104 protein-coding genes, 3 tRNA genes and 1 riboswitch (2 of these 108 running past the window's edge) are annotated in these 113,503 nt (G+C 70.9%); of the genes, 61 read left to right on the top strand and 46 right to left on the bottom strand.

From position 1 onward, the window contains the following. The 6 genes from IE206_RS15640 to IE206_RS15615 all read right to left on the bottom strand — a co-directional run. On the bottom strand, positions 1-981 hold the 5' portion of the coding sequence (locus IE206_RS15640; protein ID WP_189962753.1) for an alpha/beta hydrolase. The gene continues 606 nt to the left of window position 1, outside the view; 981 of the gene's 1,587 nt are visible here — the first part of the coding sequence; it begins with the start codon at positions 979-981; its stop codon lies off the left edge, out of view. 93 nt (positions 982-1,074) lie between these two features. Further along, positions 1,075-1,290 carry a hypothetical protein gene (locus tag IE206_RS15635; RefSeq protein WP_189962900.1) on the bottom strand — a complete coding sequence of 72 codons (216 nt, stop codon included), beginning with the start codon at positions 1,288-1,290 and terminating at the stop codon, positions 1,075-1,077. Between the two features lie 44 nt (positions 1,291-1,334). Further along, positions 1,335-2,060, bottom strand: coding sequence for a respiratory nitrate reductase subunit gamma (narI, locus tag IE206_RS15630; protein ID WP_189962752.1), 726 nt, complete (start codon positions 2,058-2,060; stop codon positions 1,335-1,337). Then, positions 2,060-2,701 (bottom strand): nitrate reductase molybdenum cofactor assembly chaperone, encoded by a 642-nt coding sequence (gene narJ / locus IE206_RS15625; RefSeq protein ID WP_189962751.1) that lies wholly within the window; start codon positions 2,699-2,701, stop codon positions 2,060-2,062. The genes narI and narJ overlap by 1 nt, the downstream gene beginning before the upstream one ends. After that, on the bottom strand, positions 2,698-4,242 hold the full coding sequence (gene narH, locus IE206_RS15620) for a nitrate reductase subunit beta (RefSeq protein WP_189962750.1): 1,545 nt from the start codon (positions 4,240-4,242) through the stop codon (positions 2,698-2,700). Before narH ends, narJ begins: the two co-directional genes overlap by 4 nt. 3 nt (positions 4,243-4,245) lie before the next feature. After that, a complete protein-coding gene (locus IE206_RS15615) occupies positions 4,246-7,965 on the bottom strand; it encodes a nitrate reductase subunit alpha (RefSeq protein ID WP_189962749.1) in 3,720 nt (1,239 codons plus the stop codon). A gap of 266 nt (positions 7,966-8,231) precedes the next feature. On the opposite strand from IE206_RS15615, the gene IE206_RS15610 reads away from it, so the two are divergent. Continuing rightward, positions 8,232-8,966 carry a YwiC-like family protein gene (locus tag IE206_RS15610; RefSeq protein ID WP_226599889.1) on the top strand — a complete coding sequence of 245 codons (735 nt, stop codon included), beginning with the start codon at positions 8,232-8,234 and terminating at the stop codon, positions 8,964-8,966. An 85-nt stretch (positions 8,967-9,051) separates the two neighbouring features. Here the strand turns inward: IE206_RS15610 and IE206_RS15605 are convergent, their stop codons facing one another. Then, positions 9,052-12,090 carry a lysylphosphatidylglycerol synthase transmembrane domain-containing protein gene (locus IE206_RS15605; protein WP_226599887.1) on the bottom strand — a complete coding sequence of 1,013 codons (3,039 nt, stop codon included), beginning with the start codon at positions 12,088-12,090 and terminating at the stop codon, positions 9,052-9,054. A gap of 212 nt (positions 12,091-12,302) precedes the next feature. Between IE206_RS15605 and IE206_RS15600 the strand changes: the two genes are divergently transcribed. The 5 genes from IE206_RS15600 (at position 12,303) to nudC (ending at position 22,514) form a co-directional block, all read left to right on the top strand. Further along, entirely contained in the window at positions 12,303-12,716 is a 414-nt protein-coding gene (locus tag IE206_RS15600) for an MGMT family protein (protein WP_189962884.1), read from the top strand. Positions 12,717-12,877: 161 nt separating this feature from the next. Next, positions 12,878-16,240: an ATP-dependent helicase gene (locus tag IE206_RS15595; RefSeq protein WP_189962748.1), complete on the top strand. Its 3,363-nt coding sequence runs from the start codon at positions 12,878-12,880 to the stop codon at positions 16,238-16,240. A 238-nt stretch (positions 16,241-16,478) separates the two neighbouring features. Next, complete coding sequence (locus IE206_RS15590; protein WP_189962747.1) at positions 16,479-20,054, top strand: ATP-dependent helicase; 3,576 nt, start codon at positions 16,479-16,481, stop codon at positions 20,052-20,054. Positions 20,055-20,064: 10 nt separating this feature from the next. Then, entirely contained in the window at positions 20,065-21,480 is a 1,416-nt protein-coding gene (locus tag IE206_RS15585; RefSeq protein ID WP_189962746.1) for a dipeptidase, read from the top strand. A 71-nt stretch (positions 21,481-21,551) separates the two neighbouring features. Further along, positions 21,552-22,514, top strand: coding sequence for an NAD(+) diphosphatase (gene nudC / locus IE206_RS15580; protein ID WP_373300922.1), 963 nt, complete (start codon positions 21,552-21,554; stop codon positions 22,512-22,514). A 110-nt stretch (positions 22,515-22,624) separates the two neighbouring features. On the opposite strand, the gene IE206_RS15575 is transcribed toward nudC, so the two are convergent. Further along, a complete protein-coding gene (locus tag IE206_RS15575) occupies positions 22,625-22,867 on the bottom strand; it encodes a mycoredoxin (protein ID WP_189962745.1) in 243 nt (80 codons plus the stop codon). A 263-nt stretch (positions 22,868-23,130) separates the two neighbouring features. Between IE206_RS15575 and IE206_RS15570 the strand changes: the two genes are divergently transcribed. The 5 genes from IE206_RS15570 to IE206_RS15550 all read left to right on the top strand — a co-directional run bounded on the left by IE206_RS15570 (position 23,131) and on the right by IE206_RS15550 (position 27,014). Next, entirely contained in the window at positions 23,131-25,314 is a 2,184-nt protein-coding gene (locus IE206_RS15570) for an ATP-dependent DNA helicase UvrD2 (RefSeq protein WP_189962744.1), read from the top strand. A 179-nt stretch (positions 25,315-25,493) separates the two neighbouring features. Beyond that, the gene (locus IE206_RS15565) at positions 25,494-25,847 is read left to right on the top strand and encodes a hypothetical protein (protein WP_189962743.1); all 354 of its coding nucleotides are present in this window, start codon (positions 25,494-25,496) and stop codon (positions 25,845-25,847) included. A gap of 166 nt (positions 25,848-26,013) precedes the next feature. Then, complete coding sequence (locus IE206_RS15560; protein WP_053729898.1) at positions 26,014-26,382, top strand: WhiB family transcriptional regulator; 369 nt, start codon at positions 26,014-26,016, stop codon at positions 26,380-26,382. After that, the gene (locus tag IE206_RS15555; RefSeq protein ID WP_114038864.1) at positions 26,379-26,702 is read left to right on the top strand and encodes a putative WhiB-interacting protein; all 324 of its coding nucleotides are present in this window, start codon (positions 26,379-26,381) and stop codon (positions 26,700-26,702) included. Before IE206_RS15560 ends, IE206_RS15555 begins: the two co-directional genes overlap by 4 nt. A gap of 120 nt (positions 26,703-26,822) precedes the next feature. Further along, on the top strand, positions 26,823-27,014 hold the full coding sequence (locus IE206_RS15550) for a hypothetical protein (protein ID WP_189962899.1): 192 nt from the start codon (positions 26,823-26,825) through the stop codon (positions 27,012-27,014). 58 nt (positions 27,015-27,072) lie between these two features. Here the strand turns inward: IE206_RS15550 and IE206_RS15545 are convergent, their stop codons facing one another. Beyond that, positions 27,073-28,443 carry an ABC1 kinase family protein gene (locus IE206_RS15545; protein WP_189962742.1) on the bottom strand — a complete coding sequence of 457 codons (1,371 nt, stop codon included), beginning with the start codon at positions 28,441-28,443 and terminating at the stop codon, positions 27,073-27,075. 40 nt (positions 28,444-28,483) lie between these two features. After that, positions 28,484-29,617: a ThiF family adenylyltransferase gene (locus IE206_RS15540; protein WP_189962882.1), complete on the bottom strand. Its 1,134-nt coding sequence runs from the start codon at positions 29,615-29,617 to the stop codon at positions 28,484-28,486. A 225-nt stretch (positions 29,618-29,842) separates the two neighbouring features. On the opposite strand from IE206_RS15540, the gene IE206_RS15535 reads away from it, so the two are divergent. From IE206_RS15535 to IE206_RS15520, 4 genes are all read left to right on the top strand, one after another. Next, on the top strand, positions 29,843-30,439 hold the full coding sequence (locus tag IE206_RS15535; protein WP_189962741.1) for a M48 metallopeptidase family protein: 597 nt from the start codon (positions 29,843-29,845) through the stop codon (positions 30,437-30,439). Between the two features lie 106 nt (positions 30,440-30,545). After that, on the top strand, positions 30,546-32,216 hold the full coding sequence (locus IE206_RS15530; RefSeq protein ID WP_189962740.1) for a TerD family protein: 1,671 nt from the start codon (positions 30,546-30,548) through the stop codon (positions 32,214-32,216). 13 nt (positions 32,217-32,229) lie between these two features. Beyond that, on the top strand, positions 32,230-32,910 hold the full coding sequence (locus IE206_RS15525) for an AIM24 family protein (protein WP_053729892.1): 681 nt from the start codon (positions 32,230-32,232) through the stop codon (positions 32,908-32,910). A gap of 13 nt (positions 32,911-32,923) precedes the next feature. Further along, positions 32,924-33,679 carry an AIM24 family protein gene (locus IE206_RS15520; protein ID WP_189962739.1) on the top strand — a complete coding sequence of 252 codons (756 nt, stop codon included), beginning with the start codon at positions 32,924-32,926 and terminating at the stop codon, positions 33,677-33,679. Positions 33,680-33,760: 81 nt separating this feature from the next. On the opposite strand, the gene IE206_RS15515 is transcribed toward IE206_RS15520, so the two are convergent. Together IE206_RS15515 and IE206_RS15510 are read right to left on the bottom strand one after the other, a co-directional pair. Continuing rightward, positions 33,761-34,282: an NUDIX hydrolase gene (locus IE206_RS15515; protein ID WP_189962738.1), complete on the bottom strand. Its 522-nt coding sequence runs from the start codon at positions 34,280-34,282 to the stop codon at positions 33,761-33,763. Beyond that, positions 34,279-35,733, bottom strand: a complete 1,455-nt coding sequence (locus IE206_RS15510; RefSeq protein ID WP_189962737.1) for a zinc-dependent metalloprotease — start codon at positions 35,731-35,733, stop codon at positions 34,279-34,281. The genes IE206_RS15515 and IE206_RS15510 overlap by 4 nt, the downstream gene beginning before the upstream one ends. A 189-nt stretch (positions 35,734-35,922) precedes the next feature. On the opposite strand from IE206_RS15510, the gene IE206_RS15505 reads away from it, so the two are divergent. The 4 genes from IE206_RS15505 to IE206_RS15490 all read left to right on the top strand — a co-directional run bounded on the left by IE206_RS15505 (position 35,923) and on the right by IE206_RS15490 (position 39,147). Next, the gene (locus IE206_RS15505; protein ID WP_189962736.1) at positions 35,923-37,029 is read left to right on the top strand and encodes an SDR family oxidoreductase; all 1,107 of its coding nucleotides are present in this window, start codon (positions 35,923-35,925) and stop codon (positions 37,027-37,029) included. Positions 37,030-37,107: 78 nt separating this feature from the next. Then, positions 37,108-37,569, top strand: a complete 462-nt coding sequence (locus tag IE206_RS15500) for a molybdenum cofactor biosynthesis protein MoaE (protein WP_189962735.1) — start codon at positions 37,108-37,110, stop codon at positions 37,567-37,569. A gap of 209 nt (positions 37,570-37,778) precedes the next feature. After that, the gene (locus IE206_RS15495; protein WP_189962734.1) at positions 37,779-37,949 is read left to right on the top strand and encodes a hypothetical protein; all 171 of its coding nucleotides are present in this window, start codon (positions 37,779-37,781) and stop codon (positions 37,947-37,949) included. 109 nt (positions 37,950-38,058) lie between these two features. Further along, positions 38,059-39,147, top strand: a complete 1,089-nt coding sequence (locus tag IE206_RS15490; RefSeq protein ID WP_189962733.1) for a YlbL family protein — start codon at positions 38,059-38,061, stop codon at positions 39,145-39,147. Between the two features lie 25 nt (positions 39,148-39,172). Here IE206_RS15490 and IE206_RS15485 read toward each other — a convergent pair whose 3' ends face one another. Beyond that, positions 39,173-39,718, bottom strand: coding sequence for a PPA1309 family protein (locus IE206_RS15485; RefSeq protein WP_053730037.1), 546 nt, complete (start codon positions 39,716-39,718; stop codon positions 39,173-39,175). A 135-nt stretch (positions 39,719-39,853) separates the two neighbouring features. Here IE206_RS15485 and IE206_RS15480 point away from each other — a divergent pair, with 135 nt between their 5' ends. From IE206_RS15480 to IE206_RS15465, 4 genes are all read left to right on the top strand, one after another. Then, a complete protein-coding gene (locus tag IE206_RS15480; protein WP_189962881.1) occupies positions 39,854-42,736 on the top strand; it encodes a UPF0182 family membrane protein in 2,883 nt (960 codons plus the stop codon). Positions 42,737-42,849: 113 nt separating this feature from the next. After that, positions 42,850-42,923: transfer RNA gene (locus IE206_RS15475), tRNA-Met, on the top strand. 240 nt (positions 42,924-43,163) lie between these two features. Next, complete coding sequence (locus IE206_RS15470; protein ID WP_189962732.1) at positions 43,164-44,996, top strand: tetratricopeptide repeat protein; 1,833 nt, start codon at positions 43,164-43,166, stop codon at positions 44,994-44,996. Positions 44,997-45,071: 75 nt separating this feature from the next. Continuing rightward, a tRNA-Met gene (locus IE206_RS15465) sits at positions 45,072-45,145 on the top strand. A gap of 183 nt (positions 45,146-45,328) precedes the next feature. Here the strand turns inward: IE206_RS15465 and IE206_RS15460 are convergent. Further along, the gene (locus IE206_RS15460; protein ID WP_189962731.1) at positions 45,329-45,745 is read right to left on the bottom strand and encodes a Fur family transcriptional regulator; all 417 of its coding nucleotides are present in this window, start codon (positions 45,743-45,745) and stop codon (positions 45,329-45,331) included. A 127-nt stretch (positions 45,746-45,872) separates the two neighbouring features. Here IE206_RS15460 and IE206_RS15455 point away from each other — a divergent pair, with 127 nt between their 5' ends. Continuing rightward, a complete protein-coding gene (locus IE206_RS15455; RefSeq protein ID WP_189962730.1) occupies positions 45,873-47,342 on the top strand; it encodes a catalase in 1,470 nt (489 codons plus the stop codon). 87 nt (positions 47,343-47,429) lie between these two features. On the opposite strand, the gene IE206_RS15450 is transcribed toward IE206_RS15455, so the two are convergent. Together IE206_RS15450 and hisN are read right to left on the bottom strand one after the other, a co-directional pair. Beyond that, positions 47,430-47,828, bottom strand: a complete 399-nt coding sequence (locus IE206_RS15450) for a CBS domain-containing protein (protein WP_189962729.1) — start codon at positions 47,826-47,828, stop codon at positions 47,430-47,432. Positions 47,829-48,080: 252 nt separating this feature from the next. Further along, positions 48,081-48,887 carry a histidinol-phosphatase gene (gene hisN, locus IE206_RS15445; protein ID WP_189962728.1) on the bottom strand — a complete coding sequence of 269 codons (807 nt, stop codon included), beginning with the start codon at positions 48,885-48,887 and terminating at the stop codon, positions 48,081-48,083. 155 nt (positions 48,888-49,042) lie between these two features. Here hisN and IE206_RS15440 point away from each other — a divergent pair, with 155 nt between their 5' ends. Further along, positions 49,043-49,723, top strand: coding sequence for a TetR/AcrR family transcriptional regulator (locus IE206_RS15440; protein ID WP_189962727.1), 681 nt, complete (start codon positions 49,043-49,045; stop codon positions 49,721-49,723). Between the two features lie 47 nt (positions 49,724-49,770). Here the strand turns inward: IE206_RS15440 and IE206_RS15435 are convergent, their stop codons facing one another. From IE206_RS15435 to IE206_RS15420, 4 genes are all read right to left on the bottom strand, one after another. After that, positions 49,771-50,094, bottom strand: coding sequence for a DMT family transporter (locus IE206_RS15435; protein ID WP_114038981.1), 324 nt, complete (start codon positions 50,092-50,094; stop codon positions 49,771-49,773). Between the two features lie 98 nt (positions 50,095-50,192). After that, a complete protein-coding gene (rsgA, locus tag IE206_RS15430) occupies positions 50,193-51,206 on the bottom strand; it encodes a ribosome small subunit-dependent GTPase A (RefSeq protein WP_189962726.1) in 1,014 nt (337 codons plus the stop codon). Between the two features lie 15 nt (positions 51,207-51,221). Next, positions 51,222-52,547, bottom strand: a complete 1,326-nt coding sequence (gene aroA, locus IE206_RS15425; protein WP_189962725.1) for a 3-phosphoshikimate 1-carboxyvinyltransferase — start codon at positions 52,545-52,547, stop codon at positions 51,222-51,224. Between the two features lie 26 nt (positions 52,548-52,573). Beyond that, on the bottom strand, positions 52,574-53,275 hold the full coding sequence (locus IE206_RS15420) for a M50 family metallopeptidase (protein ID WP_189962724.1): 702 nt from the start codon (positions 53,273-53,275) through the stop codon (positions 52,574-52,576). Positions 53,276-53,325: 50 nt separating this feature from the next. Here IE206_RS15420 and IE206_RS15415 point away from each other — a divergent pair, with 50 nt between their 5' ends. The 8 genes from IE206_RS15415 to def all read left to right on the top strand — a co-directional run bounded on the left by IE206_RS15415 (position 53,326) and on the right by def (position 60,900). Further along, positions 53,326-54,141 (top strand): SOS response-associated peptidase, encoded by an 816-nt coding sequence (locus IE206_RS15415; RefSeq protein WP_189962723.1) that lies wholly within the window; start codon positions 53,326-53,328, stop codon positions 54,139-54,141. A gap of 77 nt (positions 54,142-54,218) precedes the next feature. Continuing rightward, positions 54,219-54,854, top strand: a complete 636-nt coding sequence (locus IE206_RS15410) for an alpha/beta hydrolase family protein (protein WP_189962722.1) — start codon at positions 54,219-54,221, stop codon at positions 54,852-54,854. 247 nt (positions 54,855-55,101) lie between these two features. Then, the gene (locus tag IE206_RS15405) at positions 55,102-55,746 is read left to right on the top strand and encodes a sigma-70 family RNA polymerase sigma factor (RefSeq protein ID WP_167157084.1); all 645 of its coding nucleotides are present in this window, start codon (positions 55,102-55,104) and stop codon (positions 55,744-55,746) included. Further along, positions 55,743-56,057: a mycothiol system anti-sigma-R factor gene (rsrA, locus tag IE206_RS15400; RefSeq protein ID WP_189962721.1), complete on the top strand. Its 315-nt coding sequence runs from the start codon at positions 55,743-55,745 to the stop codon at positions 56,055-56,057. Before IE206_RS15405 ends, rsrA begins: the two co-directional genes overlap by 4 nt. A gap of 287 nt (positions 56,058-56,344) precedes the next feature. Beyond that, entirely contained in the window at positions 56,345-57,853 is a 1,509-nt protein-coding gene (locus IE206_RS15395; RefSeq protein WP_373300925.1) for an HD-GYP domain-containing protein, read from the top strand. Position 57,854: 1 nt separating this feature from the next. Next, positions 57,855-59,111, top strand: a complete 1,257-nt coding sequence (locus IE206_RS15390; RefSeq protein ID WP_189962719.1) for an HD-GYP domain-containing protein — start codon at positions 57,855-57,857, stop codon at positions 59,109-59,111. 117 nt (positions 59,112-59,228) lie between these two features. Beyond that, a complete protein-coding gene (locus IE206_RS15385; protein ID WP_189962718.1) occupies positions 59,229-60,209 on the top strand; it encodes a tetratricopeptide repeat protein in 981 nt (326 codons plus the stop codon). A gap of 58 nt (positions 60,210-60,267) precedes the next feature. Next, complete coding sequence (def, locus tag IE206_RS15380; RefSeq protein ID WP_189962717.1) at positions 60,268-60,900, top strand: peptide deformylase; 633 nt, start codon at positions 60,268-60,270, stop codon at positions 60,898-60,900. A gap of 121 nt (positions 60,901-61,021) precedes the next feature. Here the strand turns inward: def and IE206_RS15375 are convergent, their stop codons facing one another. The 5 genes from IE206_RS15375 to IE206_RS15355 form a co-directional block, all read right to left on the bottom strand. After that, the gene (locus IE206_RS15375) at positions 61,022-62,038 is read right to left on the bottom strand and encodes a ribonucleotide-diphosphate reductase subunit beta (protein WP_189962716.1); all 1,017 of its coding nucleotides are present in this window, start codon (positions 62,036-62,038) and stop codon (positions 61,022-61,024) included. After that, entirely contained in the window at positions 62,038-64,413 is a 2,376-nt protein-coding gene (locus IE206_RS15370) for a ribonucleoside-diphosphate reductase subunit alpha (protein ID WP_189962715.1), read from the bottom strand. The genes IE206_RS15375 and IE206_RS15370 overlap by 1 nt, the downstream gene beginning before the upstream one ends. Positions 64,414-64,539: 126 nt before the next feature. Then, positions 64,540-64,668: riboswitch (cobalamin riboswitch) on the bottom strand. 236 nt (positions 64,669-64,904) lie between these two features. After that, positions 64,905-66,524, bottom strand: coding sequence for a monocarboxylate uptake permease MctP (gene mctP, locus IE206_RS15365; protein ID WP_189962714.1), 1,620 nt, complete (start codon positions 66,522-66,524; stop codon positions 64,905-64,907). Then, on the bottom strand, positions 66,521-66,808 hold the full coding sequence (locus tag IE206_RS15360) for a DUF3311 domain-containing protein (RefSeq protein WP_189962713.1): 288 nt from the start codon (positions 66,806-66,808) through the stop codon (positions 66,521-66,523). The genes mctP and IE206_RS15360 overlap by 4 nt, the downstream gene beginning before the upstream one ends. Before the next feature lie 132 nt (positions 66,809-66,940). Next, positions 66,941-67,702, bottom strand: a complete 762-nt coding sequence (locus IE206_RS15355) for a GntR family transcriptional regulator (protein WP_189962880.1) — start codon at positions 67,700-67,702, stop codon at positions 66,941-66,943. Between the two features lie 464 nt (positions 67,703-68,166). On the opposite strand from IE206_RS15355, the gene IE206_RS15350 reads away from it, so the two are divergent. From IE206_RS15350 to IE206_RS15310, 9 genes are all read left to right on the top strand, one after another. Further along, positions 68,167-69,447 carry an extracellular solute-binding protein gene (locus tag IE206_RS15350; protein ID WP_189962712.1) on the top strand — a complete coding sequence of 427 codons (1,281 nt, stop codon included), beginning with the start codon at positions 68,167-68,169 and terminating at the stop codon, positions 69,445-69,447. A 76-nt stretch (positions 69,448-69,523) separates the two neighbouring features. Further along, positions 69,524-70,522 carry a carbohydrate ABC transporter permease gene (locus IE206_RS15345; protein ID WP_189962711.1) on the top strand — a complete coding sequence of 333 codons (999 nt, stop codon included), beginning with the start codon at positions 69,524-69,526 and terminating at the stop codon, positions 70,520-70,522. A gap of 2 nt (positions 70,523-70,524) precedes the next feature. Beyond that, positions 70,525-71,385: a carbohydrate ABC transporter permease gene (locus tag IE206_RS15340; protein WP_189962710.1), complete on the top strand. Its 861-nt coding sequence runs from the start codon at positions 70,525-70,527 to the stop codon at positions 71,383-71,385. A 9-nt stretch (positions 71,386-71,394) separates the two neighbouring features. Continuing rightward, complete coding sequence (locus tag IE206_RS15335) at positions 71,395-72,912, top strand: glycoside hydrolase family 3 protein (RefSeq protein WP_189962709.1); 1,518 nt, start codon at positions 71,395-71,397, stop codon at positions 72,910-72,912. Between the two features lie 951 nt (positions 72,913-73,863). After that, entirely contained in the window at positions 73,864-74,934 is a 1,071-nt protein-coding gene (locus IE206_RS15330; protein WP_189962708.1) for a phytanoyl-CoA dioxygenase family protein, read from the top strand. Then, entirely contained in the window at positions 74,916-76,235 is a 1,320-nt protein-coding gene (locus tag IE206_RS15325; protein WP_189962707.1) for a DUF6271 family protein, read from the top strand. The genes IE206_RS15330 and IE206_RS15325 overlap by 19 nt, the downstream gene beginning before the upstream one ends. Continuing rightward, on the top strand, positions 76,228-77,400 hold the full coding sequence (locus IE206_RS15320) for a type III PLP-dependent enzyme (protein WP_189962706.1): 1,173 nt from the start codon (positions 76,228-76,230) through the stop codon (positions 77,398-77,400). Before IE206_RS15325 ends, IE206_RS15320 begins: the two co-directional genes overlap by 8 nt. An 8-nt stretch (positions 77,401-77,408) precedes the next feature. Then, positions 77,409-77,918, top strand: coding sequence for a GNAT family N-acetyltransferase (locus IE206_RS15315; protein WP_226599873.1), 510 nt, complete (start codon positions 77,409-77,411; stop codon positions 77,916-77,918). A 6-nt stretch (positions 77,919-77,924) separates the two neighbouring features. Further along, positions 77,925-79,106 (top strand): MFS transporter, encoded by a 1,182-nt coding sequence (locus IE206_RS15310; protein WP_189962704.1) that lies wholly within the window; start codon positions 77,925-77,927, stop codon positions 79,104-79,106. 387 nt (positions 79,107-79,493) lie between these two features. On the opposite strand, the gene nagB is transcribed toward IE206_RS15310, so the two are convergent. After that, positions 79,494-80,279 carry a glucosamine-6-phosphate deaminase gene (nagB, locus tag IE206_RS15305; RefSeq protein WP_189962703.1) on the bottom strand — a complete coding sequence of 262 codons (786 nt, stop codon included), beginning with the start codon at positions 80,277-80,279 and terminating at the stop codon, positions 79,494-79,496. 317 nt (positions 80,280-80,596) lie between these two features. After that, positions 80,597-81,349, bottom strand: coding sequence for an SDR family oxidoreductase (locus IE206_RS15300; RefSeq protein WP_189962702.1), 753 nt, complete (start codon positions 81,347-81,349; stop codon positions 80,597-80,599). A 104-nt stretch (positions 81,350-81,453) separates the two neighbouring features. On the opposite strand from IE206_RS15300, the gene IE206_RS15295 reads away from it, so the two are divergent. Beyond that, positions 81,454-82,056: a TetR/AcrR family transcriptional regulator gene (locus IE206_RS15295; protein WP_189962701.1), complete on the top strand. Its 603-nt coding sequence runs from the start codon at positions 81,454-81,456 to the stop codon at positions 82,054-82,056. Between the two features lie 305 nt (positions 82,057-82,361). Beyond that, complete coding sequence (locus IE206_RS15290) at positions 82,362-83,828, top strand: sensor histidine kinase (RefSeq protein ID WP_189962879.1); 1,467 nt, start codon at positions 82,362-82,364, stop codon at positions 83,826-83,828. Positions 83,829-83,980: 152 nt separating this feature from the next. Here IE206_RS15290 and IE206_RS15285 read toward each other — a convergent pair whose 3' ends face one another. Continuing rightward, positions 83,981-84,238: a WhiB family transcriptional regulator gene (locus tag IE206_RS15285; RefSeq protein ID WP_004937597.1), complete on the bottom strand. Its 258-nt coding sequence runs from the start codon at positions 84,236-84,238 to the stop codon at positions 83,981-83,983. A gap of 320 nt (positions 84,239-84,558) precedes the next feature. After that, complete coding sequence (locus tag IE206_RS15280; protein WP_189962700.1) at positions 84,559-85,524, bottom strand: diacylglycerol/lipid kinase family protein; 966 nt, start codon at positions 85,522-85,524, stop codon at positions 84,559-84,561. 94 nt (positions 85,525-85,618) lie between these two features. Here IE206_RS15280 and IE206_RS15275 point away from each other — a divergent pair, with 94 nt between their 5' ends. Then, complete coding sequence (locus tag IE206_RS15275; protein WP_189962699.1) at positions 85,619-86,053, top strand: hypothetical protein; 435 nt, start codon at positions 85,619-85,621, stop codon at positions 86,051-86,053. A 37-nt stretch (positions 86,054-86,090) separates the two neighbouring features. Here the strand turns inward: IE206_RS15275 and IE206_RS15270 are convergent, their stop codons facing one another. From IE206_RS15270 to IE206_RS15260, 3 genes are all read right to left on the bottom strand, one after another. Further along, positions 86,091-87,023: an RNA polymerase sigma factor SigF gene (locus IE206_RS15270; protein ID WP_189962698.1), complete on the bottom strand. Its 933-nt coding sequence runs from the start codon at positions 87,021-87,023 to the stop codon at positions 86,091-86,093. Between the two features lie 14 nt (positions 87,024-87,037). Then, positions 87,038-87,451 carry an ATP-binding protein gene (locus IE206_RS15265; RefSeq protein WP_053729847.1) on the bottom strand — a complete coding sequence of 138 codons (414 nt, stop codon included), beginning with the start codon at positions 87,449-87,451 and terminating at the stop codon, positions 87,038-87,040. Between the two features lie 290 nt (positions 87,452-87,741). Next, positions 87,742-88,002 (bottom strand): UBP-type zinc finger domain-containing protein, encoded by a 261-nt coding sequence (locus IE206_RS15260; RefSeq protein WP_189962697.1) that lies wholly within the window; start codon positions 88,000-88,002, stop codon positions 87,742-87,744. Between the two features lie 56 nt (positions 88,003-88,058). Between IE206_RS15260 and IE206_RS15255 the strand changes: the two genes are divergently transcribed. After that, complete coding sequence (locus IE206_RS15255) at positions 88,059-89,657, top strand: Na+/H+ antiporter (protein WP_189962696.1); 1,599 nt, start codon at positions 88,059-88,061, stop codon at positions 89,655-89,657. A 15-nt stretch (positions 89,658-89,672) separates the two neighbouring features. On the opposite strand, the gene IE206_RS15250 is transcribed toward IE206_RS15255, so the two are convergent. From IE206_RS15250 to IE206_RS15235, 4 genes are all read right to left on the bottom strand, one after another. Further along, positions 89,673-90,554, bottom strand: coding sequence for a 1-aminocyclopropane-1-carboxylate deaminase/D-cysteine desulfhydrase (locus IE206_RS15250; protein ID WP_189962695.1), 882 nt, complete (start codon positions 90,552-90,554; stop codon positions 89,673-89,675). 53 nt (positions 90,555-90,607) lie between these two features. After that, the gene (locus IE206_RS15245) at positions 90,608-91,198 is read right to left on the bottom strand and encodes an N-acetylmuramoyl-L-alanine amidase (RefSeq protein WP_189962694.1); all 591 of its coding nucleotides are present in this window, start codon (positions 91,196-91,198) and stop codon (positions 90,608-90,610) included. Positions 91,199-91,344: 146 nt separating this feature from the next. Continuing rightward, on the bottom strand, positions 91,345-92,547 hold the full coding sequence (locus IE206_RS15240; protein ID WP_189962693.1) for a globin domain-containing protein: 1,203 nt from the start codon (positions 92,545-92,547) through the stop codon (positions 91,345-91,347). An 84-nt stretch (positions 92,548-92,631) separates the two neighbouring features. After that, on the bottom strand, positions 92,632-93,075 hold the full coding sequence (locus IE206_RS15235) for an RrF2 family transcriptional regulator (RefSeq protein WP_189962692.1): 444 nt from the start codon (positions 93,073-93,075) through the stop codon (positions 92,632-92,634). A gap of 249 nt (positions 93,076-93,324) precedes the next feature. Here IE206_RS15235 and IE206_RS15230 point away from each other — a divergent pair, with 249 nt between their 5' ends. The 4 genes from IE206_RS15230 (at position 93,325) to IE206_RS15215 (ending at position 97,775) form a co-directional block, all read left to right on the top strand. Continuing rightward, on the top strand, positions 93,325-94,722 hold the full coding sequence (locus IE206_RS15230; RefSeq protein WP_189962691.1) for a family 2B encapsulin nanocompartment shell protein: 1,398 nt from the start codon (positions 93,325-93,327) through the stop codon (positions 94,720-94,722). A 76-nt stretch (positions 94,723-94,798) separates the two neighbouring features. Beyond that, positions 94,799-95,830, top strand: coding sequence for a family 2 encapsulin nanocompartment cargo protein polyprenyl transferase (locus IE206_RS15225; RefSeq protein ID WP_189962878.1), 1,032 nt, complete (start codon positions 94,799-94,801; stop codon positions 95,828-95,830). A gap of 92 nt (positions 95,831-95,922) precedes the next feature. Next, positions 95,923-97,146: an MFS transporter gene (locus IE206_RS15220; RefSeq protein ID WP_189962690.1), complete on the top strand. Its 1,224-nt coding sequence runs from the start codon at positions 95,923-95,925 to the stop codon at positions 97,144-97,146. Positions 97,147-97,175: 29 nt separating this feature from the next. After that, a complete protein-coding gene (locus IE206_RS15215) occupies positions 97,176-97,775 on the top strand; it encodes a GNAT family N-acetyltransferase (RefSeq protein ID WP_189962689.1) in 600 nt (199 codons plus the stop codon). A 14-nt stretch (positions 97,776-97,789) separates the two neighbouring features. On the opposite strand, the gene IE206_RS15210 is transcribed toward IE206_RS15215, so the two are convergent. Further along, positions 97,790-98,401: a TetR/AcrR family transcriptional regulator gene (locus IE206_RS15210; RefSeq protein WP_189962688.1), complete on the bottom strand. Its 612-nt coding sequence runs from the start codon at positions 98,399-98,401 to the stop codon at positions 97,790-97,792. Between the two features lie 110 nt (positions 98,402-98,511). Here IE206_RS15210 and IE206_RS15205 point away from each other — a divergent pair, with 110 nt between their 5' ends. From IE206_RS15205 to IE206_RS15190, 4 genes are all read left to right on the top strand, one after another. Next, positions 98,512-99,093, top strand: a complete 582-nt coding sequence (locus IE206_RS15205) for a dihydrofolate reductase family protein (protein WP_189962687.1) — start codon at positions 98,512-98,514, stop codon at positions 99,091-99,093. Between the two features lie 57 nt (positions 99,094-99,150). Continuing rightward, positions 99,151-99,597, top strand: a complete 447-nt coding sequence (locus IE206_RS15200; RefSeq protein ID WP_189962686.1) for a DUF6304 family protein — start codon at positions 99,151-99,153, stop codon at positions 99,595-99,597. Between the two features lie 162 nt (positions 99,598-99,759). Continuing rightward, complete coding sequence (locus IE206_RS15195) at positions 99,760-100,728, top strand: DUF1648 domain-containing protein (protein WP_189962685.1); 969 nt, start codon at positions 99,760-99,762, stop codon at positions 100,726-100,728. A 40-nt stretch (positions 100,729-100,768) separates the two neighbouring features. Continuing rightward, positions 100,769-101,125 carry a GntR family transcriptional regulator gene (locus IE206_RS15190; RefSeq protein WP_189962684.1) on the top strand — a complete coding sequence of 119 codons (357 nt, stop codon included), beginning with the start codon at positions 100,769-100,771 and terminating at the stop codon, positions 101,123-101,125. Positions 101,126-101,133: 8 nt separating this feature from the next. Here IE206_RS15190 and IE206_RS15185 read toward each other — a convergent pair whose 3' ends face one another. Genes IE206_RS15185 through cpt form a run of 3 tightly spaced genes read right to left on the bottom strand, consistent with a single transcriptional unit; the run spans position 101,134 to position 102,531 of the window. After that, entirely contained in the window at positions 101,134-101,544 is a 411-nt protein-coding gene (locus IE206_RS15185) for a VOC family protein (RefSeq protein WP_226599871.1), read from the bottom strand. Positions 101,545-101,554: 10 nt separating this feature from the next. Further along, positions 101,555-101,947, bottom strand: coding sequence for a nuclear transport factor 2 family protein (locus tag IE206_RS15180; RefSeq protein WP_189962683.1), 393 nt, complete (start codon positions 101,945-101,947; stop codon positions 101,555-101,557). Between the two features lie 23 nt (positions 101,948-101,970). Then, positions 101,971-102,531 carry a chloramphenicol phosphotransferase CPT gene (gene cpt / locus IE206_RS15175; protein ID WP_226600040.1) on the bottom strand — a complete coding sequence of 187 codons (561 nt, stop codon included), beginning with the start codon at positions 102,529-102,531 and terminating at the stop codon, positions 101,971-101,973. A 461-nt stretch (positions 102,532-102,992) separates the two neighbouring features. Between cpt and IE206_RS15170 the strand changes: the two genes are divergently transcribed. Continuing rightward, positions 102,993-103,067: transfer RNA gene (locus IE206_RS15170), tRNA-Ala, on the top strand. A gap of 149 nt (positions 103,068-103,216) precedes the next feature. On the opposite strand, the gene sodN is transcribed toward IE206_RS15170, so the two are convergent. Continuing rightward, positions 103,217-103,612 (bottom strand): superoxide dismutase, Ni, encoded by a 396-nt coding sequence (sodN, locus tag IE206_RS15165; RefSeq protein WP_053730656.1) that lies wholly within the window; start codon positions 103,610-103,612, stop codon positions 103,217-103,219. 175 nt (positions 103,613-103,787) lie between these two features. On the opposite strand from sodN, the gene sodX reads away from it, so the two are divergent. Further along, positions 103,788-104,213: a nickel-type superoxide dismutase maturation protease gene (gene sodX, locus IE206_RS15160; protein ID WP_189962682.1), complete on the top strand. Its 426-nt coding sequence runs from the start codon at positions 103,788-103,790 to the stop codon at positions 104,211-104,213. On the opposite strand, the gene IE206_RS15155 is transcribed toward sodX, so the two are convergent. Next, complete coding sequence (locus IE206_RS15155; RefSeq protein WP_189962681.1) at positions 104,132-104,746, bottom strand: CGNR zinc finger domain-containing protein; 615 nt, start codon at positions 104,744-104,746, stop codon at positions 104,132-104,134. The two genes, sodX and IE206_RS15155, sit on opposite strands and share 82 nt — an antisense overlap. Positions 104,747-104,931: 185 nt before the next feature. Between IE206_RS15155 and IE206_RS15150 the strand changes: the two genes are divergently transcribed. Beyond that, positions 104,932-105,621, top strand: coding sequence for a class I SAM-dependent methyltransferase (locus tag IE206_RS15150; protein WP_189962875.1), 690 nt, complete (start codon positions 104,932-104,934; stop codon positions 105,619-105,621). A gap of 59 nt (positions 105,622-105,680) precedes the next feature. Here IE206_RS15150 and IE206_RS15145 read toward each other — a convergent pair whose 3' ends face one another. The 3 genes from IE206_RS15145 to IE206_RS15135 are packed head-to-tail and all read right to left on the bottom strand — an operon-like array spanning position 105,681 to position 108,378. After that, a complete protein-coding gene (locus tag IE206_RS15145) occupies positions 105,681-106,448 on the bottom strand; it encodes an amino acid ABC transporter ATP-binding protein (protein WP_053730660.1) in 768 nt (255 codons plus the stop codon). A gap of 4 nt (positions 106,449-106,452) precedes the next feature. Beyond that, the gene (locus IE206_RS15140) at positions 106,453-107,388 is read right to left on the bottom strand and encodes an amino acid ABC transporter permease (RefSeq protein ID WP_189962680.1); all 936 of its coding nucleotides are present in this window, start codon (positions 107,386-107,388) and stop codon (positions 106,453-106,455) included. Positions 107,389-107,415: 27 nt separating this feature from the next. Continuing rightward, entirely contained in the window at positions 107,416-108,378 is a 963-nt protein-coding gene (locus tag IE206_RS15135) for an ABC transporter substrate-binding protein (protein WP_189962679.1), read from the bottom strand. Positions 108,379-108,994: 616 nt separating this feature from the next. Between IE206_RS15135 and IE206_RS15130 the strand changes: the two genes are divergently transcribed. The 4 genes from IE206_RS15130 to IE206_RS15115 all read left to right on the top strand — a co-directional run bounded on the left by IE206_RS15130 (position 108,995) and on the right by IE206_RS15115 (position 112,238). Next, positions 108,995-110,209: an NAD(P)-dependent malic enzyme gene (locus tag IE206_RS15130; RefSeq protein WP_189962678.1), complete on the top strand. Its 1,215-nt coding sequence runs from the start codon at positions 108,995-108,997 to the stop codon at positions 110,207-110,209. Positions 110,210-110,352: 143 nt separating this feature from the next. Then, complete coding sequence (locus IE206_RS15125; RefSeq protein WP_189962677.1) at positions 110,353-111,318, top strand: zinc-binding dehydrogenase; 966 nt, start codon at positions 110,353-110,355, stop codon at positions 111,316-111,318. A 159-nt stretch (positions 111,319-111,477) separates the two neighbouring features. Further along, positions 111,478-111,687, top strand: coding sequence for a helix-turn-helix domain-containing protein (locus tag IE206_RS15120; RefSeq protein WP_053730665.1), 210 nt, complete (start codon positions 111,478-111,480; stop codon positions 111,685-111,687). Next, on the top strand, positions 111,687-112,238 hold the full coding sequence (locus tag IE206_RS15115; RefSeq protein ID WP_189962676.1) for a Clp protease N-terminal domain-containing protein: 552 nt from the start codon (positions 111,687-111,689) through the stop codon (positions 112,236-112,238). Before IE206_RS15120 ends, IE206_RS15115 begins: the two co-directional genes overlap by 1 nt. Positions 112,239-112,560: 322 nt before the next feature. On the opposite strand, the gene IE206_RS15110 is transcribed toward IE206_RS15115, so the two are convergent. Beyond that, positions 112,561-113,503, bottom strand: partial view of a PadR family transcriptional regulator gene (locus tag IE206_RS15110; protein WP_189962675.1) — the 3' portion only. The gene runs 89 nt beyond the window's last position; the window shows 943 of its 1,032 coding nt (coding positions 90-1,032); its start codon lies off the right edge, out of view; its stop codon occupies positions 112,561-112,563.

The following is a 113,503-nucleotide window of genomic DNA, read 5'->3' as shown; positions in this document are numbered from 1 at the left end:
CGGAATGGGCTTCGTGTTGAGCTGGGCGAGCAGCTTGACGATGACGTCCTCGACCTCTCGTACGTTCGCGCCGCGCAGGAGGCACTTGTCGCCGCGGTTCACGCAGTCCTGCGCGAAGTTGTCGAGGGCGAGCTGGAAGCCCTTGGCCTGCCCGATCGCGCTCTGCTCGACGTCGTTGGTGGGGTCGACGACGGCGTCGAAGACGGCCCGCCCGACGTTCTTGGGGAACAGATGGGCGTAGACGCCGCCGAGTTCGGTCCCGTACGAGATCCCCATGTAGTACAGCTTCTGGTCGCCGAGGACCTGGCGCAGCAGGTCCATGTCGCGGGCGGCTTCGGTGGTGCCGACGTGGGGGAGCACCTTGCCGGAGTTGTCCTGGCAGGCGGTGGCGAACGACTTGAGGCCCTCGATGTACGCCTGCTCCGTGGAGGCGTCGTCGGGCGTGGCGTCCTGGGCGAAGTACTTGTCGAGCTGGGAGTCGTTCTCGCACTGCACGGGCGCGCTGGCGCCGACCCCGCGCGGGTCGAAGCTGACCAGGTCGTAACGGCCGCGCAGCCCCTCGTAGTCACTGGCCGCGGCGGGCAGGGTGGAGACGCCGGAGCCGCCCGGGCCGCCGAAGTTGAAGACGAGCGAGCCGATGCGGTGTGCCTTGTCGGTGGCCTCGGTACGGATGAGGGCGAGGTCGAGGGTGCCGGCCTTGGGGTTCGCGTAGTCCAGCGGCACCTTCATGGTGGCGCACTTCCACTGGGCGCCGCCGGGCAGCGGGGAGGGCGCGGAGCCGGTGCCCTCGGCCGCGGTGGGCGCGGTGCACGCCTTCCAGTTCAGCTTCTGGGTGGCGAGCTCGGCCGCGTCGGCGGTGCCCGAGGTGAGCCCGCCCTCGTCCTTGGCCCCGCTGGAACAGCTGACGGCGGCGAGCAGTACGGCGGCGGCGCTGAACGTGGCGGCCCGGGTCCGCTTGCGCGGGGCGCGGTGGTGTTCCATCCCCCCATCCTGCGTCGGGAACAGGAAGAGCGCGCGGGCGGGGCGGCCCATCGGGGTGGCACCCTGCCCGGCTCCGCCCGGGCGCCGGCCCGCTCAGCCCGGGACGCGCGCCCGGTCGAGCACCCGTTCCGCCGCCGAGCAGAGGCTCCACCAGGCGGTCCACCGCCTCCCGGCCGATCCGTTCGGCCAGACAGGTGGAGAGTGCCCGTTGAGGTCGGCACGCTGGAACGGGTCGCCGCCGGTGATCACGAACAACGGGCCGGGCTCTCCGAACGCGGCGATCTGGTCCATCAGGCGCCGGGCGTCCACCCGTCGAGCTCGCCCGGGTCGCGGTCGCACCAGGGTCCGCCCGCTCATCGCACCCGCTCCCAGCCGCGCCGCGCCGCCCGGTCGGCCGTCAGCTTCGGATCGCGGCGCCGGTAGACGACGTACGGGCGGAACAGGTACTGGACCGGCGCGCTGAACATGTGGACCAGGCGCGAGTACGGGATCAGCGCGAACAGCGTGAAGCCGAACAGGATGTGCAGCTGGAAGGCGAGCGGGGCCGCACTCATCAGGTGGTAGTCCGGCTGGAAGGTGAACAGCGAGCGGAACCAGATGGAGATGCCTTCGCGATAGTTGCAATCATCGGTCGCGCCAGTGGAGTTGAGGATCGTCGCCGTCAGGCCGAGCAGCATGGCGCCGAGCAGGAATGGGTACATCAGGCGGTCGCTGCGCAGCGTCGCCTTGCGCACCGCCGGGACCTTGAAGCGGCGGAAGACGAGAATGCCGATGCCGGCCGCCGCCGCGACGCCCGCGACCGCGCCCGTCGACACGGCGAGCAGGTGGTAGGTGTGGTCGCTGACGCCGACCGCGTCCGTCCAGCTCTGCGGGATCACCAGGCCCACCACATGGCCGAGTACGACGAAGAGCATGCCGAAGTGGAAGAGCGGCGAGCCGATGCGCAGCAGCCGCGACTCGTGGACCTGGGTGGAGTGGGTCGTCCAGCCGAACCGGTCGTAGCGGGCCCGCCAGAAGGTGCCCGCGATCAGCAGCGCGATCGAGACGTAGGGCAGCACGCCCCACAGGAACAGGTCCATCAGGAAGCCTTCCTCTCGGGGAAGCCCGGCCAGGGGAGTTCGACGCCGGGCCCGAACGGCTCAAGGCCGACGGTCTCGTGCGGCGGGCCCGCCTTGGCCAGCGCCTTCGCCTCGGCCTTCGTGGTGGGCGAGGCGCCGGGCAGGGTCGCGCAGACCGCTTCGAGGACGTCGGCGTAGGGGGTGCCGGTCTCGGTCAGGGCGAGCCGCAGCAGTTCGAGGCCCGCCCGGTGCTCCTGGAGCAGCTCGGTGCCGGACTCCTCGTGGCGCCCGGCGAATTCGAGCGCGGCCGGAAGGAAGTCGGGGAGCTCCTCGTGACTGAACTCCAGGCCGTGGTCGCGGTAGATCCGCTTGATCCGGACGAGCGAGAGGCCCCGGCGCCGGGTGTCGCCGTCGGTCCACCACGTCAGGTACAGACAGCGGCGGTTGCGGGTGTCGAACGTCGACGTGTAGTGCGCGGCCAGATCCAGCGGATCGGTGGCCGCCGCCACGTCCACGAAGGCCTGGAGTTGCCCGGCCGCTGAGCCCGGGCATTCCATCAATGCGTCGTGCAGCAAAGGGAGTCGGTCATGGAAGGCCTCGTCGGGGTAGTGCAGGCAGCGGGCCGCGACCAGGCGCAGAACGGCTGAGCTCTCGGGGGTCATGCGCTCCTCCGGGTCGGGGAGAGGTTCAGCAGGACACGGTTCGGGGCGACCTCGCCGACCGGGCAGGTGTCGTCGAGCGGGTGGGCCTCGGCGAGGGCGTCGGCGTCGGCGCGGGCCGCACTCGGCACCACGTACCGGTCCTCGTACTTGGCGATCGCGAGCAGCCGGAACAGGTCCTCCATCTCGGTGCCGGTCAGGCCCACGGCCCGTGCGATGGACTCGTCGCGCTCCTCGCCGAGGTTCACGCGCCGCATGTACGAGCGCATGGCGGCCATCCGGCGCAGGACCGCCTCCACGGGGTGGGTGTCGCCCGCCGTGAGCAGCTCGGCCAGGTACTCCACCGGAATGCGCATCGCGTCGATCGCACCGAACAGGTTCCCGGCGTCCTCGCCGTCGTGACCGCTCGCGGCGACCGCCTCGACGACCGGTGAGAGCGGTGGCACGTACCAGACCATCGGCATCGTGCGGTACTCCGGATGCAGCGGAAGGGCGACCTGGTAGGTGGCGATCAGGTCGTACACGGGGGAGCGGCGGGCCGCCTCGATCCACTCGTGGGTGATGCCCGAGGCCTTCGCGGCGGCGGCCACGGCCGGGTCGTCCGGGTCGAGGAAGCACTCCAACTGGCTCGGATACAGGTCGTGTTCGTCCTCGACGGCCGCCGCATCGGCCACCTTGTCGGCGTCGTACAGCATCACGCCGAGGTAGCGCATCCGGCCGACGCAAGTCTCCGAGCACACGGTCGGCAGGCCCACCTCGATGCGCGGGAAGCAGAAGGTGCACTTCTCGGCCTTGCCGGTGGCGTGGTTGAAGTAGACCTTCTTGTACGGGCAGCCCGTCACACACATCCGCCAGCCGCGGCAGGCGTCCTGGTCGACCAGGACGATGCCGTCCTCCTCGCGCTTGTACATCGCGCCGGACGGGCACGACGAGACGCACGCGGGGTTCAGGCAGTGCTCGCAGACCCGGGGCAGATAGAACATGAAGCTCTGCTCGAACTCGAAGCGGATCTTCTCGCCGACCTCGTCGCGGATCTTCTCGACGATGGGGTCGAGCGGGGCGTTCTGGGGTGCGCCGCCCAGGTTGTCGTCCCAGTTCGGGCCCCACTCGATCGTGTCGACGGGCTCGCCGGTCAGAGCGGACACGGGCCGCGCGACGGGCAGGTCGTTGCCCGCGGGGGCGTCGATGAGGTTCTTGTACTCGTACGTCCAGGGCTGGTAGTAGTCGTCGATCCCGGGGAGTTCGGGGTTGGCGAAGACCTGGCCGAGGCGCTTGAGGCGGCTGCCCGCGCGAAGCCGCAGCCTGCCGGAGCGGGTGCGCTCCCAGCCGCCCTTCCACTTCTCCTGGTCCTCCCAGCGGCGCGGGTAGCCCTGGCCGGGGAGGGTCTCGACGTTGTTGAACCAGACGTACTCGGTGCCCTGCCGGTTGGTCCACGCCTGCTTGCAGGTGACCGAGCAGGTGTGGCATCCGATGCACTTGTCGAGGTTCATGACCATGGCGATCTGTGCCATGACGCGTCCAATGGTCGCTTCGCGACGGGGCATGACTCAGTACTCCACGTTCTGCGAGCGGCGGCGGACGACCGTCACCTCGTCGCGCTGGTTGCCGGTCGGGCCGAGGTAGTTGAACGCCCACGTCAACTGGGCGTAGCCGCCCACCAGATGGGTGGGCTTGAGCATGATCCGGGTCAGCGAGTTGTGGATGCCGCCGCGTTTCCCGGTCTTCTCGGTCCTGGGCACGCCGACGGTGCGCTCCTGCGCGTGGTTCATGTAGACCGTGCCGGCGGGCATCTTGTGCGAGACGATCGCGCGAGCGGTGACCACGCCGTTGCGGTTGACCGCTTCGATCCAGTCGTTGTCCCGCACACCGATCGACTCGGCGTCCTGCGGGGACATCCAGATGGTCTGGCCGCCCCGGCCGAGCGTCATCATGTACAGGTTGTCCTGGTACTGGCTGTGGATCGCCCACTTGTTGTGCGGGGTGAGATAGCGGACCGCGACCTGCTTCCCGCCCGCCCGTCGCCCACCACCCCTGTTTCGAAGCCCTTCGGTCTGCACCCCTTCTATGGAGCCGAGCTCCGGCTCCCCGTACAGGCGGTGCATGTTCAGCGGCGGCTTGTAGACGGGCAGCGCCTCGCCGACCTCGTGGATCCAGTCGTGGTCCAGGAAGAAGTGCTGGCGGCCGGTGAGGGTGTGCCAGGGCTTGAGGTGCTCGGTGTTGACGGTGAACGCGGTGTAGCGCCGCCCGCCCGATTCGCTGCCCGACCACTCCGGCGAGGTGATCACCGGTACGGGTCTGGCCTGGGTGTCCGCGAACGTGATGCGCTTGCCCTCGGCCTCGGCGGCGAGGTGGGCCATGTGCTGCCCGGTCTTCTTCTCCAGCGTCTCGAAGCCCTGGGTCGCCAGGCGCCCGTTGGAGGTGCCGGACAGCGAGAGGATCGCCTCGCAGGCGTGCTGGGCGGTGTCGAGACGAGGCCGCCCCTTCGCCACGCCTTCTCGTACGAGACCGTTCTTCTCACCCAGATACGTGATTTCCTCGGCCACGTCGAAGGTGATCGCCTTCGTGGTGACGCCGAGCTGGTCCACGAGGGGGCCGAGCGCGGCGAACTTCTCGCCGACGGCGCCGTAGTCCCGCTCGACGACGGTCAGGTTGTACATGGTCCGCCCCGGTACGGGCTCGCACTCGCCCTTCGACCAGTCGAGCGCGACCCCGCCGGGCTGGGCCATCTCGCCGCCCGGGGTGTCGTGCTGGAGCGCGGTCGCAACGACGTCCCTGCGCACGCCGAGGTGTTCGCCGGCCAGCTCGCCGAAGCGCTCGGCCATCGCGTGGAAGGCGTCGTAGTCGGAGCGGGCCTGCCACGGCGGATCGACGGCCGGGGTGAAGGCGTGCAGGAACGGGTGCATGTCCGTCGAGGACAGGTCGTGCTTCTCGTACCAGGTGGCGGCGGGCAGCACGACATCGCTGAGCAGCGTCGTCGACGTCATACGGAAGTCCATCGCGAGCAGCAGATCGAGCTTGCCCTCGACGTCCTCCTGGTGCCAGGCCACATCGCGCGGCGCGCAACGCGGCCCGTCCTCGGGGAGGTTGGAGTGCGTGCCGAGCAGATGCTTGAGGAAGTACTCGTTGCCCTTGGAGGACGAACCGAGCAGATTGGCGCGCCATACGTTCAGTACGCGCGGCCAGTTCCGCGGCGCGTCCGGGTCCTCGCCCGCGAAGCCGAGCCGCCCCGCCTTGAGCTCGTCCACCACATGCCGGACGGGGTCCTCGGCCTCGCCGAGTTCCAGCGGGTTGCGGTCGAAGGTCGGGTACGAGGGCATCCAGCCCATGCGGGCCGAGGCGGCCAGGCAGTCGGCGCCGGTCATGCCCTCGAAGCGGCCGTCGCCGAGCGGGGAGGCCAGCGCCTCGGTGGGCAGCGTGTCGTAGCGCCACTGGTCGGTGTGCAGGTAGAACCAGCCCGCGCCGATCATGTGCCGGGGCGGCCGGGTCCAGTCGGAGGCGCTCGCGAGGGTGGCCCAGCCGGTGACCGGACGGCACTTCTCCTGCCCGACGTAGTGGCCCCAGCCGCCGCCGTTGCGACCCTGGCAGCCGGTCAGGGTGAGCAGCGCGAGGAAGGCCCGGTAGATGGTCTCGGAGTGGAACCAGTGGTTGGTTCCGGCGCCCATCAGGATCATGCAGCGGCCCTCCGACTTCTCGGCCGTCTCCGCGAACTCCCTGGCCACGCGGGCGACTTGGGCCGCCGGTACGGAGGTGAGGGTCTCCTGCCAGCCGGGGGTGCCGGGAGTCCGGGCGTCCTCGTACGACGTCGGCCACTCGCCGGGCAGCCCCTCGCGGCCGACCCCGTACTGGGCCAGCATCAGGTCGTACACGGTGGTGACGGGGCGGCCGCCGATGCGGCGGACCGGAACGCCCCGGCGTACGACGCCTTCGGCGTTCTCGGCGGTTTCCTCGAAGCGGGGCAGCGCGACCTCGACGGTCTCGCCGTCACCCTCGCTGTCGCCGAGCATGCTGAGCCGGGGCACGGTGTCGCCCAGGTCCAGGTTCCACTCGGGCGTCGTGCCCCAGCGGTGGCCCAACGTGCCGCCCGGGACGGTGGGTTCACCGGTGGCGTCGTCGATGAGGACGGTCTTCCACTGGGCGTTCTCCGTGTCCTCGCCGAGGTCGGCCGCGGTCACGAACTTGTGCGGCACGAGCCCTTCTTCGGTCTCCTTCAGGGAGACCAGGAAGGGCAGGTCGGTGTACGTGCGCACGTAATCGACAAAGAAAGACGTCTGTCGTTCGACAAAGAATTCCTTGAGGATGACGTGGCCCATGGCGAGGGCGAGGGCGCCGTCCGTTCCCGGGTGCGGATGCATCCATTCGTCGGCGAACTTCGTGTTGTCCGCGAAATCCGGGGAAACGGTGACGACCTTCTGGCCGCGATAGCGGGCCTCGGTCATCCAGTGCGCGTCGGGGGTACGCGTGACGGGGACGTTGGAGCCCCACATCATCAGATAGGCCGCGTCCCACCAGTCGCCGGACTCCGGCACGTCCGTCTGGTCGCCGAAGACTTGCGGGGAGGCGACCGGCAGGTCCGCGTACCAGTCGTAGAAGGAGAGCATCGGCGCGCCGATGAGGGAGTGGAAGCGGGCGCCGGCCGCGTGCGAGGCCATCGACATCGCGGGGATGGGGGAGAAGCCGGCGACCCGGTCCGGGCCGTGCTCCTTGATGGTGTGGACGTGGGCGGCCGCGACGATCTCGACGGCCTCCTCCCAACTCGCCCGTACCAGACCGCCCTTGCCGCGCGCCTTCTGGTACCTCCTTCTCCTGGCGGCGTCGTTCTGGATGTCGGCCCAGGCGAGCACCGGATCGCCCAGGCGTGCCTTGGCCTCGCGGTACATCTTGAGGAGCTCGCCGCGTACGTGCGGGTGGCGGACCCGGGTCGGCGAGTAGCTGTACCAGGAGAAGGAGGCGCCGCGGGGGCAGCCGCGCGGCTCGTACTCGGGGCGGTCGGGGCCGACGGAGGGATAGTCGGTCGCCTGGGTCTCCCAGGTGATGATCCCGTCCTTGACGTACACCTTCCAGCGGCACGAGCCGGTGCAGTTCACGCCGTGCGTCGAGTACACGACCTTGTCGTGGCTCCAGCGGTCCCGGTAGAAGGACTCGGCCTGCCGGCCGCCGGTGCGGTGCACGGTGCGCAGATCGTCAGGGACCTCGGCGCGGGTGAAGAAGCTGCCCGCCCGCACGAGTGCGTCGGCAATGCCGCGGGGATGCTCTGGCTTCTTTTGCAACGGAAACTCCTCCGGCCCGAAAAAGAATGTGAGCGGGCCTTTCCGGACGAGGTGTCGGGAAATGCGGACGCCTCCGGACGGCCATCAACGAGCCTACGCCCGCCATTTCTTGGAACCCGGGGACTTTGGTCCCAGCGGGCGGTGACCTAATTCCGCGATTGTCCCGGGGGCGGGCTGGGATGATGGGAAACGTGCCGAGTGCCTAAGGCGTCCTGTCCTTTCGGGTATTTCGGGAACCCTTTTCGGAAGGGGAAAGGTGGGCCGCCGTGAGCCGGAACCGCTGGCTGCCGAACCAGCACGGGGCGTGGGCGATGCTCGCCGTCCCGTTCCTCGCCGGTACGTTCCTGGGCCACCCGCGCTGGGCGCATCTGCCCCTGCTCGCGGCTTGGCTACTCGGCTACCTCGCGGCGTACCACTTCCAGCAGTGGCTGCGCCTGAGCCGGCTAACCCGCAACCCGAAGGCGCCGCGCCGCCATGTCCGTCCGGCGGCGTGCTTCGGAGCGGGGGCCCTGCTTTTCGGCCTCCCGCCGGCCGCGCTGCACCCGTGGCTGCTGCCGGCAGCGGCATGCGCGGCCCCGTTCGTCCTGCTCAACTCCCTTTACGCGTACGCCAATCGGGAGCGGGCGCTGTGGAACGGCCTGGCGGCGGTGGTCCCGGCGTGCGGAATGCTGCTGGTGACGCTGCGGCTGGGGGGTGGATCGTGGGACGCCGGCCTCGCCCCGGCGCTGGCCTGCCTGCTGTATTTCTCGGGGACGGTCCCGTACGTGAAGACAATGATCAGGGAGCGGAACTCGCGGGCGTATTACGGGGGTTCGGTGGCGTATCACGGCGTGGCGCCGGCACTGGCGACCCTGCTGAACCCGTGGCTGGCAGCCCCGTTCGCGCTGTACCTGCTGCGAGCGGCGCTCCTGCCCGGCCGGGGGCTGAAGGTGGGGGTGGTGGGAGCGGTGGAGGTGGCGGCCTCGCTGGCCTTGCTGGGGACGGTGCTGGCCGTCTTCTGAGCGCGGGCGGCCGCCGACCGCGGGGTCCCGCGCCCCTGGGCGGCCTGCCCTCCTGGAACTTCGTCCGCGGGCGGAACGCGGCGCCCTACAGCTGGCCCTTCCTCGTCAAATAGTTGAAGCACAGCCAGCCCGGCAGGACGGGGAGCCAGAAGGTCAGCAGGCGGTACAGGAGCACCGCCGAGGTGGCCGTTTCCGCCGTCATGCCGGCGATCGTCAACGCCGTTGACAGGGCCAGCTCGACCGCGCCGACACCACCCGGCGTCGGCGCCGCGGAGCCGAGCGCGTTGGCCGTCAGGAAGACCACCGCCACGCTCGCGTAGCTCAGCGTGTGCTCGCTCCCCGTACCGAACGCACGGATCGACGCGTCCAGGCACATCACGAACACGCCCGTCAGGAGCAGCATGCCGCCGATCCCGGTGATCAGTTTCTGCGGGCGCTGGAGCACGTCCAGCATGCGCGGCACCACACCCGCGAACAGCGAACGGACCCGGCTGACCACGAACTTCCGCAGGAACGGGACCGCGGTCACGACCAGGATCAGTACCGCGGCTGTGAGCAGACCCGCGATCACTGTGCGGGACGGCGAGAGTTCCGAGGTCTGCTCGGTGCCCGTCACGTACCCGAAGATCAGCAGCAGAGAGATGTGCGAGGCGAGCCCGAAGAGCTGCGATGCGCCGACACTCGCCACCGCGAGCCCCGGACGTACACCCGCGCGCTGGAGGAACCGTGTGTTGAGGGCGACACCGCCGACCGCGGCCGGCGCGACCAGCTTCACGAACGAGCCCGCGACCTGCGCGGTCACCGCCCGCCAGAACGGCACCCGCTCGGGCACGAAGCCGAGCAGGCTGGCCGCCGCGGCCGGGTAGGACAGCGCCGAGAACAGTACGGCCGCCGCGACCCAGCCCCACTGCGCGTTCGCGATCAGATCCCCGAACTTGATGTTGGTGAGCTGCACCAGGAGGAAGTACGCGGCGAAGGCCCCCGCCACGAAACTGATCAGCGTCTTCACCTTGATGCGTTCGAGGCGTACCGGCTCGACGGGGGCCTGCGGGCGGATCAGCAGCACCTGGTGACGGATCTGGGTGAGCAGATCGTCCTCCTTCGCCTCCTCCAGGGCCTCGTCGATGGCCAGCTTCTCGGCCTTCTTCTCGGCCTTGACGGCCTTGCGGTCGTCCAGGACCGGGACGGCTTCGGGGTGCGCGGCGGCCTCCTTGGCGGCGGCCGCCTCCGCGGCCTTCGCCTCCTTCGCCGCGTCCGACGCCTCCAGGACCGCCTCGCGCTCGCGCTGCGCCTGCTCGCGGCCGAGCTTGCGCAGGGTCGCGCGGGTGGAGCGGCTCAGCGCGATGGGCTGGAGCAGCGGGAGGCTGTCGGCGACCACGTCCGGGCCGAGCACGTCGAGCGCGGAGGCGACCGAGCGCTCGGCGCCGACGCGCAGGCCGAGGGTGGTCAGGAGCTGGGCGACGTCCATCCGGAGCACGATGTCGCCCGCGGCGATCTCGCCGCCGCGCAGATCCGTCACGATCACCTTGCCGGAACGATCCACCAGGATCGCGTCGCCGGCCAGCCTGCGGTGCGCGATCCGCCGCGACTGGAGCGCCTCGACCTGCCGCCACGTCTCGCGCAGCAGGTCGTCGGTGATCTCCTTGTCGTCGAGGGAGTCCAGGGAACGCCCGCCGGTGTGCTCGTACACCAGCATCACGGCGTCCGGGCCGAGCTCGGAGGTGGCGATCAGCTTGGGCGCGTTCGCCCCGGCCGCGATCGCCGCGTACGCGAGGAGCGCCTCCTGCTCCAGGGCCTGTCTGAGCGACTGGATCGAGCGACGGGTGGTGATGGAGCGCAGCGTCAGGCGACGCCACACCCGGTAGAAGAAGCCCTGCGCCTGCTGTTCTCGGTCGACGACCGTGACGTCGAGGGGCGGGGCGTCCTGCAGCGTGACCAGATAACGGCGGCCGCGCTCGCCCTGGTCCATCGAGTCGGGGACGTCCTCGGCGCGCAGCGCGGTCACCGGGTTGAAGCCGACGTGGCGGAGCCCCGCGAGCAGGGTCTGCCCGGTGGGCCGCACATTGGGGGAGCCGACCGCGTAGAGCGTGCCGTACGCGACCGTCCAGCCGATCAGGATCGTCACGATGATCGAGAACGGGGTGGTCTGCTCGCCGACCAGTACGGCGAAGGAGTTGAGCAGCAGCACCGCCCACAGCGCGACCCGCCACCTGGGCCGGCGGGCCATTCCGACGGCCGTCATATAGGCGATGACGGGGGCGAGATAGCCGTGCACGGGGTCGGTGAGGGAGCCCGAGGGCGACAACCGGGTCAGCGCCTCGGTGATCGATCCGGGGGCGGACTTGGCGACCCACAGGTCGGTGGCGAGGGCGACGCCGTGCGCGAGCACCGCGGCGAGCACGCCGTCCGCGATCCGCAGGCCGTCACGTTTGATCAGCCGCTCGATGGCGAAGGCGACGGGCAGGACGAGGACGGCGATGCTGGAGGCGAGCCCGGCGAGGCGGATCAGTACGTCGGGGGCACCGGTGGTGCCGTTGGTGATGTCGTTTTCCAGGCCGGACGTGGTGCCGTGCGCGAACGCGGCGATGGCCAGGACGACGGCGATCGCGAGCACACCGGTGAGCAGCCGGAGCAGATCCGAGGGGCGGTGTACGCGGGCGGGCAGCAGCGGTTCGTCCACGGAGACGCGCTCGACGGAGCCCGAGGTGTCGTCGCACAGGGCGTCGCCGCCCTTGCCGCACCGGCCGGAGTCCGTGCCGGCGGAGCCGTTTGGGGGCTGGTCGCCCCCGGGGCTCGCGGAGCCGTCGGAGTGCTGGTCGCCTTCGGGGCTTTCGCGGTCCTCGTGAGCGCCGGGCCCTTCCAGGCGCCCGTGAGTGTCAGGGCCCTCGTTCGCCTCGTGGCCCCCCTGACCTTCGTGGGCCTCGGGGTTTTCGCGGTTCGCGGAACCTTCGGGGGCCTCGGAGCGCTCGTCGTCCGCGTGGCTCGCGGAGTCTTCGGGTCCGGTTCCTGGGTGGGACTGGGCACCCGGTGTCGCGTCGTTTCCCGCCGGCCCGGGAGCATCGGGTGCGGCGGGCTGCCGCCCCGTTTCAGGGGTGCTGCCGGCCGCCGCCTCGGGTGGCTGCACGCCCCGCTCCTTCGCTGCCTCGTCCGTCTTGTCTCTGTCTCGTATCACCGCTCACCGCCCGCATGATGGTGGCATGTCCAGAGATCCCAGGGGGGCATCAGGGTGCATTGCCCGGGCGTGCGCTGTGTGAGTTGCGCCCCTTTGCCGCTCCACGACCGGACGGCGCCCGGATATGACCCGACGCGGGGCGGCTGTCGGTGGCGTACGGCAGGATGGAGCGGATGAGCGAGGAGCAAAGGGACCGGGCGGGCGGGATACTGCCCGAGATCCCCGCATACGCGGAACGGGTCCTCGAGGTCGCCGAACACATCCCGCCGGGCCGGGTGATGACGTACGGGGACGTCGCCGAGTGGCTCGGCGAGGGCGGGCCGCGCCAGGTCGGGCGGGTCATGTCGCTCTACGGCGGCGCGGTGCCCTGGTGGCGCGTGGTGCGGTCGGACGGGCAGCTCCTGCCCGGACACGAGCTGAGGGCCCTGGGGCACTACCGCGACGAGGGCACCCCGCTGCGCGAGGCGGGCCGGTCCGCCGAGGGCCATCTGCCGAGCCTCGACATGCGCCGGGCGCGCTGGGACGGCACCACGGACGGTGCGGTCGGCGGGCTCGACGGCGGAGCGGCTCATACCTGACAGCTTCCGCCATCCGGCGATGCCGGGGGCGGCCTGAGGACCGTACGGATGACTCGCTGCGTGCCGGGCGCGGTTCGGCGTACCGTCGAGGGTCTGCGCGGGCCGCGCAGGCCTCGTAACCACCATCACGACCAGCACACCCACCAGGACCGGCGATCCACGTGAGCTCCTCCTCTTCCACCGGGCGTCAGACGTACCAGCAGGTACGTCGGCGGTCCCCCGGCGCGTACCGACTGGTGCGTACCCCGCCGGACCCGGTGGATCCCCCTCTCCTTGACGCACCCCAGCGCAGGGTGGTTGACCACCGCTCGGGTCCGCTTCTCGTGCTCGCGGGGCCCGGCACCGGCAAGACGACCACCCTGGTGGAGGCGGTCGCGGCCAAGGTGGCGGCCGGCACGGACCCCGAACGCATCCTGGTCCTCACCTTCAGCCGCAAGGCCGCGGTCGAGCTCCGCGACCGGATGGCGCTGCGCCTCGGCGCCGGCGCGAAGAGCCCGCAGGCCACGACCTTCCACTCGTACTGTTACGCGCTGGTCCGCGCACACCAGGATGCCGAGCTGTTCCGCGAGCCCCTGCGCCTGCTGTCCGGCCCCGAACAGGACGTGGCCGTACGCGACCTCCTGGCCGGGCAGATCGACCTCCAGCGCACCGGGCTCGCGCACGTGCGCTGGCCCGACGAGCTGCGGGCCTGCCTGACCACGCGCGGCTTCGCCGACGAGGTGCGCGCGGTGCTCGCCCGCAGCCGCGAACTGGGCCTCGGCCCCGACGCCCTGGCCCGCTTCGCGGAGCGCGCCGGCCGCCCGGACTGGAAGGCGGCCTCGGCGTTCCTCGCCGAATACCTCGACGTCCTCGACCTCCAGGGCGTCCTGGACTACGCGGAACTCGTGCACCGCGCGGTGCTTCTCGCCGAGCGCATCGAGCTGCCCTCTTACGAGGCGGTGTTCGTCGACGAGTACCAGGACACCGACCCGGCGCAGGTACGGCTCCTGAAGGCGCTGGCGGGCGGCGGGCGCACGCTGGTGGCGTTCGGCGACCCGGACCAGTCGATCTACACGTTCCGGGGTGCCGACATCAACGGCATCCTCGACTTCCCCGACACCTTCGCGCGTACGGACGGGAGCCCGGCGCCCGTCGAGGTCCTCACCACCTCGCGCCGCTCCGGCACGGCCCTGCTGGACGCGACGCGGCTGCTGACCCGCCGCATGCCGCTGCCGCGCCTGCCCGCCGAGCGGGTCCGCGCGCACCGCGACCTGTCGCCGACCCGTACGGGCGGCCGCGTGGAGACGTACACGTACCCCACCGCCTCCACCGAGCTGGACAACATCGCGGACCTGCTGCGCCGCGCCCACCTCGAAGAGGGCGTCCCCTGGCAGGAGATGGCGGTCCTGGTCCGCGCGGGCACCCGCACGGTCCCGGCCCTGCGCCGCGCCCTGACGACGGCGGGCATCCCGGTGGACACGTCGGGCGCGGACACCCCGTTGCGCGACGAGCCGGCGGTGTCTTTGCTGCTGACGGCGCTGCGGGTGGTGGCGGAGGCGACGGCGAAGGGGTCCCCGGAGGGCGGGGCGTCGGCAGAGGGCCCGGTGTCCGCGCCCGTCAGCCTCGTGCACCCCCGCAGGGGAGCGGCGGACAGCCCGACCCCACCCCCCACCTCGCTCGACCCCGAGACCGCGCACACCCTGCTCACCTCGCCGCTCGGCGGCTTGGACACCGCCGACCTCCGCCGCCTGGGGCGGGCCCTGCGCGACGAGGAGCGGGCCGCGGGCCATCGCGTCCCGGCCCCCTCGGACGTGCTGCTCGCCCGGGCCCTGGCCGAGCCCGAACGGCTCGTCGCGCACGACCCCTCGTACGCCCGCGGCGCCCAGCGTCTCGGCGCGCTGCTGCGCAAGGCCCGCGAGCTCCTGGAGGGCGGCGGCACCGCGGCCGAAGCGCTGTGGGAGCTGTGGAACGGCACCCCCTGGCCGCAGCGCCTGGAACGCGCGGCGCTGCGCGGCGGGGCCGGTGGGCGGGCCGCCGACCGCGACCTGGACGCCGTCTGCGCCCTGTTCGACACCGCGGCGCGCGCCGAGGAGCGCACCGGCGGCCGGGGCGCGCTCAACTTCCTCGAAGAGGTCGACGCGCAGGACATAGCGGCCGACACCCTGACCCGCCGGGCCGCCCGCCCGGACGCGGTACGCGTCATGACCGCCCACCGCTCCAAGGGCCTGGAGTGGAGCCTGGTCGTGGTCGCCGGGGTGCAGGAAGGACTCTGGCCCGACCTGCGCCGCCGCGGCTCGCTCCTGGAGGCCGACCGGATCGGCCGCGACGGCCTGGCCGAACCGCTCACCCCGGGCGCGCTGCTCGCCGAAGAACGGCGCCTCTTTTATGTCGCGGCCACCCGCGCCCGGGACCGCCTCGTCGTGACCGCCGTCAAGGCCCCGGCCGACGACGGCGACCAGCCGTCCCGTTTCCTCACCGAGCTGGGCGTCGAGCCCCGCGACACCACGGGCCGCCCCCGCCGCCCCCTGGCGGTGGCCGCGCTGGTCGCCGAGCTGCGCGCCACGACCGTCGACCCGGACGCCTCCGACGCGCTGCGCGAGGCCGCCGCCGAACGCCTCGGCAGGCTGGCCGCGCTGGCCGACGACGACGGCCAGCCGCTGGTCCCGGCCGCGCATCCGCACCGCTGGTGGGGCCTGTACGAGCCGACCCGCTCACAGGTCCCGCTGCGCGACCGCACCGTACCGGTCGCCCTGTCGGGCAGCGCCCTGGACCAGCTCGCCAACACCTGCGCCCTGCAATGGTTCCTGGGCCGCGAGGTCAAGGCGGACGCGCCCGCGACGGCCGCCCAGGGCTTCGGCAACGTGGTCCACGTCCTGGCCGACGAGGTCGCCTCCGGCCGTACGCCGGCCGACCTGGCCGTCCTGATGGAACGCCTCGACTCGGTGTGGGACGCGCTCGCCTTCGACGCACCCTGGAAGTCGCTCCAGGAGAAGCAGAACGCGCGCGCCGCCCTGGAACGCTTCCTCCAGTGGCACACCCTGGACCGCGCGGGCCGCACGCCGGTCGCCACGGAACACGGCTTCGACGTGACCCTGGAGGCGGGCGAGTACGAGGTGCGCATCCGGGGCTCCATGGACCGCGTCGAGCAGGATGTGGAGGGCCGCGCGTACGTCGTCGACTTCAAGACCGGCAAGCAGTCGCCCACGGCCGCCGAGGTGGCCGCCCACCCGCAGCTCGCCGTCTACCAGCTCGCGGTGCGGGAGGGCGCCCTGGACGAGGCTTTCGACGGCCACCGCCCCGACCCCGGCGGCGCCGAACTGGTCCACCTGCGCCAGCCCGCCCCCCAACGCGAGGGCGGCGACGCGTACCCCAAGGTCCAGTCCCAGCAGCCCTTGACAGGCGAGTGGGTGGGCGACCTATTGGCCACAGCGGCAGGCAAAGTCCTGGACGAACGCTTCACCCCGACGCCGGGCACGCAGTGCACGCACTGCACGTTCAGGGCGTCGTGCACGGCCCAGCCGGAGGGGCGGCAGGTGGTGGAGTAGGGGACGTTCCACATGGGGCCCAAGAGGAACCCTGGCGGGGTCCGGGGCGGAGCCCCCGCGCGAGTCTGGGGGCGTGGCCCCCGGGAAAACCTCCCCTCCCCACCCACCCCCGGAGGCCACGCGGCGGAGCCGCAGAGTGTCACGGCGGGAAGGGGCGGGGTGGGGGAAAGCCCGCCGCAGGCGCCCCCGGCCTGAACCCGGCCCCCACTGTCAGCACCCCCCACTACCCTTGACAACCGTGCCCACCCCCCTCACCGACCCCGAGCAGCTCAAAGCGCTCCTCGGCATCCCCTTCACCCCGGAGCAGACGGCCTGCATCACCGCCCCGCCCGCCCCGCAGGTCATCGTGGCCGGAGCCGGCTCCGGGAAGACGACCGTCATGGCGGCCAGGGTCGTATGGCTGGTGGGCACCGGCCAGGTCGCCCCGGAGCAGGTCCTGGGGCTGACCTTCACCAACAAGGCCGCGGGCGAGCTCGCAGAGCGCGTACGCACCGCCCTGATCAGGGCCGGCATCACCGACCCGGAGTCCGCGGAGCCCGAGCAGGGCGAGCCCGGCATCTCGACGTACCACGCCTTCGCGGGCCGCCTGCTCACCGATCACGGCCTGCGCATAGGCCTGGAGCCCACCTCCCGCCTCCTCGCCGACGCCACCCGCTTCCAGCTCGCCGCCAGGGTGCTCCGCGAGGCCCCGGGCCCCTACCCGGCACTGACCAAGTCGTTCGCGTCCCTGGTCAGCGACCTGCTCGCGCTCGACGCCGAGCTCGCGGAACACCTCGTACGCCCCGAGCGTCTGGCCACGTACGACCGGGACCTGCTGCGCACCCTGGAGGGTGCCAGGCTCAGCAACGCCGAGCTGCGCAAGGTGCCCGAGGCCGCCGCGGCCCGGCTCGAACTGCTCGACCTCACCACTCGCTACCGCGCCGCCAAGAAGAGCCGAGACCTGCTCGACTTCGGCGACCAGATCGCGCTGTCCGCCGAGCTCGCCCTCACTCACCCCGAGGTCGGCCGGATCCTGCGCGAGGAGTTCAAGGTGGTGCTCCTGGACGAGTACCAGGACACCTCGGTCGCCCAGCGCCGCCTGCTCGCCGCGCTCTTCGGCGGTGGCACCGGCCACGCCGTGACCGCCGTCGGCGACCCCTGCCAGGCCATCTACGGCTGGCGCGGCGCTTCGGTCGCCAACCTCGACGACTTCCCCCGCCACTTCCCGTACGCCGACGGCCGCCCCGCCACCCGCTACGCCCTGTCCGAGAACCGCCGCAGCGGCGGCCGCCTCCTCGACCTCGCCAACTCCCTTGCCGCGCCGCTGCGTTCGATGCACGAGGGCGTGGAGGCGCTGCGTCCGGCCCCCGGCGCCGAGCGGGACGGAAGCGTCCGCATAGCCCTGCTCGACACCCACGAGCAGGAGATCGAGTGGCTCGCCGACTCGATCGCCCACCTCGTGCGCACCGGCAAGGCCCCGGGCGAGATCGCCGTCCTGTGCCGTACGGCGGGCGACTTCCCGCAGATCCAGGGCGCCCTGGTGGCCCGCGACGTCCCCGTCGAGGTCGTCGGCCTCTCCGGGCTGCTCCACCTGCCGGAGGTCGCCGACCTCGTGGCGGTCTGCGAAGTCCTCCAGGACCCGGGCGCCAACGCCTCGCTCGTACGGATCCTGACCGGCCCGCGCTGGCGCATCGGCCCCCGCGACCTGGCACTGCTCGGCCGCCGCGCCCGCCATCTCGTACGCCGCGTCACCGGCGCGTCCGACGACCCCGACCAGCGCCTCGCCGACGCCGTCGAAGGGGTCGACCCGGCCGAGGTGATCTCGCTCGCCGACGCCCTGGACTCCTTCCTCGAAGGCGCCGAGGACGACGAGCTGCCCTTCTCCGCCGAGGCCCGCGTCCGCTTCGCCCGCCTCGCCGCCGAACTGCGTGACCTGCGCCGCTCGCTCGCCGACCCGCTCATGGACGTACTGCACCGCGTCCTGAGTGTCACCGGCCTCGAAGTCGAGCTCTCCGCCTCCCCGCACGCGCTGGCAGCCCGCCGCCGCGAGACGCTCTCCGGCTTCCTCGACACGGCGGCGAGCTTCGCGGCGCTCGACGGCGAGGCCTCGCTCCTCGCCTTCCTCGGCTTCCTGCGCACCGCCGCCCAGTACGAGAAGGGCCTGGACAACGCGCTGCCCGGCGGCGAGAACACGGTGAAGGTGCTCACCGCCCACAAGTCCAAGGGCCTGGAGTGGGACGTCGTCGCCGTCCCCGGTCTGGTCACCGGAACGTTCCCCTCCACCCAGTCGAGGGAGGCCTGGACGTCCCAGGCGAAGGTCCTCCCGCACGCCCTGCGCGGCGACGCCCCGACGCTGCCGGTCGTCGAGGAGTGGGACGCGAAGGGCCTCAAGTCCTTCAAGGAGGCGATGAAGGACCACCAGCACACCGAGGAACTGCGGCTGGGATACGTCACGTTCACCCGCCCCCGCACCCTGCTGCTCGGCTCCGGTCACTGGTGGGGCCCGAGCCAGAAGAAGCCCCGGGGCCCCTCCGCGTTCCTGCACGCGCTGTACGAGCACTGCGCGGCGGGCCACGGCGAGATCGAGGCGTGGGCGGACGAACCGGCCGAGGACGCCGAGAACCCCGCCCTCCACGAGTCCGCCACCACCCACGCCTGGCCCCTCCCGCTCGACCCGGACTCCCTGGCCCGCCGCCGCGCCGCCGCGGAACGAGTCCTTGCCCATCTGGCGACCCCGGTCGCGGAGGCTCCGCATGAGGAAGCGCCCGCCTCTTATGAGGACGCGGATTACGGGGACGAGCCCTATGGGGACGGGCTGTACGAAAGCGCGCCCCATGAAGCCGATCCGTACGAGGACGATCCCCACGAGGGCGAGCTCTACGACGACGAGCCCTTCCCTCCTTATGGAGAAGGGGAGTCGGGGCACCCGGTCGACCTGACCGACGACTGGGACCTGCTGCCCACCCGGCGCCCGGCCACCGCCCCGCCGTCCGCCGACGCGGAGATCGAGCACGCCCCGGCCGCGCCGGTCGAGCACACCCGCGTCCGCGACCACGCCCTGGCGCAGGCCCCCGCCGGCGTCCCCGCCCCCCGCCTCACCCCCGAGGACCGCCGCACCCTGCACTCCTGGGACCGCGACCTGGAGGCGCTCACCACCGAGCTCCGCCGGGCCCGCGCCGCCACCCGCGAGGTCGAGGTGCCGGCCTCGCTCACCGCGTCCGAGCTGCTCAGCCTTGCCGCGGACCCGGACGGCTTCGCCCGGGACCTGGCCCGCCCCATGCCGCGCCGCCCCCAGCCGGCCGCCCGCCGGGGCACCCGGTTCCACGCCTGGGTGGAGTCCCGCTTCGAGGAGCTCCCGCTGCCGATGCTGGGCCCGGACGAGCTGCCCGGGGCGGACGACACCGAGGCCGACATCGCCGACGAGCGGGATCTGACCGCCCTCAAGGAGGCCTTCGAGCGCACCCCGTACGCGGCCCGCACCCCGTACCGCACCGAGGCCCCCATCCAGCTGACGCTCGCCGGCCGGGTGATCAGGGGCCGGATCGACGCCGTCTACAAGGAGGGCGAAGGCTCCCGCGCCACGTACGAGATCGTCGACTGGAAGACCGGCCGGCAGGCCACCGCCGACCCCCTCCAGCTGGCGGTCTACCGGGTCGCCTGGGCCGAGCAGCTGGGTGTCCCGCTGGAGTCGGTCGGGGCCGCGTTCGTGTACGTACGCACAGGTGAGACGGTCCGCCCGGCCCACCTGCCGGGCCGCGCCGAGCTGGAGGCGATCCTGCTCGGGCGCAGTCCGCAGGGCGGACCGGCGGACAGGCCACCGCCCCCGGCCGGATAGGCTCAAGGACATGAGCGAGACCCCGGACAGCGCCGTCCAGACCGCCACCGAGACGGTGCGCACGTACATCGAGCAGCACCGCGCCGCCTTCCTCGACGACCTTGCACAGTGGCTGCGCATCCCGTCCGTGTCGGCCCAGCCCGACCACGACGCCGACGTACGGCGCAGTGCCGAGTGGCTCGCCGCCAAGCTCCGCGAGACCGGCTTCCCGGTCGCCGAGATCCTGGACACCCCGGGCGCCCCCGCCGTCTACGCCGAGTGGCCCTCGGGCGAGGCGGGCGCGCCCACCGTCCTGGTCTACGGCCACCACGACGTGCAGCCCGCGGCCCGCGAGGACGGCTGGCACACCGATCCGTTCGAGCCCGTGATCACCGACGGGCGGATGTACGGGCGCGGCGCCGCCGACGACAAGGGCCAGGTGTTCTTCCACACCCTCGGAGTCCGCGCGCACCTCGCCGCCACCGGCCGCACCGCCCCCGCCGTCAACCTGAAGCTCCTGATCGAGGGTGAGGAGGAGTCGGGTTCGCCGCACTTCCGGGCCCTCGTCGAGCAGCACGCCGAGCGCCTCGCGGCCGACGCCGTGATCGTCTCCGACACCGGCATGTGGTCCGAGGACACCCCCACCGTGTGCACCGGCATGCGCGGCCTCGCCGAGTGCGAGATCCAGCTGTACGGGCCCGGCCAGGACATCCACTCCGGCTCCTTCGGCGGCGCCGTCCCCAACCCGGCGACGGCCGCGGCCCGCCTGGTGGCGGCCCTGCACGACGCCGACGAGCACGTCACGATCCCCGGCTTCTACGACGGCATCGCGGAGCTCACCGACGCCGAGCGAGAGCTCTTCGCGGAGCTGCCCTTCGACGAGGCCGAGTGGCTGGGCACCGCGAAGTCGCGGGCGACCCTGGGCGAGGCCGGGTTCTCCACGCTCGAACGGATCTGGGCCCGCCCGACCGCCGAGGTCAACGGCATCGGCGGCGGCTACCAGGGCCCCGGCGGCAAGACGATCATCCCGTCGTCGGCGATGGTGAAGCTGTCCTTCCGCCTGGTCGCGGGCCAGGACCCCAAGCACATCGAGAAGCTCGTCACCCACTGGGCCGCCGAGCGGATCCCGGCCGGAATCCGGCACGAGATCACCTGGAGCGCGGGCACCCGGCCGTGCCTCACGCCGCTCGGCCACCCGGCGCTCCAGTCCGTCGTGCGGGCGATGAGCGAGGCCTTCGGCACGAAGATCCGCTTCACCCGCGAGGGAGGCTCGGGACCTGCCGCCGACCTCCAGGACGTACTGGCGGCGCCCGTCCTGTTCCTGGGGATCTCGGTCCCCTCGGACGGCTGGCACGCGCCCAACGAGAAGGTCGAACTGGATCTGCTGTTCAAGGGCGTCGAGACCACGGCCCACCTGTGGAGCGACCTCGCCGCCACCACAGCCTGATCCGCCAGCCTGACCACCGGCTGACAGAAATCGCTGAACACACCATCCACCCGGGGGAGTTGGAAGCACCTGTGAGCACCACCAGCAGTGAAGCCATCACGGACCAGCCGATCGGGCTCGCCACGCCGATCGGTCTCACCGCGCCCAGCGGCATCGACCGGGCGGCCCACCACCGCCTCGACGAGGCGTGGCTGGCGGCCGCCTGGAGCCACCCGACGACCCGGGTCTTCGTGGTCTCCGGCGGCCAGGCCCTGATCGACGACGCCCCCGACGGGCGTACGGAGCTCGTCATGACCCCGGCCTTCGAGGCCCCGGTCACCGAGACCCACCGCTACTTCCTGGGCACCGACGAGGACGGCGTCAGCTACTTCGCCCTCCAGAAGGACGCCCTGCCCGGCCGCATGGACCAGTCGGCCCGGCCCGCCGGACTGCGCGAGGCCGGCCTCCTGCTGTCCCCGCGCGACGCGAGCCTGATGACGCACGCCGTCGCCCTGGAGAACTGGCAGCGCCTGCATCGCTTCTGCTCCCGCTGCGGCGAGCGCACCGTGATCGCGGCGGCCGGCCACATCCGCCGCTGCCCGGCGTGCGGGGCCGAGCACTACCCGCGCACCGACCCGGCAGTGATCATGCTGGTCACCGACGAGCACGACCGGGCGCTGCTCGGCCGCCAGGTGCACTGGCCCGAGGGCCGCTTCTCCACCCTCGCGGGCTTCGTCGAACCCGGCGAGTCCATCGAGCAGTCGGTGCGCCGCGAGGTCTTCGAGGAGGCCGGCGTCACGGTCGGCCCGGTCGAGTACGTCGCCAGCCAGCCCTGGCCGTTCCCGTCCAGCCTGATGCTCGGCTTCATGGCCAAGGCCACCTCGTCCGAGATCAACGTGGACGGCGAGGAGATCCACGAGGCCCGCTGGTTCTCCCGCGAGGACCTGGCCGCCGCCTTCGACTCCGGCGAGGTCCTGCCCCCGTACGGCATCTCGATCGCGGCCCGCCTGATCGAGCTCTGGTACGGCAAGCCCCTGCCGAAGCCGACGCACTGACCCGGGCCCACGACCCCGATCCACGACCCGGATCCACACATACGGAAGGCCCCCGTCCGAGGTTGAGCTCGGACGGGGGCCTTCCGGTTTCAGTCGCCGTACGGGCGCTCTCAGACGCCGATCTTCTGCTTGACCTGCGCGAGCGACGGGTTGGTCAGCGTCGAGCCGTCGTGGAAGAGCACGGTCGGGACCGTCTGGTTGCCGCCGTTGGCCTTCTCCACGAACGCCGCCGACGCCGGGTCGTGCTCGATGTTGACCTCGGTGTACTCGATGCCCTCGCGGTCCATCTGCTTCTTCAGCCGCTGGCAGTAGCCGCACCAGGTGGTGCTGTACATCGTCACAGTGCCCGGCATGTCTTCGCGCTCCTCTGTATCGCTGACTGGCGTGCGCGCCCCGCCGAAATGCGGTTCCGCACGCTCTGGAACGTACGGGGGCCGACCACCATTCCCGCACCGCGCCCCCATGTGACCGAATCGCCACGGCACCCGCCCCGCTGGCCGTCCGGCCAGGTGCCCGGCGCCCGCGGGAGGCGGCGCGGCCCGCATTAGTACGACTGCGGGCGTCGCCTGTGGACAACGCGGCACACCGGTCCCGGACGACCTGGCAGCATTGCGGGGTGACATCAGCAACGCACTCCACTCTCTTCCCGCCGGTCCCGGACACGGCCGACGCGGTGCTCGACGGGCTCGACCCCGAGCAGCGCGAGGTCGCGACGGCCCTGCACGGCCCGGTGTGCGTGCTCGCCGGCGCGGGCACGGGCAAGACCCGCGCGATCACCCACCGGATCGCGTACGGAGTGCGTTCGGGGGTCTACCTCCCGGCCGGGGTGATGGCGGTTACGTTCACCAACCGGGCGGCCGCCGAGATGCGCGGCCGGCTGCGGGAGCTCGGCGTGGGCAGCGTCAACGCCCGCACCTTCCACGCGACGGCCCTGCACCAGCTCCAGGCCTTCTGGCACAAGGCGGTCGGCGGCCACATGCCCCGGCTCGTCGAGCGGAAGGTCCAGCTGGTCGCCGAGGCGGCTGCCCGCAGTGGGCTGCGCCTCGACCGCAACGAGCTGCGGGACGTGACCGGCGAGATCGAGTGGGCGAAGGTCACCCAGCGGGTGCCCGAGGACTACCCGGCGTCCGTCGCCACGTCGCACCGCGAGCCGCCCCGCGACCCGGCCGAGATCGCCCAGATCTACCGGACGTACGAGCAGCTCAAGCAGGACCGCATGGTGATCGACTTCGAGGACGTGCTGCTCCTTACGGTCGGTGTGCTCCAAGCCAGGGAGGACCTTGCCCAGTGGGTCCGCAACCAGTACCAGCACATCGTGGTGGACGAGTACCAGGACGTCAGCCCCCTCCAGCAGCGCCTGCTCGACCTGTGGGTGGGCGATCGCGGCAACCTGTGCGTGGTGGGCGACGCCAGCCAGACCATCTACTCCTTCACCGGCGCCACCCCCGACTACCTCCTCGACTTCCGCACCCGCCACCCGAGCGCGACGGTGGTCAAGCTGGTCCGGGACTACCGCTCCACCCCCCAGGTCGTGCACCTCGCCAACGGGCTGCTCAACCAGGCCACCGGCCGCGCCGCCGAGCACCGGCTCGAGCTGGTCTCGCAGCGCGAGAAGGGCCCCGAGCCCGTCTACACGGAGTACGGGGACGAGCCCACCGAGGCCGAGGGTGTCGCCCGGCACATCCGCGACCTGATCCGCTCCGGGGTCCCGGCCGGTGAGATCGCGGTGCTGTACCGGATCAATGCCCAGTCCGAGATCTACGAGCAGGCCCTGGCTGATCTCGACGTGCCCTACCAGCTGCGCGGTGCCGAGCGGTTCTTCGAGCGCCCCGAGGTCCGCGAGGCGACGACCGCCCTCAGGGGCGCCTCCGTGGCCGGCCGCAACGACTCGCTGCTCGACCACGCCGTGGACCTGCCCGCCCAGGTCCGGGCCGTGCTCGGCACCAAGGGCTGGACGGCGGTGCCCCCGAAGGGCTCCGGCGCGATGCGCGACAAATGGGAGTCGCTCGCCGCCCTCGTCCGCCTCGCCGAGGACTACGCGCGGGCGAAGCCCGACGCCACGCTGGCCGACCTGGGGGCCGAGCTCCGCGCCAGGGAAGAGGCCCAGCACGCTCCGACCGTCCAGGGCGTCACCCTCGCCTCGCTGCACGCGGCGAAGGGCCTGGAGTGGGACGCCGTGTTCCTGGTCGGCCTCACCGAGGGCATGCTGCCGATCACGTACGCCAAGACGGCCGAGCAGATCGAGGAGGAGCGCCGGCTGCTGTACGTCGGCGTCACCCGGGCCCGGCTCCACCTCGCGCTCTCCTGGTCGCTCTCGCGCTCTCCCGGTGGCCGGGCCCACCGTCGTCCCAGCCAGTTCCTGGACGGCCTGCGCCCGGGCACCGGCTCCCGCGCCGCCCGGGCGGCGGCGGGCGGTGCGGGCGGCATCGAGCGCGGCCCCGCCGTCCGCAAGCGCGTCCGCCGGGGCCCGGTGCTGTGCCGGGTGTGCGGGAAAACACTCACCGAAGCCGGCGAGATGAAGCTGATGCGCTGCGAGGACTGCCCCTCGGACATGGACGAGGCGCTGTACGAGCGGCTCCGCGACTGGCGCTCCCACCAGGCGCAGGAGCTGGGCATGCCCCCGTACGTCGTCTTCACGGACAAGACGCTCATGGCGATCGCTGAGGCGGTGCCGTCCAACGGGCACGAGCTCGCGGTGATCTCCGGCGTAGGCGCCCGCAAGCTGGATCGGTTCGGCACCGATGTCCTGGCCATCTGCGCAGGTGAGGAGCCTGGAGGAGTCGACGAGGCAGGTTCATGAAAACTCGTCGAAAAAATAGTTTGCGCCCGCCCCAGGAATCCCCATAGGTTCTTAACCACGGAAACGAGAGCTTCTCCGAAGCCCGGTCTCCGTGCTGTACTTAGCTGTACTTATCCGAATACGCATGGGATCAGGCCGCGAGGCCGAAGTCCCCGAGACGCCGAGAGGAGGCGAGACCAGTGGCCAGCTACATCGAGATCACCACCAGCTTCATCAGCACCAAAGTGACGGACCGCTCGGTCGCCGCCACCTGCACGCTCGGCTCTTCGTTCCAGGGCACCGGTCTGTCCGCCGGCGCCTCCGGTCTCGTCGGCATCTCCGCCGTCGTCCCGGCCTCCCTGGCGAGCCTCCCCGTGCGTGACGAGCGCAATGAGCGACCGATCCAGGCGCCGGGAGCAGCAGTAGCGAAGGGACGGGCTCAGGCCCACGCCTTTGCGGCGACCGGTGCCGGAGCCGAGAAGCAGACGAAGCAGTACCAGCACCACATGATGTGGGCCTTCCGTGGGCTCGAACCCTGGAGTGATCCAGCCTGATCCAGATCAGGCAGGCGCCTTCAGGGCCGCGGAACCCCATCAGGGATCCGCGGCCCTTCTGTTTGTCCCGAACGGGACGGACGGAGTGAAGGGGGCCTCGGTGCCAGCCGAAACCCGGCCGACCGGCCGGACCGACACAGCCGAACAAGACGAGGAAGAAATCACCGTGCAACTCGAAGCGCACGCCCCGTCCGTACCGCCCGCCCCGACTCTCCCCCCGCCCGGTCTCACGGAGGACCCCGCCTTGACTCCCCTCACTGCGCTCACCGCGCTCGACGACGCCATCGAGAACCTCGGCGTACCCGTCCCCTGCCGTTCCTTCGACCCGGAGGTCTTCTTCGCCGAGTCGCCGGCCGATGTCGAGTACGCCAAGTCGCTCTGCCAGACCTGCCCCCTGATGGCCGCCTGCCTCGCCGGTGCCAAGGAGCGGCGCGAGCCGTGGGGCGTCTGGGGCGGCGAGCTCTTCGTCCAGGGTGTGGTCGTTGCCCGCAAGCGGCCGCGTGGTCGCCCGCGCAAGAACCCGGTCGCGGCATGAACCGCCCGGGAACCATCGACCACCCCCGAACGAACGACCCCCAGAAGCAGGCCCCGATGACGACGTCCGCCAGCGAGCCCACCGGCTCCGCGACCCCAGACTTCACCACCACCGGCGCGAACAAGTCGCGTCAGAACAGGACCCTCGAAATGCAACTCATGCCAGAAGCCCTGGCCCGTGCACATATGCATCAGCGGCTGCGGGAAGCCGAGGTGGAGCGCCAGGCCGTACGCATGGTCGCCGCCCGGCGGATGCAGCGGCGCGCCGAGCGCGCGTCGATGCGCGCCCGCCGTGCCCTCGCCATGGCCGTCATGCACTGACGGCAGGCGTCCCGGCACGACCAGGAAGTAAGCAGTAAGACGCGGGGGCCGGTCCGAACGGACCGGCCCCCGCGGTGCGTTGTGGCCCCAAAGGGCCGGGCGCGGCGGTATCGTCGCGAGGTGGACGACCAGAATCGGCCGGTGGCCGAAACCATCGTGTGCTCCCACTGCGGGACCCCGGCCCCTGCCGAGGGCCCACCGCCGACCTGGACCTACTCGGTCGAGAACGGCACCGGCCACTACTATTGCGACGACTGCGCCCGCGCCAACATCAGGGCCATCGAAGGCAGGCTCGACGCCTCCTGGTGGTAGCGCCCGGGCCGCCCCACAGGCCTCCCGGGCCCGCCCTCAGGTCTCCCCGGGCTCGCCCTCACGCCTCCTCGGCCGCCTCCGGCTCCGACTCGCCGGGGGCCTCCGCCAGGAACCCGGGCATCCACTCCTCCAGCTCGTCCCGCATGCGCACCGTCGCGTCCAGCTGGCACAGCACCCCGATGGTGGACAGCGTCACGCGGTGTATCAGCAGATACGACGGCGGCAGGTTGAGCTGCTTGCCCAACTGGTGGGCGGGGGAGCGGGGATCGGCGATCCTGGCCGCCTGCCCGCGCATCCAGCCCCGGCTGAAGGTGAACTCGTCGGCCTGGGCCGGCTCGATGATCGGCAGCAGATAGTCGAGGACCGCGTCCGGATCCAGGTCGATGGACTCCTTGACGAAGCCCTCCCCGCGCAGCAGCTCGTACACCGCCTCGGCCTCGCCCTCCAGCGTCATCCGCAGGGACTCGCCGATCGTCGCGGGCAACCCGCCGGGGAGCCGGTCCACCGTGCCGAAGTCCATGACCCCGAGCCGCCATTGACCGCCCGCCTTCTCGGGCGGCAGCAGCCGGAAGTTGCCCGGGTGCGGATCGGCGTGCAGCAGCCCGGTCCTGGCCGGGCCGGAGAACAGGAACCGGGTCAGCAACTGCCCGGCCCGGTCCCGCTGTTCCGGTGTGCCTTCCTTGATCACGTCGGAGAGCGGTATCCCCTCGATCCACTCGGTCACCAGGACCTGGTCGCACTGGTGCACCACATCGGGCACCAGCACATCCCCGTCGCCCGCGAACTCCGCGGCATGCTCGCGCTGGGCCCGCGCCTCCAGCTCGTAGTCCAGCTCCTCCGAGACCCGGTCGCGCAGCTCGGTGATGAGCGGCTTGATGTCCATCCCCGGAATCAGCGGGCCGAGCAGCCGGGCGAACCGGCTGAGCTGCGTCAGATCCGAGAGCAGCGCCTCGCCGGCCCCCGGGTACTGCACCTTGACGGCCACCTCGCGCCCGTCGTGCCACACCGCCCGGTGCACCTGCCCGATCGAGGCGGCCGCCGCCGGCTTCTCCTCGAACTCCAGGAACAGCTCCCGCCAGTCGGCGCCGATCCGCTCCTCCAGCACGGCGTGGACCGTGCGGGTCGGCATCGGGGGCGCCGCCTCCTGGAGCTTGGTCAGGGCGGCCCGGTAGGGGCCGGCGACCTCCTCCGGGAGGGCCGACTCGAAGACGGACAGCGCCTGCCCGAACTTCATGGCACCGCCCTTCAGCTCGCCCAGGACCTTGAAGAGCTGCTCGGCGGTGCGCTGCTGGAGCTCGCGCGCCACCAGCTCTGCGGACTTCCCGCCGATCCGCTTGCCCAGGCCCCAGGTGGCCCGGCCGGCGAAGCCAAGTGGCAGCGCGGCCAGCTTGGCGGTCCGGGTGACCGCCTTCCGGGGAAGATCAGACATGCGCCCCTCCAAATCCCAGACAGCAGCGCCCTCGCAGGCGTTACCGGGCCATTGTGTCGTGTGGCCCTGCCGGCCCCGAGACCTGCTCCCCCTGAGTGTTCCCAACCGCGCCGCAGAAGCAGTCGCGGTGTGCCTCGATCGGTGTGGACCGCCAGTCGAGCCGGGGCAGCGAGGCCTCCCAGCGGCTGCCCGTACTCGCCGGAAGATCACCGTCGAGGAACGCCAGCGCGTGCCCGGCCGCGAGACCCGCCACCGCCGTCGCGAGCGCCAGGTCGCAGGCCGGTACGGCGGTGCGCTGCCGCCCCGAGCGCCACTGCGCGAGCAGCCGCGGCCAGTCCGGGTCGCGCTCCGTGCGGCCGAGTGAGAGGCATCCCGCGCACCCGGTGCCGCCGGGCAGCACCAGCGGCCCCACCACCCCCGTCGTCTCCACAACTCCCGCGTACAGATGGGGGGTTCCGGCCCCGATCCAGTCCTCGGCGTCCGCCGCGTTCGGCGCGTACACGTCGAGTGCCTCGCGCGGGGCGACCACGATCAGGGAGAGCGGGGCCCGCTCCGCGCCCCGCCCCTGGCGCGGCGGGCCGCCCGGCGCCGTCCGCCGTACGAGTTGGCCCGCCGCCGTTGCCCGCCGCTCGCCGACGGCCCGCTCGGGCAGCCCGCCCGGCGCCACATCGCCCGGCTGCGCCACGCCCCCGTCGAGGACGTCGACCCGGCCCACCCCGGAGCCCGAGAGCACCGCGGCGATGGTCGCGCCGACCCGCCCGGCGCCGCGCACCTGGACCCGTATGGCCCTGCGGCCCGCCAGCCTGCGCGCGGCGTCGCCCGGCTCCGGATGGATGAGGGAGAGGGAAGCCAGATCCGGCCGTAGTCGCTCCAGCGCATCCGACCGATTCCGTAACGCATCGGCCGCAGGGCCTCCCGCCGTCGGATCGTCGACCACGCCCGCCGCCGTCAACCGGGCCACCAGCTCGTCCACTTGACCGGGTGGCAGGTCCAGGGCGCGGGCCCGCTCGTACAGAAAGGGCAGGCCCTGGGTGCCGTCGAGCATCTCCAGGAAATGGCCCGTCGCCGGATCCACCGGCGACACCACCACCGCCTGCGCGGGTGTGATCCCGAACTGCACGGTCTGCCGGTCCCGCCAAGCCCGGCGCAGTGCCGGTTTCAGCATCGGATGCATGGTCGAACCCCCGTTGTCCCGCATGTCCGCACGTCCCCGGAACCTGCCCGATCGCAGGCCGTCGCGCGGCATGGGGCCAGAATGCACGGCCGCGGAGAAGGGCGTGAAAAGTTGTCCACAGGCGAGGGGTATTAGTCATTCAAATGCGGCACCCCGGCGGATGGATCATGGCTCAACCGTCCCGGAGGCGGGACTTCCCCCACTGACAGCGGGTAACGTCGGGGCGTGCCCGCCGACCCACTGCAGAGTGCCGGAAGCCCGCCGCGCAGCCCCACCAGCCTGCCGCCACGCGGTCCGGCGACGAGCGCGGTCGAGGTCCGCCGCAGCACCCGGCGCAGCAGAACGGTCTCCGCCTACCGCGAGGGCGACCGCACCATCGTGCTGATCCCGGCCCGGATGTCCGAGGCGGAGGAGCAGCGCTGGGTCACGGTGATGCTGGACAAACTGGCGGCGCAGGAGAGCAAGCGCATGCTGGGCGACGCGGAACTGACCGAGCGCGCCGAGCGTCTTTCCGAGCAGTACTTCGAGGGCCGGGCCCGCCCCGCGTCCGTGCGCTGGGTGACCAACCAGAACACGCGCTGGGGCTCGTGCACCCCGGCCGAGGGCAGCATCCGCCTCTCGCACCGGCTTCAGGGCATGCCCGAGTACGTCGTCGACTATGTGCTCGTCCACGAGCTGGCCCACCTCCTGGTGCCCGGCCACGGCCCCCGGTTCTGGCAGCTCCTGGACGCCTATCCGCGCACCGAACGGGCCCGCGGCTACCTCGAAGGCGTGGTGGCCGCCGACCGCCTTCCGCACCTGCCCGCCGCTCGCGGAGAGTGACAGTCGGCGGTTCTGTACCGAATGTGCAGCGGCTTCGCCGATTGTCCGAGGCAGCCGTTAGCCTGGCGCGACGCAATCACCTCGGGATGGGGGACGGTCGGTACGCATGGCCAGGGAATTCCAGCGCGGCCACAAGGCCAAGGTCAGTGATCTCACGGCAGGGACGGATCTGTACGTAGGCGTGCAGATCGGCGGTCCCGGGCTGACCTTCGACATCAGCTGCTTCGGGCTCGACGCCAACGAGCAGCTGTCCGACGACCGTTACTTCGTCTTCTTCAACCAGCCCAAATCCCCTGAGGAGTCTATCCAGCTCCTCGGCCCCCAGTCCGGTGACACCGAGTCGTTCCGCGTCACCCTGGACCGCGTCCCGGCGAACATCCACAAGCTCTCCTTCACCGCGACGCTCGACGGCGCCGGCCAGATGTCGCAGGTCGGGCCGGGCTACATCCGGGTCGTCGCCGGTGGCGAGGAAGTGGTCCGGTATTCCTTCACCGGTGCGGAGTTCAGCACCGAGCGGGCCGTCATGCTCGGCGACTTCTATCTGAAGGACGTGTGGCGCTTCGCCGCCGTCGGCCAGGGTTTCGACGGTGGCCTCGAAGCCCTCCTGAAGAACTTCGGCGGCGAGGTCCTGGAGGAGGAGCCCGCGGCCCCGCAGCAGCCGGAGCCGCAGGGTGCGACGCCCGGTTTCGCGCCGCCGCCCCAAGTCGCCGCGCCCGCCCCGCAGTTCGGCGCCCCGGCGCAGCCCGCACCCTCCTTCGGGGCACCGGTGCCGGCGCCCGCGCCTGCCCCGGCCGCCCCGCAGCACTACGCGCCGCCGCCGCAGGGATCCACCCCGCCGCCCCCCTCGCCCAGCCCCCAGATCCACGCCGCGCCGACCATCGCCGCGCCGATGCACCTGGTGCCCGGCACCGTGCCGCCGCCCGCGCCCGCTCCGTACGGACAGCCGCCGCAGCAGCCCCCTTACGGACAGCCGCCGCAGCAGCCCCAGTTCGGCCGGCAGCCCGCCCCCGTCCCGGGCCAGGTACCGCCGCCGGGCGCCCCCGCTCCGTACGGTCAGCCGGCTCCCTATGGGCAGCCCGCGCCCTATGGTCAGCCGCAGGGCATGCCCCAGGGCGGTGGGGGCCTCCACGCGGCCATCCAGATGTACAAGGAACTGCCCACCGGCCAGCGGTGGACGTCGCAGAACAAGCAGCTGGTCCGGGTCGACCTCGGCGCCGGCGGCCAGCCGGTCCTGGCCCGCCAGGGCAGCATGGTCATGTACCAGGGCAAGGTCGACTTCGGCTACAAGGGAGCCGGCTTCGCGGGCCGGATCGTCGGCAACGCGACCGGCCAGGAAATGCAGTTGATGCGCTGCTCCGGCCGCGGCCAGGTCTTCCTCGCCGAGAACAGCGCCTATCTGCACCCCATCGAGCTCCAGGGCGACGGCATCTGCGTCTCCGCCGAGCACGTCCTGGCCTTCGACGAGTCGCTCCAGTACGAGGTCCGCCGCATCGAGGGGCACGGCATCCCCGGCGGCGCCCTGTTCACCATGCTGTTCCAGGGCACCGGCACGGTCGTCGTGATGACCCACGGCACCCCGGTGGTGCTGCCGGTCACGCCGACCACCTTCGCCGACAGCGACGCGATCGTCGCCTGGTCCGCCGCGTCCCAGGTGATCGTCTCCAGCCAGGTACGACTGCGCCGCAACGCCTATCCGGGGCACAGCGGCGAGTCCGTCAATCTCCAGTTCCGGGGAGCCCCCGGCAACTTCATCGTCGTCCAGCCGTACGAGGTCTGAGGGAGCCCGGACAATGAACCAGCAACTCGCGGGCTATGCCCCGACCCCCGTCGCGGCCCGGATGGAGAACCACGGCAGCGCGATGCTCAAGGTGGCCATGGCCACCGGCCAGGACCTGCTCGCCCGGGTCGGCTCGATGGTCGCCTACGAGGGCTTCATCCAGTACGAGCCCAACCCGCCGGCCGTGCGCCAGATGGCGCGGGACTGGATCACCGGTGAGGGCGCGCCCCTCATGAAGTGCACCGGCGACGGCCTGCTCTACCTCGCCGACTACGGCGCCAATGTCGTGATCGTCAACCTCAACAACGACGCGATCTCCGTCAACGGCACCAATGTGCTCGCCTTCGACGCGAGCCTCCAGTGGGGCGTCGAACGGGTCAAGGGGCTCGCCAAGTTCGCGGGCCAGGGCCTGTTCAACGTGAAGATCTCCGGCACCGGCTGGGTCGCCCTGACCTCGCGCGGCACCCCGGTCGTCGTCGACTGCGGCAGCGGCGAGGACGAGACGTACGTCGACCCGGACGCCCTGGTCGCCTGGTCCCCGAACCTGAAGGTGAAGGGCAAGCGCAGCTTCAAGGCGTCCTCGCTGATCGGCCGGGGCAGTGGAGAGGCGTTCCAGATGGCCTTCTCGGGCCAGGGCATCGTCGTCGTACAGCCGAGTGAGGACAGCACGGACCGCCTGCGGGCCCGGGGCTAGGGGGAGAGACACCATGCAGAGCCCGCTTTTCAGCTACACCGAGCAGCAGTCCCAGGAGCGGTACACGGCGCAGAACCCGCAGATGCTGCGGGCCGTGCTCACCGGCCACGACGACCTCCTCGCCCGCAAGGGCTCGATGGTCGCCTACCAGGGGCTGATGGAATTCGACGGCGAGTACCAGTCGAACGGCCAGCGCAATGCCCGCGCCCGCACCGGCGAGGGCCTGGACCTGATGCGCATCTCGGGCCAGGGCACGGTCTACCTGGCCAACCTGGCCCAGCACGTCCACGTGGTGGACGTCGACCGGGACGGCCTGACCGTCGACAGCGGCTACGTCCTCGCGATGGACTCCTCGCTGCACCACGAAGTCATCGCCGTGGACAGCCAGTACGGCATCTCCGGCACCGGCAAGTACCAGCTCAACATCACCGGCACCGGCAAGGTCGTCCTGATGACCTCGGGCCAGCCGCTGATGCTCCAGGTCACGCCCGAAAAGTACGTCAACGCCGACGCGGACGCGATCGTGGCCTGGTCGACCTCGTTGCGGGTCCAGATGCAGGCGCAGACGCACTCCACGGGCGTCTGGCGGCGCCGCGGCAACACGGGCGAGGGCTGGGAACTGAGCTTCCTGGGCCAGGGTTTCGCCCTCGTCCAGCCGAGCGAGGTGCTGCCGCCGCAGAACGCGATGATCGGCCAGGGCCTGCGCGCCCAGTACGGCATGGGCCAGCAGGGCGTCCACGCGCAGAACCAGGGCAACGCCTGGAGCTAGGCTTCAGGGCACGGGTAAGGGGCGTTCGCCATGGCGAACGCCCCTTACTTCTATGCCAGTTGGAGCCGGACCCGTCTCCCGCTACGGCCGCGCGCGGGTCGCCTCGAGGAGGTTGACCACCGACGTGTCGGCGACCGCGGCCACCTCGTCGTAGCCGAACCAGCGCAGGTCCAGGGACTCGTCGCTGATCGCCTCGACCGCGCCGGCCGGGGCGAGCGCCGCATACTGGACGTCCAGGTGCCAGTGGCAGGGGGCCGGGATCGGATGCCGGTCGAGGCGGACCGGGCCGCCCGCGAGCAGCGTGAGCCCGGCGATGCCGGACTCCTCCTCGGCCTCGCGCAGCGCGGCCGCCGCCACCGTGGCGTCGCCCGGCTCGCAGTGGCCGCCCATCTGGAGCCACATGTTGAGCTTCTTGTGCAGCGTGAGCAGCACCCGGCCCTGCTCCGGGTCGATGACCAGGGCACTCGCCGTGAGGTGGCCCGCCTCGCAGGCCTTCCACATGCCGTCGGGGTGCGCGGAGAGATGGTCCAGGTAGGCCTGGCGCAGCTCGGCCTGGTCCTCGTACGCCTTCAGTACGAGGACCGCGTCGTCGTGCAGCGTCACTTGTCGGAATCGCCCTTGCCGTCGTCGGAGCCGTCGGTCTTCTCGTCGGCCTCGGCGCCCTTGTCCTTCTTCAGGGACGGGCCGTTCTGCTCGGCGGCCTCGCCCAGCATCTTGTCGAGCTCCGAGAAGTCGAGGTGCTCGCGGTGCACGAAGCCGTCCGGGTCGTCCAGGTCGGAGGCGGTCGGCAGCATGTCCGGGTGCTCCCACAGGTCGTCCCGCCCGTCCACACCGCGCGCATCGGTGAGCGAGGCCCACAGGCGCGAGGCGTCCCGCAGTCGGCGCGGCCGCAGCTCCAGGCCGATCAGGGTGGCGAAGGTCTGCTCGGCCGGGCCGCCGGTCGCCCGGCGCCTGCGCAGCATCTCGCGCAGCGCGTCCGCCGAGGTCAGCCGGGGCTTGGCGGCCGCGTGGACCACCGCGTCGACCCAGCCCTCGACCAGCGCGAGGGCCGTCTCCAGGCGGGCCAGGGCGGCCTTCTGCTCGGGGGTGTCCTCCGGCTGGAACATGCCCTGCTGGAGGGCCTCCTGAAGCTGCTCCGGGTTCGACACGTCGAGCTGGCCGACGGCGTCCTCCAGCTTCGCGGTGTCGACCTTGATGCCGCGCGCATAGCCCTCGACGGCGCCGAACAGGTGCGAGCGCAGCCACGGCACATGGGCGAAGAGCCGCTGGTGGGCGGCCTCGCGCAGGGCCAGGTAGAGCCGGATCTCGTCCTTGGGAACGCCCAGGTCCTTGCCGAACGCCTCGATGTTCAGCGGCAGCAGCGCGGCCTTGCCGGCCGGGCCGAGCGGAAGGCCGATGTCGGTCGAGCCGACCACCTCGCCCGCGAGCGTGCCCACGGCCTGCCCGATCTGCTGGCCGAACATGGCGCCGCCCATGGAGCGCATCATGCCGATCAGCGGGCCGGCCATGGCCTGCATCTCCTCGGGCAGGACGCCGCCCATGGCCGCGCCGACGCGCTCGGCGACCGGGTCGACCAGTTCCTTCCAGGCGGGCTGGGTGGCCTCGACCCACTCCGCGCGGCTCCACGCCACAGCGGTGGTGGAGCCCGAGGGCAGCGACGTCGCGTCGTCCAGCCACAGGTCGGCCAGGCGTACGGCCTCTTCGACGGCGGCGCGCTCGGCGGGACCGATGCTCTCGTCCTTGGTGCCGTCGGCGGCGCCCTGGGCGACCGTCTGGCGGGCGATCTGCTTGGCCATGTCCCAGTTCACGGGACCGCCCTCGTAGCTGAGCATCTGGCCGAGCTGCTGGAAGGCGGCGCCCAGATCGTTCGGGTTCATCGAACCGAACATCGCGGCGAACGGGTTGTCCCCGCCGCCGCCCGCGCCCGGGAAGCCGAAGGGGTTGCCGCCCTGGCCACCGGCACCCTGACCACCTCCGGCAGGGTCCTTCTTCTTGCCGTCGCCGTTGTCCGGCTCCTCCGGCGGAAGGCCGAATCCGAATGGGGTGTCACTCACGGGTTTCCTCGGCTCGTCAGGCCGCCGGCTACTGCCGACGGCGGCTTCCCCACAACAAGACCAGCGTAGACATCCGAACCGGATAAGGGCTCGGTGCTCCGCAGCCTCGCGGCCTGCGGCAGGATGGACGCCACCTGGTACGTACGCGTCATTAACGTACGTACTGAAGACAACCGCTGGAGACGCCCGGTGAGTTCCCCAGATCCACAGGTTCGCGCAGCGCGAAACCTCTCAACCTCAACATCGCGCGGCCCCGTCGTCGCCGTGACCGGTGCCGCGTCCGGGATCGGCGCCCTGCTGACCTCGCGGCTCGCCGCGTCCGAGGAGGTCAAGCAGGTCGTCGCCATCGACGAGCGGCGGGGCGAGGTCTCCGAGGCGACCTGGCACATCCTGGACGTACGGGACCCGGCGATCGCCGAGAAGCTGAAGGGCGCCGACGTCGTCGTGCACCTGGCGCTCGACCTCGACCTGGAGACCGACTCGGCGGCCCGCACCGCCTACAACGTGCGCGGCACCCAGACCGTGCTGACCGCCGCGGCCGCGGCCGGCGTCCACCGGGTCGTGCTCTGCACCTCGGCGATGGTCTACGGGGCGCTGCCCGACAACGACATCCCGCTCTCCGAGGACGCCGAGCTGCGGGCCACCGCCGAGGCGACCGGAGTCGGCGACCTCCTGGAGATCGAGCGCCTGGGGCGCCGCGCACCCCGCGCCCACCCCGGCCTGAACGTCACGGTGGTAAGGCCCGCCGTCCTGGTGGGCGGTACTGACACAGCCCTCACCCGGTACTTCGAGTCGCCGCGCCTCCTGGTCGTCGCCGGATCCCGTCCGACCTGGCAGTTCTGCCATGTCGAGGACCTGTGCAGCGCGCTGGAGTACGCCGCGCTGGAGAAGGTCGACGGAGAGTTCGCCGTCGGCTGCGACGGGTGGCTGGAGCAGGAGGAGGTCGAGGAGCTCAGCGGCATCCGCCGCATGGAGCTGCCCTCGGCGGTGGCCCTGGGCGCGGCGGCCCGGCTGCACCGGATCGGCCTCACGCCCTCGCCCGCCGGTGACCTCGCGTACACGATGCACCCATGGGTGGTGAGCGTCGGGCGGCTGCACGACGCGGGCTGGCGGCCGCGCTGGACCAACGAGGAGGTCCTCGCCGAGCTCCTCGAAGAGGTCGCAGGCCGGCACACCGTCGCGGGCCGCAGGCTCGGCCGCAAGGACGCCACCGCCGCGGGTGCCGCGGGCGCCACGGTCGCGCTGCTCGGCGCCGCCGCGGTGGTGCGCAGGGCCCGCAAGCGCCGGGGGCTGTAGGACCCTCCTACACGGGCGCGCGGGCCCCGGTCGAAAGAGCTATTCCGGGATGTCGGCGCCGTACGGCACGATGGGAACATGGCACGCACGTACCCCGACCACCCCGGTGAGCAGGCGGCGCAGGACCCGATCCGCCTCCTGGCGATCCGCGACACCCCGATCTCCGTCGACGAGGTCTTCGCGGCTTCGGGCGACTTCGCGGCGGGCGGCACCACGCTCTTCGTCGGCACCGTGCGCAACCACGACGGCGGCACGGACGTCGACACGCTCGGGTACTCCTGCCACCCCAGCGCCGAGGCGGAGATGCGCCGGGTGGCCGAAAAGGTCGTCGCCGAATATCCGGTCCGCGCGCTGGCCGCCGTCCACCGTGTGGGTGATCTGGCCGTCGGCGATATCGCGGTCGTCGTCGCCGTCTCCTGCCCACACCGCGGGGAGGCCTTCGAGGCCTGCCGCAAGCTGATCGACGCCCTGAAGCACGAGGTCCCGATCTGGAAGCACCAGAAGTTTTCGGACGGCACGGAGGAATGGGTCGGCGCGTAGCGCCGTCGTCGAGGGGGGCGGTCGGGCGCGGGTGAGGGCCTGCCGGCGGCTTCCGTACGGCTGCTGACGCGGTGCGCGTGGCTGAAACCCTGTCGGGTGCCTTGCGCCCCGATTTGCGTAACCGCACCCCTGGCCTGAGCGTTGGAGTGGCAGATGACTAATCTGCTGATCTGTCAGTTACGGTCGCTCATTGGGGACGGGAGGTCGGAATGGCTGCACTCCTGTGGCTGCTGATTCCGCTTTTCGCTGCTGTCGGCGCGGCGATATGGGCGACCTGGGCCGCCCGCGATCGCACGTCCGGCGATGTTGCCGAACTCGCCGGGTACAGCCGGTTCCGAGAAGCGATGGCGAAATCGCACTCCGGAACCGACGCCGTCTGAGCGTTCCCGACCGGCGCAAGGCGCCCTGGTTTCGTACGCGATCGCCAACGGTCCCCGTACGGACCGGACCCGGGGGTGGGCGCACAGATCGGTCCCGTACTGTCGTTCCATGCCACGCCGCACCGCGACGATGCTCGCCTCCACCCTCGTGCTGATCGCGCTGCTCTGCGCCGGGGTGCTCATCAAAGTGCCGTACTCCGAGATGTCTCCCGGGCCCACCGTGAACACGCTCGGCGACTCCGGCGGCGAGCCGGTGCTGCAGATCTCCGGCCGCAAGACCTACCCGACGACCGGTCACCTCAACATGACGACGGTCAGGGTCACCGGTGCGGACTACCGGATGAACCTCGTCGAGGCCGTCTACGGCTGGCTCGCGCACGACAGCGTGGTCGTCCCGCACGACACGCTCTACCCGGACGGCAAGACCGACGAGCAGTCCAACCAGGAGAACGCCGAGGAGTTCAGCCAGTCCCAGGAGAGCGCCAAGGTGGCGGCCCTGAACGAGCTGTCCATCCCGGTCAAGAGCTGGGTCATCGTCTCCTCGGTGGTCAAGGGCAGTCCGGCCGAGGGCAAGCTGCACGCGGGCGACGCCATCAAGGCCGTCGACGGCGCCCCGATCACCAAGCCGGCCGACGTCGCAAGCCTGGTCACCAAGCACAAGCCCGGCCAGAACGTGGTCTTCACGATCATCCCCGCCAAGGAGGCGGAGGCCGCCAAGAAGGCGGGCAAGGAGCCCGAGGGCGGCGAGAAGCTCACCATCACCACCGAGAAGGCGCAGGACGGCGACCGTGCCATCGTCGGCATCCAGGCCGGGACCGACCATGCCTTCCCGTTCACCGTCGACATCAAGCTCGCCGACGTCGGCGGGCCCAGCGCGGGGCTCATGTTCTCGCTCGGCATCGTCGACAAGCTGACGCCCGAGGATCTGACCGGCGGAAAGTTCGTCGCCGGCACCGGCACGATCGACGACACCGGCAAGGTCGGCCCGATCGGCGGCATCGAGATGAAGCTGATCGGCGCGCGCCAGGCGGGCGCCCGCTACTTCCTGACGCCCAGGGACAACTGCGCGGCCGCCGCCTCCGACACCCCCTCGGGCCTCACCCTGGTGAAGGTCGACACCATCCACGACGCCCGGCAGTCCCTGGACAAGATCCGCACGGGGGACACGGCCGGACTGCCGAGCTGCTCGGCCAAGTGATGCCGGCCGCGCCCCCGCAGGTGCGCTAGGCGAAGGTCGCGGCCAGCGCCTCGGCGAGGCCCGGCACCAGGTCGGGGCCGGTGAGCACCTCCGTAGGAGAGTCCTTCTCGCGCAGCCGGATGGCGGACTCGCGGGCGCCGCCGCGCAGCACCGCCACCGTCATCCGGACCTCCTGGCGGTCGGGGTGCGTGGCCACCCACTTGGCGAGCTCCTTGTCGCCGAGGCCCTCGGGCACGGAGGTCTCGGCGGACGGCGGCAGCATCAGGCGCTCCACCGTGAGCGCGCAGCCGGCCACCGAGTCGGGCCACGCGATGGTGCCGAGGAACTTGTCCAGCGGCTTGTTCCGCGGGATCTCCTCCTGCTCGATCGGGGTCAGCCCGGAGACCTGGGCGTCGTCGGCGGTGGAGACCAGGCCCGGTGCCTGGGCACGGAGCTTCGCGGTGTCGACGAGCGCGAAGAGGCGGGCCGGCTTGTCCCAGCCCAGACCGGATGCGTACTCGTCGATTTCGAGCACCGCGCGGGTGAGCGGGCTCGCGGCCATCGGAGGGCCGGAGGGGGAAACGTTGGACATGGACAACATCCTGCCCTCTTTCACCCCCCGATCGGGAACTGAGTAAAGCCTCAGTAAGTTGCATGAGTGGGCTCTACGATCGCTGGGCCCGCCCATACGACAGCGAACTTCGAGGTGCGCACCTTGGCTTTCCAGATGCCGGACCGCGGCTCAGGCCCGTCCGGGCCACGGATCAGAGTCGGCCGGCCGTCCCGCCGGGTCCGGACCCTGCTCATGACACTGGGCATTCTGGCCGTGCTTGCCATGGCCTTCGTCATGTTCGCGGGGTTCTGGACCGACTGGCTCTGGTACCGCTCGGTCCACTACTCGTCGGTCTTCACCACACAGCTGTGGACGAAGATCGGACTGTTCTGCGTCTTCGGGCTGCTGATGGCGGTGGCCGTCGGCCTGAACATCTGGCTGGCGCACCGGCTGCGGCCGCCGCTCAGCGCGATGTCCCTGGAGCAGCAGAGCCTCGACCGCTACCGGATGGGCATCGCCCCGTACAAGAAGTGGATGCTGCTCGGGATCACCGCGCTCGTCGGGCTCATCGCCGGCGCCTCCGCCTCCGGTCAGTGGCGCACCTGGCTGATGTGGGTCAACGGGGTGCCGTTCGGCCAGAAGGACCCCCAGTTCCATCTGGACGTGTCGTTCTACGCCTTCGACCTGCCCTGGTACCGCTTCATGCTCGGCTTCGGCTTCGCCGCCGCCGTCCTGTCGCTCATCGCCGCCGCCCTGACGCACTACCTGTACGGCGGCCTGCGCATCACCAGCCCCGGCGCGCGCGCCACGGGAGCGGCCACCGGGCACCTCTCGGTGCTGCTCGGCGTCTTCGTGGTCCTCAAGGCCGTGGCGTACTGGCTGGACCGGTACGGCCTGGCGGTCAAGTCCAGTGACTTCAAGGCGACCAACAACTGGACGGGCCTTCGGTACGTCGACGCCAACGCCTACCTCCCGGCGAAGACGATCCTGTTCTGCATCGCGGTCATCTGCGCCGTGCTGTTCTTCGCCACCCTGTGGCGCCGCACCTGGCAGCTGCCCGTCATCGGCTTCGGCCTGATGGTGCTCTCCGCGATCCTGATCGGCGGGCTCTACCCGGCGATCGTGCAGAAGTTCCAGGTCCAGCCCAACGAGCAGGCCAAGGAAGCCCCGTACATCCAGAAGAACATCGACGCCACCCGCAAGGCGTACGGCATCGACAACGCGGATGTGACGGACTACAAGGGCACCACCGACGCCAAGGACAACCCGAAGCTGCGCTCGGCGGCCGACACGGCGGCCAGCTACCGGCTCATCGACCCCAACGTCGTCTCGCCCGCCTTCCAGCAGCTCCAGCAGGAGCGGAAGTACTACCAGTTCCCCTCGACGCTGGACGTGGACCGCTACAAGGACAAGGACGGCAAGGAGCAGGACACCGTCATCGGTCTGCGCGAGCTGAACCTCAAGGGCATCGACAAGCGCAACTGGATCAACGACCACTTCACCTACACCCACGGCTTCGGCGCGATCGCGGCCAAGGGCACCGGCGTGGACGACAACGGCGCGCCGGACTTCACGGAGTCCGGGATCCCCACCACCGGCCAGCTCGACTCCGGCTACGAGCAGCGCGTCTACTACGGAGAGAAGACCGACCAGTACTCGATCGTCGGCGGCCCCCAGAAGGAGCTCGACTACGAGAGCGAGGGCAAGGGCCAGGTCACGACGAGCTTCCAGGGCAAGGGCGGGGTGAGCCTGTCCAACCCGTTCAACCGGGCCGCGTACGCCGTGACCTTCAGCGAGCCGCAGATCCTGTACTCGGGAGCCATCGGCAACGGCTCGAAGATCCTTTACAACCGCACCCCCAAGGAGCGCGTGGAGGCGGTCGCCCCCTGGCTGACCATCGACGGCGACGCCTACCCGGCGGTCGTCGGCAAGCGCATCCAGTGGGTCGTCGACGCGTACACGACGACCAACGGCTACCCCTACGCCTCGCGCACCACGCTCGGCGAGACCACCACCGACTCGCTGACCGACAACCAGCGCGCGGTGATGGCCCAGCAGAACCAGGTCAACTACATCCGCAACTCGGTGAAGGCGACCGTGGACGCCTACGACGGCACGGTCACGCTGTACCAGTGGGACGACAAGGACCCGGTCCTCAAGACCTGGATGAAGGCGTTCCCCGGCACGGTGAAGGCCAAGTCGGCGATCCCGGGCGACCTGCTCGGGCACCTGCGCTACCCGCAGGACATGTTCAAGGTCCAGCGCGAGCTGCTCACCCGCTACCACGTCACCAACCCCGCGCAGTTCTACAGCGGCAGTGACGCCTGGCAGGTGCCGGACGACCCGACCAACAAGGACAACAGCGCGGTCCCGCCGTACTACCTGTCCATGAAGATGCCGGGCGCCGAGGCCGAGGGCAAGAAGTTCTCGCTCACCACGACGTTCACTCCCAACGGCCGGCCCAACCTGGGCGGGTTCATGGCGATCGACGCCGATGCCGCGAGCAAGGACTACGGCAAGATCAGACTGCTCCGGGTCACCGACAACGTGCAGGGCCCGCAACAGGTGCAGAGCAAGCTGAACGGTCTGCCCGAAGTCGCCGAGTTCGTACGGAACCTGAGAGGCACCGACTCCGAGATCGACTACGGCAATCTGCTGACCGTGCCGCTCGGCGGGGGATTCCTCTACATCGAGCCGGTGTACGCACGCGGTGGCAGCGCCAACTACCCGCTCCTGAAGAAGGTCGGCGTCTCCTACGGCGACAGGACCGTCTTCAAGGACAACCTGGCAGACGCGCTCAGCGCGGTCTTCGGCGCCGACGGGGCCACCCCGCCGCCCTCGACGACACCGCCCACCACGCCACCCACGACCACACCGCCGGCCTCCGGCAACGCGACGGTGGACCAGGCCATCAAGGACGCGCAGAAGGCGTACGACGACGGCCAGAAGGCGCTCGCCAAGGGTGACTGGAAGGCCTACGGCGACGCCCAGAAGGCGCTGCAGGACGCCCTGCAGAAGGCGGCCGACGCGGAGAAGGCGGCCCAGCCGAAGAGCTGACGCAGTCGAAGAGCCGACCGGCCGGGCCGGAGCTGACCCGGGCACCCCGGGTCGGCTCCGGTCCGTGCTGGTCAGGGGGCCACTTCACACCGTGGTAGCGTTGTGTTCACCGACGCGGGGTGGAGCAGCTCGGTAGCTCGCTGGGCTCATAACCCAGAGGTCGCAGGTTCAAATCCTGTCCCCGCTACTCACTGACGAGGGCCCGGATCCTTTCAAGGATCCGGGCCCTCGTTGCGTTCACGCCGAAGTCCGCCGAGCTTGTCCGATTAGCGGTGGCTGGAACCTTCCGGTATGAAAACTGGTCTTCCCAGGGGGAGTTGGGTACAACGGGTTTGGCTTGTCTCTCTGTGGGCATGTCGACAAAACGCTGAAGTGACCTCACTGGCTGCGGTATACCAGGTGTACGCGGGTTGCGGGTGGTGCGACGATGGTATTTATGGGGGACAGGGCAACTCTGTTGGAGACAGGGCGGTTTGTGCAGACACGCTCCGATGAGGATGCTGACACCGCTGACGCCGAGACCGAGGCGCGGCACCGGCGTGCCGCCGACGGCGGCGACGTCGAGTCGATGAGCGTGCTCGGCTCCCTGTTGCTGCGCCGCGGCGATCTCGACAGCGCCGAGCCCTATCTGCGCGGCGCCACCGCCGAGGGCGACCGGGCCGCCGCCAACAACCTGGGTGTCCTGCTCCATCAGCGCGGCTACGCGGACGAGGCGGCCGGCTGGTGGCGCATCGCCGCCGTCGCCGGATCCGCCGCCGCCGCGCACGCGCTCGGCCGGCACTACCGCGAGCGCGGCGACGAGCCGGCCGCCGAGTACTGGCTGCGCCAGTCCGCCGAACAGGGCCACGCGCTCGGCGCGTACGCGCTCGCCGACCTCCTGGAGCACCGCAGCGACGTCGGCGCCGAGCGCTGGCTGCGCGCCGCCGCCGAACAGGGCCACCGCGAGGCCGCCTACCGTCTTGCCCGCCTCCTGGACGGGCGTGGTGACGGCGAGGCGACCGGCGAAGGCCCCGGTGACATCGCTGTCGACCAGGCGCCGGAAGGCGAGGGGTCGTCCGACGAGGCCGAGCCCTGGTACCGGCAGGCCGCCGCCCGCGGCCACCGCCGGGCCGCCCTGCACCTCGGCGCGATCCTGGAGAAGCGCGGCGAGCTCAAGGAGGCCGGCCGCTGGTACCTGACGTCAGCCAAGGACGGCGAGGCCAAGGCCGCCTGCGCGCTCGGCTTCCTGCTGCGCGACGCGGGCGACGAGGAGAGCGCCGCCGTGTGGTGGCTGCGCGCCGCCCAGGACGGCGACGGCAACGCGGCCAACGCCCTGGGCGCGCTGCACGCGGCGCGGGGCGAGCAGCAGACCGCCGAGCGCTGGTACCGCGAGGCGATGGGCGCCGGTGACGTGAACGGGGCGTACAACCTCGGGCTGCTCTGCGCCGCCCAGAACCGCACCGCCCAGGCCGAGCAGTGGTACCGCAGGGCGGCCTACTCCGGGCACCGCGAGGCGGCCAACGCGCTCGCCATCCTGCTGCTCCAGGCCGGCGACGCGACGGGCGCCGAGCCCTGGTTCTCCAAGGCCGCCGAGGCCGGCAGCGTGGACGCCGCCTTCAACCTCGGCATCCTCTTCGCCGGCCGCGACGAGGACCGTACGGCCCTGAAGTGGTACGAGCGGGCCGCCGCCGCCGGGCACACCGACGCGGCCCTCCAGGTCGGCATCGCACTGCTGCGGGACGGCGAGGAGCAGGCCGCCGAGCGCCATCTGCGGTGCGCGGCGGGCGGCGGCAGCGCCGAGGCCGCCTTCCGGCTCGCCACCCTCCTCGACGCACGCCAGCCCCCGCCGGGGCCGCCCGCCCTTGGCGAGCCGATGGCGGAGAAGACCGAGTGCGAGGAGTGGTACGAGCGGGCCGCGCAGCAGGGCCACCGCCGGGCCCAGGTCCGGGTCGGCATGCTGGCCGCGGCCCGGGGCGACCTGGAGGCTGCCGCGCGCTGGTACGGGGAGGCCGCCGAGGCGGGCAGCCGCAACGGCGCCTTCAACCTCGGGCTGCTGCTCGCCCGCGAGGGCCGCGAGCGCGAGGCCGCCCTGTGGTGGTCCCGCGCCGCCCACGCCGGGCACGGCCGGGCCGCGCTGCGCCTGGCCCTGCTCGCCGCCCGCCACGGCGAGCTGGCCGAGGGGCAGCGCTGGTGCGCGAAGGCGGTCGAGCTGGGCCCGGCGGAGGTCGCCGAGCGGGCCGCGCGGCTGCGCGAGGCACTCCACCAGGAGCTCACGGCTTAGCGGATTCGGGGGTTTCCGCAGGTGGGGAACAGATTTGCGCTGGTCGGCGGCGTCCCGTAAGGTTGTGTTCACCGACGCGGGGTGGAGCAGCTCGGTAGCTCGCTGGGCTCATAACCCAGAGGTCGCAGGTTCAAATCCTGTCCCCGCTACTTACAGGCTGAGGCCCGAATTCTTTGGGGAATTCGGGCCTCAGTCATTTTCTGAACCGTTCGTAGGCGGACACATCCGAACCGCTCATGGGCGGACGTAGACAGAAGTGAAGCCCTCCGGCCGCCGGCCGGAGGGCTTCTTCGTGTTCAGGGGCGGGTCGGTCGGGCCGCTTCCGCTGTGGGTCAGGCCGCCGCGCAGTTCGGGCAGGTGCCGCGGTAGGTGACCTCGACGGCCGCGATCGTGAAGCCGAAGCGCTCGGTGTCGGGGAGGTCGGCCAGCGGGTTGCCCTGCGGGTGGACGTCGCGGATCGCGCCGCACTCGGCGCAGACCAGGTGCTGGTGCGGCCGGTGCGCGTTCGGGTCGTAGCGCTTGGCGCGGCGGTCCGTGGACACCTCAAGGATCTCGCCGAGGGACACCAACTCGCCCAGGGTGTTGTACACCGTCGCCCGGGAGATCTCGGGCAGCCGTTCCACGGCGCGGGCATGGACTTCGTCCGCGGTCAGGTGCACGTGGTCGCCGTCGAGGACCTCGGCCACGACGCGCCGCTGTGCGGTCATGCGCCAGCCGCGGCCGCGCAGTCGCTCCAACAGGTCACTCATAAAGGCCAGCCTAACAGGGAGGGGGGGCCAGTTCTGAACAGGTGTGGCTTTGGATGCTTACTTGACTTAGACAATGTCCATTGTAGGATCTGGTCAGGCATACGCCAAGGGACAGGACTTGCAGGACATGACGCAGGAGGCGCACGTGACACAGGGACCGCTCACCACGGAGGCCGGCGCACCGGTGGCCGACAACCAGAACAGCGCGACCGCGGGCGCCGGCGGTCCGGTCCTCGTCCAGGACCAGTCGCTTCTGGAGAAGCTCGCCCACTTCAACCGCGAGCGCATCCCGGAGCGCATCGTGCACGCCCGCGGCGCGGGTGCGTACGGCACCTTCACGCTCACCCGGGACGTCTCGCAGTGGACGCGTGCCAAGTTCCTCTCCGAGGTCGGCAAGCAGACCGAGACGTTTCTGCGCTTCTCCACCGTGGCCGGCAACCTCGGCTCCGCCGACGCCGTGCGCGACCCCCGCGGCTTCGCGCTGAAGTTCTACACGGAGGAGGGGAACTACGACCTGGTCGGGAACAACACGCCCGTCTTCTTCATCAAGGACGCCATCAAGTTCCCCGACTTCATCCACACCCAGAAGCGCGACCCGTACACGGGCAGCCAGGAAGCCGACAATGTCTGGGACTTCTGGGGCCTGAGCCCCGAGAGCACCCACCAGGTCACCTGGCTCTTCGGTGACCGCGGCATCCCGGCCACCCTGCGCCACATGAACGGTTACGGCTCGCACACGTTCCAGTGGAACAACGAGGCCGGCGAGGTCTTCTGGGTCAAGTACCACTTCAAGACCGACCAGGGGATCAAGAACCTCACCCAGGACGAGGCCAACAAGCTCGCCGGTGAGGACCCCGACAGCCACCAGCGCGACCTGCGCGAGGCCATCGAGCGCGGTGACTTCCCGTCCTGGACCGTGCAGGTGCAGATCATGCCGGACGCGGACGCCGCGACCTACCGCTTCAACCCGTTCGACCTCACCAAGGTGTGGCCGCACGAGGACTACCCGCCGATCGAGATCGGCAAGCTGGAGCTCAACCGCAACCCGGAGAACATCTTCGCCGAGGTCGAGCAGTCGATCTTCAGCCCGGCGCACTTCGTCCCCGGCATCGGTCCCTCGCCGGACAAGATGCTCCAGGGCCGCCTCTTCGCCTACGGTGACGCGCACCGCTACCGCGTCGGCATCAACGCCGACCACCTGCCGGTGAACCGCCCGCACGCCACCGAGGCGCGTACCAACTCCCGCGACGGCTACCTGTACGACGGCCGCCACAAGGGCGCGAAGAACTACGAGCCCAACAGCTTCGGCGGGCCGTTCCAGACCGACCGCCCGCTGTGGCAGGGCAGCCCGGTCTCCGGCGTCACTGGCAGCACCGAGGCGCCCTCGCACGCCGAGGACAACGACTTCGTGCAGGCCGGAAACCTCTACCGGCTGTACTCGGAGGACGAGAAGGCCCGTCTGATCGACAACCTGGCGGGCTTCATCGCCAAGGTTTCGCGCGACGACATCGTGGAGCGCGCGATCAACAACTTCCGCCAGGCGGACGGTGACTTCGGCAAGCGGCTCGAGGCCGCGGTCCAGGCCCTGCGCGGCTGATCCTGGTCGCAGGCCGAAGATGGACAGAAGGCCGGATTCCCTTCGGGGAGTCCGGTCTTCTGGCGTTCCCGGGCCGAAGACCGGCGGTCAGCCGGCCATCGCGGCCTCGCGCCGCGCCGGGGCCCAGCAGCGGATGATGTCGCGGACCGAGACGACGCCGACCGGGCCGTGGTCGTCGAGCACGATCAGATGCCGGAAGCCGCCGTGCGTCATGGCCTCGGCGGCCTCCAGAAGGGTCCAGGACGGCGCCGCGAAGACGACGTCGGTGGTCGTGTGCTTGCTCGCCGTCTCGTGGTCGGGGTTCTGGCCCAGGCCGACGGAGTTGAGGATGTCGCGCTCGGTGAGGATGCCGATGCCACTGGTGTCGGGGTCGAGGACGATGGCCGCGCCGACCCGGCGTGCGGACATCAGCCGGGCCGCCTGGCGGAGGGTGTGGGCAGGTCCGATGGTGAGGACCATCGTGCTCATGGCGTCACGGACGAGCATGGATGGAGCCACCTCCTTGGTGGATTCAGCTCCCGGCACGGCTGAGTAGGCCCGCTCCGGAAAGAATTCACAAGTTCACAAGTGGGGGGACTCATAGAGTCGCATCCGGACCGGCCGTCAACAAGGGGCTGGTAGAGGTCAGTCGAGGGGCGCGTAAAAGTACGACTCAAGCCCCTCGTGAGCCCCAGTCGTGGGCGGCGGGAGCCGGGCCCAGCCCTCATGGGCCCCACGCACGGCAGCCGCCGGCGTCGGCTACGGCTGCGCGCCGTCGCCGAGGTAGCCGAGCAGTTCCTCGTGGAGCAGGCCGTTGGAAGCCGCCGCGTTGCCGCTGTGCGGGCCCGGCCGGCCGTCGAGGCCGGTGAAGACGCCCCCGGCCTCCTGCACCACGATCACGTTCGCCGCCATGTCCCACATCGACAGCTCCGGCTCCGCGCAGAAGTCCACCGAGCCCTCGGCGACCATCATGTACGGCCAGAAGTCGCCGTACGCGCGGGTGCGCCAGCACTCCCGCGTCAGGTCCAGGAAGTCGTCCAGCTTCCCCCGCTCCTCCCAGCCGCTCAGCGAGGAGTACGAGAACGAGGCGTCGGCCAGCTTCGAGACGCTGGAGACCTTCAGGCGGGTCGCGGAGGTCAGGCTGCGGCCGGTGAACGCGCCGTGGCCCTTCGCCGCCCACCAGCGCCGGTTCAGGGCGGGCGCCGAGACGACCCCGACCACCGGCTGGAAGCCGTGCTCGCCCGCCTCCATCAGCGAGATCAGGGTCGCCCACACCGGCACGCCCCGGACGTAGTTCTTGGTGCCGTCGATCGGGTCGACCACCCAGCGGCGCGGGCCCGTGCCCTCCAGGCCGTACTCCTCGCCGAGGATCGCGTCGCGCGGCCGCGCCCGCTTCAGATGCCCGCGGATGACCTCCTCGGCCGCCTTGTCGGCCTCGCTCACCGGCGTCATGTCCGGCTTGGTCTCGACCTTCAGGTCGAGGGCCTTGAACCGGTCCATGGTGGCTGCGTCGGCGGCGTCCGCGAGGACGTGGGCCAGGCGCAGGTCATCGTGATAGTCGGGCATGGTCACCACCGTAGCGATCGCCCGCGGTGCGGACCACAATGCCCGCACTCCGGACGCCCCGCGCGCCGCCCACGGAGGCTATTGACAGTCCCTCCGAGCGCGTCAACTCTGAACTCGGAGCCGCTCGCAAGGTCTCGGGGGCTCGGGAGGCGACCATGCCCACAGCGCGGGAATCCTTACTGGACGCCGCTCTCTCGGCGCTCGCGGGGCTGCCCTGGTCGGGAGTCCGGATGGTGGACGTGGCATCCGCCGCCGGGGTCTCGCGGCAGACCCTCTACAACGAGTTCGGAAGCAAGGACGGCCTCGCCCGCGCGCTCGTGCGCCGGGAGGCCGATGTTTATCTGCGGGGCGTCGACAGAGCCCTCGCCGAAAGCCCCCAAGCATCTCCGACAGGCTCCGGTGCAGGGGGGACCCCCACCCAAGCAGGAGGGACCCCCATCAGCCCCGCCGACCGTCTGGTCCACGTCGCGGAGTGGACGGTCGGCTCGGCCCGCTCCAGCGCTCTGGTGCGGGCGCTGCTCACCGGCTGCTGGAGCGAACGCCTTCCGGCGCCCTCGGTCCGTACCACCGCGGCGGTCTCGGCCGTGCCCGCCCAGCGTCGCGCCGACGCCGGGGTGCCCGGGCCCGCCGAACTCATCGCCGCCGTACGGGACCGGGCGCTCGCCGCGCTGGAGAAGGAGATGCCGGGCGCGGACCCGGTGGAGCTGGGGCGGTACTGCGAGACGGCGGTACGGCTCGGGCTTTCCTGTGTGGTGGCGCCGCCGGGGCGAGGCGAGGGGCACGCCGGGTACATCCGCTCGGTGCTCGCCCGGCTGCCGGTGCGAGCGGTGGGGTAGCCGGGAGCCGACAACTGACGGACCGTCAAAAGTGCTCGCCGTGTGGGTCAGTGGGCCGAGCCCGAGATCTGCAGGCCGATCACGCCCACGATGACCAGCGAGATCGACACCAGCTTGAGGGTGGAGACCACGTCGCCGAGAAAGACCATGCCGTAGATCGCGGTCCCGGCCGCCCCGATGCCTGTCCACACCGCGTACGCCGGACCCACGTCCAGCTTCTTCAGCGACAGCGTGAGCAGACCGAACGAGCCCAGCGCGAACGCGGCGAACGCGATCGTCGGCCACAGCCGGGTGAAACCGTGCGACAGCTTCAGGCAGACGGCGAAGCCCGTTTCGAGGATTCCCGCCACCACGACCAGCAGCCACGCCATGTCCAGGGCCTCCCACAACGCATCGTCGTCGCTGACTGCTTGGTCAACACTTGGTGCGATTATGCAACGGAGGTCATGCACACGCCCCTGGAAACAGGTCAGTCGCCCTCGCGTCGCTCCCTCGTCGCGAGCAGTCGGCGCAACGAGTAGAGCCGGGCCGGATCGGCGTGACCGTCCGCCACCCACTGGTCCAGCGCGCACTCCGCCTCGTCGTGGCTGCACGCGCGCGGGCAGTTCTCGGTGCCCGGTACGAGATCGGGGAAGGCCAGAATCACCCTTGACGGGTCGACGTGGTGAAGGCCGAAGGACCGTACGCCCGGGGTGTCGATGACCCAGCCGCCGTCCGCGCTGTCCAGGGGCAGCGCCAGCGCCGAGGTGGTGGTGTGGCGGCCGCGCCCGGTGACCGCATTCACATGGCCGGTGATGCGCCGCTGGGCCTCCGGGACCAGGGCGTTGACCAGGGTCGTCTTGCCGACGCCGGAGTGGCCGACGAACGCGGTGACCCGGCCGTGCAGTTGCTCGCGCACCCGGTCCGCCGCGTCGCCCTCGTACAGCTCCTCGCGCGAGGTCACCACATACGGGACGCCCAACGCGCCGTACATCTCCAGGAGTTCGTCCGCCGGGGCCAGGTCCGACTTCGTCAGGACCAGGAGCGGTTCCAGGCCACCGTCGTACGCCGCGACCAGGCAGCGGTCGATGAGCCGGGGCCGCGGCTCGGGGTCGGCGAGCGCGGTGACGATGGCGAGCTGGTCGGCGTTGGCGACGACCACGCGCTCGTACGGGTCGTCGTCGTCCGCGGTGCGCCGCAGGACCGAGCTGCGCTTGCCGATCCGTACGATCCGGGCGAGCGTGTCCTTCTTGCCCGACAGGTCGCCGACGATGTCGACCCGGTCGCCCACCACGGCCGCCTTGCGGCCCAGTTCGCGGGCCTTCATGGCGTGGATCGACCGGCCCTCGACCAGGCAGGTCAGCCGGCCGCGGTCCACGGTGAGGACCATGCCCTCGGCGGCGTCCTCGTGCTTGGGACGGATGCTGGTGCGGGGGCGGTTGCCCTTGGGGTTGGGGCGGACGCGGATGTCGTCCTCGTCGGGGTTCTTGCCGTAGCGGCGCATGATCCTAGGCCCCGCTCAGCTTCCGGACCCTGCCAGCATCGAACTCCACATGTCCGGGAAGTCGGGCAGCGTCTTGGCCGTCGTCGCCACGTTCTCGATCTGCACGCCGTCGACGGCGAGGCCGATGATCGCGCCGGCGGTGGCCATCCGGTGGTCGTCGTAGGTGTGGAAGACGCCGCCGTGCAGCGGGCGCGGGCGGATGTGCAGGCCGTCCTCGGTCTCCGTCACGTCGCCGCCGAGCTCGTTGATCTCCTTGGTGAGCGCGGCCAGGCGGTCCGTCTCGTGCAGCCGCAGGTGTGCGACGCCGCGCAGCGTCGACGGGGAGTCGGCGAGCGCCGCGACGGCCGCGATGCCGGGGGTCAGCTCGCCGACCTCGCTCAGGTCCACGTCGATGCCGTGGATGCGGCCGGAACCGTTGAACACGAGCCCGCGGTCGGCCAGTTGGCAGGTGCCGCCCATCTCCGTGAAGATCTGGCGCAGCTGGTCGCCGGGCTGGGTGGTGCGCACCGGCCAGTCGGGGATGACGACCGTGCCGCCCGTGATGAGGGCCGCGGCCAGGAACGGCTGGGCGTTGGACAGGTCCGGCTCGACGGTCAGGTCGCGGCCGAGCAGCGCCGAGTGCGAGACCCGCCACACGTTCGGCTCGCCGCCCGTCTCCGGCTCGTCGACCTGGGCGCCCACGCAGCGCAGCATGTCGACCGTCATCCGGATGTGCGGCATGGAGGGCAGCGTGGAGCCCACGTGCCGCACCTCGACGCCCTGGTTGAAGCGGGGTGCGGAGAGCAGCAGGGCCGATACGAATTGCGAGCTGGAGGAGGCGTCGATCTCCACCCGGCCGCCTTCGAGGGCGCCCACGCCGTGCACGGTCATCGGGAGCGCGCCGCGGTTGTCGTCGTCGATGCGGGCGCCGAGCGCGCGCAGGCCCTCGATCACGCCGCCGAGCGGGCGCTCGTAGGAGCGCGGGTCGCCGTCGAAGCGGACCGGGCCGTCGGCAAGGGCGGCGACCGGGGGCAGGAAGCGCATGACCGTACCGGCATTGCCGACGTCGACCGTGGCCGGGCCGTGCAGGCCGGCCGGGATCACGCGCCAGGCCTCGCCGGAGCCGTCGGGACCCACGCACTCCTCGATCCCGACGCCCAGGGTGCGCAGGGCCTCCGCCATCAGCAGGGTGTCGCGCGAGCGCAGGGGGCGGCGCAGCCACCCGGGCTCGGCGGCGAGGGCCGCCAGGACCAGCCCGCGATTGGTGACCGATTTCGATCCGGGCACGGTGACGGTCGCATCGACGGCTCCGCTCGCGAGGGGGGCGGGCCAGAGGGCGGGGTGCACGGGCGTTTCGGTCATGGTCCTCACTTTAGTGGGGCCGTCGGCTAGAGACCGAGCAGCCAGCGGCCACCGCCGATCAGGGAGCAGACAGAAACGGCGTGGAAGAGGAAGAGCCAGAGCGCCGGTGGTACGTGGGTGAGCCGCGCGAGCTGGTCGGCGTCCGAGTCGCCGTCGTTGTGGCGGCGGCGCTTGCTCTGCAGCTCGAACGCCGGGCGCACCCCTCCGAGCAGCAGGAACCAGACGGCCGTGTACGCGAACGCCGACTGGACGTCCGGGCTGGTCAGCCAGGAGATGAGCAGGAAGGCGGCGCCGGTCACCACGACCGTGAGGACGCCGTACGCGTTGCGGATCATCACCAGCATCGCGAGGAGGAGCGCCGTGGCCAGCCACAGGAGGAGCGTGACGTGGTGCGCGGCGAGCAGCCAGGCGCCGCCGAGGCCGAGCAGCGGGGGAGCGGTGTATCCGGCGGCGGCCGTGAGGATCATGCCGGGACCGTGCGGCTTGCCCCGGCTCACGGTCAGGCCGCTGGTGTCGGAGTGCAGCCGGATGCCGTCGAGGCGGCGGCCGGTGAGCAGCGCGACCAGGCCGTGGCCGCCCTCGTGGGCGATGGTGATGGCGTTGCGGGACAGGCGCCAGAGGCTGTGCGGGACGACGACGGCGAGCGCGGCTATGCCCGTCGCGACGACCAGCCACTGGGCTGGCGCGCTCTGGGTGCCGAAGAGCTGGAAGTCTTCAAGCGCGGACATTTCTGGGACGGCTCCTCATGGGGTACGGGCGCCGTGGCAGTGTGGCACCTATGTGCGGTAGGTATGCAGCGAGTCGCAGGCCCGAGGATCTCGCAGGAATCTTTGAAATAGAGAAGTGGGACCCGACGGAGGCCTTGGAGCCCGATTGGAACGTGGCCCCTACCAAGGAGGTCTACGTCGTCCTGGAGCGCCCTCTTAAAGACGCCGACTCCCCACGTCCGGTTCGTCAGCTGCGCAAGCTGAAGTGGGGACTCGTCCCCTCCTGGGCGAAATCGCCCGAGGGTGCGGCCCGGATGATCAACGCGCGCGCCGAGACCATTCACGAGAAGCCCTCCTTCAAGAAGGCGTTCGCCTCCCGCCGCTGCATCATCCCGGCCGACGGCTACTACGAATGGGTCACCGGCGCCGGGGAGCGCGAGCTGGAGGTCGAGGGAAAGAAGAAGCGGCCGCGCAAGCAGCCGTACTTCGTGACCCCGGCGGACGGCGCGGTCTTCGCGATGGCCGGCCTGTACGAGTTCTGGCGCGACCGCACGCTGCCCGACGACCACCCCTCGGCCTGGTGGGTGACCTGCTCGGTGGTCACCACGGAGGCAGAGACGGGCCCGCTGGGCGTGGCCCCGGCGGAGGGCCCCGGCTCGCTCGCGGACATCCATCCCCGGATGCCGCTGATGCTGATGCCGGACCGGTGGGGCGCTTGGCTCGACCCGTCCCACACGGACACCGAGTCGCTGAAGGACCTGCTCGCGCCGCCGCCGGGCGGCCTCATGCGGGCCTATCCGGTGTCGACGGCGGTCAGCAACGTACGCAACAACGGGCCGGAACTCCTGACGGAGCTGAAGGGGCCCGAGGAGGGCACGCTGTTCTGACCCGCCCCGTGTGAGCTCGGTGTGAGCTCGCCCATGTCGTACGCCGCCCCTGCCCGGCCCGGCGGCAGGATGGCCCCGTGAGTACCAGCGAGATCATCGAGACCGGCGCCGGTGAGGCGCGTATCACCTGGCACGCCGCCAAGAAGGCCCGCCTCGTGCTGGCCGTGAGTCATGGGGCGGGTGGCGGGATCGAGGCCCGGGACCTCCAGGCGCTGGCCGGCGCTCTGCCGCCGCTCGGGGTGAGCGTGGCCCTGGTGGAGCAGCCCTGGCGGGTGGCCGGAAAGAAGGTGGCCCCGGCGCCGAAGACGCTGGACACGGGATGGCGCGACCTGTGGCCGGCCGTGGCGAAGAAGGGGCTGCCCGTCGTCGCGGGCGGCCGCAGCGCCGGGGCCCGGGTCGCCTGCCGCACGGCGGCGGAGCTCGGCGCGGCCGGAGTCCTCGCCCTGAGCTTCCCGCTGCACCCGCCGGGCAAGCCGGAGAAGTCGAGGGCGGCGGAGCTGCTCGGGGCGGGCGTGCCCACCCTGGTGGTGCAGGGCGGGAACGACCCCTTCGGGAAGCCCGCCGAGTTCCCCGAAGGGGCGTACGAGCTCGTGGAAGTGCCGTTCGGCGACCACGGGTTCGCGGTGCCCAAGCGGGCTTCCCTCACCCAGCAGGAGGCACTGGACGTGATCACCGCGGCGGTCGGCGAATGGCTCGGCACCCTGATGGCCTGACGCCGGGAATGCGCAATGCGGGCGCACTGTTATGCGCGTCGTAAGGGATACGCAGACCAGCTGTGGAGAGGGAGTCCGTCGCATGGGTTCGACCATCTGCCCGAGCCGCAAGGCCGCCTCTGACCTGGAGTGGACGGTGCTTTCCGCGGCCAGGACCGCTCCTATTCGAGCGGCGGGCGGAGCGGATCGTCGTCTATCCTCCGATTCGAGTGGGTCCGCATTCGGGCTCAGCACACCGTTCGAGGAGGTGGGTCCGGTCACAGGGACCGACGACGGCCACGTGGAAGAGACCACCGCCGAGCGCAATGCGCGCTTCGAGCGGGATGCCCTCGGCTACCTCGACCAGATGTACTCGGCCGCATTGCGCATGACGCGCAATCCCGCCGATGCGGAAGACCTGGTCCAGGAGACGTACGCCAAGGCGTACGGGTCCTTCCACCAGTTCCGCGAGGGCACCAACCTGAAGGCTTGGCTCTACCGGATTCTCACCAACACCTTCATCAACTCCTACCGGAAGAAGCAGCGCGAACCCCAGCGCAGCGCCGCCGAGGAGATCGAGGACTGGCAGCTCGCGCGCGCCGAGTCGCACATGTCGACGGGGCTGCGCTCCGCCGAGTCGCAGGCGCTCGACCACCTGCCGGATTCGGACGTGAAGGCAGCTCTGCAAGCCATTCCGGAAGAGTTCCGCATCGCCGTGTATCTCGCGGACGTAGAGGGCTTTGCGTACAAGGAGATCGCGGACATCATGGGTACACCCATCGGTACAGTGATGTCCCGGCTGCACCGGGGCCGCCGCCAACTGCGCGGAATGCTGGAGGACTACGCCCGTGACCGCGGGCTCGTCCCGGCCGGCGCCGGCGAGTCGGACGAAGCGAAAGGCTCGGGCTCATGAGCTGCGGAGAGCCGCACGAGACGGACTGCTCTGAGGTCCTGGACCATCTCTACGAGTTCCTCGACCACGAGATGCCCCCCACGGACTGCAACAAGTTCGAGGTGCACTTCGAGGAGTGCTCGCCGTGCCTGGAGAAGTACGGCCTGGAGCAGGCCGTGAAGAAGCTGGTGAAGCGCTGCTGCGGCTCGGACGACGTGCCGAGTGACCTGCGCTCCAAGGTGATGGGCCGCATCGACCTGATCCGCTCCGGCCAGGCGGTGCCCGAACAGGACGTCGTCACCGGGGAGATGCCGACGCTGCGGCCCGAATGATCTCCAGGTGATCCGGCGCTGTGACGCGGATGATCTAGAACAGTGAACTGCCGCTCGCGGCAGGGCAGTTGAGAGCGGCCACGACCACACGTCGTGGCCGCTCTGCTGTGTCTTCCCGCCCATGGGGCGCCCGGCGTCACCCGAATGTGCTAATCCGGGAGGCTCGAAACGCCCTATTCCGACCATGCGCCCCACCGTCACCGCACGCAGGCCTATTCTCGCGAAGCTGTACGCACTGGGCTGCCCGGGCGGATGGGGAGGTGGGGGCCATGGCGGAGCCGAGGGGGCTGCGGGACATTCCGGCGGGGGCGCGCATCGCCGTCGTGGGCGCCGTCGTGGGCGCGGGCGCATGCGCGCTGCCCGTACTGCGCCAGGGCGTGCCCTGGGCGGCCGTGGCGCTCCTCGCGGGCCTGTACGCGCTGTGCGAATGGCCGCCGCGCTGCCCGGTGCTCGCCGGCCGTGTGAACGTGCCGATCGCCTCCGGCTCCTTCTTCCCGGTGCTGCTCGCCGCCGCCTTCCTGCTTCCGCCGGCCGCCGCCGCCCTCGTCGCGGTGCCGGGTGCGCTCATCGCGTCCGTCGAGGAGGAGCCGCGCCGGGTGCGGCGGGTCTGGCGGGCCGCGCAGCTCGCGATCGCGGTGTCGGCGGCGGCCGGCGCCCATGTGCTGCTCGGCGGGCGCGAGGCGCTGGGCGGGCGCGGTGCCGCCGCTGCCCCCGACTTCCCGTACGCGCTGCTGCCGGCCGGAGCCGCCGCCCTGGTGTTCTGCCTGGTCCTGACCGCGCTCGACGGACTCATCCTGGCCACCGCCGAACGGCGCCCGCCCCGCACCGCCTGGCGCGGGCTCCTGCTGCGCTCGCTCGCCCCGCACTGTGTGCACGGGTTCGCGGGGCTGATGATGGCCGTCCTGTGGCGGAGCCGGTTCGGGCCGCTCGCGGCGCTGTTCGTGCTGCTCCCCATGTACATCTCGTGCTGGGTCTTCGCCCAGTACCACCGCGAACGCGCCGCCCACCGGGCCACCATCCGCGCGCTCGTCCAGGCCGTCGACATCAAGGACAAGTACACGCGCGGCCACAGCGAGCGGGTCGGCCGGGCCTCGGAGATGATCGCGCGCGAACTCGGCATGGAGGAAGGGCGGTTGGAGGTCATCCGGTTCGCCGGAATCCTGCACGACGTCGGCAAGCTCGGGGTGCCCACCCGGGTGCTCCGCAAGGACGGCCCGCTCACCCCCGAGGAGCGGGCGGTGATCGAACTGCATCCCGAGTACGGCCACGAGATGGTGCGCGGCATCGGCTTCCTCGGCGAGGCCCGCGCCGCGATCCTGCACCACCACGAGCGGCTCGACGGGAGCGGCTATCCCTACGGGCTCGCGGGCGGCCAGATCCCGGAGGCGGCCCGGGTGGTCGCGGTGGCCGACGCCTTCGACGCGATGACGTCCACGCGCTCCTACCGGCGGGCGAGACCGGTCGCGGCGGCCGTCACCGAGCTGGAGCGGTGCGCGGGCGCGCAGTTCGACCCGCGGATGGTCGGCGGCCTGGTGCGGGCGCTGTCCCGGTACGGATGGCACGTCGAGGTCACCGCGGACGAGCCTCAGGGCTTCGGGGCGCGCGGAAACGTACCGCCATCAAGACCGGTGGGGACGCCCGCGGGACCGGCCCGCGGGCCCGCAGAGGATCTGCTCCCCACCCCGCCCGCGACCGGCCGGATCTCGCCCTTGCCGGACGTCGGCGAACCCGGGCCGCGCCCCCACCCCGGACCCGGGCTCCCCGGCCCCCGCCCCTCGAACGCCCAGGGCGCCTGACATGGCCGCCCGGCCCACCGCCCCCGTCGTCGCCGCCTACGCCCTCGCCGGGCTGCTCACCGCCTGGGCTCTCGGGGCGACCCTGCACGACGGGCTCGTCGAACCCGGCACCGCCGGCGCGTTCGGCGCGCTCATCGCGGTGGGGGAACTGGCCCGGTGGGGGGCCAGGGACGGGGAGCGGGACCCCGCGCCGCTCGCCTCGGCCGGGGCGCTGGCTTATGCGCTGCTCGGGCAGAACGCCGGTCACGCCACCCGGCACGGGGTGCTCCAGGTGATCGCCGTGGTGGTGGCCGCGGTCCTGCTCGGATCCGTACCGCATGTGGCCGTCGGGCGCGGGCCGAGCCTGGACCAGGCGGCCCGGCGGGTGCTCACCGTGGCCTTCGCGGCCGTCTGTTTTCAGCCGCTCTACAACTCGGGGCACCTCGACGCCTGGTTCGGGCACGGACCGTACTTCGCGTTCGTTCTCCTGTTGCTGCTCGTGCTGACCGCGCTGTGCGACGCGGTGGTCTGCGCCCTGCTGATGTACGCCCGTACCCGGTACCCCTTCGGGCCGCTCCTGCGCGACGAGCTGCGCGGGCTCATCGGCATCGGGTCCGCCGTGTGCGCCACCGGCACCGTGATGGCCCTAGCGGTCGCCGTCGCCGGGCTGTGGGCGCTGCCCGTGTTCTGCGTGCCGCTGCTCCTCACCCAGCTGGCCTTCCGGCGGTACGCGGCCGTGCGCACCACGTACCGTCAGACCATCACCTCGCTGGCCCGCGCCACCGAGGTCGCCGGATACACCCAGCCCGGCCACGCCCGCCGGGTCGCCGGGCTCAGCCGGGCCGTCGGGCGTGAGCTGGGGCTCTCCGAGAGCGAGCTGACCGTCCTGGAGTACGCGGCGCTCATGCACGACATCGGGCAGCTGTCCCTGCTCGACCCGGTCCCCGCCGGGGCCACCGCCACGCTGCCCGCCGACGAGCAGCGCCGCATCGCGCTGCTCGGCGGCGCGGTCGTGCGCCAGACCGGGGTGCCCGCCGACGTGGCGGTCGTCGTGGAGCGGCAGGCCGACCCGTACCGGGAGCAGCCGCTGCCCGCCAGGATCGTCCGCGCGGTCAACGCCTACGACGACCTCGCGGAGGGCTCCCCGGGCCCCGGAGGGTCGCTGAGCGCACTCGAACAGCTGCGTCTCGGCACCGGCCGTGACTACCATCCCCAGGTTGTCGAATCCCTGGCACGGGTGCTGGCCCGGGGCTGTCTGACCCGGGTGCCACCTGGGTAACCCAGGAGTAATGAGCGGCCTTCCGGCTGGGCATGGTTGGATGCGAAAAGAACCCAGAAAACTGGGAGACCGTAAGACCGACCCGGTAGTCGGGGCCGGTCTGGGCAGGCGGGAATCGTGAGGATCTTCGGCAAGGGACGGCACCGGCCCTCCGCCTCGTGGCGGCAGGCCACGGACCGTGCGTTCACGCTGATCGGCGACGGCCGGTACGAGGACGCCGGGGCGCTGCTGACGCGCGCCGCGGACCTGGAACCGTGGCTGTCCGAGTCCTGGTTCAACCTGGCGCTCCTGCACAAGTTCCGGCACGACTGGGAGCAGGCGCGGGCCGCCGGGCTTCGTGCGGTCGCCCTCCTCGACAAGGAGACCGGCGCCCCCGACTGGTGGAACGTCGGCATCGCGGCCACCGCCCTGCAGGACTGGCCGCTGGCCCGCCGGGCCTGGCAGGCGTACGGCCTGAAGGTGCCGGGCGAGGCCACCGGCAGCGGCGAGCCCGTGGGCATGGAGCTGGGCAGCGCCGCCGTGCGCCTCTCGCCCGAGGGCGAGGCCGAGGTGGTGTGGGGCCGCAGGCTCGACCCGGCCCGCATGGAAGTCCTGTCCATCCCGCTGCCGTCCTCCGGGCGGCGCTGGGGCGAGGTCGTGCTGCACGACGGAGTCCCGCACGGCGAGCGCACCACCGCCGCCGGCCCCTCCTTCCCGGTCTTCGACGAGATCGAGCTGTGGGCGCCCTCGCCCGTGCCGACCTGGGTGGTCCTCCTGGAGGCGGCCACCGAGGCCGACCGGGACGCCCTGGAGCGGCTCGCGGCCGACGCCGGCTTCGCCGCCGAGGACTGGTCCTCCTCCGTACGCCTGCTGTGCCGGGCCTGCTCCGAGTCCGAGATGCCCAGCGACGAGGGCGACGGCGAGCACCTCGACCCGCACGACCACAGCGAGCCCGGCCACCCCGGCCCCCTCGGCCACCGCACCTCCGGCGACCTGTGGGTCCCGGAGCGCGAATGCGGCATCGCGGCCCCCGCCGGTCTCGTCCGCGGCCTCCTCGACGGCTGGGTGGCCGACAACCCGGACAGCCGGGAGTGGCGGGATCTAGAAGAAGTCTGCTGAGCCTGGCCTTAGGCTGTATGGGATCGGAATCGGGTTTTCAGGAAGGCTTACGGCGGACATGGCGCAGCAGGAGACGGACCAGCAGGTCGAGAACGACGGGTTCGTCGTGGACACGGAGGACTGCGAGGCGCGCGAGCTGGCCTACCGCGAGCGCGGCACCGCCCGCCCGATCACGGTCGTCGGCAACCCCGTGCTCCACAAGGAGTGCAAGGACGTCACCGAGTTCGACGGCGAGCTCGCCAAGCTCATCGACGACATGTTCGCCAGCCAGAAGGCGGCCGAGGGCGTGGGCCTGGCCGCCAACCAGATCGGTGTAGACCTCAAGGTCTTCGTCTACGACTGCATGGACGACGAGGGCGTCCGGCACGTCGGCGTCGTCTGCAACCCGGTCCTCGAAGAGCTGCCGTCCGAGCTGCGCGTCCTGGACGAGTCCAACGAGGGCTGCCTGTCCGTGCCGACCGCGTACGCCGAACTCGCCCGCCCCGACTACGCGGTGGTCACCGGCCAGGACGCCGAGGGCAACCCGGTCAAGGTGCGCGGCACCGGCTACTTCGCGCGCTGCCTCCAGCACGAGACGGACCACCTGTACGGGTACCTGTACATCGACCGGCTCTCCAAGCGGGACCGCAAGGACGCGCTTCGGCAGATGGCGGAGAACAGCCCGCGCTACGAGGTCGTCCTGAACGACTGATCCCGGGAGCACGCAAAAAGGGGCCCCGCACCATGCAGGTGCGGGGCCCCTTTTTGCGGTTTGGCTGCGGACCGTGCGTGGCTGGTCGCGCAGTTCCCCGCGCCCCTATGGGGCGCGGAACCTAGAAGTCCTCGTCGAAGCCCACCGAGCCCTCGACCGCCACCTGGTAGGCGGACGGGCGGCGCTCGAAGAAGTTCGTCAGCTCCTGGACGCCCTGGAGCTCCATGAACGAGAACGGGTTCGACGAGCCGTACACCGCCGGGAAGCCGAGCCGGGTCAGGCGCTGGTCGGCGACGCACTCCAGGTACTCGCGCATCGACTCGGTGTTCATGCCCGGCAGGCCGTCACCGCACAGGTCGCGGCCGAACTGGAGCTCCGCCTCGACCGCTTCCTTGATCATGTCGGTGACCTGCTCCTGAAGCAGATCGTCGAAGAGGTCCGGCTCCTCCTTGCGGACGGTGTCCACGACCTCGAAGGCGAAGTTCATGTGCATCGTCTCGTCGCGGAACACCCAGTTGGTGCCGGTCGCGAGGCCGTGCAGCAGACCCCGGCTGCGGAACCAGTAGACGTACGCGAAGGCGCCGTAGAAGAACAGGCCCTCGATGCACGCCGCGAAGCAGATCAGGTTCAGCAGGAAACGGCGGCGGTCGGCCTTGGTCTCCAGGCGCTCGATCTTCTCGACCGAGTCCATCCACTTGAAGCAGAACTGCGCCTTCTCGCGGATCGAGGGGATCTCCTCGACCGCGTCGAACGCGGCCGCGCGGTCCTCCGGGTCGGGGAGGTAGGTGTCGAGCAGCGTCAGATAGAACTGGACGTGCACGGCCTCCTCGAAGAGCTGACGGCTCAAGTACAGCCGTGCCTCGGGGGAGTTGATGTGCTTGTAGAGGGTGAGCACCAGGTTGTTGGAGACGATCGAGTCGCCCGTCGCGAAGAACGCGACCAGGCGGCCGATCATGTGCTGCTCGCCCGGCGTCAGCTTCGCGAGGTCGGCGACGTCGGAGTGGAGGTCGACCTCCTCGACGGTCCAGGTGTTCTTGATCGCGTCCCGGTAGCGCTCGTAGAAGTCCGGGTAGCGCATGGGACGCAGAGTCAGCTCGAAGCCCGGGTCGAGGAGATTCTTGTGTTCGGTGTTGCTCATTACTGGCAGGCCTCGCAGGACTCGGGGTTTTCGAGCGAGCAGGCGATCGCGTCGGCGTCGGGGGCCGCCTGCTGGACTGGGATGGTGGGGGTGGCCTGGGCGGCGCGGGCGATGCGGGTCGCCGGGCGCGAGCGCAGGTAGTACGTCGTCTTCAGGCCCTGCTTCCAGGCGTACGCGTACATCGACGACAGCTTGCCGATGGTGGGCGTCTCCAGGAACAGGTTCAGGGACTGCGACTGGTCGAGGAACGGGGTGCGGGCGGCGGCCATGTCGATCAGGCCGCGCTGCGGGATCTCCCACGCCGTGCGGTACAGCGCGCGGACGTCGGCGGGGATCCAGTTGAAGTCCTGCACCGAGCCACTCGCCTCGCGCAGCGCCTCGCGGGACTGGGCGTCCCACACGCCGAGCTTCTTGAGCTCCTCCACCAAGTAACCGTTCACCTGGAGGAATTCACCGCTCAGCGTCTCGCGCTTGAAGAGGTTGGAGACCTGCGGCTCGATGCACTCGTACACGCCCGCGATGGACGCGATGGTCGCGGTCGGGGCGATCGCGAGGAGCAGCGAGTTGCGCATGCCGACCTTGGCGATGCGTTCCCGCAGGGCCGCCCAGCGCTCCGGCCAGGTCAGCTCGACGTCGAAGTGGTCGGGGTGCAGCACGCCGCGCGCGGTGCGGGTCTTCTCCCAGGCCGGCAGCGGGCCCGAGCGCTCGGCGAGGTCGGTGGAGGCCTCGTACGCGGTCAGCATGATCCGCTCGGAGAGCCGGGTCGAGAGGGCCTTCGCCTCGGGGGAGTCGAAGGGCAGGCGCAGCTTGAAGAAGACGTCCTGCAGGCCCATCGCGCCCAGGCCCACCGGGCGCCACTTGGCGTTGGAGCGGCCGGCCTGCTCGGTCGGGTAGAAGTTGATGTCGACGACCCGGTCGAGGAAGGTCACGGCGGTGCGGACGGTCTCGTCCAGCCGCTCCCAGTCGATGCCGTCGCCCACGACGAACGCGCCGAGGTTGACCGAGCCGAGGTTGCAGACGGCCGTCTCGCCGTCGTCCGTCACCTCCAGGATCTCGGTGCACAGGTTGGAGGAGTGGACCGTGTGGCCGGGCTCGGCCGTCTGGTTGGCGGTGCGGTTGGAGGCGTCCTTGAACGTCATCCAGCCGTTGCCGGTCTGCGCGAGCGTGCGCATCATGCGGCCGTACAGGTCCCGGGCCGGCATGGTCTTCTGGGCGAGCCCGGCGGCCTCGGCCTTGCGGTAGGCGGCGTCGAACTCCTCGCCCCACAGGTCGACGAGCTCGGGCACGTCGGCCGGCGAGAACAGCGACCACTGGGCGTCGGCGTCGACCCGGCGCATGAACTCGTCGGGGATCCAGTGCGCGAGGTTCAGGTTGTGCGTACGGCGCTGGTCCTCACCGGTGTTGTCGCGCAGCTCAAGGAACTCCTCGATGTCGGAGTGCCAGGTCTCCAGGTACACCGCGGCCGCGCCCTTGCGCCGGCCGCCCTGGTTGACCGCGGCCACCGAGGCGTCCAGGGTCTTCAGGAACGGGACGATGCCGTTGGAGTGGCCGTTGGTGCCCCGGATCAGCGAACCGCGGCCGCGGATGCGGGAGTAGGAGAGACCGATGCCGCCCGCGTGCTTCGAGAGGCGCGCCACCTGGTGGTAGCGGTCGTAGATCGAGTCGAGCTCGTCGAGCGGCGAGTCGAGCAGGTAGCAGGACGACATCTGGGGGTGCCGGGTGCCGGAGTTGAAGAGCGTGGGGGAGGACGGCAGGTAGTCCAGGCGGCTCATCAGGCCGTACAGGGAAGCCACTTCGTCCAGGGCGCGGACCGACTCGTCCTCGGCGAGGCCGGACGCCACGCGCAGCATGAAGTGCTGGGGGGTCTCGACGACCTTGCGGGTGATCGGGTGGCGCAGCAGGTAGCGGGAGTAGAGGGTGCGCAGGCCGAAGTAGCCGAAGCGGTCGTCGGCGCCGTCGGCGAGGGCGGCGTCCACCAGCGCGTCGAGGCGGGCGGCGTGGGCGTCGACGAACTCGGCGGTGCGGTCGGCGATCAGGCCCTCGCGATGGCCGACGGCGACCGAGGCGGAGAACGACACCGCGCCCTGGGTCGCGGCCTCTTCGGCGATGGTGATGGTCAGGAGCCGGGCGGCGAGGCGGGAGTACGCCGGGTCCTCGGAGATGAGCCCCGCGGCCGCCTCGGTGGCCAGCTCGCGCAGTTCGGCCTCGTCGGAACGGGCGTTGCGGCCCCGCAGCGCGGCGGCGGCGACCCGGCCGGGGTCGGTGTCCGCGAGGTCGGCGGTGAGATCGGTCAGGGTCCGCAGCAGCGCGGTCCCCGGGGCATCCGCCAACTCTTCGGTGATCGCTGAAGCGGGATCCGCAGGGGCGATGGTCACGTGGGGGCACTCCCTCGCTCGGCACGGGGCCCTGCGGAGGAGGCGTCGGCGCGCGTCGGGGCAGCCCTGAGCGCGTCGTCCACCGGCCCAACCGCGAGGCCCGGACGTCTGGCATCCGGTTCGGTCGACCCGGATGCGCCATCGGCAGGTCCTCGGACTCGACCGGCACAAAGACGTACAGGTCATACCGTTGCGGGACAGTTCCGGATTCGAACCGGATTCCCCTGCGGCGACAGCGAGGACGAGCATACATGTGGGGGGCGTTGCATGAGGCACCCCCCACATGTTGTGTCGGTCGTGAAGAAGCGTCCCTGTGACGTACCTCTCCGCTGTCGTCGGGGACAGCACCGTCGAGCAAGGCGAGCGAGGCATGACCGGGATGACCGACCGGCCCCATATGGTGCCCGACGAATTCGAATGACCCGCGCGCACGGAAGGGCCGCCGCACCCCCTCGGGATGCGGCGGCCCTTTCCCGTGCCGAGAGCCGAACTCAGTGCGCCGAGCCCGCCGTCGCCGGCGGGAGTTCCGTGGCGACGCCCGGGTCGCCCGCGTCCGCCGTGTAGTCCTCGGGCGAGGTCTCGTCGATGCCGTCGGGGGCCTTCAGGGCGCGCAGGACGACGGTGAGGACCACCGTCACCACCACGTTCAGGACGAAGGCGGTGAGGCCGATGTAGCCGATCTCGCCGATGCCCGGGATCTCCTTCGAGGAGCCGCCGAAGTGCTTCTGGGTGGGCGAGGCCACCCCGTACGCGGCGAGCGTGCCGTACAGCATGCCGACCGCCCAGCCCGCGAGCAGCGCCCAGCGGTGGAACCAGCGGGTGAACAGGCCGCCGACCAGGGCCGGGAAGGTCTGCAGGATCCAGATGCCGCCCAGGAGCTGGAAGTTGATGGCGACCGTCTTGTCCATGGTCAGGACGAAGACCAGCGCGCCGACCTTCACGACGAGCGAGACCAGCTTGGAGACCTTGGCCTCCTGCGCGGGCGTCGCGTCCGGCTTGAGGAAGTCCTTGTAGATGTTGCGGGTGAAAAGGTTCGCGGCCGCGATCGACATGATCGCCGCCGGGACCAGCGCGCCGATGCCGATCGCCGCGAAGGCGACGCCCGCGAACCAGTCGGGGAACATGTCCTCGAAGAGCTGGGGGATCGCCAGCTGGCCGTTCTTGACCTTGACCCCGGCCGCGATCGCCATGAAGCCGAGCAGCGCGAGCAGGCCCAGCATCAGCGAGTAGAGCGGCAGGATCGTGGTGTTGCGGCGGATCACGTTGCGGCTGCGCGAGGACAGCGTCGCGGTGATCGAGTGCGGGTACATGAACAGCGCGAGCGCCGAGCCGAGCGCGAGCGTCGCGTACGTCCACTGGCTCGACTCGCCGGGCGCGATCGCCCCGGTCGGCTTGCCGCCGGGCGGGCCCGCGAACTTGTGCTGCGCCGCGCTGAAGATGGCGTCGAAGCCGCCCAGTTTGATCGGGATGTAGATGATCGCCACCGCGATGACGAGGTAGATCAGGCCGTCCTTCACGAAGGCGATCAGCGCGGGCGCGCGAAGGCCGGAGGAGTACGTGTACGCCGCGAGCACCGCGAACGCGATGAGCAGCGGCAGGTCCTTGACGAACCAGTTGCCGGACTCGCCGCCCACGCCCATGACGTCGAGGACGGCCTGGATGCCGACCAGTTGGAGCGCGATGTACGGCATCGTCGCGAGGATGCCGGTGACCGCGACCGCGAGGGACAGGCCCTTGGAGCCGAACCGGCCCCGCACGAAGTCCGAGGTGGTGACGTAGCCGTGCTTGTGCGAGACCGACCACAGGCGGGGCAGGAAGGTGAAGATCAGCGGGTACACGAGGATCGTGTACGGCACGGCGAAGAAGCCCGCCGCACCCGCCGCGTAGATCGCCGCCGGGACCGCCACGAAGGTGTACGCCGTGTACAGGTCGCCGCCGAGCAGGAACCAGGTGACCCAGGTGCCGAACGACCGCCCGCCCAGGCCCCATTCGTCCAGGCTCGCCTCGTTCTCGGCCTTGCGCCAGCGCGCGGCCATGAAGCCGATGACTGTGACGGCCAGGAAGAAGAAGATGAAGACGCCGAGCGCGACGCCGTTCACGCCGTCCTTCACTTGGACGCACCCCCCTTGTTGTCGTCGGAGGTGTGCGAGCCGGAGGCGGTGCGGGAGCGCTGGTCGTGCTGCCACAGCTTGTACGCGATCATCGTGAGCGCGGTCGAGATCAGCACCCAGAGCATCTGGTACCAGTAGAAGAACGGGATGCCGCCGAGCGCCGGGTCGGTCTTGGCGTACGAGCTCACCCACAGCATCGCCACGAAGGGCGCGATCAGGCAGAGTGCGATGATCACGCGCAACGGCGTGATCACCGGTCTCTTCACTTCTGTCGATTCCGGCATTGGGCGGCTCCGTCCCCTCACGATCACCTGTGCGTTGGATCACTTGGTAATGCGCAGGAAATCTAGGGGAGAGTTTCGGTCAAGGGAACCCCCGTCCGGATTCCGGACGGCTCAACGACCGGGAAGAGATGCTCAGTCGGCCGGCCGCTTGAGGCGGGCGACGAACTTGTACCGGTCGCCCCGGTACACCGACCGCACCCACTCCACGGGTTCGCCCCGGCCGTCCAGGGAGTGCCGCGACAGCATCAGCATCGGCAGGCCGACATCGGTGCCGAGCAGCCCGGCCTCGCGCGGGGTGGCGAGCGACGTCTCGATGGTCTCCTCGGCCTCGGCGAGGTGCACCCCGTACACCTCGGCGAGCGCGGTGTAGAGAGAGGTGTACTTGACCAGCGAGCGGCGCAGCGCCGGGAAGCGCTTGGCGGACAGGTGGGTGGTCTCGATGGCCATCGGCTCGCCGCTGGCCAGGCGCAGCCGTTCGATGCGCAGGACGCGGCCGCCGGCGGTGATGTCGAGCAGCCCGGCGAGGGTGTCGTCGGCGGTGACGTAGCCGATGTCGAGCAGCTGGGAGGTCGGCTCCAGGCCCTGGGCCCGCATGTCCTCGGTGTACGAGGAGAGTTGGAGCGGCTGGGAGACCTTCGGCTTGGCGACGAACGTGCCCTTGCCCTGGATGCGCTCCAGGCGGCCCTCGACGACCAGCTCCTGGAGGGCCTGGCGCACGGTGGTGCGGGAGGTGTCGAACTCGGCGGCCAGCGTGCGCTCGGGGGGCACCGGCGTGCCGGGCGGCAGGGTCTCCGTCATCTCCAGCAAGTGACGCTTGAGGCGGTAGTACTTGGGCACGCGAGCGGTGCGGGCGCCGGCGCCCGCCTCTGTCTCGCTCCCGCTCCCGTCGGCCATGGCCTGCCTTCCCGAGTGCTGCGCTGCTGCCGTCACCGGCTCCTCCGTCTGTCGCGGCTCACATGGTGGCACGGACCGGTCACGGGTCGTCGCCCTCCGCCAGGGTGTCGGTCCGGTAACGCGATCGACAGCCCTTCTTATACACCGCCGCGCGGCGGACGTGCGGGGAAGTGTGCAAGTTGGTCTAAACCATTAAAGCCCAGTGGAGCCGCCGCGGGCGGCCCGGCGCGGGCCGGATCGGGCCCATGTGGGCGGAGTTGCGGGGTGTTCCGGGCGGTGAGGTGTCGGTCCGATAACGGACGGTCTCAGCGTTCTTATCGACCCTTGACACCCCTAAAGGTCTAGGCCAAGCTCCCGGTACTGGTCTAAACCATTAAAGACCAGAACCCAGCCCCACGGGCAGTACTCGTCGTATGTGGCATCGCGGTGGGCGGGGGGTTTCAGTCATCCCTGAGGAGAGTGGCGTGAAGCGCAAGCTCATCGCGGCCATCGGCGTCGCGGGCATCATGATCGGCGCCGCGGCGTGCGGCGGCAGTGACAAGAAGGACGGCCCCGCGGGGGGCGACGCCAAGGAGCTCACCGTCTGGCTGACGGTCGACGCGCAGAAGAACTGGCCCGAGCTCGTCAAGGCGGCCGACGACGCGATCGTCGCCAAGCACCCCGGCCTGAAGATCAACCACGAGTACTACGGCTGGCCGGACAAGAACGCCAAGCTCGACGCCGTCCTCGCCACCGACAAGGCGCCGGACGTGGTCGAGATGGGCAACACCGAGATGCTGGCCTACTCGATCAAGGGCGCGTTCGCCGAGGTCGACCCGTCGAAGTTCGACAACTCCGCCGCCTGGCTGGACGGTCTCAAGGCCTCGGTCTCGTACGACGGCAAGACCTACGGCGTCCCCTACTACGCCGGTGGCCGCACGGCGACCTGGCGCAAGGACATAGCCGCCGACGCGGGCGTCACCGCGACCCCGAAGACGTACACCGAGCTGACCGCCGACCTGGACAAGATCCAGGCGAAGCAGGGCGACAAGTTCAGCGCCTGGTACCAGCCCACCCGCGACTGGTACGCGGCGATGTCCTACGTGTACGACGCCGGCGGCTCCATCGCCAAGGAGGACGGCGGCAAGTTCAAGGCCAACCTGTCCTCGCCGGAGTCCGTCAAGGGCCTCACCGAGTTCAAGAACGTCGTCGACAAGTACATGAAGGGCGACAAGACGAAGGACGAGTCCGACCGTCCCATCGTCTACGGCCAGGGCAAGTCCGGCCTGATCTTCAGTGCCGCCTGGGAGGGCGCCAACGCCGCCCTGCCGGAGAACGACAAGGTCGGCAAGCTCGCCGACAAGATCGAGAGCTTCGTCATGCCGGCCCTGTCCGGCAAGGCCATGCCGGTCTTCCTCGGCGGCTCCGACCTCGCGATCCCGGTCAAGTCCAAGGCCCAGGGCCTCGCCGCCGAGTGGATCAACGCCCTCACCGGTGCCCAGGGCCAGAAGGGCCTGATCGCCAAGGGCAACCTGCCCAACAACAAGACGGACCTCGCACCGCTGAAGTCGGACCCGAAGACGGCCGTCCCGGCCACCGCGGCCGAGTCCAGCTGGTTCGTCCCGATGGCGCCGGGCTGGGGCCAGGTCGAGAAGGCCCAGGTCCTGCAGACCATGCTGCAGAACATCGGCACCGGCAAGCAGACGGTCGAGGCCGCCGCGAAGGACGCGGACGCCGCGATCGACAAGGTCATCAACACCAAGTGACCTTTTGGGCAGGGCCCCGTCACCACGACGGGGCCCTGCCCGGCCAGTTCCAGAGAGGGATCACCAGGAGCGCGCGATGAGTGCCGCAGAGACAACCACCGCCAAGGTGCCGCCGGCGCGGCGCGACCCACTACCGGGTGCTGGATCCGGGCGACCCGGCGAGCCGGGGAAGAAGCGCGGCACGGGCGGGGGAGCGGCGGTGCCCTGGGCACTGCTCGCGCCCTGTCTGCTCGTCCTCGCGCTCGTCCTCGGCTATCCGCTGGTACGGCTCGTCACCCTGTCCTTCCAGAAGTTCGGGCAGCCGCAGCTGTGGGGCTTCAAGGCCGCCGAGTCGGTCGGCTTCGACAACTTCACCACCGTCCTCGGCGACGCCGAGTTCTGGCAAGTCGTCGTACGCACCGTCCTGTTCGCCGCCACCGCGGTCGTCCTGACCATGGTCATCGGCATGCTGATCGCCCTGCTGCTCCAGCGGGTCTCGGGCTGGGTCAAGACGCTCATCAACATCGCCCTGGTGGCGAGTTGGGGCATGCCCATCGTCGTCGCGATCACCGTCTTCAAGTGGATGTTCGACTCCGACTTCGGCGTCCTCAACTGGCTGCTCAGCCAGCTTCCCGGCGTCGAGATGCACGGCCACAACTGGTTCACCGACGGCACCCAGGGCCTCGCCGTCATCATGCTGCTCGTGGTCTGGGGCGCGGTCCCGTTCGTCGTCATCACCCTCAGCGCCGGCCTCACCCAGGTCCCCAAGGAACTCGAAGAGGCCGCCCGGCTCGACGGCGCCGGCTCCTGGGGCGTGTTCCGGCACGTCACCATGCCGATCCTCAAGCCCGTCGTCGTGATGCTCGCGACGCTGTCGGTCATCTGGGACATGGGTGTCTTCCCGCAGGTCTTCGTGATGCGCGGCGGCCACCCCGAGGCCGAGTTCCAGCTGCTCACCACGTACTCGTACGAGAAGGCCTTCGTGGTCAACGACTACTCCCAGGGCTCCGCGATCGCCCTGCTCACCGTGATCCTGCTGCTCGGCGTGATCGCCGTGTACATGCGCCAGATGCTGAAGATCGGAGAGGTGGAGTAACGATGGCTGCCTCGACCGCCGCGGCGCCCGCCGCCAGGCCCGCCCGCAAGAAGAACAAGCTCGGCTGGAACCTGCTCGGCCTGCTGGTCTTCGTCACCGCGGGCTTCCCGGTCTACTGGATGCTGAACACCGCGTTCAAGCCGGCCAAGGATGCGATCGACCCCGATCCGCATCTGTTCCCGACGAACTTCACGCTCGACAACTTCAAGCGGGCGCTCCAGATCGGCGACTTCTGGGGTTCGATCGGCCGCTCCCTGACCGTCTCGCTCGTCGTGGTCCTCATCGGCATCGCCGTCGGCCTGCTCGCCGCGCTCGCCATCTCCCGGTTCGCCTTCCGCGGCCGCAAGATCGTCATCGTCGGCATCCTCGCGGTCCAGATGGTGCCGCTGGTCGCCATGATCATTCCGGTCTTCCTGCTGCTCAACGACCTCGGCCAGTACGACAAGCTCTCGGGCCTGATCATCACGTACCTGACCTTCATCCTCCCCTTCACGGTGTGGACGCTGCGCGGATTCATCGTCAACGTCCCCAAGGAGCTGGAGGAGGCGGCCATGGTCGACGGCTGCAGCCGCACCGGCGCCTTCATCCGCGTGGTCTTCCCGCTGCTCGCGCCCGGCATGGTGGCGACCTCGGTCTACGGTTTCATCCAGGCGTGGAACGAGTACCTCTACGCCCTCATGCTGATGAGCCAGAACCACCAGACGGCCACGGTGTGGCTGTCCAACTTCACCACCCAGCACGGCACCGAGTACGCCCCGATGATGGCCGGATCCACCATGATGGCCGTCCCCATCGTGATTCTCTTCCTCCTCGTCCAGCGCAAGATGGCCGCGGGTCTGACGGCCGGCGCAGTGAAGGGATAACTCCGCCCCATGACGACTATGACCACGGGTTCAGACACGCTGACCCGCGACGCCCTCGCCGTCCTCCAGCCGGGGTTCACCGGCACCAGCGCGCCGGACTGGCTCCTTCGCCGGATCGGTGAAGGCCTCGCCTCCGTCGGCCTGTTCGGCCGCAACATCGTCTCCGCGCCCCAAGTGGCCGCGCTGACGGCCCGGTTGAGGGCCGAGCGGGACGACCTCCTGGTGGCCATCGACGAGGAGGGCGGCGACGTCACCCGCATCGAGGTGCGCACCGGCTCGTCCTTCCCCGGCAACCTCGCGCTCGGCGCGGTCGACGACGTGGACCTGACCCGCGAGGTCGCCCGCGAGCTGGGCCGCCGGCTCGCCGAGTGCGGGGTCAACCTGAACTGGGCGCCGTCCGCCGACGTGAACTCCAACCCGGACAACCCGATCATCGGCGTACGGGCCTTCGGAGCCGAGACCGGCCTGGTGGCCCGGCACACCGCCGCCTACATCGAGGGCCTCCAGGCCGCCGGGGTCGCCGCCTGCACCAAGCACTTCCCCGGGCACGGCGACACCAATGTCGACTCGCACCACGCGATGCCCCGCATCGATGTGGACCTCGACACGCTGCACGCCCGTGAGCTGGTGCCTTTCCGCGCCGCGATCGCGGCGGGTTCCAAGTCGGTCATGAGTGCGCATATCCTTCTTCCCGCGCTCGACCCCGCACGTCCCGCCACGCTCAGCCCGCGCATCCTCACCGGACTGCTGCGCGAGGAGCTCGGCTACGACGGGCTGATCGTCTCGGACGCGGTGGAGATGCAGGCCATCGCCGGGACGGTCGGCATCGAGCGAGGCTCCGTCCTCGCGATCGCGGCGGGCGCCGACGCCCTGTGCGTCGGCGGCGGCCTGGCCGACGAGGGCACCGTACTGCGGCTGCGCGACGCGCTGGTCAGGGCGGTACGGGACGGCGACCTCGCCGAGGAACGCCTGGCCGATGCCGCCGCACGGGTACGTGCGCTGGCGGCGTGGACCAGGCAGGCCAGGGGGGATGTGGCGGCGCCGGGCGCGGCGGTGCAGGAGGGGACCGCGCCCGGCACCGGCAGCGAGATCGGCCTGGTGGCCGCGCGCCGGGCCGCCCGGATCACCGCCTCGCCTTCCTGGCGCCCGCTGGAGCAGGCCCCGTACGTGGCCACGTTCACGCCCGTCATGAACATCGCGGTGAGCAGCGAGACCCCCTGGAGCATCGCCGGCGAGCTCGCCGCCCTGCTGCCCGGCACCGAGAGCGGCACCTACGGCACGGACAGCTCCGCCGCCGATGTGCTGGGCGCCGCGGGGGAGCGCCGCGTCGTCGCCGTCGTACGCGACGAACACCGCCACCCCTGGATGGCAGCGGCTCTGGACGCGCTCCTGGCTGCCCGCCCGGACACGGTCGTGGTCGAGATGGGCGTCCCGGGGGCGACGCCGCGCGGCGCGCTGCACGTCGCGACGCACGGCGCGGCCCGGGTGTGCGGGCGCGCGGCCGCGGAGGCCATCGCGGGAGTCTGATACAGCCCACGAACCGCGTGGCGGGTGACGGTCGGCAGACCGTCACCCGCCACGTTTGCATGTGCGGGCACGTCTGACGCCGCATGTACGATGGGGCCGACTTTCGGTGTCCGCGAGGGCCGACTTGTGCGGGCCGCCGGAGCGGAACGTTCCGGTCCGGCGGCCGAGAGGCCGTCAACTCGGCCGTGGGGGCGTCTACTTGACAGTACGTATCCTCCGTGTGTCCGGTGCGTGAACCCGTCCGTTTTGGGTGCCGCCACCGCCCCAACTTGGGGGTTGACACCGGAAGTTGGTCTAGTCCACCTTGGAGGTACGCAAGATCGGTGTAGGTGCCCCCGTCCCATGAGCGGCACCGAGCGCAAGGAGGTGGCAACCCCGGCCCTGTCTTCGTGGAGACGCACACTCTCCACCGGGTGACCGGCCGACGCGACGACGCGCCGAGCTTGCCAAGTCCGGTTGCCACGCGCCTGTTTGCCCTCGCAATGCCCGACTGTGAACCGGTCGGCGCAAGGACCATGCCGAGGGCCCCGCATCGCCCGGCACACCGCACATCCCCGGCCCCGGACGGCCGCAAGGTGCATGCCGGAGGCGAGCACGACCGTATGCCGAACCCATCAGCCGCAGCACCGCGCCGCCGACCGTGAACTCGGAGCCTGTGTCTCAGCCCCGCCCGGGCCCGCGACGCCTGGCACGCACGCTCGCTGCGTTGGCCGAAAGCCCGAGTAGCTCCGCTACTAGGACTTCCAGCCGCCTTGCGATCGCACGCACCAGACGCCGCGGTCTGATCCGGACGGGGCTGAGACACAGGCTCCCACCGCTCCGGCCGCGCGCACCGCTCCGGCCGCCGCACCCTGCCGATCGCCGCCCAACAGGACGCCCGCGCCCGGGCCATGTCCCTGTGCCCGCGGGATCCCCTCAGCCACTTACCCATCCGCACCCTGGAGTGATCGCATGCCGGCACCCGACCGATATCTCTATCGAGCCGCCTCCGACGTCCCCTATTTCAGCTCCGACGGCGGCGAGACGTACCTTGCCCGCACCCCGCTGCGGGACATCGAGAAGTCGCGCCCGCTGCGCGTCCTGTCCGAGGACGACTTCGCGTTCTGGCAGACGTACGGCTACGTCATAGTGAAGGAGGCGATCCCGGCCGCCGCGGCCAAGCGCCTCCTCGACTTCGCCTGGGACTTCCAGGGCCTGGATCCCGAGCGGCCCGAGACCTGGTACTCCGAGGACCGCGCGTTCGCCTCCGAGCTCGAACAGCACCTGCACGTCTACGGGTTCGTCGAGGCGTACCACCACCAGCTGCTCTGGGACAGCCGCCAGACGCAGCGGGTGTACGACGCGTTCGCCGACGTGTGGGACTGCGAGGAGCTCTGGGTCACCCTCGACCGGCTCAACCTGAACCCGCCCAACGTCAAGGACCGCGACCGCGCGCACATCGAACCCACCGACAAGGGCTTCGACATCGAGCTGCACTGGGACGTGGACACCACGCTCGGCGTGCTGCCGCAGCGCGTCCAGGGGATCATCGCGCTCAACGACACCCAGGAAGACCACGGCGGCTTCCAATGCTCGCCCGAGCTGTTCCGCCGCTTCGAGGAGTGGAAGGTCGCACAGCCCGCCGATCGCGACCCCATCAGGCCGAACACCGACCGTGCCGAATTCCCCGTCGTCCGGCCCGAACTCAAGGCCGGTGACCTGCTGATCTGGAACGGGCTTCTCGCGCACGGCGTGGCCCGCAACACCTCCGACAACGGTGTCCGCGCGGTCCAGTACCTCTCGATGATGCCCGCCCTGGAGTCGGACCACGAGGTGCGCAAGTCCCGCGTCGAATCCTGGCGCAGCCTCAGCACCCCGGACTGGAACAAGACGCTGGTCGGCGACGCGCGCCGGCACGAGTCCCTCCGGTACCCCACCGCCGAACTCACCGACCTCGGTGCCAAGCTGCTCGGCCTCGAATCCTGGGGCACCACCGGGCCCGCAACGCCGACCGAGGAGCCCGCGTGCGACGCATCTGCCTGACGCTGCCCACCAACCGCGCCTGCGCGGCCACGATCACGGCGGTGCACGAGGAGGCCGCGTACGCCGCCGAGCACTTCGACGTCGAGGTCCACCTGCTGATCCTGGACTCCGCCGACGAGCCGAACCGAGCCCAACATGCCTCTGCTGTACGGGAGTTGACGCCTGTCGAGGGCGTTCTCGTGCACCACCTGGACGAGGCGCGGCAGCGGGACTTCCTCCAGCGCGTCATCGAACGGGCCGGACTCGGCAAGCCCGACCTGATGCTCGACCTCATGCTGCCCTCGGACGTGTCGTACGGCGCCTGCACCAACCGGGCGTTCCTCATCGCGAGCGCGCTCGGCTGTCACTCCGTGCACCGCCGGGACTCCGACAGCAGCTACCAGATCCTGGACGGCGAGCCCGTCTTCCCCATCCACCACGAGCTGCTCTCGCTCGGCAAGCGAGCCGTGGACGCCGTGCCCGACGTCACGCGGACCCGGCTCGACCCGGCGGACATCCACAAGCCGGTCGCGATGGTGGGCAGTTCGTTCGTGGGCGAGCTGTCGGTGGACATCGGCGAGATCCGCGACCTCGACCCCGAGATCTACTACGAGGTGGTCGGCCTGTGGGCCGACGCCGGGACCCCGCCCGAGGAGAGGCGGGAGCTGGTCGAGGACTCGTTCGTCGGGGCCGGCACCGACCCCTTCACCCACGACGAGTCGACGCTGGGCGCGCCCGACATCTGGCGGGTCGACATGTGCAACATCGGCCTCGACCGCGAGGTGTACGAGCGCGTGCCGCTGCCGCCCGCCACCAGCACGATAGGCAGCGACTACTTCCTCCTTCACCTGGTCCGCGACGCGACCCTGCCCGGCGTGGTCCACAACCGGAACATCGTGAACCACTACACCCCCGAGCGCCGGACCGGCCCCGGATTCACCGCCTATCAGCTGCGGTTCACCAAGTTCCTCCTGTCGATGCTCTACCTCTACCCGGTCTACACCGCGATGGAGGAGGCGCGCGGCGCCCTGCTCGACGAGCAGTACCACGTACGCGCCGCCACGATCGCCGGGCTCGCCGCGGACAGCGCGGGCGCGGACCGCACGGAAAACCTCCGCAGACTGGAGGTCCTCGACCGCTGCTACCGCCAACTGGGCGGAAAGTACGCCGAGTTCGCCGACCACCTGGTGCCGCTGCGCGAGCGCCTGCTCGACGAGGCGCAGGCCGACATCGAGGACTTCGCGCTGCTCATCGAGGCGTGGGGCCCGCTGGTGACCGCGAGCAGGGCCGAGGCTCCGGTCCGGGGTGTCGACGATGCGTGAGAGCAGGGCCGTCCGGGCCGCTCTGGCCGCCGCCACCGACGACCGGATCTTCTTCGACCTGGAGGGAATCGAGGCCCAGCACGCGACGCTGGTCCGCGAACTGCCAGGCATCCAGGTCCGGTTCGCCATGAAGGCGTGCCCGGTGGACGAGGTGCTCGACTGCCTCGCACGCCAGGGCGCGGGCTTCGACGCGGCCAGCCCGAACGAGATCGAGCAGGCCGTCAGGACCGGCGTGCCCCTCGACCGGATCCACTACGGCAACACGATCAAGTCGGACGAGAACATCGCCGACGCCTACCGCATGGGCATCCGCGACTTCGCGACCGACAGTGTCGAGGACGTCGCGGCGATCGCCCGGCTCGCCCCGGGATCACGGGTGTTCTGCCGTCTCGCCACCAGCGGGGACGGCGCGCTGTGGGGCCTCAGCCAGAAGTTCGGCTGCTCGGCCGAGGACGCCGTGCGCGTCCTGGAAGCGGCGCGCGATGCGGGCCTGACCCCGTCGGGGCTGTCCGTGCACGTCGGCTCGCAGCAGATGACGTCCGAGGCCTGGCAGAGCGCTCTCGACGAGCTCGCCGGCCTGGTGGCGGTCCTGAACGGACGCGGCATCCTGCTCGGCACGATCAACCTCGGCGGCGGCCTGCCCGCCCTCGGCTGCCTCGACAAGCACGGCCGCCCGCTCGATCCTCCGCTGGACAAGATCTTCGCCGTCCTGCGCGAAGGCATGCAGCGCCTGAGCGAGGAGTCGGCGGTACCCCTGGAGTTCCTCATGGAGCCCGGCCGCCACCTGGTCGCCGACCACGGCGCGATCCGGGCCCGTGTGTCCCGGCTCTCGGCGCGGCGGCAGCGTGACGGCGAGCGGCAGCACTGGCTCTACCTGAGCTGCGGAAAGTTCAACGGCCTGTACGAGATGGACGAGCTGCAGTACCGCCTGGAGTTCCCCGGCCACGCGGGCGGCCGGTACGTCCCGGCCGTGATCGCGGGCCCCACCTGCGACAGCGACGACGCGTACGACTACGAGGCCGGACTCGTCCAGGTCCCCGAGGACGCGGCGTCCGGCGACCCGGTATGGGTCCACTCCTGCGGCGCGTACGCCGTCGGCTACACGACCCAGGGCTTCAACGGCTTCGACCCGCTGCCCTACACCTGCATCGGAGGTTCGAGGTGATGCGCCTGTTGGACGCTGAGCTGCTGCTGGACGCGGACGTCGTCGTCCGCCCGCTGGCCGAGCGCGACTGGGACGCGATCGTGGCCCTGGAGGCGGGAGCGTATGCCCAGGACGGCCTGTCGGAAGGCCGGGAAGCCCTCAAGTCCCGCTATTCGCGCGGGACTTGCTTCGTCCTGGAACACGAGGATCAGGTGGGTGGCTACCTCCTCGCCCTGCCGTACCCACCCTTCACGAGCCCGGACCTCAGCCACGCCGAGGACGCGGACCACCCTTCGCGCAACCTGCACGCACACGACCTCGTGATAGCCGAGCACCTGCGGGGCAGGAGCCTGGGCCCGAGGCTGCTGACCCATCTTCTCTCCGTGGCAAGGGAGTTGGGGTACGAGCAGATCTCCATGGTGGCCGTCCGGGGAGCCCATGTCCTCTGGGGCCGGCTGGGCTACCGCGCCCACCCCGAGGTCGGCCTGCCGGCGAGCTACGGCACGAACGCGGTGTACATGTCCATGAAAGTAGGCTGAATTCGCATGTTCCGGGTCCCCGATGACTACCGCCGATCACAAGTGGCGATCGCGGCACTGTTCTGCTGCCTCGGATTCCAGTACGCCACGTGGGTCTCGCGGATCCCCGCGCTGAAGACGAGGCTCGACCTGTCCGAGGCGGAGCTCGGCCTGCTCCTGATGGTCTGCGGGGCGGGCGCGGCGGTCTCGTTCCCGCTGGTGGCGATCTTGACGAAGCGGCTCGGCTCGCGGCGCCTGTCCGTCCTCTCGGCGCTGGCCCTGGCCGTGGTCCTCATGGCCCTGTCCGTCACGCCGAACTACCCGGTGACGCTGCTCATCGTGTTCTTCGACGGGGTGGCGGTGGGCTGTCTGAACGTCGCGATGAACGCGCAGGCGGCCGCGCTCGAGGTCAGGTACCAGCGGACCACGATGGCCAGGATGCATGCGACGTTCAGTGCGGGCTCGCTGTTCGCGGCACTGCTCGCGTCGGGGGTGACCTCATTTTCCCCGGCTCTCCCGGCCCACTTCGGGACGGCGACGGCGCTGGTGGCGGTCGTGGTGCTGGCCGCGCGCCCGGGCCTCCTGACGGAGGATCAGAGGGCAGCGGACTCCTCCGATCCCTCCGGGTCTTCCGGGAAGCAGGGCCGCCGGGGGCTGACCCTCCCGACCCGGGTGACGATCTGGATGGGCCTGGCGATGGCGTTCGGCACCGTGACGGAGGGGGCCATGAACGACTGGTCGGCGCTCTACCTGAAGGACAGCGCGGGTGCGGCGGCGGAACTGGCGCCGCTGGGCATCGCCGTCGTCTCGGTGATGATGGTCCTGGCCCGCCTCTTTGCCGACGGATGGCGTACGAAGTGGGGCGACGAGCGCATCGTGCGGGTCGGCAGCGCGCTGGCCGGCGCGGGTCTTGCGGTCGCCCTGCTGGCCGGAGGGGTGGTCCCGGCGCTGCTCGGGTTCGCCTGCGTCGGACTCGGCATCGCGGCGGTGACCCCGTGCGTGTACGTCGCGGCCGCCCGTCAGGGTTCGGACGCGCTGGCCCTCGTGGCGGCGATGGGCACGACGGGCCTCCTCGGCGGCCCGGCGGTGATCGGCTTCATAGCCAACGGCACGAGTCTGGTGTGGGGGATGGGGGCGGTGGCCGTCTCGGCCCTGGTGGTGTCCGCGTGCAGCACCCGGATCCGCTTCCCGTCCTTGGCAGACGCGTAGCCCATGCGGTCGGCGGCCGCCAGCCGGCGCCGAGCTCCTCAGCGCCCTGAAGGGGCGCGGGGAACGGCGCGAGTACCACGCATGGCGCGAGGGCGAAGGCGGGGTTGGAGGTTGGGGGCGCAGCCCGGGGAAGCAGGACCGCACCCTGCTAGGGGCGCGGGGAACTGCGCAAGTTCCACGCATGGCCCGCGGCCGAAGAGGGTTTTTGGGGCGCGGGGAACTGCGCGAGTACCACGCACGGTCCGCGGTCGAAGGAGAGGGCTTGGGGGCGCGGGGAACTGCGCGAGCAACCACGCACGGCGCGAGGGCGAAGGCGGGTTGGGGGCGCGGGGAACTGTGCACACACGCGGCGCCGGCCCGCACCCCGAAACCCGCCCCCTCGCGGAGCTAAAGCCCCTGCCACACGGGCTTGTTGGCGAAGGTGTGCCGGAAGTACGGCGCAAGCTTCAGCTTGGACGCCGCGGCCTCGTCCACGACGACCGTCGCATGCTGGTGGAGCTGGAGCGCCGAGGCCGGCACGACCGCGGCGACCGGCCCCTCGACGGTCTGGGCGACCGCCTCCGCCTTGCCCTCGCCGGTGGCGAGCAGCACCAGGTGCCGCGCCTCCAGAATCGTGCCGATGCCCTGGGTGATCACATGGTGCGGCACCTGGTCGATGTCGTTGTCGAAGAAGCGCGCGTTGTCGACCCGGGTCTGCTCGGTGAGCGTCTTGATCCGGGTGCGCGAGGCGAGCGAGGAGCAGGGCTCGTTGAAGCCGATGTGCCCGTCGGTGCCGATGCCCAGGATCTGGAGGTCCACGCCGCCGGCCGAGGCCAGCGCCAGGTCGTAGGCCTCGCACGCGGCCTGGACGTCCTCGGCGGAGCCGTCGGGCCCTATGAAGGAGCCCGCGCCGAGCCCGAGCGGCTCGACGACCTGGCGGATGACGGTGGCGCGGTAGGACTCGGGGTGCCCGGCGGGCAGCCCGACGTACTCGTCGAGCTGGCAGACACGGGCCCGCGAGACATCCACGTCACCGGCGGCGACCTTCGCGGTCAGCGCGTCGTAGATCGGGATCGGGGTCGAGCCGGTGGCCACGCCGAGCAGTGCGTCGGGCTTGCGGCGCCACAGAGAGGCGATCGACTCCGCGATGAGCTCGCCGCCTGCCTTGGCGTCCGGGACGATGACAACTTCCACGTGGGCCTGCCGATCTGGAGACGTGAAACTACAACGGGCGTGGTATAGACCAATCTAGCAGAGCTCTGGCCCGTCGGCGGGTGGTCGTGCCTGCTCCCATGGTCGACCGGACGGGTTGCCGGAACACATACGGAGGCGGCCATTGGGAGGCATGGAACATGGCGCGGCCGCACTTCCCTTCGAGCGGGCGGCCGCCGGACGATCTCCAAAGAGATGGCCCAGCAGCCGTCCGTCCTGCGGCGAGTCCGGGAGGCGCCCGTCGCCCTGGGCCAGTGCCCGGACGCGCCCGGCCGGGGTGACGTGCGCTGGGCGGAGCCCTACGCGAGCGAGCCGCCCGTCGCGTCCAGCCACTGGCCCGTGATCCAGCGCCCGTCGTCGGAGGCCAGGAACGCCACCACGTCCGCGATGTCGGACGGCTCGCCGACGCGGCCGAGTGTCGACATCGCGGCCGCTCCCGCCCAGGCCTCGTCGCTGGTGCGCAGCCAGCTCGCGTTGATGTCGGTGTCGATGATCCCGGGCGCCACGGCGTTGACCGTGATCCCGCGCGGCCCGAGCACCTTGGACAGGTTTCGCGTGAACACGTCGAGCGCGCCCTTGGTCATGGCGTAGGTGAGGTGCTCCGGCATCACCGCGGCGTGCGAGAGCCCGCTGGAGATGTTGACGACCCGCCCGCCGTCGCGCAGCCGGGTCAGACCGTGCTGGGTCACGAAGAACGGAGCCTTGGAGTTGACGGCGAAGAACCGGTCGTACGTCTCCTCGGAGACCTCGCCGAACGGCACCGCGTTCCCGACGCCCGCGTTGTTCACCAGGATGTCGAGCCCGTCGGCCTGAAGGTCGAAGGCCTCCCACAGGGCGGCCGCGTCCCCCGGAACCCCCAGTTCCTGGCCGACGGTGAACGCCGAGCCGCCCGCCGCCTCAATGGCCGCGACCGTCTCCTTGGCCGCCGCCTCGTTCGCGCCGTAGTGCACGGCGACCCGGGCCCCGTCCCGGCCGAGCCGCTCGGCGATGCCCCGCCCGATGCCCCTGCTGCCGCCCGTGACCAGCGCCGTCTTCCCGTCGAGCGCGCCCATGGCCGCGCCCCCTTCCACCCCGGAGATTTCTGTAGCGGTCGCTACGGAAAGAACGTAACACATTCTCTAATGGCCGCTACAAAACTTCCTGTAGACTCGACGCCATGGCGACGAAACAGCGCGGCCGCCCCCGCTCCTTCGACCGGGACAAGGCCCTTGAACAGGCCACGATGGAGTTCTGGCGCCGGGGCTACGAGGTCACCTCCGTCGCCGATCTGACCCGGGTCATGGGCATCGGCGCGCCCAGCCTCTACGCCGCCTTCGGCGACAAGCGGTCCCTCTTCGAGGAAGTCCTGCGCACCTATGGCGCGACGTACGGCGCCTTCGCGACCCGGGCGCTCGCCGAGGAGCCGACCGCGCGCGCGGCCGTCACCCGGTTGCTGCACGAGGCCGCGTCCGAGTTCACCGACCCGGCGCATCCCTATGGCTGCCTGGTGATCAGCGCCGCGGCCAACTGCACCAGCGAGTGCGTCAGCACCACGCTGCGCGATCGGCGCAACGCCGGCCTCGCCGCCATCGAGAGCCGGATCGCCGCGGACATCGCGGCCGGCCGCCTCCCCAGGGGCACCGACGCCGGCACGCTCGCCCGCCTCAGCGGCGCCGTCTTCCAGGGCATGTCCCAGCAGGCCCGCGACGGCGCCACCCGCGCCGAGCTCGAAGCCGTCGCCGAGGCGGCGATGCTGGCCTGGCCCCCGGACGGCCGCTAAGGGTTGCGGTCGCCGCGTCGACGCGGAAGATTGTGCCGTGCACATGGATGGACATGGCAGAATGGTCTAGTCCACAATTGAACACACCAGAACTTCCGCCCACCCCGCACAGGCGGGCGGAACCGAGGCCCCGGCGCTTTCTGCCCTGACCGCGCCGCGACCTCCCTTGAAGGCCGAGGGGACCGCACACCCGTCGGCCGGCAACCGGGCTGCGGTGCCCGGGCGGGCTGAGGGTCCCGTCCAGGCGCCGCGGCCCGCAGTCATTTCTGTCACTGCCCGCAGGTACGCTCGACAACGTGCCCTCCATGAACGACCTCGTACGCCAGCACACCGCTCTGAGTGAGTCCGACCTCGAGTGGCTCCATCTGCTGGTCTCGGAGTGGCAGCTGCTCTCCGACCTGTCCTTCGCCGACCTGGTGCTCTGGGTCCCCACCCTGGACGGCACGCGCTACGTGTCGGTCGCGCAGATGCGGCCCAACACCGGCCCCACCTCCTACCAGGACGACATGGTCGGCCACCTGGTCCCGCGCGGCCGGCGCCCGCTGCTCGACGCTGCGCTCGACGAGGGCCGCATCGTGCGCGAGGGCGACCCGGAGTGGCGCGAGGAGGTCCCGGTCCGTGTCGAGTCCATTCCCGTACGCCGCGAAGGCCGCGTCCTGGGCGTGATCGCCCGGAACACGAACCTGCTCACTGTGCGTACACCCTCGCGGCTCGAACTCACCTACCTCCAGTCCGCGTCCGACCTCGCCCAGATGATCGCCGCCGGGTCCTTCCCCTTCCCCGGCCAGCAGGTCGACATGGACGCCTCCCCGCGCGCCGGTGACGGCCTGATCCGGCTCGACGCGGACGGCATCGTCCAGTACGCCTCGCCCAACGCGCTCTCCGCCTACCACCGGCTCGGGCTCGCCTCCGACCTGGTCGGCCAGCACCTGGGCCAGCTGACCGCCGACCTCGCGCCGCCGCGCGGACCGGTGGACGAGTCCCTGGCCAAGCTCGCCAGCGGGTACGCGCCGAGGGAGGCCGAGGTCGAGGGCAACGACGGGGTGATCCAGCTGCGCGCCATCCCGCTCAAGCCGAAGGGCACGCGCATCGGCTCGCTCGTCCTGCTGCGCGACGTGACCGAACTGCGCCGCCGCGAGCGAGAGTTGATCACCAAGGACGCCACCATCCGGGAGATCCACCACCGGGTGAAGAACAACCTCCAGACGGTCGCGGCGCTGCTCAGGCTCCAGGCCCGCCGGATGGACTCCGACCAGGGCCGCGAGGCGCTCAACGAGGCGGTCCGGCGCGTCGGTTCGATCGCGATCGTGCACGAGACGCTGTCCCAGAACCTGGACGAGCGCGTCGAGTTCGACGAGATCGCCGACCGGGTGCTCGCCATGGTCGCCGAGATCTCGCCCGGCAAGGTCAACTGCCGCCGCACCGGCCGCTTCGGCATCCTCGACGCCGAGGTCGCCACCCCCCTGTCCATGGTCCTGACCGAGGTGCTGCAGAACGCGCTTGAGCACGCGTTCGCGCCGGGGGAGCAGGGCTCGGTGGAGGTCGCGGCGCTGCGTGGCGGCACCCGCGAGGACCCCCGGCTGCTGATCACGGTCCGGGACGACGGCCGGGGTCTGCCCGAGGGCTTCGACCCGCAGCGCACCGGAAACCTGGGCCTGCAGATCGTACGGACGCTGGTGGAGGGCGAGTTGGGCGGCAGCTTCGACATGGTGCCGGCGCCCGGGCGCGGCACGAAGGTCGTGCTCGACATCCCGGTGGGCCCCGAGAAGTAAGGCGTCCGTCCGGTCACAGCAGCGAGCCCCGAACCATGAGACACGGTTCGGGGCTCGAATGCTGTGGGTTACTGCTGCGCGCTGCGGCTCGGGGGGCGGTGAGTGCGTACGCTCTGTACGCGCCGCGCGGGGCTAAGGCAGGAAGTGGGGGCTCAGGCGGTCGCGTTGCGCGCCCGGTTGCGAGCGGCACGGCGCTTCATCGCGCGGCGCTCGTCCTCGCTGAGGCCACCCCAGACGCCGGAGTCCTGGCCGGACTCGAGCGCCCACTGCAGGCACTGCTCCATGACGGGGCAGCGGCGGCAGACGGCCTTGGCTTCCTCGATCTGCAGCAGCGCAGGACCGGTGTTGCCGATGGGGAAGAACAGCTCGGGGTCTTCCTCACGACAAACGGCGTTGTGACGCCAGTCCATGGCTGCTACCTCTCTTGGTGTTACGTGCAGGGGGGTGCTTGTGAATGTGAACGCTTTCACGAATCCCTCAACAAGGGAAGGGCCATCTTCCAGTTGGACTGGTTGTGGTCCGGGTTTGAGGAGGGGTTCTGGCTTTCAGTGGAGGCCGGTGTTGCGGGCCGTCCCGATCGCCATGTAGAGATTCGCAAACCTCGGCGGCGGATACAACCCCTTCAGGAAAGTTTTTTTGGATTCCTCGGTGTCGACTGGGTCACAGTCGTACTTCCATGGGGTGGATGCCAGCCTAAACGTTCGAGTGAAAGGACTTTGGGCCCTTCCGCTCACACAATCACACGCAGTGCTTGGCGTACGCCTGTGAACGCGACGCTGGTACGCAGGCCCAGGTGGTCGCCGTCCATCTGGAAGGGGAGCGGGGCCTTGGAATGCAAGGTGAAGTCCGTCAGGTCGTGCAGTGATACGGCGTGCTTGCCCCGTGGACCCCGGTCGGGGGTCGAAGTGAGCAGCTGGGTCGCGTAGCGGGTCGCCGAGGGCGCGGTCATCTTGGTGAGCGCCAGTACGTCCAGGCCCGCCTCGAAGGAGGCCTCCGGGGACGAGTACAGCGGACGATTGCCCAGGTAGGTGTAGGGGGAGGTGTTGCAGACTATGGACAGGACGAGTTCCTCGACGGGCTCGGCGCCGGGCTGTTCCAGCGTGATCTGGCCGTGTCTGCGATGGGGCTCGCCGAAGAACTGCCGCGCCACCTGGCGCAAATAGAGCGCGTGCGTCGAGCGCTTTCCGCGCTCCCGCTGCTGTTCGACCCGGCCGACCACACCCGCGTCGAATCCGAACCCGGCACAGAAAGTGAACCAGCGCTCGGGAACGCCTTCGTCCACGGTGCCCGGCACTCCGGAGGCGAGACCCAGGCTTACCGTGCGGTGCCGGTTCTCGCGCAGCGCGTCGAGAATGACACCGGTCGACTCCACAGCGTCATTGGGCAGGCCCAGCGCCCGCGCGAACACATTCGTCGAGCCGCCGGGAACCACCGCGAATTCGGGAAGCTCGGGGTTCGGCCCGTTGTGCAGCAGACCGTTCACGACCTCGTTGACCGTGCCGTCACCGCCGAGCGCCACCACGAGGTCGATGTCGTTGCTCTCGGCCGCCCGCCGCCCGAGGTCCTTGGCATGGCCGCGGTACTCGGTGGTCACGGCCTCCAGCTTCATCTCGCTCGCGAGGGCATGAATGAGGACGTCACGCGTGCGCGCACTGGTGGTGGTAGCCGCCGGATTGACCACGAGAAGTGCACGCATGGGCGCCAGACTACCTACCGGGTGGTATTGGAGCGTACTCGGGCCGGACCGCCCGGGCCCGGGCCGGGCCCCGGCCGCGGGCTACCCTGGCCGGGTGAGTACTGAGCAGACCCCCGAAGCCCCCGCCGGACCGCGCCCCGGCCGGCTGACCGCCGCGGCGGCGCTGTCCGCGCTGGAAGGCCTCGCCCTGGTCGCCGGTGGCCTCTACATGCTCGTGATGGGCCTGACCGGGAAGCCCGACCGGCCCACCCAGGCGGAAACGGGCGGCCTGACCCTGGTGGTCCTCGGCCTGATCCCGCTCATCGCCGCCCGCGGTCTGCTGCGCCGCCGCAGCTGGAGCCGGGGCCCCGCGATGATCACCCAGATCATGGCGCTGCCGGTTGCCTGGATGTTCCTGAATTCCGACGGCGCCCCGTGGATTCCGGCGGGCATCGCCCTCGCCGCGGTGGCCGTCACCGGCCTCGTACTCCTGGTGAACCCCGCTACGACCAAGGCGCTCGGGATTCGCGGGCCGATGCGCGACGCGTGACCGAAAGGGGCCCGGAGGCAGCGCCCCCGGACCCCGGCTACTCCTCGACGAGCAGCTTCTCGCGGAGCTGGGCCAGCGTGCGGGCCAGCAGGCGCGAGACGTGCATCTGCGAGATGCCGACCTCCTGTGCGATCTGCGACTGGGTCATGTTGCCGAAGAAACGCAGCAGCAGGATCCGCTTCTCACGCGGCGGGAGATCTTCGAGGAGCGGCTTGAGGGACTCGCGGTACTCGACGCCTTCGAGCGCCTCGTCCTCCGCACCCAGGGTGTCCGCCACCGCGGGCGACTCGTCGTCCGTGTCCGGAACGTCGAGGGACAGCGTGGAATAGGCGTTCGCCGACTCCAGGCCCTCCAGGACCTCCTCCTCCGAAATGCCGAGCCGCTCGGCCAGTTCGTGCACCGTCGGCGAGCGGCCGTGCTGCTGGGACAGCTCCGCCGTCGCCGTGGTGAGCGCGAGCCGCAGCTCCTGGAGCCGGCGCGGCACCCGCACCGCCCAGCCCTTGTCGCGGAAGTGCCGCTTGATCTCGCCGACGACGGTGGGCGTCGCGTACGTCGAGAACTCCACGCCCCGCTCGGGGTCGAAGCGGTCCACCGATTTGATCAGACCGATCGTGGCGACCTGGGTCAGGTCGTCGAGGGGCTCGCCACGATTGCGGAAGCGCCGCGCAAGGTGCTCGACCAGCGGCAGGTGCATCCGTACCAGCTGATTGCGCAGCTCGGACTTCTCCGGCGATCCGTCGGGCAGCTTGCGCAGCTCGATGAACATCGCCCGCGCCCCGCTGCGATCGTGTGGATCGTGCTGCCTGTGCTCGATGTGCTCGCTCATAAGGGCCGCCCGCTCTGCCTGCTCCGCCGCGTACAAAACGCCATCTGGGCCATCCACAGGGCCGTCCACCGGGTGCGGCCGGGCCTGCTGCTCCGGGATGCCCGCGGAGCGCACCGCTTCGGGGATGCGCTTGTCGTCCCGCACCGGACCCTCCTCGCTCACGCCGGTCCGGGTCCCGCGCCGCGCTGTTTGTACAGGCTGATGGAGACCGTACGGTCCTCGGCCACCGAGGAGTCGACCTTGCCGGCCAGGGCGGAGAGCACCGTCCACGCGAAGGTGTCGCGCTCCGGGGCCCGGCCGTCGGTGGTCGGCGCCGAGACGGTGACCTCCAGCGAGTCGTCGACGAGCCGGAACACGCAGCTCAGTACGGAACCTGGAACGGCCTGCTGGAGCAGGATCGCGCAGGCCTCGTCGACCGCGATGCGCAGGTCCTCGATCTCGTCGAGGGTGAAGTCCAAACGTGCCGCGAGTCCGGCCGTGGCCGTACGCAGCACCGACAGGTAGGCACCCGCAGCCGGCAGCCGGACTTCCACGAAGTCCTGATTCCCGGGCTCGCCTGCGATCTGGGACACCCTCACCTCCAAGGTGGCACAAGCTCTATCGGGGCCCGGGGAGAGGGGAGGTCCCGGGGCCGTGGGTACGGGGGTCCGTACCTGGACTGGCGACGCTATCGCGATCCATGGTGCCCTGTCGCCGGAAGCTCTCCCGACGACTGTCACTCATGGTAAGTCTATGAGTACGGACAGTGGCTAGAGGTTTGCAGTGCCCAATTGCTGTGAACCGAGCCCGGGTTGACGTACCCAGGCGTCGAGGGCTTCGAACCTTTCCTCACGCTCTGGACGAAGCGTGCGGGGTGCCACTCTCACACCAGCAGGCCGTCCTCGAAACACCAGCGCCAGCTTTCGCCCGGCTCGAAGGTCCGCATCACCGCGTGCCCGGTCTCCTTGAAGTGACCCGTCGCGTGCTGGTGCGGCGACGAGTCGCAGCACCCCACGTGCCCGCAGACCAGACACAGGCGCAGTTGCACGGGGTGCGTGCCGTCCTTCAGACACTCCAGGCAGGTGTCGCTCAGCGGGGCCGGCTCGGGGCGCGGCAGTTCTGCAACGTGCGGGCACTCGCTCATGATGGCCAGGTTACGACGGAGAACGCGGCACGGGTGAGTGGGGACGGACGGTTCTGATGGATGTATTGCCGCTGGTGGCGCTGATCGCGGCGAGCGCGGCGGTCGCGGGGGCCGCCCGCAGGACGCCGGTGCCCGCGCCGCTGCTCCTGGTGGCGGTGGGGCTGATCGGGGCGTACGTGCCGGGGGTTCCGGACTACACGCTCGACCCGCACGTCGTGCTGCCCCTCGTGCTGCCGCCGCTGCTGCACACGGCCGCGCTGGAGAGCTCGTACCTCGATCTGCGCGCCAACCTCCGGCCGGTGGCGCTGCTTTCGGTCGGCTACACGCTCTTCGCGACGGTCGTGGTCGGCTATCTCGCGTATCTCCTCGTGCCCGATCTCCCGCTGACCGCGGCGCTGGTGCTCGGCGCGGTGATCGCGCCGCCGGACGCGGTGGCGGCGACGTCGATCGCCCGCCGCCTACGGCTCCCCAACCGCATCACCACGATCCTCCAGGGCGAGTCCCTGGTGAACGACGCGACCGCGATCACCGCGTACAAGGTGGCCCTCGCCGCGGCCGTCGGGGCCGGAGCGACGTGGGGCGGCGGGCTCAAGGAGTTCGCGCTCGCGTCGATCGGCGGGATCGGGGTGGGCCTCGTGCTGATGCTGCCGATCCACTGGCTGCGCCGCCATCTCCACGAGGCGCTGCTCCAGAACACGTTGTCGCTGCTCATCCCGTTCGTGGCGTACGCGGCGGCGGAGCAGGTGGGGGCATCGGGCGTACTGGCGGTGGTGGTCGTGGCCCTCTATCTCGGCCACCACTCCTGGCAGGTGGACTTCGCGACGCGGCTCCAGGAGGAGGCGGTCTGGAAGATGGTCGCCTTCGTCCTCGAATCGGCGGTGTTCGCGCTGATCGGACTGCAAATGCCCGTGGTGCTCAAGGGACTTGGGGAGTACGGGGTCGGCGAGGCGATCTGGTATGCGGTGGGGGTGTTCGTCCTGGTGGTGGCGGCCCGCTTCGTCTGGGTCTTCCCGGCCACGTTCCTGCCACGCACGCTGTCGGAGAGGATCCGCCGCCGCGAGCCGGAGGTCGACTGGACGGCGCCGGTGATCGTGGGGTGGGCGGGCATGCGGGGCGTGGTGTCGCTGGCCATCGCGTTCTCGATCCCGCTGACGATGGAGGACGGGCGGGCCTTTCCGGCCCGCAACCTGGTCCTGTTCCTCACGTTCACGACGGTGATCGGCACGCTGGTCGTGCAGGGGCTCACGCTGCCGCCGCTGATCCGGCTGCTCAAGCTCCCCGGGCGGGACGCGCAGGCCGAGACGCTGGCCGAGGCGCAGGCCCAGAGCGAGGCGTCCCGGGCCGCGGAGGCCCGCCTCGACGAGCTCCTCGCCGACTCGCGCAACGCGTTGCCGCCGCCGCTGGCCGACCGGTTGCGGACGGTGCTGGAGCGGCGGCGGAACGCGGTGTGGGAGCGGCTCGGGGCGGTGAACGAAGAGACGGGGGAGTCGGCGGACGACACGTACCGGCGGCTGTCCCGGGCGATGATCGAAGCGGAGCGGCAGGTTTTCGTGTCCCTGCGGGACGAGCGGCGCATTGATGACGAGATGATGCGGACGCTGCTGCGGAGGCTGGACTTGGAGGAGGCGGCGGCGTACCGCGAGGGCGAGGGGTAGGGGGTGGCGGGGGGATCAAGGCCGGCCCGTGATCACCGCCGCCACCCTCGACCCCCGCTCGAACGCCCCCTCCTCCGCCAATCCCAGCAGCGCGTACAGCAGCTTCGCCACATACACCCGCTCCACCCCGACCCCGTGCCGCCCCTCGAAGTCCCTCGCGAAGGCCTCCAGTTCGGCGGGTACGCGGGCGTAGCCCCCGAAGTGGAAGCGGTCGTCCAGGGTCCAGTCCCCCCGCACCTCGCCGAACGCCGCCCGCTGGAGGGCGCGTATCTCCGCCTCCAGGAAGCCGCCCTTCAGGACCGGCACGCCGAGTGCCCGCTGGCCGGGAGCGAGGCCCGCCGCCAGGCCCGCCAGGGTGCCGCCCGTGCCGCAGGCCACGCCCACCACGTCCGCCACCCCGCGCAGCTCTTCGCCGAGCGCCGTACAGCCATGCACCGCAAGGGAGTTGCTGCCCCCCTCCGGTACGACGTACGCATCGGGGCAGAGCGATTGCAACAACCCTGCCAGCACGTCCGGCGAGGACTTGCGGCGGTAGGTCGAGCGGTCCACGAAGTGCAGCCGCATGCCGTCCGCCGCGCACTGCGCGAGGGACGGGTTGAGCGGGCGGCCCGCCAGTTCGTCGCCCCGTACGACGCCGATCGTCGGGAAGCCGAGAAGGCGCCCGGCGGCGGCCGTCGCGCGCAGGTGGTTGGAGTAGGCGCCGCCGAAGGTGAGGACGGGGCGGCCGGCGGCGGCCTCCAGGTTCAGCACCAGCTTGCGCCATTTGTTGCCGACCAGATCCGGGTGGATCAGATCGTCCCGTTTCAGGAGCAGGCGTACGCCGTGACGTGCGAAACGCTCGTCCTCCGCCTCCTCCAGAGGTGAGGGGAGGCGAGGGGCGAGCGTTTCGGGGGTCATGCGTCCATTGTCACGTGGTCCGGCACGTGGCATCTCGCACGGCGCCTCACGTGTCACTTCAGGCGCTCATGCACCCGCTCCCGCAGCCAGTCCATCGTGAAGCCGCGCGGGTCCACCTTGCCGACCTGCCACTCCTTGTGGCCGATGACCGACTGCGCGGTCCAGCCGTGGTGGCGGCACACGGCCGCGGCCGCCTTCTCGATCGCGTCGAGCTGGGCCTCGGGCCACGGGTCCTCGCCGTCTCCGAGGTTTTCGCATTCGAAGCCGTAGAAGTGCGTGTTTCCGTCGGTGTCGTTGTCCCGCGGCGGCGGCAGCCGTTTCTCGGCGATGACGGCGCGCAGCACGTCGCCGTCGCCCGCGCCGGCGTGGTTGGCGCGGCCGTTGCCGACGAGGTGCACCGTGCCGTCCTTGGTGATCACGCCGTGGCAGAGCGGGCCCGGCAGGCCGTCGTAGCCGTCGTAACAGATGCGGACCGTCGCGGCGGCGCCGCTGGTCGCGGTGTGGTGGACGACGACGCCGTTGACCGGGCCCCAGTCGCCGTGGCCGGCCCGGTTGTGGGTGCGCCACCCGTCGACCTCGACGACGGTGAGGCCCTCGGCACGCAGCGCGGCGAGGAACTGGTCTGCGGACAGGGGAGGGGCCATGGCCGCCTCCTTCCAGAGCGGTACGGATGTGACTCGTACCGCTTGTATCCCAACTCGCCCTGTGAAGGATGCATTTGACTGCTACGGGGTGACCTGTTCGGTTTGGTGAGCGAGTCGATCCGGACACCGGAGCCCAACGGGGTCCGTCAGCCCTGGGCCGGCCACAGGTCCGGGCCGAACACCTCGTAGTGGATGTCGGCCGCCGCCACCCCCTTGGCCAGCAGCTGGGTGCGGACCGCGCGCATGAACGGGAGCGGGCCGCACAGGTAGGCGCGGGTGCCCGACGGGACCGGCAGCGTCGTCAGGTCGACCAGGCCGGTGCGGTCGGCCGGGTGGCCCGGCTCCGGGGACTCGTACCAGAAGTGGGCCGCCGCGTCCGGGAGTTTGGCGGTGAGCGCCGCATGGTCCTCGCGCAGCGGGTGCCCGGCGGGGGAGCGGTCGGCGTGCACCACGGTCACCGGGGCGCGGTGCCCGGCGGCCGCGAGCTGCTCCAGCATGGAGAGCATCGGCGTGCAGCCGATGCCCGCGGAGGCGAGCAGAAGGGGCGCATCGTCGGTATCGAGACCCGTGTCGAGGACGAGATCGCCGTACGGCGCCGAGACGCGCAGCCGGTCTCCCTCGCGGACGTGGGCGTGCAGGTGGCCGGAAACCTCGCCGTCCGGGTCGCCCTGGACGCGCTTGACGGTGATCGAGCGGAACTCGCTGCCGGGCGCCGAGCTCAGGCTGTACTGGCGTATCTGGCGGGCGCCGTCGGCGAGTCCGACCTGGACGGAGACGTACTGGCCGGCCCGGAAGGCGGGGGCGGGCGCGCCGTCGGCGGGGCGCAGCCGGAAGGTGGCGCAGTCTGCGGTCTCCTCGATGCGGCCGGCCACTGTCCACTCCCGCCAGACGTCCCCGGCGAGTACGCCCCGCTCCTCGTAGAGGCGGGCCTCGATGGCGATCAGCGCGTTCGCCATCAGCCAGTACACCTCGTCCCAGGCCTCGGCGACCTCCGGGGTCACTGCCTCGCCCAGCACCTCGGCGATCGCCGCGAAGAGGTGGCGATGGACGATCTTGTACTGGTCCGCGGTCACGCCGAGCGAGGCGTGCTTGTTCGCGATGCGGTTCAGCATCACGTCCGGGCGGTCGTCGGGCTGGTCCACCAGGTGCGTCGCGAACGCGGCGATGGAGCCGGCGAGCGCCTGCTTCTGGAGGCCGGCGGCCTGGTTGCCCCGGTTGAACAGGTCCCGCAGCAGCTCGGGGTGGGCGGCGAAGAGCCGCTCGTAGAAGCGCTCGGTGATGGTGCCGATGGCCGCCCCGACGGCGGGCAGGGTGGCGCGTACGGTCGTGGTCGACTTCTCGGACAGCATCGACTGGCTCCTGTAATTGGTATTTTAGATTCGTATTTGAGGGCGTGCGAAAAATCCCAAGGAGGGGGAGTGGCTGACGGGGTGTCAGCGGGTGGTGAGGCCGATCAGCAGTGGACCGGTCGGTGAGGCCACCAGGTCGTCCACCGTGACGTCGTCGAGGGAGTCGTAGAACGCCTCCTGTGCGCGGTGCAGCGCCCGGCGCAGGCGGCAGGCCGCGGCGAGCGGGCACGGTGTCGCCCCCTCGCACTCCACGACGTCGCCCGGCCCTTCGAGTTCGCGCACCAGGCCGCCCACGGAGGCGAGCCGGCCCGCCGGGGTGAGTGAGAGCCCGCCGCCCCGGCCGCGCCGCGCCTCGACGAGGCCGAGGTGCTGGAGGCGGGCGACGACCTTCGCGGTGTGCGTGTACGGGATGTGCATCGCGTCCGCCACCTCCCGCGTGGTGGGAGGGGCCTGGTCGTCCGCGCTCTCGGTGACCGCGAGCCGCATCAGCACTCGCAGCGCCAGGTCGGTGAATCTCGTCAGCCGCATGGGAGCACCGTAGGTAACTTGCATCTCGTGTGCAAATTAAAGCTTGGTCGATGTGTCGGTCATCGGCCGGTGTCTTCGGGGTGCGCGAAGTGGGGAGCGTGCGGGGCGCGTTCGAGCGCTTCGCGGCGGCTGCCCGGCCCGCCGTTGTTCTAATCCCACTCATTTGAGTAATGGCGCGGGGACTCTCCGTGCTGGAAGTGTTCTCGGCGAAGTCCAGCTTCAAGGTCGTAAGAGCTCAGAAGGAGTCACATGTCGGTCGAGGCAGGCCCCGAGAACCGCGCCCAGCAGAGTCTCGGCACAGCCGCCGCGCGGAACTTGGCGACCACCACCAAGTCCGTGCCGCAGATGCAGGAGATCACCTCCCGTTGGCTGCTGCGGATGCTGCCATGGGTCCAGGTGCAGGGTGGTACATACCGGGTCAACCGACGGCTCAGCTACTCGGTGGGGGACGGACGGATCACCTTCGTCCAGACCGGCGAGCGGGTCGCCGTCATCCCCGCCGAACTGGGCGAGCTGCCCGCGTTGCGCGACTACGAGGACGAGGCCGCCCTCACGGAGCTGGCCAACCGCTGCGAGCAGCGCGAATTCGCGGCGGGCGAGGTCATCGCCACCGCGGGCGACGTCACCGACCGGGTGTTCCTGCTCGCGCACGGCCGCGTCGAGAAGATCGGCACCGGCCCGTACGGCGACGAGACCGAGCTCGGCTTCCTCGCCGACGGGGCGCACTTCGGCGAGCAGGCGCTGGTCTCCGGCGAGGCCGTCTGGGAGTGCACCTTCCGCGCCACCACCGGGTGCACCGTCCTGGTCCTGAGCCGGGCCGACGTGCTCAACCTCGCGGAGCGCTCCGAGTCGCTGCACGCACACCTCGCGACGGCCTCGGCGGTGCCTGACCAGCGCACCAACACCTACGGCGAAGCGGCGATCGACCTCTCCGCCGGCCACGTCGGCGAAGCGGTCATTCCGCACACCTACGTCGACTACGAGGGCTCGCCCCGCGAGTACGAACTCTCCGTCGCCCAGACCGTGCTGAAGGTCCACAGCCGCGTCGCCGACCTCTACAACCAGCCGATGAACCAGACCGAGCAGCAGTTGAGGCTCACGGTCGAGGCGCTGCGCGAGCGCCAGGAGCACGAGCTCGTCAACAACCGCGAGTTCGGCCTCCTGACCAACTGCGACTACGGCCAGCGCCTCCAGCCGCACGACGGGGTGCCCAGCCCCGACGACATGGACGAGCTGCTCTCCCGGCGCCGCGGATCCAAGCTGTTCCTCGCCCACCCCCGCGCGATCGCCGCCTTCGGGCGTGAGTGCAACAAGCGCGGCCTGGTGCCCGAGTCCGTGGAGGTGGGCGGCCACCACGTGCCCGCCTGGCGCGGCGTGCCGATCTTCCCGTGCAACAAGATCCCGGTGAGCGAGGCCCGTACGACCTCGATCATCTGCATGCGTACCGGCGAGGCCGAGCAGGGCGTCATCGGGCTCCAGCAGGCCGGTATCCCCGACGAGATCGAGCCGAGCCTGTCGGTCCGCTTCATGGGCATCGACGAGCAGGCGATCATCTCGTACCTCGTCACCGCGTACTACTCGGCGGCGATCCTGGTGCCCGACGCGCTCGGCGTCCTGGAGAACGTCGAGGTCAGCCGCTGGCGGTGAGCTTCCGGTCCGGGCGCGCCTCACGAGGCGCGCCCGGTGCCGCCGTCAACCCCGAGAAAGGTCACCCCCGTTGGCAATGCCGGAGGCCATGGAGGGCCGCGAGGCGGTCGAGCTGCTTGAGCGGACCCGTACCGTCGTCAACCCCCGACTGCGCTCCACCGTCGAGTCGTTGCCCGGCTCCATGCGGCGGGTCGCGATGTACCACTTCGGCTGGGAGCACGCGGACGGCACCCCGGCCGGCGGACAGGCGGGCAAGGCGATCCGCCCCGCCCTCGTCCTCGCCGCCGCCACGGCGCTCGGCGGCCACCCCGAAACGGCGGTACAGGCGGCCGCCGCCGTCGAGCTCGTCCACAACTTCACGCTGCTCCACGACGACGTCATCGACGAGGACGCGACCCGGCGCCACCGCCCCACCGCCTGGACCGTCTTCGGCACCCCGGACGCCATCGTCGTCGGTGACGCGCTGCTCGCCCTCGCCCTGCGCCTGATCGCCGACGACAGCCACCCCGCGTCCTCGGCCGCCTCCGCCCGGCTCGCCGCCTGCGTCATCGAACTGTGCGCCGGCCAGCAGGCCGACTGCGCCTTCGAGCACCGGGGCCCGCAGGACGTCTCGCTCGACGAGTGCCTCGCCATGGCGATGGCCAAGACCGGGGCGCTGCTCGGCTGCGCCTGCGCACTCGGCGCGCTGTACGCGGGCGCGGGCGAGGAGGAGGTCGCCGCCATGGACGCGTTCGGCCGCGAGGCCGGGCTCGCCTTCCAGCTCATCGACGACCTGATCGGCATCTGGGGCGACCCCGGGCGCACCGGGAAGCCCGCCGGCGCCGACCTCGCCGCGCACAAGAAGTCGCTGCCCGTCGTCGCCGCGCTCGGCTCGGGCACCCCGGCGGCGGCCGAGCTCGCCGAGCTGTACCGGGCCCCGATGGGCGCCGCCGCGGTCCGCCGGGCCGCCGAGGCGGTCGATCTGGCCGGCGGCCGCGACTGGGCCCAGATCCATGCCGCCGACCGCATGGCCCGCGCGGTCGACCACCTCTCGCGCGCCGTCCCCGACCCGACCGCGGCGGGCGAACTCCTCGCCCTGGCCGAGTTTGTGACCCGCCGCACCAGCTGATCCGCCGGGCGGTGCGGATTCTTCGAGTGGCCCAGTGGATTCGAAGCCGAATGGCCCCAACCCTGGGCCATTCAGCTTGATTTGATGGGCACATGACGCCCCGCCTCCTGCCGCCCGCCGGCCCCGCCCGCGGCCTCGCCGCCGCCCAGCTCGTCAACTCCCTGGGCGACGGCGCCTTCCTGGTCACCTCGGCGCTGTACTTCAGCCGCATAGTCGGCCTCCCGGCCACCCGCATAGGCCTCGGCCTGACCCTCGCCTGGGCGGTCGGCGCGCTCGCCGGGGTGCCGCTCGGCCGGCTCGCCGACCGGCGCGGCCCGCGCGGCGTCGCCGTCCTGCTCGCCGCCGCCACGGGAGCCTCGGTCGCGGCCTTCCTGTTCGTCCGGGGCTTCCTCCCCTTCGTCCTGGCCGCCTGCTGCTACGCGACCGCGCAGACCGGGCTCTCCGCCGCCCGTCAGGCGCTCCTCGCCGCACTCGTCGACCGCCGGGACCGCACCCACGTCCTCGCGCACCTCCAGTCCACCCTGAACGCCGGGCTCGCCGTCGGAGCCGCGGTCGGCGGGGTCGCCCTGCACTACGGCACCCGCACCGCCTACCTCGCGGTCTTCGCCCTGGACGCGGCGGCCTTCCTGCTCTGCGCGCTCGCCCTGCTCCGGCTGCCCCGGGTGCCGGCCAAGGCCGCCGCGCCCGGCGCGGGCCCGCGGTTCGCCGTGCTGCGCGACCGCCCCTACGCCGTGATCACCCTCCTCAACGCCCTGCTCCTGCTGCGAATGCCGCTGATCAGCCTCGCCGTCCCGTTGTGGACCGTCACCCGCACCGACGCCCCGGGGTGGCTGGTGTCCGCGCTGCTCGTGCTCAACACCGGCGCGGTGATGCTCTTCCAGGTCCGAACCGCCTCGGCCGTCCGTGATCTGCCCAGTGCCCGGCGGACCGTGGCGCGCGGCGGGGTGCTGATGCTCGCCTCCTGCGCGGTGTTCGCGCTCAGTGCCGCCGGGGCGTCCGCCTGGGCCGCCACGGTCGTGCTGCTGGTAGCGGGCGGGCTCCAGGTGGCGGGCGAGATGATGCAGTCCGCGGGTGCCTGGCAGATCGGCTTCGATCTCGCACCGGCCGACCAGCAGGGCGAGTACCAGGGCTTCTTCGGCATGGGCGTGCCGCTGGCCAGGATGCTCGGCCCGCTGCTGCTCACCGCGCTCGTCGTCGACTGGGGCGTGCCCGGCTGGCTGCTGCTCGGCGCCCTGTTCCTCGCCGCCGGCCTCGCGCTCGGGCCCGCGGTCCGCTGGGCCGAGCGGTCCAACTCTAGGATGGCGCCGGTTGGTTGAGGCGGCCGGACGGGGTGGGAGCGATGGGCATGGGCGTACGGATCAGGCGGGCGGAGCGGAGCGACGAAGCGGCGGCGGTACGCATCCTCGACGCGGCGTTCATCGACGACCCGGTGAGCAGCTGGGTGCTGCCCGACGCGGCGCGGCGGCGCGAGGTGCACCACCGCCTGATGGAGGCCTTCTGCCGGCTCTCCTTCGCCGAGGGCCATGTGGACATCACCGAGGACGGCGCGGCGGTCGCGCTGTGGATCGACGTCCCGGCCGAGCCGCACGAACCGGAGGAAGGCGACGACGGGCCCGCGCAGCTGCGGGCCTTCGTCGACCCCGGCAACGAGCGGGTCGAGCAGATCGCGCACCTGATGGCCGGCATCCATCCGCAGGGCCGCGCCCACGCGTACCTCTGGATGGTCGGGGTGGTCCCGGACCGGCAGGGCGAGGGCCTGGGCGCCGCGCTGATCACTTCCGTACTGGAGCGGTGCGACCGGGAGGGCCTGCCCGCCTATCTGGAGGCGAGCAGCGAGCGCAGTCCCCATCTGTACCGGCGCCTCGGCTTCGCCCCGCTCGGCGAGCCGGTGCGGCTGCCGGACGGGCCGCTGGTCCACCCGATGTGGCGCGAGCCCAGGGCCTGAGGTCCTGGCGGGGCTCAGTCCGGGACGATGCGGGAGACGATGAGGTCGACGAGCCGGGAGGTCTCCTTGTCGGCCGACTCCCGTTCGTGGGCGCTCTGTTCGGGATCGTCGCCGAACACCCCCGGCAGCGTGAAGACCTCGACGAGCAGCCCGTTGACCGCGAAGTGGAGCAGCCGGACGGTGTCGGGGTCGCCGGGCAGCCCGGACTCCACGTGGAAGCGGATGTTCGCCTCCAGGTCCGCGCGGATCGCCCGGGTCAGCTCCGTCCGCAGCGCGGGCCGCCGGGTGGCTTCGAGGCGCAGCTCCAGCATGGCGAGGTACCCGGTGCGTTCGGCGGTCATCCGCCGCACCACCCAGTGCATCAGGGAGGCGATCAGTGCGCGCGACGGCCCGGGCCGCATCACCTCGGCGACCTCGTCCGGATCCGGTGCCATGCGCACGTGGATGTGCCGGCCGGCCTGCGTGAACAGGTCGTCCCGGCTGGCGAAGTAGTTGGACGAGGTGCCCGCGGGCACGCCCGCCTCCGCGTCCACGGCGCGAAAGGTCAGCCCGCGCGCTCCTTCGCGCGCGAGCACTTCGATCGCCGCGTCGACCAGCGCGGTTCTGCGTTCGGGGTTTCTGACCATGCGGGAACTCCTGGAGGGCAATAGGGGGTTGCGCAACCACTACACCTGAAGCACTATAGCTGTCGTGGTTAGCGCGGAAGAGCCACGCCCCCGAGACTCAAGAGGTCGGTTTGCGCAAGCTCTCGTACTTCATCGGCATGTCCCTCGACGGCTTCATCGCGGGTCCCGATGACGAGGTCCAGTTCCTGATGGACCACCTGTCCCCGGCGTACCTCGAATACCTGAAGACGGAGTGGCCGGAGACGCTGGCGACCGCCGGCCGGCGGCACTTCGGCTGCGACGACGCCGAGAACACCCACTACGACACCGTCCTGATGGGCCGCGCCACCTACGGCCTGGGCCTCAAGGACGGCATGGTCGACCCGTACGCCCACCTCAAGACGTACGTCTTCTCGCGCAGCCTCGCCGAATCCCCGCACCCCGCGGTCGAGTTGGTGGCCGGCGACCCGGTCGCCAAGGTGCGCGAGCTCAAGCGGCAGGACGGCCTCGGCATCTGGCTGTGCGGCGGCGGCAACCTCGCCGGCCAGCTGGCCGAGGAGATCGACGAGCTGGTCATCAAGACGTACCCGGTGCTCGCGGGCGACGGAATCCGGGTCGTGTCGGGCGAATTCGGCCCCCGCCCGTACGAGTTGACCGGGTCCCGGTCGTTCGACAATGGTGCGGTCGTCTCGAAGTACGCAAGGAAGCGGTAACGCTCATTTCGGTCACCCCCTGTGACGAACAGGAGGGTGCGCCGCTAATCTCCGCCCATGACACCACAGTCATGGGCGGGTTGGTACCGGGACCGCCTAGGATCCGAAGCGCTGACGATCACCACTGACGGGACGCAATTGCGGACCCGGATCAGGGGGGTCGATTTCGCCGGAGCGAGCTTTGACTCGCTCGGCCCGGTACCGGGGATACCGACGGAGAGCGGCACTTTCGCGCTCGACGGCGGGAACCTTCGTGACTTCGTAATGGAATGGGACATGCCCGTGCCCGTCGCCTCGGACGACGGCGCCGTCCAGCAGGCCACCCTCAGCTGCCTGCTCTCCCTCAAACCGCCGGAGCCCGACCTCGGGGTCGCCCTGCACTTCGGGGGAGCGGTGTATGCCAGCGGGCGCGCCGAGCTCGACTTCGGCTCGGTCCTCGACGACATCCGGCGCCAACTCCCGTACGGCTGGGGCCTCCAGCCGTCCCCACTGGACGCCATCTGATCCCCTTCCTCCACTGTTCCTCCCGCGGCCGCCGCGCATCGGGGAGTCCTCGGGACTCCGTGGTGCGGGGCGGCCGCTCTGCCATGTGCGGGAGCCCGCTCCGCGGAATGGGCCTTCCTCGGCTTCGTGTTGTTCTACTACTATGCGAACAAGGAGGCTTCGATGAATCGTGTCCGGTACCGCCTGATGGCCCTTGCCGTGCTGCCGTTCCTGCTTGCCATGGCCGTCGACCTGACGGCGTTCGCGCTCCTTCGTGACCGGCTGCCCGACCGGCTGGCGAGCCACTTCACCGCGAGCGGCAGTTCCGACGACACCCAGAGCCACACCTCGTACCTGGTCCTCGTCCTCGTGATGCACATCGGGCTCGCCGCCCTGTGGGCCGTCGTCGCACGGACCGGGGACGCGGCCGTGCGGGGGCTGCGGTGGATGGTCTGGGTCGGGTACGCGGTAGCGGGCCTTGTCGGCTATCTGATGGTCGCCGTCCTGGTCGCCAACGCCGACGCGGCCGACCCCGGGCGGGTGCGGATGCCGCTGTGGCAGCTGGTCATCGGGGCGGGCTGCGGCGCTCTCGCGGCGGGGATCGGCCGGCTGCTCCTGCTGACCGTGTCGATGCCCGCCCCTCTGCCGTCGCCCGGCCCCGGCGAGCCGGAGCGGCTCGACCTCGCGGAGGGCGAAGTGGCCGGCTGGATGCGCCGGGCGCCCTCGCGGGTGCTGCTCGGGACGGGCCTTGCGATGATCGCCACGGCGCTCGTCCTGCTGTACGCGGGCGGAACGCGCCACGCCCTCGTCGCCCTTGGCGGCGCGCTGATCTGCCTCGCGTTCTCCTGCCCGTACGTCACTGTCGACCGCCACGGCCTGACCGCGCGGCCGACCGTACTGCCCTGGCCGCGGATCCGCGTGCCGCTGTCGGACGTCGACCGGGCGATCAGCCGCGAGATCAAAATCCTCGCGGAGTACGGGGGCTGGGGCTACCGGATGCGTCCGGGCAAGACGGGCCTGATGCTGCGCTCGGGTGAGGCGCTCGTCGTGCGGCGCGCGGGGGGCCGCGAGTTCGCGGTGACGGTGGACGACTCGGCGACGGCCGCCGCGCTGCTCAACACGCTGGCCGACCGCGAGGGGGCGAAGCGCTGATGTCCTTCACTCCGTCCGGCCGTGCGACCAGGAGGCGCTGATGCTGTTCCGGGTGGACCCCGCGTCGCCGCAGCCGCTGGGCGACCAGATCGCGGCATCGGTGCGCCGGGCGATCGCCGAGGGCAAGGTGACCCCCGGCGAACGCCTCCCGTCGGCCCGCTCCCTTGCGGACTCCCTGGGCGTCAACCTCCATACGGTGCTGAGGGGCTACCAGCGCCTGAGGGAGGAGGGCCTGATCGAACTCCGCCGGGGCCGGGGCGCGGTGGTCGTGGACGACACGTCCGCGCGCGGCCGCGCGTCCCTGATGCTGAGGGTGCGCGAACTGGTCGACCAGGCAAGGGAGTTGGGGCTCACGGAGGAGGAGGTCGTGGGGCTGGTGAGGGAGGGGCTGGCGTAGAGGCGGAGCTAGTACGTCTGGAGCTCGACCAGGTTTCCGTCCGGATCGAGCACGTGCGCCGCACGCAACCCGGGCCCCCACTCGGGCATGTCGCGAGCCGGGGCCGCGACGACGCCCCCCGCCTGCGCGCAGAGCGCAACCGCGGAGTCGAGCGCATCGCGCGACGCCACGTGAATGACCAGCGACCCGCCCCCGCGAGGCACGACGTCCTCGCCGAGCGAGGCGACCATCGCGGACCGGGTGAACAGGGCGAGCGCGGTCCGGCCGTCGGCGGCGTCCCAACTGGCGTAGCCGGACGATGCGTTGCCCCGGGCGAGAGCGCAGCCGGTGAGCCCGGGCAGCACGGCATCGTAGAAGCGGAAGGCGTCTTCGTAGCGGTCGACAAGGAGCCGTGGGTAGGGAGGTTCCAGGGGTTCCATGACCTCGAACCTAACCCGGAAGATGACCTTCCGCGGTGTGCCAGTAGTCACGCGTCTCGACCGCGAGCCCGTCCGCGCCGAAGCGTACGAACACGCAGCCCGCGAGGGTGACGGGTGCCTCTCCCTCGAAGGCGAGCACCCGGAACTCGGCGACGGCGAGCCGGTCTCGACCGACCACCGGTTCACCGAACCGCACCTCCTGGACCCGTTCCCCCTCGAACGACCGGCGGAGATAGTCGGCGAGCTCAGCCCGCCCCCGGTGCGGAGGCCGGAACGGCATGGAGGTGTGGACGATGTCGTCGGCGTAGAGCTCCAGGATGGCGTCGACGTCGTGCCGGGCCCAGCCGGCTTCCCAGGTGGTGACGAATCGCTGCGCGGCGGCTGCGAGATCGAGGTCGGCCATGCCGTCGAGTATCCCTGCGCGGCTCAGCCCCGGAGGGCGTGCTGCTCGGCGATCAGCAGGGCGCAGGCCATGGATTCGGCCGCCGCCGAGTCGACCTCGACGTCGTACCGCACCCCGAGGTGTACGGAGTCGGCCTGGCCGCGGGCCATGCCGGGGACGCGGTCGCCGCGGGCGGTCTCGCGCCCGGCCGCGGTGTCGGGGTCGCAGCGCACCGCGACCCAGAGCACGTCGAGCCCGTCGAGGGCATGGAGCCAGCGCTTCTGCCCGTCGGCGCCGTCGAGGAACACCTCGTCGAGGACGACCCGGGCGCCGGCCCGCACCATGGCGGCGACCCCGTGCCGCCAGGCGTCCGAGAGCCGCCGGTACTCGGGCCCCACGGTCACCGTGCCGTCGGCCCCGATGCGGAGCCCGCCCTCGCCGTCGCGGAGCGAGGCGGGCATGGCCGCGTCGACCGAGTCGACCCCGAACGTCAGCCAGGCCCCGGGCAGCACGGCCTGCAGACACCGGGCGATCCCGGACTTCCCGGAACTGGACCCGCCGTTGAGCACGATCACCCGACACCGCGGCATGCCTGTCTGATCCATCACGGGCGCCAACATAAGCGGCCGCCCCTTCCCCGGCCAACCGATTTCCGCCCAGCCTGCGCGGATGCGGCGAATCCTGATGGCCGGGGTGACGAGATCCGGCAAATCAACCCTGGCGCGCGCGGTGAGCAGGCGCCTGGAGATCCCGTACGACGACATGGACGAGCTGTACTTCGGCGGTCCGAGGTGGGCTCGGAACTCCCAATTCGCCACCCGGACACGGGAAATAGCCGCCTCTCCGGCCTGGATCTTCGACTCCGTGAAACGCCGGCGGACCGGTTCACCCGGCACGAAGCCCCTAGAGGCAGCGTGCGGCCCGTGCCGAAGCCTCCCGTTTCGCCCCGCCGAGGACCCTGCACTTCACGACACCGAAGGAAACGGAGAGGTGGCTGCGCACGCTGGAGGGCCCGTAGCCCGGCCCTTCCCGGCCGGCACCGCACTCCCGTACGATGTCGATCAAGGCGGGGTCGTAGCACAGAGGTAGTGCGCCTACACAGCATGGAGGAGGACGCCGGTTCGAATCCGGCCGCCCCGCCCCTCTTCTTACGCTCCGCTTCTCACGCCCCGACACGTCGTGCGACGGCAGCGAAGAGGCCCGGCGGGTGAACCCGGCCGGGCCTCTTCTTCGTCCACTTCCACCTGCGCGTTCACCGAACGCGTTCGGCTTCGCGGACTTGGCCCGGTGTCAGGCCTTCTTGGTCTCCCAGAAGATGCGGTCGATCTCGGCGATGAGGTCGAGCGCCTTCTGGCCGGTCGCCGGGTCGGTCGACGCCTTGGCGGCCGAGAGGGCCTTCAGGGTGTCGTTGACCAGCTGGTGCAGCTCCGGGTACTTCTCGAAGTGCGGCGGCTTGAAGTAGTCGCTCCACAGCACCGACACGTGGTGCTTGGCGAGCTCCGCGCGCTGTTCCTTGATGACCACGGCACGGGCACGGAAGTGCGCGTCCTCGTTGGCCTGGAACTTCTCCTGAACGGCCTTGACCGACTCCGCCTCGATGCGGGCCTGGGCCGGGTCGTACACACCGCAGGGCAGGTCGCAGTGTGCGCTGACCTTCACCTTGGGGGCAAACAGGCGGGAAAGCATTGAGCTGTCCTTCCTCGTGATCGTCTTCTCAGGTGGGACATTACTCGGTGAGAGACGGGATTTCGCGGGTGCCCCCGTGGGCTTAGGTCAAAAGTCCAGGGTCACCATGGGACTCGTGGCGGAACGTACCGTGGGAGTGGCGGCGGGGTGCCGGTGGCCGGGAGGTGGGTGACGTATGACGGATGAGGGGCGGGAGCCGAGGGTGCCGCTGGGGATCGCCGAGGTCCTGGGGACCTCGATGGTTCCCACGCTGTTGCACGGCGATCAGCTGCTCGTGCATTACGGGGCCGAGCTGAGGGTGGGTGATGTGGCCGTGCTGCGGCACCCCTTGCAGCAGGATCTGCTCATCGTCAAGCGGCTCATGGAGCTGCGCGAGAGCGGCTGGTGGGTGCTCGGGGACAACGCGGACGACGAGGTCGTGGACAGCAGGGCGTTCGGCGCCGTGCCCATCGAGCTCGTGCTCGGCCGGGTGCGCGGGCGGTTCCGGCCGATGACGGCCGGACGCCGCCGCACCGTCGGCTACTTGGTGTCCTGGTTCGTCTCGTCGGTCAGGCCGGTGCTCTCCGACCGCTCGGTCTCCAGGCGCTTGCGGGCCCGGTAGGCGGCCACGTTCGCCCGGGTCGCGCAGCGGTCCGAGCAGTAGCGGCGCGAGCGGTTGGTCGAGGTGTCCAGGTAGGCGTTGCGGCACGGCGCCGCCTGGCACAGGCCGAGCCGGTCGACCCCGTACTCCGTGAGGTGGAAGGCCAGGCCCATGGAGGCGATCGCCGCATAGCCCGCCGTCGCGTTCGACGGGTGGTCGGCGAGGTGCATGTGCCACAGCGGGCGGTCGTCCTCGTCCCGGTGCTCGTGGCCCGACACCTGCGGGCTGACCGGGAACTCCAGGAGCAGCGAGTTGAGCAGGTCCACCGCCTGGACCTCCTCGCCGCCGTCCGCCGCCTCGAAGACCGCCCGCAGCCGGGCCCGTACCGAACGGAAGCGCGTCACGTCCGCGTCCGTCGCCCGGCGGGCCGCCGACTTGTTCCCGCCGAACAGTTCGCGCACCGCGTCGACCGAGGTCAGCGAGTCCTTGTTGCGGGCCGGCTCCTCGGTGTTGACCAGGCGCACGGCGTAGTCCGAGTAATAGGCCAGTTCCACTTGTAGTCCTTACGGCGGCGGTCTATGGTCTGGAGTGTTCACAGGTAACGGCTGGGTACCCTTCGAGGGTATTACAGAGTCGCTTCGTAGGAGGGATCGCGGTGTCGGAGACTGTCACTGGAGCCGGTGTGGGCGCCGACTGGCGGGGCTGGCAGAACAGCTGGGACCGGCAGCAGGAGTGGTACATGCCGGACCGCGAGGAGCGCTTCCGGGTCATGCTCGACATGGTCGAGGCCTGCGTCGGTCCCGCGCCGCGCGTGCTCGACCTCGCGTGCGGTACGGGGAGTATTACGGACCGGCTCCTCAAGAGGTTCCCGGACGCGGTCAGTACGGGGGTGGATCTCGACCCCGCGCTCCTCGCCATCGCCGAGGGCACCTTCGCCGGGGACCCGCGCGTCACCTTCGTGACCGCCGACCTCAAGGACGCGGGATGGGTCGAACTGCTTCCGTACGACTCCTACGATGCGGTCCTCACTGCCACCGCCCTGCACTGGCTGCACAGTGAGCCGCTCGCCGCGCTCTACGGGCAGGTCGCCGGGCTCGTCCGGGACGGCGGCGTGTTCATGAACGCCGACCACATGATCGACCCCGCCACCCCGCGCATCAACGCCGCCGAACGCGCCCACCGGCACGCCGGGATGGAGCGCGCCAAGGCGGCCGGCGCCGTCGACTGGGCCGACTGGTGGGCGCTCGCCGCCGAGGACCCGGTCCTCGCCGGGCCGACCGCCAAGCGGTACGAGATCTACGGCGAGCACGCCGACGGCGACATGCCCTCGGTCGCCTGGCACGCCGAAACCCTGCGCGCCGCCGGCTTCGCCGAGGCCCGTCCCGTATGGGCCTCGCCCTCGGACACGCTGCTCCTGGCGCTCAAGTAGCGGATGCGGAAGGGGGGTTATGGGCGCACGCCCATAACCCCCCTTTTTCTTGTGACGCGTTACAGCACCTTCGACAGGAACGACTTCGTCCGGTCGTGCTGAGGGTTCGTCAGAACATCGCGCGGGTTGCCCGCTTCGACCACCACGCCGTCGTCCATGAAGACCAGCGAGTCGCCGACCTCACGGGCGAAGCCCATCTCGTGGGTGACCACGATCATGGTCATGCCGTCCTCGGCGAGGCCGCGCATGACGTCCAGGACGTCGCCCACCAGCTCCGGGTCGAGCGCCGAGGTCGGCTCGTCGAAGAGCATCAGCTTCGGCTGCATCGCAAGCGCCCGGGCGATCGCCACGCGCTGCTGCTGGCCGCCGGAGAGCTGCGAGGGGTAGTTGCCCGCCTTGTCGGCGAGGCCGACCCGGTCGAGCAGCTTCAGCGCCCGCTCGCGGGCCACCGCCTTCGACTCCCGCTTGACCTGGACCGGCGCCTCCATGACGTTCTCCACGGCCGTCATGTGCGGGAACAGGTTGAAGCGCTGGAAGACCATGCCGATGTCCCGGCGCTTCAGGGCGACTTCGCTGTCCTTCAGCTCGTACAGCTTGTCCCCCTTCTGCCGGTATCCGACCAGATCGCCGTCGACGTACAGACGCCCGGCGTTGATCTGCTCCAGGTGGTTGATGCACCGCAGGAACGTCGACTTGCCGGAGCCGGACGGGCCGATCAGGCAGAACACCTCGCCCTCGGCCACCTCCAGGTCGATGCCCTTGAGGATGTGGGCGGGGCCGAACGACTTGTGGACGCCCTCCGCCTTGACCATCGGTTGTGCAGTCATGGGATCACCGCCGCCAGTTGGAGAGGGAGAGCAGGTTCGACTTGATGCGCTCCAGCGGCGTGGGCGGCAGGGCGCGCAGCGAACCGCGTGCGAAACGGCGTTCCAGGTAGTACTGGCCGACGCTGAACACGCTGGTCAGGGCCAGGTACCAGATCGAGGCGACGAAGAGCATCTCCATCACCGCGAACGAGGTCGCGGCGACGTCCTGGGCACTGCGCAGCAGATCCTGGTACTGGACGGCGACGACCAGGGACGAGGTCTTGAGCATGTTGATGAACTCGTTGCCCGTCGGCGGGATGATCACCCGCATCGACTGGGGCAGCACCACGCGGCGCATGGTCTGCATCTGCGTCATGCCGAGCGCGTGCGAGGCCTCGGTCTGGCCCTCGTCCACCGACTGGATGCCGGCCCGGACGATCTCCGCCATGTACGCGCCCTCGTTCAGGCCGAGGCCGAGCAGGGCGGCGAGGAACGGAGTCATGACCGCGGTCATGTAGTCCTTGTAGAACCCGAGGTTCAGGATCGGGAAGATCAGCGCCAGGTTGAACCAGATGAGGAGCTGTACGTAGACCGGGGTGCCGCGGAAGAACCAGATGTACAGCCAGGCGACCGAGCTGGTCACCGGGTTCTTCGAGAGCCGCATCACGGCGAACAGCACACCCAGCGCCAGGCCCACGGCCATGGAGACCACGCTGATGAGCACGGTGTGCCACAGGCCGGTCAGGATGCTGGAGTCGAACAGCTTGTCCGTGACGGTGGCCCAGCGCACATTGCCCTGGGCGAACGCGTACCCGAGCGCGCCGAGTACGGCGACGACGAGTACGGCGCTGACCCAGCGGCCGTAGTGGCGTACCGGGATGGCACGGATGATGTCCGGCGGGACCTGCTCCGGGGCGGCGTCCGCCGGACCGGAGGGGGTCTTGTCGAGCTTGTCAGTCACAGCGACTGCCCTTCAGTGGTGCGGGGGTCAGGAGCCGCCGTTGATGGCTGCCTTGGTGACGGCGCCCTGCGCGCCGCCCCACTTGTCGATCGCCGTCTTGTACGTGCCGTCCGCGATGATCGCGTCCAGCGCGGCCGAGAGGGCGTCGCGCAGCTGCGTGTTCTTCTTGTCCACCGCGATGCCGAAGGGGCCCGCGTCCGACTTGTTGGCGACCGCCTCGAAGTCGGCGCCGCCGCCCGCGGTCTTCGCGATGTACGCGGCGACGGGGGAGTCGTTCAGGTCGGCCACCGCGCCGCCGGCCTTGACGCGGGTCTGCGCCTCGGCGTCGGTGGCGTACGGCTCGAAGGTCAGCTCGCCCTTGCCGTCCGTCTTGCACTTGGCGGCGAGGTCCTTGGCGGCCTGCTCGTACGTGGTGCCGCGCTGCACGGCGATCTTCTTGCCGCAGAGGTCGTCGGTGGACTTGATGCCCTCCGGGTTGCCCTTCTTGACCAGGATGCCGGTGCTCGCCGTGTAGTAGTCGACGAAGTCGACGCCCGTACCGGTCTTCTTGCCGTCCTTGTCGAGGCCCTGCTGGCGGGCCTTGGTGTCGCTCACCGAGGACATGACCGCGTCGTAGCGGCCGGTCGGCAGCGCGCCCAGGAGGGTGTCGAAGGTGCCGCTGGTGAACTCGAACTTCACGCCGAGCTGCTTGCCGAGGGCGTCGGCGATGTCGGGGTCGATACCGACGATCTTCTCGCCCTGCTTGAACTCCATGGGGGCGTAGGTGGCGTCGGTCCCGACCTTGATGACGCCGGCCTTCTGGATGTTCGCGGGCAGCTTGGAGAAGAGCGGGGCGGACTTCGAGGCTCCGCCCGAGGACTCGGGGGCCGAGCCCTTCTTCGTCTGGTCACCGCAGCCGGTGACCAGCAGGGCGCCCGCGACCGCGATCGCGCCGACCGCGGCAATCCGGGACTTGGAGGCGGTCGTACGGCGGGTGGTGCTTGCGGTCATGGTCGGGTTCCTCCGGCAGATGTTGAGTGGAGTGGCCATGGAGTGCGTACAAAACGACGACGCACAGGTCCTGGGCGGTGGTCGTACACGCATCCTCGGGTGTCGCGACCGCGGTGTGAACCGCGTGTGAAGTCGCATCTTGCCATTCGGACCCCGGAAATCAGGGTCGCAGCGATGTCAAAATCGGATAACGGGTCACCCCCGAACCCCAACAAGCCGCTGCACCAAGGCCCACTTGGCCGGACCATGTGCGGGAAGTGTCCGCGGGGGCCGCAGATTCTCCGGTTCATCTCGCGTTGTGGACATGTTTCATGCCGCGTACGCGACTTGTCGTGACATCGCGCCAAGAGTCGTGTCACGGTACGGAGGCCGCTTGCGACGCAGTGTCGACGCTGGGCCAATATGGACTCGTCGGCGGACGTCGATGTCCGGTAAGAAGGATCCTTACACCCCTCATCCGGGGCTCAGGGCGCGTGTGCGGCGCGCCCGCGCGTACGTACCTCCACCCCGCGGGGCGGGCCAACCGCCCTCAGCGGGGAACGTACGCGGGTCCGCCCACCCCTCCTCAACAAGGAGTGGCCACCCTCAACTGATGAAGACTTAAGGGGTCAACACAATGGCAGCGGAGATCGTCAATCCTCGCAGCGACAGCACGGAGGGCTACGGAGATTCCGTCGATTCCTTCGACCCGGCCTTCGCGCTCCACCGGGGCGGCAAGATGGCCGTCCAGGCCACCGTGCCGATCCGTGACAAGGACGACCTGTCCCTCGCCTACACGCCGGGCGTCGCCAAGGTGTGCAGCGCGATCGCGGAGAACCCGGAGCTGGTCCACGACTACACCTGGAAGTCTCAGGTGGTCGCCGTCGTGACGGACGGTACGGCGGTGCTCGGGCTCGGTGACATCGGCCCGGAAGCCTCCCTTCCCGTGATGGAGGGCAAGGCGATCCTCTTCAAGCAGTTCGGCGGCGTCGACGCGGTTCCGATCGCGCTCGCGACCACCGACACGGACGAGATCATCGAGACCGTGGTCCGGCTCGCCCCGTCCTTCGGTGGGGTGAACCTGGAGGACATCTCCGCCCCGCGCTGCTTCGAGATCGAGCGCCGGCTGCAGGAGGCCCTGGACATTCCGGTCTTCCACGACGACCAGCACGGCACGGCCGTCGTCACTCTGGCCGCCCTGCGCAACGCCGCCAAGCTCACCGGACGCACCCTCGGTGACCTGCGCGCGGTGATCTCCGGCGCGGGCGCGGCCGGTGTCGCCATCGCCAAGTTCCTGCTCGAAGCGGGCCTCGGCGATGTGGCGGTCGCGGACCGCAAGGGCATCGTCAGCACGGACCGGACGGACCTGACGGACGTCAAGCGCGAGCTCGCCGAGCTCACCAACAAGGCGGGCCTGACCGGCTCCCTGGAGACCGCGCTGGCCGGCGCCGACGTGTTCATCGGCGTCTCCGGCGGTACGGTGCCCGAGCCCGCGGTCGCCTCCATGGCACCCGGTGCCTTCGTCTTCGCGATGGCCAACCCGAACCCCGAGGTGCACCCCGACATCGCGCACAAGTACGCGTCCGTCGTGGCCACCGGGCGCTCGGACTACCCGAACCAGATCAACAACGTGCTCGCCTTCCCCGGCATCTTCGCGGGCGCCCTCCAGGTCCGGGCCTCCCGGATCACCGAGGGCATGAAGATCGCCGCGGCGAACGCGCTGGCCGACGTCGTGGGCGACCAGCTCGCCGCCGACTACGTCATCCCGTCCCCGTTCGACGAGCGGGTCGCCCCGGCCGTCACGGCGGCGGTCGCGGCCGCCGCCCGCGCCGAGGGCGTGGCGCGCCGGTAGTACGTTCCGCGGTTTCACGGAGCCGTGCCGGGCTTTCCTCCGGGAGAGCCCGGCACGGCTTTTTCGTGGCGGTCTGCGGCGTGCGGGGTGTCACAGCCGTGGGAGGTTCCGGCGGCCGGGCCGCGCGCTCTAGGGTCAGGGCCATGTTCGCCGCCTACGCCGCCCGCATCGACCGTGACCAGCCGCTCAGCGGCCTCGAGTTGGGGGAGCGGCCGGCCCCCGAGGTACGCCCCGGCTGGACGCTCGTCGACGTACGGGCCGCCTCCCTCAACCACCACGACGTCTGGTCGCTGCGCGGGGTCGGACTCACCGAGGACAAGCTGCCGATGATCCTCGGCTGCGACGCGGCCGGGGTCGACCAGGACGGCAACGAGGTCGTCCTGCACTCGGTGATCGGCCAGACCGGCCACGGCGTCGGCCCCACCGAGGGCCGCTCGATCCTCACCGAGAAGTACCAGGGCACCTTCGCCGAACAGGTCGCCGTACCCACCTGGAACGTCCTGCCGAAGCCGAAGGACCTGAGCTTCGCGGAGGCGGCCTGCATGCCGACCGCCTGGCTGACCGCGTACCGGATGCTGTTCACCAACGCCGGGGTGCGGCCCGGGGATTCGGTCCTCGTGCAGGGCGCGGGAGGCGGCGTCGCCACCGCCGCGATCGTGCTCGGCAAGGCGGCAGGACTGCGGGTCTTCGCCACCAGCCGCGACGAGGCCAAGCGCAAGCGGGCCGTGGAACTGGGCGCGATCGAGGCGTACGAGCCCGGTGCGCGGCTGCCGCAGCGCGTCGACGCGGTGATCGAGACGGTGGGGGCCGCGACCTGGTCCCACTCGGTCAAGTCCCTGCGCCCCGGCGGCACTCTGGTCATCTCGGGCGCCACCAGCGGCGACCGCCCCGCGCACGCCGAACTGACCCGCATCTTCTTCCTTGAGCTCAAGGTCGTCGGCTCGACGATGGGCACGAAGGACGAGCTGGAGGACCTGCTCGCGTTCTGCTCGGCGACGGGCGTACGTCCCGTCATCGACGAGGTGCTCCCGCTGGACCGGGCGCGCGAGGGCTTCGAGAAGGTGGCGTCGGGGGACCTGTTCGGGAAGGTGGTCCTCACGGTGGGGTGAGGTGTGGCTGAGGGTGTGAACGGGGGCTGAAGGCCGCGGTTTCGCGCGTACGAGGCGTACTAGGTGTACGAGTGCGTATGCGAGGGGGCCGCGGCCTTTTGAATGGGCGCGATGTCAACCTGGGTTGACGACTGCCGGGTGTCAATGTAGGTTGACATCATGACCGAGGCCACCGATCTCGCCGCACGAGCCGGCGACCGCGACCCGAGGGTCGGACTGCGAGCCGTCGCCGCGCTGCGCCGGCTCCTGGAACAGCTCGAATCCGTACAGGTACGAAGCGCCCGCAATCAGGGCTGGTCATGGCAGGAGATCGCCGCCGAGCTGGGGGTCAGCCGACAGGCGGTCCACAAGAAGCACGGGAGGAATTGATGTTCGAGCGATTCACGACGGACGCCCGTGGGGTGGTGATCGGCGCGGTCGAGCACGCCTCGCGTGCGGGGTCCCCGGTGGTGACCGAGGAGCACCTGCTCCTGGCCCTCCTCGACCGCGAGGGCGGCAAGGCGGCCTTCGCGCTCACCTCCCTCGGCGTCACCGACCGGCGCGCCGAGGTCGTCGAGGCGCTGGCCGCCGCGCGGCGCCGGGGTGGCATGTCCAAGGCGGACGAGGACGCGCTGGCCGGGCTCGGCATCTCCGTCGAGGAGATCGTGGCCCGGGTGGAGGAGACCCACGGGCCGGGTGCGCTGGCCGGCACGGAGCGGGGCAAGGCGTGGCCCTCGGGGCGGCCGTCCTTCACGAAGGGCTCCAAGAAGGTCCTTGAGAAGTCCCTCAGGATGGCTCTGGCCCGCAAGCAGAAGCACATCGGGGACGAGCACTTGCTGTTGGCGCTCGCTGCGATGCCGGGGATGGCGGGGGAGGTTCTTGCCGAATTCGGGGGGACGTACGGGGGTGTGGAGAGGGTGTTGTTCGGGGTGGGGGGTTAGGGAGCGGGGAGGGAGGGGCAGGGCTCGTTTCCCGGGGCTGCGCCCCAGCCCCCTGCGGGGACTCCGTCCCCTGCACCCTGCCAAGGCCTCAGGGGCCAGGGGGCCCCATGACAGGCTGCAGCTGCCCGCCCCTGCCAGGGGCGGGCAGCTGTGACACGTGCGGCTCCGCCGCGTGGGTGCGACGGGGAGTGCCGGGTGCCCTACAGGGGCGCGGGGAACGGCGCGATCAGCCACTCACGGTCCGCGGACGAAGGCGGGGCCGGGGCGGAGCCCTCGGGGTCTGGGGCGGAGCCCCAGGTGGATCGGGGCCCACCCCACCCCGCTAGCGCCGGCGCGGGCGCAGGGTCGCTGCGATGTGGGTCGCCGCCCGGGCCAAGTGGGCGCGGGCCTCGGCCAGTTGGGGGCCCGTCACCCCGTGATCCCGGGCCGTATCCCTGATGTCGTCCCGGAAGCGGTCGAGCAGCCGGTCGAGATCCCGCGCCGGGTCACCGGACGGCTCCTCCCGCGCCCACTCCGGCTCGGGCCCGGCCTCGGCATCCGGCTTCGCCAGGTCCACCCGCTCGACGGTGACCTCCTCCTCGGGGGCCGGGGGCTGGCCGAACCCGAAGCGGCCCAGCTCCTTGGTGATCTCCGCGAGCCCCTCGCGTACACCCGTCGGCCAGTCGCCCCGCGCAAAGTGCTCCTGGACCTGGCGCTGGACGTCCCGGGCGACGCGCTGCATCTCCTCGCGCGCCTTGTCCTGGGCCTCCTTGGCCTGGCGGCGGGCCTGCTGGGCCTCGTCGCGGGCCCGCCGGGACTCGTCCTTCGCCCGGCGCGCCTGCTCCTTCCACTCCTGCTTGGCGCGCTTGAACTCCTCCTTGGCCTGCTGCCAGGCCTCGCCGTCGCCCCACGCGCTGTCGAAGAAGTCGGAGGCCTCGGGGAACCCCTTCCGGGCGCCCCGGCCGGCGCCCGCGGAGGCCTGACCCGTACGGGCTTCGCGGGCCGCGCGGCGCATGTCGTCGCGGAGGCTGCCCGCCGCGCCGCGTACGTCGTCGCGGATCTCGGCGGCGAGTTCGGAGACGGACTCGCGGATTTCCAGCTCCAGATCGGCCAGTTCACCTCCCCGGCCCGCCAACTCCGCGCGGCCCGCATCGGTGATCGAGTAGACCTTGCGGCCGCCCTCGGTGGTGTGCGTGACGAGCCCCTCGGCCTCCAGCTTGGCGAGCCGCGGGTAGACGGTGCCGGCGCTGGGCGCGTACAGCCCCTGGAAGCGCTCTTCAAGCAGC

It is taken from the genome of Streptomyces violascens, from assembly GCF_014649955.1.
In the GTDB taxonomy this organism is placed as follows: Bacteria; Actinomycetota; Actinomycetes; order Streptomycetales; family Streptomycetaceae; genus Streptomyces; species Streptomyces violascens.
This window is presented reverse-complemented; position numbering and strand designations above follow the sequence as displayed.

Bases quoted from the DNA above. Each gene is read 5' to 3' on its own strand.
- IE206_RS15150 (WP_189962875.1), top strand. From the start codon at position 104,932: ATGCCGGACCGCGAGGAGCGCTTCCGGGTCATGCTCGACATGGTCGAG.
- IE206_RS15460 (WP_189962731.1), bottom strand. From the start codon at position 45,745: ATGAGTGACCTGTTGGAGCGACTGCGCGGCCGCGGCTGGCGCATGACC.
- IE206_RS15200 (WP_189962686.1), top strand. From the start codon at position 99,151: ATGACACCACAGTCATGGGCGGGTTGGTACCGGGACCGCCTAGGATCC.
- IE206_RS15115 (WP_189962676.1), top strand. From the start codon at position 111,687: ATGTTCGAGCGATTCACGACGGACGCCCGTGGGGTGGTGATCGGCGCG.
- IE206_RS15345 (WP_189962711.1), top strand. From the start codon at position 69,524: ATGAGTGCCGCAGAGACAACCACCGCCAAGGTGCCGCCGGCGCGGCGC.
- narJ (WP_189962751.1), bottom strand. From the start codon at position 2,701: ATGACCCCCGAGAGCTCAGCCGTTCTGCGCCTGGTCGCGGCCCGCTGC.
- IE206_RS15470 (WP_189962732.1), top strand. From the start codon at position 43,164: ATGGTATTTATGGGGGACAGGGCAACTCTGTTGGAGACAGGGCGGTTT.
- IE206_RS15320 (WP_189962706.1), top strand. From the start codon at position 76,228: ATGCGTGAGAGCAGGGCCGTCCGGGCCGCTCTGGCCGCCGCCACCGAC.
- IE206_RS15530 (WP_189962740.1), top strand. From the start codon at position 30,546: ATGGCCAGGGAATTCCAGCGCGGCCACAAGGCCAAGGTCAGTGATCTC.
- narI (WP_189962752.1), bottom strand. From the start codon at position 2,060: ATGGACCTGTTCCTGTGGGGCGTGCTGCCCTACGTCTCGATCGCGCTG.
- IE206_RS15240 (WP_189962693.1), bottom strand. From the start codon at position 92,547: ATGCTGTCCGAGAAGTCGACCACGACCGTACGCGCCACCCTGCCCGCC.
- IE206_RS15295 (WP_189962701.1), top strand. From the start codon at position 81,454: ATGGCGACGAAACAGCGCGGCCGCCCCCGCTCCTTCGACCGGGACAAG.
- IE206_RS15235 (WP_189962692.1), bottom strand. From the start codon at position 93,075: ATGCGGCTGACGAGATTCACCGACCTGGCGCTGCGAGTGCTGATGCGG.
- IE206_RS15480 (WP_189962881.1), top strand. From the start codon at position 39,854: ATGCCGGACCGCGGCTCAGGCCCGTCCGGGCCACGGATCAGAGTCGGC.
- IE206_RS15130 (WP_189962678.1), top strand. From the start codon at position 108,995: ATGGCAGCGGAGATCGTCAATCCTCGCAGCGACAGCACGGAGGGCTAC.
- IE206_RS15290 (WP_189962879.1), top strand. From the start codon at position 82,362: ATGAACGACCTCGTACGCCAGCACACCGCTCTGAGTGAGTCCGACCTC.
- IE206_RS15415 (WP_189962723.1), top strand. From the start codon at position 53,326: ATGTGCGGTAGGTATGCAGCGAGTCGCAGGCCCGAGGATCTCGCAGGA.
- IE206_RS15335 (WP_189962709.1), top strand. From the start codon at position 71,395: ATGACGACTATGACCACGGGTTCAGACACGCTGACCCGCGACGCCCTC.
- IE206_RS15375 (WP_189962716.1), bottom strand. From the start codon at position 62,038: ATGAGCAACACCGAACACAAGAATCTCCTCGACCCGGGCTTCGAGCTG.
- IE206_RS15450 (WP_189962729.1), bottom strand. From the start codon at position 47,828: ATGCTCGTCCGTGACGCCATGAGCACGATGGTCCTCACCATCGGACCT.
- IE206_RS15440 (WP_189962727.1), top strand. From the start codon at position 49,043: ATGCCCACAGCGCGGGAATCCTTACTGGACGCCGCTCTCTCGGCGCTC.
- IE206_RS15525 (WP_053729892.1), top strand. From the start codon at position 32,230: ATGAACCAGCAACTCGCGGGCTATGCCCCGACCCCCGTCGCGGCCCGG.
- IE206_RS15575 (WP_189962745.1), bottom strand. From the start codon at position 22,867: ATGCCGGGCACTGTGACGATGTACAGCACCACCTGGTGCGGCTACTGC.
- IE206_RS15285 (WP_004937597.1), bottom strand. From the start codon at position 84,238: ATGGACTGGCGTCACAACGCCGTTTGTCGTGAGGAAGACCCCGAGCTG.
- IE206_RS15215 (WP_189962689.1), top strand. From the start codon at position 97,176: ATGGGCGTACGGATCAGGCGGGCGGAGCGGAGCGACGAAGCGGCGGCG.
- IE206_RS15210 (WP_189962688.1), bottom strand. From the start codon at position 98,401: ATGGTCAGAAACCCCGAACGCAGAACCGCGCTGGTCGACGCGGCGATC.
- IE206_RS15495 (WP_189962734.1), top strand. From the start codon at position 37,779: ATGGCTGCACTCCTGTGGCTGCTGATTCCGCTTTTCGCTGCTGTCGGC.
- IE206_RS15250 (WP_189962695.1), bottom strand. From the start codon at position 90,554: ATGACCCCCGAAACGCTCGCCCCTCGCCTCCCCTCACCTCTGGAGGAG.
- IE206_RS15435 (WP_114038981.1), bottom strand. From the start codon at position 50,094: ATGGCGTGGCTGCTGGTCGTGGTGGCGGGAATCCTCGAAACGGGCTTC.
- IE206_RS15145 (WP_053730660.1), bottom strand. From the start codon at position 106,448: ATGACTGCACAACCGATGGTCAAGGCGGAGGGCGTCCACAAGTCGTTC.
- IE206_RS15490 (WP_189962733.1), top strand. From the start codon at position 38,059: ATGCCACGCCGCACCGCGACGATGCTCGCCTCCACCCTCGTGCTGATC.
- sodN (WP_053730656.1), bottom strand. From the start codon at position 103,612: ATGCTTTCCCGCCTGTTTGCCCCCAAGGTGAAGGTCAGCGCACACTGC.
- IE206_RS15135 (WP_189962679.1), bottom strand. From the start codon at position 108,378: ATGACCGCAAGCACCACCCGCCGTACGACCGCCTCCAAGTCCCGGATT.
- IE206_RS15185 (WP_226599871.1), bottom strand. From the start codon at position 101,544: ATGGAACCCCTGGAACCTCCCTACCCACGGCTCCTTGTCGACCGCTAC.
- IE206_RS15180 (WP_189962683.1), bottom strand. From the start codon at position 101,947: ATGGCCGACCTCGATCTCGCAGCCGCCGCGCAGCGATTCGTCACCACC.
- IE206_RS15545 (WP_189962742.1), bottom strand. From the start codon at position 28,443: ATGTCTGATCTTCCCCGGAAGGCGGTCACCCGGACCGCCAAGCTGGCC.
- IE206_RS15360 (WP_189962713.1), bottom strand. From the start codon at position 66,808: ATGCCGGAATCGACAGAAGTGAAGAGACCGGTGATCACGCCGTTGCGC.
- aroA (WP_189962725.1), bottom strand. From the start codon at position 52,547: ATGACCGAAACGCCCGTGCACCCCGCCCTCTGGCCCGCCCCCCTCGCG.
- IE206_RS15220 (WP_189962690.1), top strand. From the start codon at position 95,923: ATGACGCCCCGCCTCCTGCCGCCCGCCGGCCCCGCCCGCGGCCTCGCC.
- rsgA (WP_189962726.1), bottom strand. From the start codon at position 51,206: ATGCGCCGCTACGGCAAGAACCCCGACGAGGACGACATCCGCGTCCGC.
- IE206_RS15195 (WP_189962685.1), top strand. From the start codon at position 99,760: ATGAATCGTGTCCGGTACCGCCTGATGGCCCTTGCCGTGCTGCCGTTC.
- IE206_RS15500 (WP_189962735.1), top strand. From the start codon at position 37,108: ATGGCACGCACGTACCCCGACCACCCCGGTGAGCAGGCGGCGCAGGAC.
- IE206_RS15310 (WP_189962704.1), top strand. From the start codon at position 77,925: ATGTTCCGGGTCCCCGATGACTACCGCCGATCACAAGTGGCGATCGCG.
- IE206_RS15120 (WP_053730665.1), top strand. From the start codon at position 111,478: ATGACCGAGGCCACCGATCTCGCCGCACGAGCCGGCGACCGCGACCCG.
- cpt (WP_226600040.1), bottom strand. From the start codon at position 102,531: ATGGATCAGACAGGCATGCCGCGGTGTCGGGTGATCGTGCTCAACGGC.
- IE206_RS15245 (WP_189962694.1), bottom strand. From the start codon at position 91,198: ATGGCCCCTCCCCTGTCCGCAGACCAGTTCCTCGCCGCGCTGCGTGCC.
- IE206_RS15585 (WP_189962746.1), top strand. From the start codon at position 20,065: ATGAGCGAGACCCCGGACAGCGCCGTCCAGACCGCCACCGAGACGGTG.
- IE206_RS15390 (WP_189962719.1), top strand. From the start codon at position 57,855: ATGGCCGCCCGGCCCACCGCCCCCGTCGTCGCCGCCTACGCCCTCGCC.
- IE206_RS15340 (WP_189962710.1), top strand. From the start codon at position 70,525: ATGGCTGCCTCGACCGCCGCGGCGCCCGCCGCCAGGCCCGCCCGCAAG.
- IE206_RS15300 (WP_189962702.1), bottom strand. From the start codon at position 81,349: ATGGGCGCGCTCGACGGGAAGACGGCGCTGGTCACGGGCGGCAGCAGG.
- narH (WP_189962750.1), bottom strand. From the start codon at position 4,242: ATGCCCCGTCGCGAAGCGACCATTGGACGCGTCATGGCACAGATCGCC.
- IE206_RS15485 (WP_053730037.1), bottom strand. From the start codon at position 39,718: ATGTCCAACGTTTCCCCCTCCGGCCCTCCGATGGCCGCGAGCCCGCTC.
- hisN (WP_189962728.1), bottom strand. From the start codon at position 48,887: ATGCCCGACTATCACGATGACCTGCGCCTGGCCCACGTCCTCGCGGAC.
- IE206_RS15455 (WP_189962730.1), top strand. From the start codon at position 45,873: ATGACGCAGGAGGCGCACGTGACACAGGGACCGCTCACCACGGAGGCC.
- IE206_RS15330 (WP_189962708.1), top strand. From the start codon at position 73,864: ATGCCGGCACCCGACCGATATCTCTATCGAGCCGCCTCCGACGTCCCC.
- def (WP_189962717.1), top strand. From the start codon at position 60,268: ATGGCGCAGCAGGAGACGGACCAGCAGGTCGAGAACGACGGGTTCGTC.
- IE206_RS15280 (WP_189962700.1), bottom strand. From the start codon at position 85,524: ATGCGTGCACTTCTCGTGGTCAATCCGGCGGCTACCACCACCAGTGCG.
- IE206_RS15190 (WP_189962684.1), top strand. From the start codon at position 100,769: ATGCTGTTCCGGGTGGACCCCGCGTCGCCGCAGCCGCTGGGCGACCAG.
- IE206_RS15520 (WP_189962739.1), top strand. From the start codon at position 32,924: ATGCAGAGCCCGCTTTTCAGCTACACCGAGCAGCAGTCCCAGGAGCGG.
- IE206_RS15230 (WP_189962691.1), top strand. From the start codon at position 93,325: ATGTCGGTCGAGGCAGGCCCCGAGAACCGCGCCCAGCAGAGTCTCGGC.
- IE206_RS15540 (WP_189962882.1), bottom strand. From the start codon at position 29,617: ATGCATCCGATGCTGAAACCGGCACTGCGCCGGGCTTGGCGGGACCGG.
- IE206_RS15255 (WP_189962696.1), top strand. From the start codon at position 88,059: ATGGATGTATTGCCGCTGGTGGCGCTGATCGCGGCGAGCGCGGCGGTC.
- IE206_RS15225 (WP_189962878.1), top strand. From the start codon at position 94,799: ATGCCGGAGGCCATGGAGGGCCGCGAGGCGGTCGAGCTGCTTGAGCGG.
- IE206_RS15260 (WP_189962697.1), bottom strand. From the start codon at position 88,002: ATGAGCGAGTGCCCGCACGTTGCAGAACTGCCGCGCCCCGAGCCGGCC.
- IE206_RS15420 (WP_189962724.1), bottom strand. From the start codon at position 53,275: ATGTCCGCGCTTGAAGACTTCCAGCTCTTCGGCACCCAGAGCGCGCCA.
- rsrA (WP_189962721.1), top strand. From the start codon at position 55,743: ATGAGCTGCGGAGAGCCGCACGAGACGGACTGCTCTGAGGTCCTGGAC.
- IE206_RS15600 (WP_189962884.1), top strand. From the start codon at position 12,303: ATGGAGCGGATGAGCGAGGAGCAAAGGGACCGGGCGGGCGGGATACTG.
- sodX (WP_189962682.1), top strand. From the start codon at position 103,788: ATGACGGATGAGGGGCGGGAGCCGAGGGTGCCGCTGGGGATCGCCGAG.
- IE206_RS15355 (WP_189962880.1), bottom strand. From the start codon at position 67,702: ATGGCCGACGGGAGCGGGAGCGAGACAGAGGCGGGCGCCGGCGCCCGC.
- IE206_RS15125 (WP_189962677.1), top strand. From the start codon at position 110,353: ATGTTCGCCGCCTACGCCGCCCGCATCGACCGTGACCAGCCGCTCAGC.
- IE206_RS15555 (WP_114038864.1), top strand. From the start codon at position 26,379: ATGAACCGCCCGGGAACCATCGACCACCCCCGAACGAACGACCCCCAG.